Genomic DNA, 115,343 nt, shown 5'->3' on the forward strand with positions numbered 1-115,343 from the left:
AAATTAACGTCCATGCAACCTCTTGCGGGACCGACTGCTATCCCAGAAAAGTACTTGATACAACTCTCACTCTCGATGATTTAAACGAAGCTATCCTCCTGAACCCCAGGAACGCTTACCAGAATTACGCAGCTGCAACCAACAGTTCAAAGAGAATCCTGCACACTTACATGGGAGAACTCCTCCCCAAATTCGGAAACGTCACCTACTCCGGCGCAGGGGTGCTCTCCCCGCTGTCCAATGACCCTGACTACGAAACCATTGGCCTGGGCACGAGGATCTTCATGGGAGGAGCCCAGGGCTACGTCATAGGAAACGGGACCCAGAACTCCCCAACAAACGGTTTCGGGACCCTTATGCTCAAAGGAAACCTCAAAGAAATGAGTTCCGACTACGTGCGAGCAGCCTCCTTTACGGGCTATGGCTCCACACTTTACATGGGCATAGGCATCCCAATTCCAATCCTTAACGAAAAAATTGCAAAGGCAAGCGCTGTAACTGACAGGGATATCGTAACCGAGATCCTGGACTACGGGGCAGGAAGCCGGGACAAACCTGTTATCAGGGAAGTCAACTACAGTGAACTTCGCTCAGGCATGGTGGACATCAATGGAAAGGAAACCCCAACCTCCTCCATGTCAAGTTTCAAGAACGCAAGGAAGATTGCAAACGAACTGAAAGAATGGGTAAAACACGGAAAATTCTTCATCAGCACTCCCGTAGAAAGGCTCTCAAGAACCGGCGTGGTTAAGCCCATGAAGCAGACCCTGGCAATCCCCCTCGTAAAGGATGTAATGTCCGACTTTTTCGTGACTATCGAAGGAAAACATACGGTCCGGGAAGCGGCAAAGAAGATCTGGGAAAACTCCTTTAACCACCTTGCAGTTGTCTCGGACACGGGAGAACTCCAGGGAATCGTGACCGCCTGGGATATCTCAAAAGCCGTTGCGGGAAACATATTTGATTCGGTTGAGAGCATTATGACAAAGAAAGTGCTTACCTGCACTCCAAACGAGCCCGTGGACCTTGCCGCCCGGAGACTGGACACCAATAAGGTTTCGGCTATGCCCGTAATCGACTCCAATAGGCATGTCGTGGGAATCATCACGAGTGACAACATAAGCAAGCTCCTTGCAAGGAGGTACTGAAAATGAAGATAAAAATCATCATTCCGACCGAGCGGACCCAGAACCCCATCATAGCCGAATCCATGATCAGGACAGGCATCCCCCTGAATATCATGGTCGCAAACATCGACTCGACCTATGGGGAACTGATCGCCGACATGGAAGATGCCCATTTCAACAAAATTAAAGAAGCCCTCGAAGAAAGAGGGGCTTTCGTCTCCATCCTTGACCAGCCCATCCACCGGGACGAGGAAGAATGCGTGGAATGCGGGGCCTGCATCTCGGTCTGCCCCATGAAGGTCTACACCTTTGATGAGGACTGGAACCTCTGCGTGGATGAAAAAAAATGCATCCGCTGCGGGATGTGCATCAAGATGTGCCCGCACCAGGCCCTTAAACTGGGAGACTGAAGAAGTTATCCTTTGAATTTTAAATCAGGCTTGAAGTACCTACCGGCCGCACCTGCGGCCGGCCTTTTTTTAAAAAAACGTATATATCAGTGTCTATCCGTGGTTCTTTACGTTGACTTGCAGGTCAATTTCAAAAAATAGCAAAAAACAGAAAAAAAGAGCTTAAGGCCCCATTCTATCAATTAAAATAATACCAACCTAATACAAATAGACCATCAAAGTGTTTGAAAAGGTAAAAAAGTAAAAATTGAAAGCAAAAGGCCTGTTTGTCTTTTCGCCTTCAACCAATATTTCAACGATTTTAGAGTTTAACTTCCTATATAAACCTCCGATTTAAATAATCCCGGACTTAAACCGTTTTCCGCTTCACTTAATTCATTCAACTCTTTTATCCGGAGTTCAGCAACGTCCATCGCATCCTCAAAGAGCTGTTTGTCAATCCTTATCCCGAAGTACTTTTCCAGTTTGGCTTCGGGAGGCATCGTCGTACCTGCAGAAAGGTATTCAATATAGTTTTCATTGAAGACCTCAGGATCTTCCCTGTACTGCTTAAAGAGAGCAAGGGTTATTGCCTCCGAAACCGCGTAGTTAAAAGCATAGTAATTGTTGCTTAGGTAAATGTGAAGGACAGGAGTCCAGGCCGCTGAATTCTCCGGATAGTATTCAATGGAATCACTTACGTATTCTTTTGAAAGGTTGGTCCAGAGAGCATTGAGTTCTTCCCCGTTTACCTGCCCGTTTTCGGCACAGAGGATATGAGCATCCCTTTCGAATTCACTAATCAAAGGCGCGTATGAGAAATACTTCTGATAGTCCCCTACATGCTGGGTTAGTACCGCTTCTGCCGTATCCCTGTCACTGTTTGCGAGTACGTAGTCCACAAAGAGTTCCTCACTGAAGGTAGAAGCAATTTCTGCCTCGTACTCCGAGGGATTGCAGTAGAGGTAATCCACGGTATTGCCCATCAGGTAGAAATGGATCGCATGGCCCATTTCATGGGAAATGGTTTTCTGGTCGTTAAGCAGGCCCCTGTAGTTCATAAAAATCATTGAAGGGGATTGAAGAGCAACGAGGGGGAAACAGTACCCACCCGGTTGTTTTCCACTTTCAGGAGCAGGATACACGTCAATGTAATTTCCTGTCACGGTCTTTAAGAAAACTTCGTTGAACCTCGGGTCCATCTTTGAATACGACTTTTGAATTTTGAGCAGGGTATCCGTATAATTAGTCCCCTGTCCAGGGTTTTCCATTAACTGTAAACTCATATCATAGGGCTTTAAAGTCTCAAGCCCCATTTTTTGCCTCCTGAAATCGTTATAGCCTTCAAAAACACCTTTACGGGCCTTGAAGACCGAATTCATATCCTCTACCTGAGTTTCTTTGAGATAGAGCCCGAAGAGTCTGGCCTCATAATAGTCCGCATAGTTAAGTTCCCGGGCAGCCCGGTCGTCAAGTTCCGCTTTTTCAGAATAAAGGGCCGCCATTTTATCGGATTCATTGAGCAGATGGTAAAAATATTTATCATAACAGGCTTTTCGGTTCTCGCGATTCGGGTCGGTTGACATAAGGGCATAATAGGACTGGGAATTAACCGTAAATTCTTCCCCGTTTTCAAGAGTGATGTTCCCGGCAGCTGTAACGTTATTGGTGATCTCTTTCAGAGCCACTGTTTGCAGTTTCATGCGTTCATTCGAAAGCTCTGCCAGATACGCAGCCTCCTCTTCATTCCGGGAACTGTGCTCCGCAAAACGGATGTAATTTGCCTCAAGGTAAGGATGGTAGGAATCAAGCCCGGGCTCTTCCGTAAAAATTTGTTCCCATTCGGGCTCTGTAAGGGATGTCAGTTTTACCTCTACAAATGCAATACTCTTTCCATGTTCCATGGCCAGATCCTGCAAGTCCATGAGCAGGGTTTCGAAAAAAACGTCATTTACATCCAGACTGTTTTCAACATAGGCGTATATATACAGAATCTCCAGAGCTTTAGAAAATTCCTTTTCGGTTTCCAGATATTCCAGTAAAACAGTACCGTTTAAAGTCTCAAAAGCCGGACGGAATATCTTATTAACGTCCTCAGACTGTGCTTTTATTATCTCAAACTCCTCCAGCGCAGCCTCCTGGCTTTCAACCAGATGAGACGAATCCCAGGTCGTTGTCACCTCATTGGGGTCCAGTTCCGGAAAAACCTCTTCATTTGAGGTCTCCACTGCTTTGTATTCACCAGCCCCGCCAGAATCTTCACCGACACAGCCGGAAAAAGCCGTAGCCAGAAAAAGCAAGGCAAGTAAAACAGAAAAACGTTCAATAGTTTTATTTTTCATAAAAATCCCTCCTTACGGAACAAGAAATGAACTCATTGTGAAATTACAATCACCCAATTATATTTAACAGTTCAGCTTTCTACCCGATTTTCTATTTTAGCTTTCTATCTTTGTTTTCGATCTTAACTTTCTATCCTGATACTTCCTGTATTTATAGCACGGAAAACAAATTAATTGGTATAATCCGGTACCGGAAAAACTCGTTCATATCCGGAAACATCGATTTGCAAGTGTGGAATTTCAAGCTGTAATTATGTAGATCTGTAAGTGTAAAATATCAGGTTGCAAACACAGACCCGTAAGCGTAGAAATTAGCCTGTAAGCGGATTTTACCTGCAAAGACCTGTTAACGGTCCTCAAAACCGAGGTGATCAAATGCGTATTCTTGTCCTTTACTCCGGCGTTTTCGGAATAAAAGTTATCCTGAACCTTATAAACCCCGACAACTTCTGCGTCTCCTGCGGGGAACTCTGCGACCACTGCCGGCAGGCCAGGAAGTCTTATGCCGGAATGATTGTGGGAATCCACGAATTTCCCGAAGACCTACCCCCCTTCATTGAAGAGCCCGAACAGTACCTGCCCCCGAAACTTCCCGAATGTGACCTTGTGCTTGCCTTAGGGCTGCACCCCGACATCCTGGCAGCCCTTTCCACCGTGGTGGACAAAACCGGAGCAAAAGCCGTCATCGTCCCGGTTGAAGATTCAAAGGCCACGCCTGCGGGAGTGGTGGAACAGCTCAGACAGAACCTGGAAGCGAAAGGCATTGAGTTTGCCGCCCCAAAGCCTTTTTGTTCCCTTGAAAAAACAGGAAAAGGAGAACTGATTGACGCTTTCGTGGACATGGGCTTCGGAAAACCCGTGCTCAGGATCGAACTGAGCCCGAACGGAAAGTTCATTAAAGCGGTAGGGGTGCTCAGGGATGCCCCCTGCGGTTCGACCTGGTTCGTGGCAAAAAAACTCGGGTGGAAGGAGGTTTCGGACTATAAGGAATTAATCTCAGGGGCCCACCACTCCTACCCATGCACCGCCAGCATGGACCGGGACCCACAGCTCAGAGATACCATCCTGCATGAGGCCGGATACATCATAAGAGAAGCAGTGGAAGAAGGAATGGAAAAATCAAGAAAAGAAAAACAAAGACAGGAAGAAAGAAAAAAATCAGAAAATAAAGGAATCGAAAAATAAAAAAGTGAAAAAATAATTAAAATCGAAAAAGTTTAATTCAGGGCTGGGCCTGAAAATAAACTTCCTCATAGGGCTGGATTACCACAAAGCCCTTGCCCCGAAACATCATCTGAATGGACTCCCCGCTGCTTCTGCCAACAAAAGTTTTCAGGGAAACGTCCGCCCGGATCTCGGGCTCCAGATTTCCGGACCAGGCAACCGTGGCGTTCGGGTCCGTGAAAACAGGCCTGTCTTCCGTAACCTTCAGGGTCAGGGGGTCGTAATGCGTGGTGATTGCAACCATCCCGGTGCCTTCGAGTTTTACATTGAAAAGCCCACCTGAGAGCATTCCTGCGATCTTTTTCATCATCCGGATATCCCAGGAAATGCTGTTTTCAAACTTTACTTTCAAAGATGCATGTTTTTCCGTTATCAAGCGGCTTTGTTTGTGTGGGCCTAAGGAATGAATAATCCTACTGATGACGTTTTTATTGGGGTGGCAGGTAATTACCCAAGTTCAAGAAAGAAAATAATGATGCTTGCTTTGTACTCATCTCTTCCAGAATAATATTACACTTATTTGATTCTTTATCCTGGATAACTGCCAGCCTAATTTCGGACAAATTTTCAATTAGTCTTCTCATAGAAAGACCATATCTCTTTGTCTCCCAGGCTAAATATCTGTAGAAAAGTAAGCCAATTATAGACAGAAATACGTGAACTTTGATATTTTCATCTTTGTGGTGGTACACCGGTCCCACAGGGACAAGCAGGTGATCATTCAATAGCTTAAAATCATCCTCTATAGCGCCTTTATTGTTGTATGTTTGCACAATTTTTTTAGTGTGCCAACGGTGCTTATCTGTAAATAGTATATTTTTTCCTAATGAATTTTCGCGCTTATTTTTATTCTCTTCGTCAATCCAGAACTTTAACTGAGGTTTTTTCTTACCTTCAGGAGCATCAGTAATTTCATATTTCACCATACTTCTGTATTTTTTGATAATAATGTCTGCAACCTCTTTTTCTACACTGCTCCTGTTTCTTGCTTTTCCTCTGTTGCTTTCCAGTCTCCTCTGTAGGTCTTCCAGATTCTCAGTTATTTTTGACATATTTGACTCACAAGTTCTTTTTTGAAGTTTGTGAGTTCCTTCATTGAAAGTAATTACTGTTGTAAATTCTGTCCCGTAAAACTGATGCTTTGTCCGATAGCCATAAATTTTGTGGCCTTCTGAGCTTTCATATAAAAATTGATATTTAGATAATGGCACTTCAAGAAGATCATCTGCCTGATTTGCTTTTACAGCCCCTACAAAATTCATCTTTGAAGTTGCTTTTTCAATGTTGTCCTTTGAATTGTTTCCCTTATCAAAAACAAGAACAAGGTCTTCCGAACAAATATTCAATTCGGTTAGACGGTTTACTATTTTGTCAACCAGACCTGAAAATTCCTCTGAATCATGCACATTTCCTGGATATGTCTCGTGAATAAAAGGTAAGTTGTAATCATTAGCAGCCAGCGCTACAGATACCTGATTTTTGTCTTTACGATGCTTTTTGTTATACCCTTTATGAAGCAATTCACTTTTTTCATCATAATTGGTAGCATAAGTGAACCAGTTTGATTCATCCACAAACAGTACTGAAGGGGTTAGTCCTTTTTCGATGAGAACTCGGCACAAATCGTCTTCAATATTTTTCATTGTGTCGGAATCAATGTAATTCATATGATTCAAAAAATTCTGACAATTTAATTTATGAGGGAATTTCCACTTAAAAGATAAGGCCGATTTTTTGAACCATTCCCCAATACCGTTTTCACTTAAAACTCCATGAGATTTCCCCACTATATCAAGTAAAAGATACTCTCCGACACTTAAACCATCGATTGATTTTTTCATAGTGTGCTTGTTCACTATGTCAACGAATCCAAGCTCTTCATTCACATGAAGAAGTGCGGCAAGTTTGCCGTACTCAAAAGATTTCAGTTTCATGTAGGGCAATGATTCACTCTGTTTTTTCATTTCAAATATTTTTTCGGCATTGCCTAAATATATCTGAAATATAGTTGTAACTATTCAGCCTACTGATAAAAAAAGCATAGTTTCAGCTAATGTTGCAACTATCGGATAATAGCGGCGCTCCATTGAGCGCCGCTCGAATAGCATCCATGACATTCAAGCTATTCTTTCTAATAGTGGATATGTATCCCCGAATTCTGCAGAAAGCTACCGCTCCTTCGATGCTTCGGAAAGTTCCCGAAATCTTCTGTTGTAGCTTCATCATTCTGATGTCTCGCTCTGCTTGATTATTATCAAATGGAACTCTCAGGTCATTGAGGAATTTCAGAATCCTATCCTTGTATTTTATGAACCTATCAAGGAGATTCTTTGCTTTTGTTTGTGCTGGTCTTCCTCTTTTTTTAACCTGTTTTGAGAGGTCAGGAGGTGGATTTTCTTCAATTCCCTCTTTAATTATTTTATCGTATATTTCCTCGAATGCCCTGACTTTTATTGGATCTATTGGAATTTCCATTTCTCTGCATTCGTCGGTATATTTTTTTACTTCACTCAGAAGTTCATTTACTTTTTTAGCCCATTGCTGCTCAAAATTCTCTTCAACTCCAGTGAGGTCCCTCTTAAGATGAGCATTGCAGAGAGCATGTTCACATCCATATTTGTTGTATGATGCCCAACCATCATGAACTACTACCCCCTTGTATTCTGGAAGAAAACCCAAAGCATTCATTGCCTCTGATCCTCTTTTTGGATGTACAAAATAGTATGTCCACAGACTGTTTGAAACAACATGGAGCCACCATTTTGTCCCTAAAACCCTCATTCCTGTTTCATCACAATGTACAGAATAGGCTACCCGTAGATGTTCGAAAACAGCTTTTTCGAAAGGTTCCAATTTCTGGAATAATTCCTTTTCAGCTCTTTTTATGGTAGCAGGGCTGATACGTATTCCATAAAAGTCCTCTGACAAATCACAAATCCGTTTATAAGGAATCAATTGAAAGTTCCTTAAATATACAAGAGAGGATAAAAGGCGAGGTCCATATTGAATAGGGAATTTTATAGAGTCTGGAAAAGTACCTTTGTTTATTTTCCCACAGTGAGGGCATTTCTTGGACTCAGCACGATGTTCGGTAAATATGATGTTCACAGGAGGAATATCAGCTTCTTGCCTGCGTTCACAGTCCCGAACTTCAGTATCTTCAAGATCATGACCACAATTTTCACAGCAGTGAGGGGAATGAAATATTATATGGTCAGGATCCCCAACCATTTCGAAAGTACTTCCAGAATGACCTTTTTGACCACCAGGTTTTTTCCCACTTCTTGTGCGGCTACTCTTAGGTTTAGGTTTTTCATTCACAAAAACGTCAGTAGAAGGAGGTTTACTGCTGTTTTGGCTGTTTTGATTTAGACGAGCCTCTAAAACCCTTACACGTTCCTCAAGTTCAGCAATTTGAGAAGCCTGTTTCTCTATGATAGTCTCAAGTCTCTGAATTACAGCAACGACTGCTTCAGGGCCTTCTTCATAGATTTCAAGAATCTCTTCACGTGTAAGCATGATACTGAAGAGATAGAGTTATTTTATATGCAATTTTTCCTCGAAACGAGGAAAAATTGCCTTTGTTCAAAGTATGGCTGAATAGTTACATATAGTTTTCACTTTTCCATCAATTCTGCCAGTTTTAATAATATACCAGTATTTTTTACCGTTGATTATTTTCTGTTTTAAAAAAACCATGATATAAATTTAGGTTCTACGTATATAAAGATATTTCTTCAAAAAACAGATACAATAGGCTTTTTAAATGTAATTTAGAACTTAGGCCTTACAAATATTTTTTTTAACGGATCTTCCTTGCCACTGATTTTTGTGGCAAATCAAGGCAAAAATAGCTCTTCTTTGAAAGCTGAGTCAAAGGCCAGCAGATCATTTCCATTGACAAAAATAGCCTCGTTCTCAAGGTTCAGGACCGAGATTTTCTTCCCCGAGTCAGCGAGGTAGAGTTTGCCTTTTCCTTCGGCTTTTGTCAGGCTCACCCCTTCCCCTGTAAGCGATTTTTTCATAAGTTTTCCAAAGCCGTGCTCCAGCAAGCCTTCCCGGATGAACTTAATGTCCCCGGTGTATCCGACCATGGAACCCCGCTTGGTCCAGACCATGCCTTCAAGGTTTACTTCGAGCAGACGGTCGCGTTCCAGTTCAAACACTCCCTGCCCGAGGTCGTGTTCTCCTGTGCTTTCGATGAATTTGTTTAAAGAATATCGGCCTATGTTCACACTTCCCTGAAATTTTAAATATATGGAAAGAAGATGGCCCCAGATTTATATCTTTTCCCGCCCAAATCCTCCGGTATGAGGCCTGAAATTGATTCAACAAGTTTCGGATCGATCACGGTTGAGGGAAAAAAGTTCGAATACGACATCCTCATCCGCAGGGACGGAAATGTGGAGAAACGAAAGAAAAAACTTTCAAAAGAAATATACGGTACCTCGCACATCCTTTCTCTTGAAGAAGCCAGACATATCTACGAAACCGGAATGGAAAAACTGATCATAGGTACAGGCCAGACCGGTTTCGTGGAACTTTCAAACGAAGCTGAGACTTTTTTCAGAGAAAAGCAGTGTGAGGTTGAACTCCAGCCTACCCCTGAGGCAATTGAAAACTGGAACCGAGCCAAAGGTAAAGTTGCCGCGATGTTTCATATTACCTGTTGAAATCCCCCAAATCAGGTAAAAAAAGAAATATGTAAGGGAAAAAATGTCCCCTCTGGTAAGTGAGGATATGGAAACGAAAAGATGGTTTTATGCCCGGATCGTGTGTAAATCCATCTGTGGAAACGGAATATCGATTCCCTCTTTCCGATAAGTTTCAAGGATGCCTTTAGTCAGGTCGTTTTTTACGGCCCAGTAGTCTGCTGTCTTTGTCCAGGCCCGAAGCTCCAGGTTCACCGAGGAATCAGCAAGTTCCGTGGTGACCACGGCCGGGGCGGGGTCGGAAAGTACAAGGGAGTGTCCTTTCATAAGCTCGTTTGCAACCCGGATAGCTTTTTCAAGGTCTTCCGAATAACTTATGCCAACGGCCACCGGGACCCTCCGGGTGGACATGCGGGTAGCATTGATAATGGGACTGCCCCAGACAAGTTTGTTGGGAATCGTTATGAACTGGTTGTCCGGGGTCAAAAGCTCGGTTGCCATGAGCCCAACGGCCCTCACTGTGCCACTCTCACCGTTTATGCTAACGAATTCGTCTTTGTCAATCGGGCGAAGGGCCGCAATCCAGACCCCTGAAGCCAGGTTCATAAAAGTATCCTGCATCCCGAAAGCCAGGACCAGCCCTATGATTGCCGAAAGCCCGACTACAAAGCTGTCCACGTCAAAGCCGAGTGTTTTGAGAAACGCAAAGATTACTATCACGTAGAGAAGCACGCTCAAGAAACGGGCCAGAAACTCAACTACCAGTTCAGGAAGCTTTGTTTTCCGGACCCCGGTCCTGAACATCGAGACCAGGAATTTTACAACAATAAGCCCCACGATTAAGATGATAAATGCAAAAAACAGCATGGATAACGTTACATTCGTATATGGAATAGCCTGTTCCAGAATACTTGCAGCCAGATGAATCCCCCCGGATTGATAAAAACCGTTTAGAAGTATAGATACAGTTTAGAAGTATAGATACAGTTTAGAATACAAATACAGTTTAGATCATAATTTTAATAGTGGAGAAAAAGCAGGAATATTCTACTGACCCGATTTCATCCCATGCAGTAAATTATAAGACATGCTATATAAAAATTATATTATTAAAAATTGCTTCAAAGATTCAATTTTTCCGTTTACAAATATATGAATAATTTTTCATAGAAGAAACCCCAACATAGATGCCGATATAGATAGAACTCTGTTAAACAAGTATTTAAAATACTTAACCATTTTATCAAATGAGTAAGGGAGGCCTCAATTGAAGTGGATTAAAAAGTTCTTTGGAAAAAAAGAAAGTGAACCTGCAGAAACTGTTTTAAGGAAAATAAGCCCGGAAGAACTCCCTGTATGGCTGGAGACGGGTTTTCAGAAACTCTCCGGCGAAATATCTGAAAATGCCGCCCTCATATTAAAGGACCTTGAGGCTTCCCTCCCGGAAATAACGGAAAGCAAGACAAGGCTTTCGGAGGCCCTGGTTGTTGGGGATTTTGACGTCCGGGCCGTGAAACGGGCAAAGAGCAACAGGGAAAACATGGCCAGACAGATTGAAATCCTTGTGGAAAAAATCAGTATCCCGGAAAGCCAGGATGTCAAAAGTCTCGGGGAATTTCATGAAAAGACCGCCCACCAGCTAAATTCCTGTGTGGAAAATATGTCCAGAAGTTTAAGGTACGCAGGAGGCATTTTTCCGAAAGAGGCAAAAGAGGTTACGGAAAGCCTTGGAAAGTTAGGGATGATCTTAAAAGCCCTTCAGGAAAGCTTCGGGACCCACTCAAAGGAAATCGAAGCTTATGAGACCGCCTCGGAAACCCTTCAGGCCATCCGGGACCTCTCCGCTTCAAGCGAACTCGGAAAAAAGGAAATCCGGCAACAAAAAGAAAAAATAAGGAGCTTTGAGGGAGAAATCGAAGAGGCTCGCAAAGCCCACGAAAATTTTGAGCAAAGTGAGGAATGGCAGAACTACAGGAAGCTGGAAGCCGAACTTGCGGAAGCCGGGGGCCTGACCAAAAAGGCCGAATCGAACCTTTCATCCCTCGTACTTCCCCTCTCAGACAACCTCACCAGGCTCAAAAAACTGCATGAAACCGGCAGATACACCTTAAACCCTGAAATCAGGAAAGAGCTTGATGCCTGCCTGGAAGACCCGAAGACAGCCAGTCCCGCCTTTTTCCGGAAACTTCAAAAACTTTTTGAAGACCCGACTCTGGGCCTCAAAGCCCAGAAAAAAGAAAAAGCTCTGGCCCAGGCCGAAGTCGCGGTCCTGAATTTTGAAACTCGAAAAAAAGAATATTTAGAGGCTGTACAGACCCGAGAAGAAAAACGGGCCGAACTCAAAAAGCTTGGGGCTGGAGGCCTCGAGGAACTGAAACAAAAGGAGACAAAACTCCAGGGCAAGTGTAGGCTTGCAGGAGAGGAACTGCAGCTTTCCATGAAAAAACTGGAAAAACTTAACACTGACCTTGAAAAGAAAAAAGAAGAACTCAGGGAAAAGGTCGCGTTAATTGATAGCGGCGTGGAACTGGCTTTTCCGGATTAATTTTTGGACATGATTAATAATAGCTAAAAGTAAACAACCCCCAAAAAATAGAGCTTTTCGAATAAAATATTTTGAATGAGGAAAACCCATGACAGAAGTACTCTACTACCTTGACTGCTACCTGAAAGAATTCGAAGCCAACGTGGAAAAAGTAAGCGACGGCAAATACGTTGTCCTGGACCACAGTGCCTTCTACCCCGAAAGCGGAGGCCAGCCCCACGACCTCGGGAAACTTATCCGTGAAGAAGACGGGGCCGGGTTCGATGTGGTATATGTAGGGAAATTCGGAAGCGAGGTCAGCCATGAAATCACCCCTGAGAACGAAACCGTTTCCCCTCTCAAGCCCGGAGATAAAGTAAAGGGCCTTATTGACTGGGAGCGCCGCTACAGGCACATGCGCATGCACACCGCAACCCATGTCATCGCAAATGTTATCGAAAAAGAAGCCGGGGCCCAGATTACCGGAAATCAGCTGGGCCTTGACAAGAGCCGCGTGGACTTCAGCCTTGAAGCCTTTGACCGGGACAAATTCGCCGAATACGAAAAGATGGCAAACGACATAATCGCTGAAAAACACCCGATCAACCTCTATCTGATCAGCCGAGAAGAGGCCGAGAAGAAACTTACCAGACTTACAACACTTGCAAAAGGTTTTTCCGAAGACATCCGGGAAGTGCGCCTGGTGGAGATTGAAGGCATCACTATTGAAGCCTGTGGCGGGACTCACCTTAAAAACACGGAAGAGATCAAAGGGATTAAAATATCCAAATTGCAGAACAAGGGGAAGAGTAACAGGAGAATGTACTTTACACTTGTGGACTGAAAGCCAGAGGCTTTTTCCACAATTTTACTTTTTTTATATTTATTCTCCCCTTAGATCCAGACCCGCCTTTACCCCTTTAATAACCGCTTTTGTGATCATTTTTCCGAATTCCGTGCTCGAACCTGCATAGGGAATTTCCGGTATGCACTCGATTTCTGTGGTTTCCTCAGGTCCTGAATCCTTTTCATCAACCACAATTTTTGCAGCCTTTTCGTAGGCCACTATCACGGCATCCGTGTTTGTCCCCAGAAATTCATAACCTTTTTCCAGAAGGGCCAGGCCCTTGGCTTCCGTGGCCGTGATAATTGCTCCAAAAAGGGCGGTTTCGGACAGTTTTTTCTTTGAGAGGAGAATGATATTGATGGTCCCTATCTTTTTATTTTTTGCCCGGAACTCGGAGCCGTTGCTAACCCCTGCCGTTACAAAAACGGTCAGATAACCGTCTTCGATGACCTGCAGGTATTCCATCTTAACTGCGGTCAGGAGCCCGAAACAGGGCCCATCGAGTCCCAGGGCTGCTCCAGCATCTTTTAAGTACTGGCCGGGGTCCGGGGGGTTGAAGGTCCTCGGGACCTGCCTGTTAAAAAGATACTTTACACACCCACGGCCTCCGTTCAGGCCCGTACTTACGGCTTCGAAATCCCCTTCTATGATGAGAGTACTGTCTTTCATATAAATTACCGCTAAACCTAAAGATTTAATGGGCTTCTTCCAACTGATTCCCGAAGGAACCTTATGTCACAATCCATGCTAACGGGAAAAACAACGAATTTGTAGGATCCGCTTTACAGGAACGCAGCAGAAAGCTCCAGGGCTTTACATGCTGTCCGACAATTACTATCAATAATATCGAAATTCCGTATTTTTCGATTTAAAGGCTTTATATACCTTCTTTTTTACCTGTTTTTGCCTTGAAATTGAATTGTCGGACAGCTTCTTTAGTGGCGGGTCGTTGACCAGCTATCCTCTGGAATGTCCAGTGGTTTTAGTTTGGGGTAACCGCCTACTCGGAGTAATATCGCCTGAGCAGAAGGCCTGCACTTGAAGTGAGCAGCACTGCCAGGAAACCTGCAATTACCTTTCCCTGATCAGTAAAGTCCTGCCAGGAGTGCACCGAGGCCCAGAGTCCGCTTCTCGTAACGAAGGTTGAGGTTATGACGAGGATAAACGACACTATGGCGAGGAAGGGGAGGAGGAAACGGTATTCCTCCGCGCCTGGTCTGAGTTTTGCATGCAGGTAGGCTGTAGCGGTAAGCCAGGGTATCAGCGAGGAGGTTTCCACCGGGTCCCAGGTCCAGTACCAGGCCCCCCAGCCGAGCACCTCGTAAGCCCAGAAAGCTCCGAAGCCGATTCCAAGGGTCAGGTAAAGCCAGGAAGTGCGCATCCAGGAACTTGCAAGCCCGGTCCAGCGTTCGTCTCCGAGGACAAGCCCTGCAAAGGTGGCTGAAAAAGGAAGGGTAAAGGCCGCGTAGCCCAGGAAGAGGACGGGAGGATGGATCGCCATCCAGGGGTTTCGGAGAAGGGGGTTCATGCCCTGCCCGTAGGGAATGACAAAAGCTTCGACAAAGGGGTTCCAGTTTGTGGTCCCTGCAGCCCCCGAAGGGGTGAAATAATACATGGAAAAGGGGTTTTTCAGGGCCAGGAGCAGCAGGAATACGGATGCAATAGCAAGGGTGATCGCCCGTGTAAGGTTAAGCAGTTCCGTGTCCTTAAGGGCCTTTCCGCTTTTACTGTACCGCATAAAGGTTAACATAAGGAAGATAAAGAAGGTCCAGAGCAAAAACGAACCCTCCTGCCCTGCCCAGAGAGCCGAAAACCTGTAGTACCAGGCAAGATCGGTACTTGAATGCTGGAATACGTAAACGTAGGAAGTCTTTACATGGAACACGTAATAGGCAAGCAGGAAAGTTGCGACCGCAACAATACTTCCGCCTGCAAGTTCCAGTTTTTCGGAAAGGGCCGTGAATTTCCGGCTCTTATCGGAAGTTTTTCTTTCTAAATACCCGGCGAAAGAACTTACCGAGGCCAGAAGCCCCAGCAAAAAAGCCGCCCAGATTAAAACCATTCCCATATTCATACAATCACCATTTTTTCATTCCCCGATTTTTTTTATCTCCGGAACCCTGCTCTTTCGATGTCTTTCCTGAAACATAATCCGAAATTAAAATCAGCACAATCCCGATTACCATCAGGTAAAACCCGCCCCAGAGACAGGACATGAAGGGCACCCTCCGAACGTAGAGGTCAACAGTAAGGTTTTTCGTATCCACAGCTTTTGGAGCTATAAAAAGTTCGTCCAGCAGCCCCCTCCGGATGTAAGTCTCTGTGTAAGACTGTCCCCATTTGAAATCGCTTATGTACTTTACTTCCCCCTGCTCGACGAGCCAGCTTCCCCGGTAAACGTCGAACTTAATCGTGCTCACGTAAGCCGAACCAGAGTATCCTCCGTAGGGCTTGCCTTCAATCCCGGAGGAGATGTCCGTGACCATGACGTTATATCCCACGGACTCGAAACTGCCGAGTTCATTCACCTTTATTACGGCCGAATCTTCCTGGGTCATATTCGTGCTGAAGAGAATACCCACCAGCAGCAGGACCACTCCGAGGTGGATAATGTGTGAACTTGCCTTTCGAACGGTCCCTGCAAAACTCTTGCCTCCGGAAGAAAGCAGCCTGTAAACAACCGCAAAAAGGGCGGCTGCAAGGAGCGGAAAAGCGATATCGACTGCGGGGTTTGAAAAGGGGGACAGGAAGAAAGAAAGTCCTGATCCGAGGATTCCCAGGCCCAGCACCGCAAGACTTTCCTTTTTGCCCGAGATGCCGCGCATCAGGCAGAGGGCCAGGAGCCCCACAAGGGTAAGCGTGGGAAGGGCCGCACGCCTGTTAAAATAGGCCTCGTCCAGCAGGATTTTATCTCCTGTGGTGAGCCTGACAATAAAAGGAGTCAGGAGTCCCATAGTTATTAAAGCTGCAAGCAGCACCAGAACCACCACTGTGGCAAATATGGTGGTTCGGACCGTGAGCATTTCATTGAGTTTTTTCATACTTTTTTCCCACAAAGATACGATAATATTGATAAAGTTTGTTTTTAATCTATTGAAAGAGGCTTAATTGAATGATTGCTGAGGGTAAATATATAGTGAGATTAATGAGATGAGATGAAGGGTTGTAAATGACCCTCTTTAAAACCAGGATTAATCAAATTCTTCTAAAATTGAAATACACAACATAATTATTAAAGCAATTATTTAAGAATACCCAAAAAAATCAGAATGTTTTGGTTTTTTCCGGAAATATCTGACTCATTTTTTCAATCAACTCTATATTAGATTTATGATCGAATGGCATTTTTGAAACCATATGTGAAAATCTCTGCCGCTTTCAGGTCTGTTCTGAAAATGGCACCTCGTCTTTTTGTGTGGTTAAACCTCACAAAAACAGATACGCTCCTGGATTAAAATTAATCTTACCCACGAGAAATGGCGAAGAGCTCTGAAAATTATGTCCTGACGAGTCCTGTTCTGGAAAATCCTTTTCCCGGATCGAACTGCTAACATACAAAAAGCTAAAAAGGATAAACATATGGAAAGGTGTTAAAAATACTGTTAGCTTATTTTGGGATCTTTTATTTATAAAAAAATTTGGGTTGATAGCACGATCGAATTTATAATCACAGCAGTCTGGCTTATGCTCCCTGCATACCTTCCAAACCCCTTTGCAGCCGTCTTCGGTGGAGGAAAAACTATTGATGGAGGGCGTGTCCTTTCGGATGGGAGGAGAATCCTCGGAGACGGGAAGACCTGGAGGGGGCTTTTAGCAGGAATTTTTTTCGGGCTTCTTACAGGATGCGTTCAGATCTGGTTAAGCGGCCGGGGCTTTGAAGTCCTGGGCCTGGAAATGCCGGCTTTTGGCCCGGACTTCGGAAGCGCGTTTAAGGTTGTCTTAGCCCTGGCCTCAGGGGCCCTTTTCGGGGATATGTTCATGAGCTTTTTCAAGCGTCGGCTGGGCCTCAAGCGGGGATCTCCCCTACCCCTGGTTGACCAGCTCGATTTTGTCCTCGGGGCCTGGGTCTTTACCTACCTTGCGGCCTCTGTCTGGTTTACGGACAATTTTACCGCCGGGATCGTGATAACTGTGGTCGTAATGACTCCAATTCTTCATGTCATAACAAATATAATTGGGTATTTTATAGGGGTCAAAAAAGAGCCCTGGTGAATGGAAGCAAGATAGCCCCGAAAATCACGCATATCCGGGTAACATGGTCAAATCACGTATTCCCGGATAATATAAGCGATATTGTATAATAGGGCCCGATACTGGAGTCCGGAATAATATTTAAAACTGTAAAAAGACTGGTGAGAATATGGCAGTAGAAAAATCCGAAGCTGAATCATTACAGGCACAGAAAAAAGAACTTGTCGAGGCCCTCAAGGCCTGCGGGGCCGTTCGCTATGGGGACTTTACCCTGGCTTCGGGGAAGAAGAGCAAGTATTATATAGACATCAAAAAGGCGAGTATGGACCCCAAAACCCTGAAAGTCATCGCGGAGCAGGCAGCCTTCCGGATAAAAGGGATGAATGTGGGGATAGTGGCCGGCGTGGAACTCGGAGGAGTCCCGCTGGCAACCGCAGTCTCTCTGGAGACCGGCCTTCCCCTGCTCGTGGTCCGGAAAGCCGTAAAAGAGTACGGTACAAAGGGCCGTTTTGTGGGTGAACTGAAGCCTGAGCTTAATATCGTACTCCTTGAAGACGTGACCACAAGCGGCGGTTCGGTAAAAGATGCCGTTGAAGCCCTCCAGGCAGCCGACGGAAAGGTTGTGGGAGTGATTACGGTTGTGGACCGGGAAGCCGAAGCCGAAGAAAACCTGAAGGCAGTCGGGGTGGAACTTATCCCTCTGGTCCGGGCCAGCGACCTGCTCTAAAGGATTTTGCAAAGTCCAAAAATTTTTTATATTGCGGCCTTTCAGGGCGCAATTTTTCTTTATGTAGCCCTTCCTGCCTCTTCCCTTCCTGCTGCGGGCTTCCCGGTTACAGCTTTTTTTATATTATTTTCGGGGAAAAAGCACGGGAAGATATTTATTTGAAGAAAAGAGAATTAGAAAATCTCCCGCTACAAACAGGCTGGAAAATTATTAACAATTAAATCTTGACAATCAACGACTCGACAGGATGCATCAGTGCCCTGTAAACAGCCTGATCAAGCATTTTCTTGCAGGCCGAAAGCCGTGGATAGGGCTGGGCTACCGGGCTGGATTGGGTTTACAATATACCGTTCATTTCTCAGATTCATCCAAATATCCAAAGAAATTTTGATAATTCAGTAAATATTTTTTTATCTGGAGGAACATATTAATGAATGTTTTGCTTATTGGCGGAGGCGGCCGAGAACACGCCATCGCGGAAGCGATTAAAAAAAGCAAACAGGACCATGCCCTCTATGTGGTAATGGCCCGAAAAAATCCGGGAATTGCCGCTCTTTGTGAGGATTTCCTGCTGGAAAAGGAGACCGATGTAGAAAAGGTCGTTGAGTATGCCAAGACCAAAAAGATCAATATGGCTTTTGTAGGCCCGGAAGCCCCGCTTGCAGCCGGGTTATCGGATGCTCTCTGGGAGGCCGGGGTACCGGTTGTGGGCCCGAAAAAAGCCTGCGCCGTCATTGAGTTCGACAAGGCCTGGGCCCGGAATTTCATGAAGAAATACGGGATTGAAGGCTGCCCTGCATACGGGGTCTTTACGGAAGAAAGGCCAGCTCACGCTTTTATTGAAAAGCTCGGGGACGTGGCGGTAAAGCCTTCCGGTTTAACGGGTGGAAAGGGTGTCAAGGTCATGGGGGACCAGCTCCCTGATCTGGAAGCCGCAAAGGCTTACACAGATGAACTGCTCGCTAAAGACTCCGTTGTAATCGAGGAGCGTTTTGTGGGCGAGGAGTTTACGCTCCAGGCTTTCGTGGATGGAAAAACCCTTGCCTTCTTCCCGGCTGTCCAGGACCACAAACGGGCCTACGATGGCGATCTCGGACCCAATACCGGAGGTATGGGTTCATACACCGATTCCGGGGAACTCCTGCCTTTTATGCTCCCGGAAGACCTTGAAAAAGCAAAACAGATCATGAATGATACCGTAAAGGCCCTTTATGAGGAAACCGGCGCGGGATACCAGGGCGTCCTCTACGGGCAGTTCATCCTTACGGCCGAAGGCCCCAAAGTCATAGAGTTTAACGCCAGGTTCGGGGACCCCGAGGCCATGAACGTGATCCCACTGATCGAAACTGATTTCATGGAGGTCATGGAAGCGGTGACAAAGGGAACCCTTGCTGACCTGCCCGTAAACTTCAGCAAAAAAGCCACGGTATGTAAATACGCGGTCCCTGCAGGTTACCCTGATTCCCCTGAAAAGGACAGTGAGGTAATTGTGGGGGACCTTGGAGAAGCTTCTATTTATTATGCCAGTGTCTATGAAAAAGACGGGAAAGTCTACACCACAGGTTCCCGTTCCATTGCGGTCGTGGGCCGTGCGGACACGATTGAAGAGGCTGAGGCAATTGCTCAGCAGGCACTTGAAAACATCGAAGGTAAGCTGTTCTCGAGAAAGGACATCGGCACTGCCGCCATCGTCCAGAAGAGGATAGACCATATGAAGGAATTGAGGGGCTAAGTAGAGAAACTTAATAGAGAAGCTGAACAGTCCTTTAAATAAGTATTTTTAGAAAAAGCGAGTTGATTCAGGATGAAAGATTTTCTTTCAATAGCCGACCTCTCCCGTGAGGAGATTCTGGAACTCATCGAGATGGCCATAGACCTAAAGGAAAAGCGCAAAGCAGGTAAGATGAGTGAACTTTTGAAAAACAAAAGTCTTGCCATGATCTTTGAAAAATCTTCCACCCGGACAAGAGTTTCCTTTGAGGTGGGTATGACAGATTTCGGAGGACATGCCCTCTACCTTAACCCGAAGGACATTCAGATCGGAAGGGGCGAGACGGTTGAAGATACCGCCCGGACCCTTTCGCGTTACGTGAACGGGATCATCGCCCGGGTCTACAGCCATGAGACCGTGGCAAAGCTTGCGGAGTACGCGACCGTGCCCGTAATAAACGCCCTTTCGGACATTGAGCACCCCTGCCAGATTATTGCGGACTTCATGACCATCGTGGAGTATAAAGGCAAACTTGACGGCCTGAAATTCGCCTGGATCGGAGACGGTAACAACGTCTGTCAGTCCGCCATGCTGGGCTGTGCACTTGTGGGAATGGAGTTTTCCGCGGCCTGCCCCGAGGGCTACAAACCCGACGAAGCCTTCGTTGAAAAGGCCAGGGAACTTGGTGGCAAGATAACTATTACTGATAATCCCGGAAAAGCCGCAAAAGATGCCGATGTCATTTACACTGATGTCTGGGTCTCTATGGGAGACGAAACTGAAAAGGAAAAGAGGTTCAAGGCCTTTGAGGGCTACCAGGTTAACGATGAACTGCTGGCCTTGGCAAAATCCGACGTGATTGTGGAACACTGCCTTCCGGCTCACAGAGGCGAGGAAATTTCCGCAGAGGTCATGGACGGCCCGCATTCCGTGGTCTTTGACGAAGCCGAAAACCGGCTGCACGCCCACAAGGCAATCATCTTGAAATTGATGGCATGAACCTGCTATCAGTTTCTTATTATTTTTGAGGGGCTTTTTCTTCAAAGTCCATCAATTTCTTTTAGTTTTCGAGTTTCTTTTTTATTCCAGGCCCTCCTTCTTTCGACCTCAAGTTTCTTCTGTGTTTAAATAAGTATTTTCAAATAGTTAACGGGAAAGTTTAAATATTAATAATGCAACTATGGGATGCTACAAGAGTATTACATTGTGCGAGGGTTGCCCAGTGGTCAAAGGCGGTAGGTTCAGGGCCTATTCTCGTAGGAGTTCGTGAGTTCAAATCTCACCCTTCGCACTAAACTTTTTTTTTAATATTTTTATTAAATCATATATTTTTACCGTTTCCTCGGTTTTTTACTCTCAGGTGGGAAGAAAAGGCACCTTTCCTTGACTCTGAAGGAGGTCGAGAGAGGTTATTGATTATTGCGGTTTTTAAAGTATGAGCCTGATGGACTTCACATTTATTTTTGTTATACTGAGGTGACAGAGGGTTAAGAAATCTCTGGATTTAGCATGAAAGTGTAATGTGTATTTTCCTTTTTTGCATGTTATTCGCAAAATAACATATTCATTTTTTAGATATTTTTGCCCTGAAATCGAATTGTAGGATAGCTTTTTTAGTGTGAGTAGTTGATTCTAAATCTTCTCTATTCAACATATTCCCTCATAAATATATATCACACTGCATTCAATTATTTTATATATTGTACTCACAATCTTTTATATTATTTTACGTCAGTTTGTGCAATTTGGTTCGAATAATTTGTGGACCATCATCTCTTATTTAGAACAATTGATGGAAGAAGAACCATTAATGGATCTATATCTTGTGTCGGGCATTGTTTCAATAATCTTATATTGCCTTAAGAAAAGGCCGGAAAGTCTTGATTTGAGTCATTTATTTATCGCAGGATTTTTTGGGTTATTCTACCTGTTGTATCCTCAGCTTATTATTGTTGGATTATGTGCTATAATTTCGTATGTTGCAGGTATTTTTGATTCAAATAATACGGAGATACCTGGGGAAAAGCTCTAAAACATTAACTTAATTATAAATGTGTCAAGACTACAATTTTGTGTTTAGGAATGGTGAAAATATAACTTCATATTTTATTTTCGGAGTTACTTCATACTTATACATGTTGTGTTTTTGTGTGAGGAGATGTTTGGTGTGTGCATTCAAACCACGGAACACACGGAACACACGGAAAATATTTTAGTCTGCTTGAGCGAGTGAAACAAGTGAAACAGACCCGTGCTACCGAAGCGGAATTCGGGCATGGAACACACGGAAAATATTTCAGTATGCTTGAGCGAGTGAAACAAGTGAAACAGACCCGTGCTACCGAAGCGGAATTCGGGCATGGAACACACGGAAAATATTTTAGTCTGCTTGAGCGAGTGAAACGAGTGAAACAGACCCGTGCTACCGAAGCGGAATTCGGGCATGGAACACACGGAAAATATTTTAGTCTGCTTGAGCAAGTGAAACGAGTGAAACAGACCCATGCTGTTGCGATTTCATCGAAACTCCCAGGAAATCTTCGATTTCCTGTGATCCCGAAGCGGAACTCGGGCATGGAATACACGGAAAAAAAAAGGTCTTAAGACGGCAATTATGTTTTTCCGGCATTTTTTTTAGTCATTTTTAATGAATCCAGGGTCGTTTTTGAATCCCATTGCATAAAGATCCAACTTACTCACCGGCCACAGGCCGGTTTCCGTGTCTTCCGTGGTTAATAAATGGTAAACAAAAATACTTGATATTATATTTGACCTATTCCTTAGTTATCAAAACTTTAGTATTATAGTTTCTCTATTTTATAACGATTCATTTGTGCGATCACAAAAATTGAAAATTTGCGGGATTTCCAGTCAACTACCCCTTCAGATTTATCCCCCTTTTAATATATTAACCCACTTCACACCGAATTATTTAGATATGTGAACGCCAAGTTTTTTAGATGAATTTCCGAAGTGGGCGCGCATATAAGCCCTGTGCATCAATAATGTATTAAAAAAGGTTCGCAAATAAACGAAGTTTTAAATTCCTTGTTAATATATACAACTTTAAATAGTATGAGCACGTAATTATCAGCTGGAGTTGAATAACCTTCTAATTATATACGTATATAGGTTTAAGTTTTAAACCAATACGTTCAGTCCAATAATTGGAATAAAACAGGGCTGTAAATTCCGGTCGTAGAAATATAATAAAACGGTTTTAGTGGCCGGCTTTTGGACTCAAAACGGGGACAAGTCCAATAGATTGCAAAAAAAGCAGTTGAATATAAAAAAAATCGCGAGACATGAACTATCGCTTACTAAATATAATTAAGTGGTTATAATGTAGCGGTGGCGTTTAGCTTTTAAAAGGTAATTTGAATGTTGGGACTTAAGGTTCAATAATAATTACCAGGATATTTTTTAGCTAGCGCTCGTTTATTGAAAAAATACATTGAATAGGGGTTATCATGAAAGACTACGAAGTAAGGGTGCTGGACGAGAATGATCACATCTTCATTGAAACGTTAAGGAACCTCGGGATGTCAAGAAATGTTGCCACAACGATGGCATATCTTATGAATGTTGACGAAGCCTCATCCCGTGAAATTGAAATAAGTACTGGCCTGAGACAGCCGGAAGTCAGCCTTGCAATGAGGTTGATGCGCACCCAGTCCTGGGTTCATGTGCGCTCCGAAAAGAAGCCAGGTAAAGGCCGCCCAATCAAGATCTACTCTCTTGCAGCTCCGGTTGACGAGATTATAAGTTACTATGAGGACAAGATATACAAGGAGTCACAGGCCACCATTTCCGCAATCAAGAAGTTAAAGGTCATGAGCAAGAATATGCCTCTGGACTCAAAGTGAAAAACCCGGAACCTGCTTTCCGCAACGCTTCCGTAATGGCAGGTCCTTATGTACACCGGCCATTATGGCAGTAAAACTCTTTTACTCTCAGGCGGGAAGTCCCCCGTCCTCGGCAGCTGTAGGCTGGCAGGTGGGGGATGAAAACCATTCACTGAACCATCATCATTTTACATAACACCGTCTATTTTACATAACGACCGTCTATTTTACATAACGACCTCTTTTTTATATAACACCCGTCTATGTTACATAACGACTGTCTATTTTACCCACATTTCGACCCCCTGCCAATATGGGCAAATAATCCGATATTGGTCATTTAATAGATCCTTAGTTCCCAAATTTTAAGCGCATATATGCATTACATGGTCTCAATTGATGTCGATTTTTAAATCAAGTCATAAAAAACATGTGCTTATATATTAAGCGCATGATTCAATATAGGGAGGCCTTTATGCGCCAAAAAATGCGGAATGCAGGATAGATAGGATCTTAAAAATGACCTTTGTCCGTTAATTTGTACAAAAATGCCAGAAAAACAAGATCTAACTGAAACAGCAGAGGTCTCCTTCCTCGACAGTTCCGACTTTGGAGGGACTGGCAGGTGGGAGGTGAATGCGTAGGGGCTACGGGGGCCGGTTTAAATAAGTTTGAATGTTAATAAGTATTTTTATATAATATTTAGAATATATAGATGATTGCATGAAACAGGGAAATCTTTTCCGGCTATATCCAACAAAAGAACAGGAAATAGCACTTGCTCAACACTTCGGAGCTTGCCGTTTTGTGTATAATCATTTTCTCAATATTAAGACAGAGATGTATAAGAAGTTTAGGGCAAGTCCCACAAAAAAGCAACTTCAAAAATACTTGACAGTGGCCAAACATACTATTTTTGATTGGATGGGGGATATTAATTCTCAATCCCTCCAGAGTGCAAATAAGGACCTTTTCACTGCATTTGAGAATATGTTTGAGCATGGCAGAGGATATCCACAATTCAAGTCAAAAAACGACCCAGATCAATCCTTTCAGGTGCCTCAAAGTTACAAGATTAATCTGACTACATCCAAAATATATTTGCCTAAAATCGGGTGGATAAAAATCAAGTTACACCGGGATTTTTTAACGCCTGAGATAATGGAAAATTGCATTACCTACACGGACTTAAACGGGGACAGGATAATCGAAAAAGATCTGAATAAGGACTTTTTCAAAACTGCAACTGTTTCAAAAAAATCTTCGGGAAAATACCACGTAAGTATCCTAACGGAAGACGGAACAGCAGCACCGAAAAAGGTTGAATATTCAGAGGATACAACTATTGGAATTGACCTGGGACTCAAGGACTTTGCAATCCTGTCAAATGGGGAAAAGATAGAGAATCCCAAACACTTGCAAAACTCAGAAAAACGCCTAAAGGTACTTCAAAGAAGAGTAAGCAGGAAAGTTAAAGGTTCCAATAATCGAAGAAAATCAGTAAGAAAACTTGCAAGGCAACACGAAAAAATCGCAAACCAAAGAACGGATTTTCAGCAAAAACAGTCTTCAAAAATAGTCTGCGAAAGCCAAGCAGCCATAGCCGTGGAGACGCTGAACATTGAAGGGATGCGAAAGAACCACAAACTTGCAAAAGCGATAAGTAGTGTTTCATGGGGTTCTTTTGTTAGAATGTTAGAGTACAAGGCCGAGAGGGTAGGGAAAACCCTCTTAAAAATAGGAATGTTTGAGCCTTCGACAAAAACCTGTAACGTTTGCGGGTTTCGTAATCCTGATATAACATTAAGTATCCGTGAATGGGAATGTCCTGAATGCAAAACGTTCCACGATAGGGATATTAACGCTGCAATTAACATCAAAAAGTTTGCGCTTGCAAATTAATTAAAGGAACACCGCCGGAACGGCGGGAAGAGCCTGTGGACTCGTGGAGATTGCTCCGGGGTACGAAGCAGGAAGCCCCTTCCTCGATGTTTCTAATTGAAAATTAGAAACTCCTTTTAAACCTATGGTTTAACACGACAGCCGAAGGCTGACAGGTGAGGGTAGTTCACAAAAGAAAAAATGGTTGTTTGTAGAGGTTGAAATTTTAGGGTTTCATGCCCCGGCTACAACCTTTAAAATAGTCAGTTTATCGGAATTTATGATTCCATCCAGAGGGACAGAATTTCCATCCTTTAACACAAGAACAGTCTCATGGTTTATCTTCAACGAATCGAGCAGCTCTTCGTAGGTGGCGTCATCTGCGACTTCCACAGCCTGCTCCGAAATATCTCCAGCCTGGATTGTTAATTGTACCTTTTTGCTCACTTTGTTGCTTCACCGCCGCCCACCTGAATTTCATTCACAATACCCTTTATTAATTTTTGCTCCAGTTCGTACTGCTTTTTATCGCCTTTCCTCTCTGCATCTCTTTTCTGGAACTTTGCTGACATTTCAGGTATCTCCTTACGATTTTTGTTCATGCAACGTAAGCTCATGGTATAATCTCTAAAAATCTCTCCAAAAAGAGTCAATTAGAATTCAGACTTATAGGTTTGAAACTTTTCCAGACTTTTCGAGACTTATATCCATATTTATAATGATTTTTAGTTGTAATTAAGCTTTTGGTTGGAAAATAGAGGAAATAAATAAAGGGTTAACATATAGAACGCTCCGGGGTTAACAGGCCCCTTGATGCTTGTTAAAAATATGGAAGTATTAGTTTGGGAACTTCGATGCCTGTTTACAATAGCATCAAAAAGAGCCTTATCCGGGCCCCGCTAACAAAATTATATATATTTGTAAGTTTGGATTTCCTTAATGAAGCCAAAAATGTCAAGGAATTGAAAAAAAAGATACAAAATAACTTAAAAAGCCAAAAAAGAGCATATCTGCTGGAATTGAAAATTCAACAAAAAAGAAGGATTGTTTCAAGTTCAGGATGAGAAAAGAATAATATAATGGGGCCGGGACCGAGAGTTGAACCCGGATCGTAGCCTCCACAGGGCTACAGGATAACCGCTACCCTACCCCGGCCACGGAGTAAGTGCTTCAGGTTTGAGCAACCTATACAGGGATTTTTATTATATAAACTTTTTGGCAGAAAATGCGGGAGTCCACCTGTCAGAAAGGGATCAGAAGGGAGAATTCCGAAATTCCGAGCCAGTGGGGGAAAAATCCCCCATTTTAGACCTCTTCAGAGTTTCCCGAGCTTTTCAATTGCAAGTTTTGCGGCCTTTTCCCCTGAAAGGAGCATTCCCCCAAAGACGGGGCCCATCCTCGGGGCGCGAGTCGCGGCATTTGCGGCCATACCCGCAACGATCAGGCCCGGATAAATTTCTTTTGTGGCTTCCACGACCTGCCTCTCCCCCACTTCGGCCCACATGGGCTTTTCCCCGAGTTCTCCGAACTCCCCTATCTTTGCGCCGGGAATTTTTCTGAGGACGGTGTTGCAGACCACGGCATCGTGTCCGGTCCCGTCGATCACAAGTTTTGTGCGGACCATGAGAGGGTCAACGAAGAGGCGCTGGGCAGTTACAGGCCCCCAGTTAATGACAATGCCCGTAACCCGATCATTTTCCCGGATCATGACGTCTTCGAAGGAAACAAGGTTAAAAACCTCAGCCCCGGCGGAAGTGGCACCCGCAATAAGTTTTCCGACAGACTCCACAGAGTTTGCCACGTAATAGCCCTTCTCGTATTCCTTATACCTGATTCCGAAATCGTCCAGGATGCGGCAAGCCTCTTCCTGCACAACGATTCTGGGGAACATCATGCCGCCTGCCCACATGCCGCCTCCGAGAGAAAGTTTCTGCTCATAAATGGCGACCTTTACCCCGGCTTCGGCCAGGTACTTTGCAGCCACAAGGTTTGCGGGGCCTCCACCTACAAGGGCCACGTCAATATCCGTGTATTCAAGGAAGGTCTTTGTGTACTCTTCAACAATTGCTCTTGTTATTATTACTTCATCAAGTTCCATACAATAATCTCCAGAAATTGGGGCCGGGGGGTTTACCAGGCATTCAGAAATAAAATTTAGATTTTGATTCCGGGCATTGCTCTTAAGTATGTTGGAACAAATTCCACATATTTTTATACAGTTTTGGAGTATTCAAATCATTCAGATATTTTTCCCGGAAGAGGAGGAGGCCTTATTTGTTAACCTTTTTTACCATTTGACGCCTGAAAGTCCGTTAATCTCATATACGGAAAAGCCCTTTACTCCCCATATATTCCACAGGAAGTTACATTTAACAAATTTAACTTAAAGGGCCCCTTCCCAGGAGCCCGATTTTCTGAATAACGCGAACCACAGTTATATTGATACAACTTTTTTGAAGTGATAGTATGGGAAAGACAATCGCAGAAAAAATTATTGGTGAACATGCAGGTAAAGACGTATCCGCTGGCGACATCGTGGTCGCACAGGTGGACGTGGCCGCAGTCCAGGACGGGACCGGCCCTCTTGCCGTGCAGCAGCTTGAAAAGATGAACCTCGTCCAGGCTAAAAACCCGGAAAGGACAGTTCTTTTTATCGACCACGCAGCGCCCAGCCCCCACAAGGAGCTTTCAAACGCCCACAAGATCCTCAGGGATTTCGCAAAGAAGACCGGCGTGGACCTCTCCGAAGTCGGAACAGGGGTTTGCCATCAGCGCCTGGTGGAAGACTATGTTAACCCCGGCGATATCCTGATCGGGGCCGACTCTCACACCTGCACCTCCGGAGCTCTCGGAGCTTTTGCTACAGGCATGGGTTCCACGGACGTTGCAGTCGGAATTGCCCTTGGCAAGACCTGGCTCAGGGTCCCCGAGACCATCAGGATCAATGTAAACGGCGAGTTTAAAGAAGGCGTCTATGCAAAGGATCTTATCCTCTACCTGATAGGAAAAATTACCGCCGACGGGGCCACCTACAAAGCCCTGGAATTCGGCGGCGAGACCATAAGGAAAATGGCCATCTCCGACCGCTTCACCCTCTCAAACATGGCTGTTGAAGCCGGAGCAAAGACCGGTCTGATCGAAGCCGACGAGACCACGAGAAAATTCCTGGAATCCCGGGGTCGCGGAGACAAATTCAGGGCAATTTTCCCTGATGAGGACGCAGTTTACGAGAAGGTTATCGAAATCGACGCCGCGGAAATCGAGCCCATGGTTTCAGCCCCCCACACCGTGGACAACACCTTCACCGCAGCCGAACTTGCAGGCACGAAGGTTGATCAGGTCTTTATAGGGACCTGCACAAACGGCAGGCTTTCGGACCTGGCAATCGCCGCAAAGATCTTTGAAGGCAAACAGCGCCACCCGGACACCCGTCTGATAGTGGTCCCGGCCTCAAAAGACGTTTACCTCGACGCAATCGCCGCAGGCTACATTGAGACCTTCATCAGGGCCGGCGCAGCCGTAATGGCCCCCGGATGCGGCCCCTGTGTGGGCGTGCACCAGGGAATTCTGGGCGACGGGGAAGTCTGCCTCTCGACCCAGAACAGGAACTTCCAGGGCCGGATGGGCAATACCGAGGGCTTAATCTACCTCGCATCCCCCGCAACTGCAGCAGTCTCGGCAATAAAAGGCGAAATCACTGACCCAAGAGAGGTGCTCTAAATGGCAGAAGAAATGCAAAACAACCTGAAAGGTAAAGCCTGGAAATTCGGAGACGACATAAGCACGGACCACATAGCCCCCGGCCGTCTCTTCCACCTCAGGACCAACCTCCCCGAACTTGCCAAACACGTCCTCGAAGACGCCGACCCCGAATTCCCCAACAAGGTCCAAAAAGGCGACTTCGTTGTAGGCGGCAGAAACTTCGGCCTCGGTTCGAGCCGTGAACACGCCCCCACAATCATCAAGATTTCAGGCGTGGGTGCAGTCCTGGCTAAGTCCTTCGCAAGAATATTCTTCAGAAACGCAATCAACGTGGGCCTCCCCGCCCTCATCTGCGACACCGATCTGATCGACGACGAAGACGAATTGGAGATTGACCTTTCGGCCGGCGTTATTAGAGACGTTACCAAGGGAATCGAGCTCACTTTTTCGCCGCTTCCTGATGTCATGATCAAAATCCTCAGCGACGGCGGGCTTGCTGCACATATCAGCAAGTACGGCGATTTTAAGTTAGAGTGAATCGAACGGCTTTTCCGGCCGTTACTTTTTTTTAGCGGTTTTCTAAGGCCACTATCCTTTTTTCTTTTTTTGTGAATATTTGCCGGCGAGCGGAGGCTTTTGATTTATGCATTGAGGAGAGTTTGAAAGATCGGAAAAACAGATGTCAGTATTGAATGATTTGAATTTTTGGCATGGGATTTTTGATTTTTGAGCTTCCTTGGGAGCTCTCGTTTTGTAGTTCAAAAAGGAAAGATTAAATACAAAAGCGTATATGGAGAACTTAAGAAGATAATTTAAATGGAATCGATTATATCCTTAACTCGGAAGAATTAGGGTATAAGTATTGAATATGTACCTTATAATCCAAATCAAGAGATGTCTTGCAATCCTCTTCCACAAAAATGATGTGTTTCCTATTAGGGAGTGTAAAAAGTAAACAAAAGTTATCTCATTAGAGGCAATCAATTAAAAATATAAGGTATAATGATACTTATTACATAAATAGGGTAAGCTGTGTTTAAATTTGAGTTTTATTAAGAGGATTCCAATGATAGATGAAAATGAAAATGAAATCAAAGAATTAATTGAGCATTTTATACCAGTTGATATTACTAATTCTGGTGACAAATTTATAATTAAAAGTCGTACCCAAAATGGAGATAACAACACATGGGAAATAGACAAGGAAAAATTAGAGAATATCTATGTAGAATTAAATTCAAAAAATTATAAAGAAGCTACCATATATGATAAAAAATCATATGAAACTTTATTGAATCCGTTAAATTCGAGATACTTTCATCCAAGATTGATGGACAAATCCATTAGTAAAGTTGACAATGAAAATAATATAACTTATGAAATATCAGGAGCTTCGGATCATTTTGTTTTTTACATCATAAAGCAGTTAAAAGATTTGAACGACACAATGAATAATTATATGAAAATGAACTTTAATATTAGATTTCGTAGGCTCCTTGATGAAAAACAATCATTCCTTGAAATTTTTAAAAAGACAACCCAGTTCCAAACTTTAAAGATTAGTTCTAGTGAAGATAAAACGTTGAAATTATATGAAAATCTTGGAACATCCTTTTTATTTACATTGTCATATAATATAGGCACACCTATAATTGAAATGAAATCCCTAAACGAACTTTCAAGAACTCGAAAATTATATGGGACAAAAAGAAATAAGATAGAAGAAATAAATCCCCCCCATAAGATATACATTTCTGATTTAGTTTATCACTATCAAACGGCTCTATCTAGTGAAACAGCATCGTTAAAGTTCCTTTCATATTATCATATAATGGAATACTTTTTTGAAAAAGTATACAATGAAGACTTGTTAAAAATAGTAAAAGAAAAATTGATTAGTCCTGGATTTTCATACAAAAACGACAAGGAAATTAATAACTTGATAAATACAATACAGAAAAAAACAAAAATGAGATCAGATACTTCAACCTTTAATGAAAAAGAAGCATTGAAATTGGTTCTAAAAAAATACGTTTCTTTAGATCAACTGAAAGATAGTTTAAATGATTATGATTCTTCATTAATTGAATCCTACAAAACTAAAGAGGTATCTTTTTCTCATGGAGATAAAATAGATTTTAATTCTGATGAAGAAACTGTATATAAGAATATATCCAATAGAATTTACAAAACAAGGAATTCTATAGTACATCGGAAGGAAGGTGATAAACCACAATATATTCCATATAAAAATGAGAAGCAACTGTTGAATGAAATACCACTGATGAACATATTGTCGGAAGAAGTTATTATTCAATCTGCTACAATATTTGACCCTCAATTGTCATGAAGTTGTACCCTCTTCAAATATGATAGAACCTGAATCATAAAAAATGGTAACTACTCATGTTTTAGAAGCATGGCGATAGATAGTGAAAAAGTATTTATTTTTTGTAAATTGGCAACATTTGTATATTTGTTACCGATAGTTCCTTGCTGTCGATATTGCTACAATTAAGAAATGTTGTAATATGCCTTTACTTAAAGATGTAGTCAAATGATAAACTTCAAAAATCTGAGTAGTTACAAGAAATGAACTCAAATTAACAGGCCGACTTTTTTACAGCAAGCCCTCGAAAATCCAACAGTCGGAATGAAACTCATTGACGAATTTCCACTCATGCCGGCTGCCAGATTTTAATCCTTACTTTCATCACTGTTTTCTCGAAAAGGCCAACCTCCTGTTTCAGCCTTTGAGAATCCGAGCCCCTTCTTAAAAACTGTCAGACAAAAAAGGCCCGGATTTCATTGTGTCTTCAGGAGATTTCCCGGTAATTTCGGAGAAGTTCACGAAGCTGGCCCGGAACCGCAAAAAAATAAAAAAAAAGTTATGCCATATCAAGCAAAACACAAAATTATTCACATATCACCGACCCCGCTCAAAGTCTTCTGACCCTCCAATAATGTTACAGGTGTTTCACCTCATCAAGGAAAGCGGGCCGTTTTTTAAATTCGGTTTTCAGGTCGGTAAAACGGGTTATCCACGCCTCTTCGTCATTCAGGATGTCTGTATATATAGTTTTGACTCTATCCAGATAGCCGGCCACGGTACTGTAGTTTCTCCTGCCTCCCCGAGGGATCGTTTTTAGAGATTTTTGCCAGTAATATTCAATGATTTTTTCCGGAAAGTCAGAGGTCAACTGAACTGCAAACTCATCAAACCTGCGTTCTTCCGGGATGCCGTATATGTTACGCGGAGGCTCTTCATTCAGAATTATTTCAAGGATTTCCTCTTTCATGCCCTTATCAAGGCAGATCTGGAGATAATCGCAATAGTTCTTTTCCCTGGCCCGGCTGAGGATTTCGGGCTCGAGGGTTTTCCAGTCAGCGTCTTTAAGGAACTCCCTGAACCTTTTGTACTCTTTGATATATTCGTTTCTTCCGATAAATTCAAACGACCTTAAAAGGGCGCCTTTGGCCTTTTCGTAATCCCCTTCTGACTTATAATACTCAAAAAGCCTGTCCAGCATCTTTTTTTCATTACTTTTACGGGCCAAGGCCTTGTTTATGACGCTTTCCAGGTTGGCAGTATCTCTTTTTTTCACGAAATGGTCAGAGAGGTATTCAAACAGGTCGGAACAGTTGCCTTCACCCTTTAAAATGCCCTCTTCGGCGGTTTCCAAGGCTTTTTCAAAATTTCCCCGGTCCATATAAAAATTAACGAGATCCCAGTAATCCCTGCCGGAACTGAGCTTACTCATGCGCTCTTTCAGGTAGGCTTCGTCATCGTGGAGCTTGTCTTTCCGGATCTTCATTGCCCGTTCTTTATCCCATTTTGAAGGCGTTTTCTCAAGTTTTTCAAGAAGGTATTCCCATTCTTCCCTCGTCTGGCAGATTTCGAAAAAGATCTCCATCAACCTGTCTTCAAAACCGGAATTTCCTGCTTCATATTCCTCAAAGGCCTCGTCCAGAAATTCAAGCTTTGCGGAAGTGGATATTTCTTCCTCTTTGACCAGATCTGAGATACTGTCAAGATAATCGTATGCTTCATCTTCCTTATCATCAGGCCCGCCGCCAAGCCTGTTGAACTCTGTGATAATTTCCCTGGCATCTTCCCAGTATTCAAAAAGGAAACCCTCATTTCTGGAAAGCTGTTCAGATTCCATATCTTCCTGTAATGAATCCTGTATTTCATTGAACCATTCCAGAGCCACCCCGTATAATTCAGGTTTTTTCTCCAGCAGGGTGTCTATCAGATTGCATAAATAAGCGGAATTAAGATTCCGTAATTGTTTACGTAATGAAAATGTTTCAGATTGTACATCATCTTCTGTCATCATCAGATTCCTCCAGTCCTCATTAATGAGAAGTGAATCGTAATGTTTCAATTTGAATTACTTATCTATGATAACCAAGAATACTTAAATTCAGCCGAGGGTCCGAAGACTAATAACTATCAGATAAAAAAAGCCCGTCAGTCAAGCGGAAGAAACGAAACAAAAAACTGAGCCAGAAACAAAGATAGATTCAGATTATACCGAATCCCGGTTTTCCGCGAAGAGGACGGCGCCCTCCGAGAAAAAAACAGAACGGTATCCGAAAAGCGGAAGAAATGAAACAAAAAAAACAGATGCTGAAAAGCAAAAGATACGACAAACAAAAAGAAAGCCGCCTGCTATAGAAATTGTATAGAAATGAAAAAAATATGGAAAAACAAAAACAAAGCTCTTAAGAAAAAGTATCAGAGAAAAGTTTGAATGAATTAGATTAAGGTGAGTATGGCAGCGATCCAAACTTCCCGAAGGCTCGCGCACTTCAGTACAATAGAGAACGTGGGCAGGCTTATCTTCTGTGTTCGGGATGGGTACAGGAGTACCCCTGCCGCTATGGCCGCCAGACTCAACTTGTAAAATGGATTGGATTTTACGAAAGATGAATCATGTATATTGGTGCTGTATTTTGGATTTCGCCTGGACCTGGAAAAAGCAACGGAACGAATGTTTAGTAAACGCGGACTTAACACCTCGTTGCCTTGGTGCGCACATCCCGTTTCTATCAAACCGGTCTTTTACCGGGATTCTTAAAAAGGTCTCTTTTTAGGCGGGATTTCGAGCTTAGATGCATTCAGCTCTTATTCCGTGGCGCGTAGCTGCCCGGCGATGCCTTGTCAGACAACCGGTACACCAGAGGCGCCGTTGCTCTGTTCCTCTCGTACTAAAAGCAACTTACCCTCAGACCTTGAACACCTCTAGTAGATAGTAACCGACCTGTCTCACGACGGTCTAAACCCAGCTCACGATCTCCTTTAATAGGCGAACAACCTCACCCTTGGCTGCTGCTGCACAGCCAGGATGGAAAGAACCGACATCGAGGTAGCAAGCTGCCGGGTCGATATGTACTCTTGCCGGCAACGACACAATTATCCCCAGGGTAACTTTTCTGTCATTTTTGGCCCCCACCAAGGAGGCTCAAAAGTTCGCTAGAACCGACTTTCGTCTCGTCAACCACTGCTATGCTGATTAACGTCAGGCTGACTTATGCTCTTGCACTCTTCAGCGAGTTTCCGACCCGCTTGAGTCAACCATTGCGCGCCCTTGATATCTTTTCAAGGGCGTCCCGCCCCAGGCAAACTGCCCACCTATCGGGGTCCTCCTCGCGGAGTTAGGGTCGTAATTTCGGAAGGGTAGTGTCCCAATTGTGACTCCACGAATGCTGGCGCACCCGCTTCGACGTCTCCTACCTACACTGTACATCCAAAATCACAACACAACGACAGGCTGCAGTAAAGCTCCATGGGGTCTTCACTTCCCCCTAGAGGTCTCTAGACTTTGCACTAGAATGTAAGCTTCACCGGACTCCAGTTAGGGACAGTAGGGCTCTCATTGATCCATTCATGCAAGTCGCCAATTAAGCGACAAGGTACTACGCTACCTTAAGAGGGTCATAGTTACCCCCGCTGTTTACGGGCCCTTCTTCCCGTTGAACCGGGGTTTCAGGTACCCGCACTGAGCAGGATTCAGAGATTGTACTAGCCCTTACGGGTTTGCAATCTCCTATGTTGATATTAGACAGTTAGAGCCCCCTGGTCACTGCGACCTGCTGTTCTCACAGCAGGCACTCCTTCTCCCGAAGTTACGGAGCTAATTTGCCGAATTCCCTTAACTGAATTGATCCGACACGCCTTAGCCTTTTCAGCTAGGGGCACCTGTGTCAGTTCTCGGTACGGACATTTAACCGCCCTTTTCACGGGTTCCGGGGTGAAGCTGACTTTCGCCATAACACATTCGCCCGCTTCTCGCCATTACGGCTCTCCACGGGATTCGGTGCTTGGACGGCGCGACAACGCCGCTCAACCTGCCCCAAAACGTCAGGCACTTGGTGTTAAATGGTACAGGAATATTAACCTGTTTCCCTTTCGGCGTACTCGAATTACGATACGTCTTAGGACCGACTAACCCTCGGCTGACGAACATTGCCGAGGAAACCTGGCCCCTTCGGCGGTAAGGATTCTCACCTTACTTTGCTGCTACTATTACCAGGATTTTCGTTTGTGAACGGTCCACAGGACTTCACAGCCCTGCTTCTGCCCGAACACAACGCCTTCCTACGAGATTACCTTACGGTACTCCGTGGTATCGGTGGTCGACTTGAGCCCCGTCAATTTTCGGGGCCCCAAACCTCGACTGGTGAGCTGTTACGCACTCTTTAAAGGGTAGCTGCTTCTGAGCTAACCTTCCAGCTGTCTTGGGCTTGGGACGCCCTTTAGAGTTAACACTTAGTCGACACTTGGGGACCTTAACCACGGGCTGGGTTGTCTCCCTTACGGACTACAAGCTTACCCCAGCAGTCCGGACTCCGGTCTTCTTAGATGACGGTGGGTTCGGAGTTTGACAAGCGAGTGAGGGATTTCTCCCCCGGGATCGCCAATCAGTGCTCTACTCCACCGACGGTCTCCAACCAGGTCATGCTGCGACATGTTTCGGAAGGAACCAGCTGATGCCGGGCTAGATTAGCATTTCACTCCGAGACGCAGGTCACACGAATGATTTGCAGATCAATACCGCTTGCGGTCCTCCACGTAGCTTTCGCCACGCTTCAACCTGCCCACGCCTAGATCGCCCGGCTTCGGGTCGTATCCCGATGACTCCACGCACTTGTATACGCCGTGCCTCACCCCAAAGGGGTTGCGCACATGTTGCTTTCGCTTCGGCTGCCCAATTAAAAGGTTAGCCATCGCCATCAAGATACACTCCCTGGCCCGTTCTTCAAAACGTAAGATATGACATCGGCAGTGATACTCGTACTGCAGCCTCACGGCTGTTTCCTTCGTATCAAAGATCCTTGCACGCCATATCGTTCTATCACCACCAGGTTTCAGGCACTTTGCACCTCCCTTCTCGGGGTACTTTTCAGCTTTCGGTCACCCTACTATTTCGCTATCGGTCTCAAGGAGTATTTAGTTTTGGAGGTTGGTGACCCCCAAATTCCCGCGCGATATCCAACGCACGGTACTCAGGGACTTGCTCCCATCCGTTAACATACATCTACGTGACTATCACACTCTACGGTCTGCCGTTTCAGGCAAGTTTGATTTCGTTGAAGGATTTTTGAGCAGCCCTATAACACCACATGTCCCCGAAGGGATTCGGTTTGAACTGTGCCGCTTTCACTCGCCGTTACTTACGGCATCTCAATTGATTTCTCTTCCTGCCCCTACTGAGATGTTTCAATTCGGGGCGTTCCCGATCATTACTGATCACTAGGAGAGGTCTCATTCGGAAATCTCGGGTTCAAAGGTTCCTTGCACCTAGCCCGAGCTTATCGCAGCTTGGCACGTCCTTCATCAGCTCTTGAGCCGAGCCATCCACCTGGAGGCATAATACCGGATACTTTAACCAGATCCAGTAAGCGTCCAAAATACAGCACCTATACATGATTTCACACACCCCCGATAGTGGGAACTTCAGGGAGAATCCATCCTTCCCCGACAAATTGCTTTGTCGGGTGCATTTTTGAGAAATGTAATGGGATATTGGATCTGTTGGTTTTACGGCTTCTGATCGGTGGCTTCTTTTGCTTAGGAGGTGATCCAGCCGCAGATTCCCCTACGGCTACCTTGTTACGACTTAACCCCCCTTGCGAAATTCAGGTTCGAACACGACACGATGTTCGTGCCCTCACCCATACCTCACTCGGGTGGTTTGACGGGCGGTGTGTGCAAGGAGCAGGGACGTATTCACCGCGCTATGTTGAAACGCGATTACTACGGATTCCAGCTTCATGAGGGCGAGTTACAGCCCTCAATCCGAACTAGGGACAGGTTTGTGAGATTGCCAACCCCTTTCGGGGAAGGGACCCATTGTCCTGACCATTGTAGCCCGCGTGTAGCCCGGGAGATTCGGGGCATACTGACCTACCGTAGCCCGCGCCTTCCTCTGATTTAACATCAGCGGTCCCCACAGGGTACCCATCATTCCGGAGAATATGCTGGTAACAGTGGGCACGGGTCTCGCTCGTTGCCTGACTTAACAGGATGCTTCACAGTACGAACTGGCGACGGCCATGCACCTCCTCTCAGCGATTCAGGTAAAGTCTTTAGCTTGACCTACATATTGCTGTCGCCCCCGGTGAGTTTTCCGGCGTTGAGTCCAATTAAACCGCAGGCTCCACCCGTTGTTGTGCTCCCCCGCCAATTCCTTTAAGTTTCAGCCTTGCGGCCGTACTTCCCAGGTGGCTCGCTTCACGGCTTCCCTGCGGCACCAAACACGGTCGCACCGTGCCTGACACCTAGCGAGCATCGTTTACGGCTGGGACTACCCGGGTATCTAATCCGGTTCGTGCCCCCAGCTTTCGTCCCTCACCGTCGAACCCGTTCTGGTAAGACGCCTTCGCCACAGGTGGTCTCACAGGGATTACAAGATTTCACTCCTACCCCTGTAGTACCTCTTACCTCTCCCGGTTCCAAGTCTAGCAGTATCCCCCGATAGCCTACCAGTTAAGCTGGCAGATTTCCCGGAGGACTGACTAAACCGGCTACGGACCCTTTAGACCCAATAATAACGATCACCACTCGGGCCGCCGGTGTTACCGCGGCGGCTGGCACCGGTCTTGCCCGGCCCTTGCTAACACGTGCAATTTAAGCACATGGACAGCCAACAATTGTTGCTGGCACTCGGTGTCCCCTTATCACGGTTGCCCGCATTGTAAAGTTTTCGCGCCTGCTGCGCCCCGTAGGGCCTGGATTCATGTCTCAGAATCCATCTCCGGGCTCTTGCTCTCACAACCCGTACCCGTCGTAGGCTAGCAGGTACATTACACCCGCTACTACCTGATAGGCCGCAGACCCATCCTTGGGCGGACGAATCCATTTCAACCATAAAGCATTCCAGCATATACGGTTTATCCGGAATTATCCCCAGTTTCCCGGGGTTATGCCGGTCCCAAGGGCAGGTTATCCACGTGTTACTGAGCAGTACGCCATGTTCACGAAGAACATATGACTCGCATGGCTTAGGCGAACACCGATAGCAGTGACCTCTGGCAGGATCAACCAGAATTTTGTATTGCACACTTAAAGGAAAATTGTTGATGCGGAAAAACAGTGTTTTATTCGAAAAACACTTTCTTGCACTAAGATGGCCTGATTCGACCAATCCAAATTGATAGATAGAATACCTACCGATCAGAATTAACCGAACCAACAGATCCAATGTCGGACAGAAAAAGCTCCTGTCCCCATCACATGATAAAATTGATGAGTAAATATTAGATCACACTTGATGTGTGAGGAATTCTATACATATCATTTCTGATATATAAAGGTTTTCATTGAACAATTTTTCACATCATGAATCCGAGCAAAAGTTATTTTGCTGGCACACATGAGTCATTTGCCCACCCGATCACTTCGGATCAGGGAACCAATACATATTAGTATTGGTATATATAGGTTTTCATTGGACAATTTTTCACATCATGAATCCGAGCAAAAGTTATTTTGCTGGCACACATGAGTCATTTGCCCACCCGATCACTTCGGATCAGGAAATTGTAAGATGCAGTACCAATATAAAAAGGTATCTGTTTAAGACACTACATGGTATAAATAAATGAAGAGTTGGGGGGAGACTTCAGAAATTCCCGCAAGTCCTGCAACCTATAGCCTTACAGGCCTGAGAAATACCCAAGAAATGCCCGACAAATTCAGCGAAAAAACTTGCCAGAGATGGTTATGGGATCTGAATAACAACCCCTCATCAATACCACCCCAAACCAAATAAGGAAAAAAATCCAGTAAGTATGTGGCTCCGGAAGGTATGGAAAAACCTGAACCATGAGCAGACTTGCAAAGCTTCCCTAATCAAAGAACTAATCAAAGAACTAATCAAAGAACTAATCAAAGAACTAATCAAAGAACTAATCAAAGAACTAATCAAAGAACTAATCAAAGAAAAAGGAAGGGAAAACATTCCCGGAGAGCCCGGTTAAAAAACAACCCCATAATTACTATTTCAAGGACTCAACAAAGAGTCGGACACGTTTTATTGAAACAGTAACACCCGACAAATCGCGGAATAATCCCCGAATATCCATAAAATCAAAAGCATACGAAGGCCTATAACACCCAAAAACATAAAATAAAAAACAATTTTACTTAAATTGTATAGGCCAAAAATCAGAATTACAACTTAAAAAAATAAAGAAACGTAATAATTCGTGTTAATTTTTAGTATGTTTAAGCGAGTGATATATATATTGAAATCCCTGATAAGACATGGGGAAAATGGCCTCAGGGAACGAAGGGGAGTTCCGTCAACTACCTCTGAGCTAAAGACTCAGGGGTTTTCTGCTGCCTTCTTATAAATCTTCCTTTTCGACAAATCAAAAATCTGCACCTGGGGGCTTTGACCCTTGATTTGAAAATGGAGGTTAGACATTTTGATAGAGATAGACCCAAATGCTATCCTGACGAGATACAACGTAAAAATGGAAAAAGAAATGACGCCCGAAGATGCGGCAGAAGAGCTTTATCCAAAAGATAAACTCATCAACCCGATCGCTAAATCCATCTTCGAAGGGGAAGAAGATGACGTGGTTGAGGGGCTTAAAAAGGCAATTGCCGCGGGAAAGGATCCGATTGCCCTTATCAATGACGCCCTGATGGTCGGCATGGGTGTTGTCTCCCAGCTCTACGACGACGGAGTCATTTTCCTCCCGAACGTTATGATGTCCGCAGACGCGATGCTGGAAGGCATAGAGTTCTGTAAAGAGAAAGCAGGTAAATCCCCTGTAGTCAAGGGAAAAATTATCTGCCATGTCGCAGAAGGAGACGTCCATGACATAGGTAAAAACATCGTTGTCGCATTCTTAAGAGCAAACGGATACGATGTGGTGGACCTTGGAAGAGATGTTCCGATCGATGAAGTCATAGAGTTCGTGGAAAAGGAAAAACCCATGATGCTTACCGGAACGGCTCTCATGACCACGACCATGTACGCCTTCAAAGAAATCAACGACAAGCTGCTTGAGAAAGGTATCAAGCTCCCGTTCGCCTGTGGAGGCGGGGCCGTGAACCAGGACTTTGTTTCCCAGTACGAACTCGGGGTTTACGGAGAAGAGGCCGCTGACGCTCCGAAGATTGCGGGCTACATTCTGGAAAGTGGAGCCGACATAACAAAGCTGAGGGAGAAATTCCACAAACACTGAGGAGGTGAGGCAGATGGCAGTAAACAGATACACTAAAATGGCATACGCAAGCGCAGACGACATGGTCTTCGGAAAATGCACAAAGCCCGTAAAAGCGGGACTGGGACTGGAAATCGGTGCCGGATACACAACCCCCGAAGTGAACTACGCCCCAAGACCGGAAGCAGGTGCATCCAAGGAAAAGCTCATAAAAGAATACGAGAAGATCACCACCGACACCATGCAACGCATGGTAGAGATCGGGGCCCAATCCGTCGTCCTTGAAACCGAGCACGTCCAGCAGATGACCAACAACCCTAAATGGGGTGGTGAAGTCGCCCATGCCCAAAAAACCATCATGGAAGACTACCACGACGAGTACGGAATCAAATGTGCACTGAGACACACCCCGGGAGACGTTCGTGAAGAGCGTGACTTCCTGAAACTCAGAGATAAGTACCCAATCCTTATGGAATCCTTCGAGGAGTGTGCCGAGAACGGGGCTGACCTGCTTTCCGTTGAAAGTATGGGTGGGAAGGAAGTTTTCGACTACGCCATCCTGAGAAATGACATGGCTGGTATCCTCTACGGTATTGGCTGCCTGGGCTCCCTGGACATGGAATACATCTGGCAGGGTGTCGCGGACATCGCCAAGAAAAAAGGTGTTATCGCAGCAGGAGACACTGACTGTGCCCAGGCAAACACCGCAATGTTCATTGCAGGCGGACTTCTGGACAAAAACCTCGCCCACACCCTGGCAACCATTGCGAGGGCAATTTCCGCCCCAAGGTCCCTTGTGGCTTATGAGGCCGGAGCAACAGGCCCGGGTAAGGACTGCGGTTATGAGAATACCATCGTCAAGGCCATCTCTGGAGTATCGATCGCTCAGGAAGGAAAAACCTCAACCTGTGCCCACTCCGACGTCATGGGAAACCTGGTCATGCAGTGCTGTGACCTCTGGTCCAACGAATCCGTAGAGTACCACGGGGAATTCGGCGGAACCACCGTCCAGTGCTGGGGAGAGTCCCTTGCCTACGACTGTTCCCTTATGAACGTCGCCCTTCAGTCAGGCAACGAAAAGATTCTCCGGGACATGTTTATGGCTTCGGACAGATACCGGGACCCACAGGGCTATGTCCTGGCCTATGACAACGCCTACAGGATCGGAGAGGCAATCACAAAGGACGGAAAAGACCTCTACCTGAGAGCAAAGAACGCGGCAATCGAGTGTTGTAACATTGTTGAGGAAGGAGCAAAAGGCAAACTTCAACTCTCAAGGTTTGAGGCAAATGCCCTCGCAAAAGCAAAGGAGGCCCTTGAAGCCCTTACCGACGACAGTGACCAGTTCATGAGTGACTGCCTGACCAAATACAAGAAAGAAGTGAAGGTATTCCTACCGGAGAACTACGGCCTCTGAGCGGCAAATTTTCCTTCTACATCTCTTTTTTTCTATTTTTTCTTTTTTTTTATTTCAGCCCTGACCCGGCAGCAGATGACGTATTTTTTTGAAATTTTCAAAAAAACAGCAAAAAAACGGAGCATTTTCAAAAGAGGCAGGGCCAAAAACATAGAAAAAATTAAAAAGAGAGAAGGGATGAAAAAATACTTTCAAATTTCAGGAATGGTTTTAGGAGTAGTACTCGTTCCTCGCCTCAACCATGGCCTTGATATTGACAAGCGGAGTCATTGGAGCAATCCCGCAGCCAGGAGCAAGCACATCAACCCCATCTTCGAGGGCCTGTCTGGACTCGGCCTTGATCTTGTCAACAGGCCCTGGAAGCAGAGTGAAGGGGCTTGAGATATTCCCGACAAGTCTCGCCCTGTCCCCGAGAATTTCCTTTGCCTTTTTTACACTGCCGATCTTTTCTTCCACGCTCAGCCCCTCAAAACCGCAGTCGGCCATATAGTCCAGGATCGCGTTGACGTTCCCGCAGATGTGGAGCACAGTCACGGAGTTTACATTTCCGGAAAACTGCTGCAGCCTAGGCTGAAGGTACTGTTTGAAAGAGTCGGGACTCATGAGGTCCGGAGATGCCACCGGGTCGGCAACGGAAATGATGTCCGCCCCCGCCTCGACCATGGCGTTTGCATACGTGACAGCAGCTTCGGTTGCAAAGTCCAGGATCTGTTCGAACATGTCGGGTTTCTTGAGAGACCATTTCATAAAGGATTTCACACTTGAAAGATCGGAGGAAAGAGTTATAGGCCCCTCCATACCCCCGATAATCGGGACGTCAGGCCCCAGCTTTTCCCGGATAATTTTGATTGCTTCGAGCACAACCGGAATCCTCCCCACCCCGGCAAGATTGTCGGGCATCGCCAGGTCCTCCAGACTCTTCGGGTAGGGGTGGTCCGTAACCGAAGGCTGCCTGTTCTTTGTCCCCATATTGACCTCACAGCCCATGGCTTCGGCAAGTACGGTGAGACAATAAGGAACCCTCACAGCTTCGAGCCCGCTTAACTCGTAGTTCGCAATGGCAAGTTTTGCCATCAGTTCAGCATTGGAATGGCCCTCCGGCCAGGGAGCATCGACCTCATCCATAAGTTCGACTATGCCCGTCTGGGTAAGCGAAGCTACCGGGACTTTGTCCACGGCCTTTCCCTGTAATGTGTTAATCAACCTTTCCTTGAGTGTTAAATCTCCCATTGTTGATCCTCCCCATATGACTGATTTCCTGATCGCCAGAAGCCGGAATATTTCCAGTGGCATATTTATCAGGTAGTTATCTTCCAGCCTCTACCAGAAGCCACTTCCAAGAAATAGCTTTCAGGAAGTTACTCTCAGCAATCTATTCCCATTATTTGACCCCGCCCTAAAAAAGGCCCCTCTACCCTTACCGTATTTCGGAGATCAGAATAATACCTGCAGCAAGGAAATCCTCAAATTATGAAAAACTTGAATATTATAATCTCGGTTTTATAGTATATCATTTTATGGGACTAACTCCCTCACCAGAGATGGAAGAAACCGGATACAGTAGAAACCGAAAACAGTAGAAACCGAAAACAGTAGAAACCGAATCCTGTAAAATCTGGACAGAGGAAATACGGGAAACGGACCGAAGACAGAAAAAAAAGAAACGAGAGAGGTGAGTAACCCTCTCTACCTCACAGAAAAGTCAGAAAAAACGGTTCCGTTTTCCGAAGGCCACGAAAAACAGCAGTCCTGACACAGTCCCGATCAAACCAAATTCGGGAAGCCTGTTTTCATCCGAAGCGTTTTCGGATTCGACCCCTTCCGATTTACTAACATCATTATTAAGAGCCTTTTGATCGGAATCACCCTCAAGTTGCCCCAGACCGATTTTTGATGTGACCGGCCCCCCGGTAATTGCAAAGGAGGAAAAATCCGAGGTCCCGGACTCAAAGAAAAACGAACTGGAGTCTTCACCGACCTTCCCGGTATCAAGCTGCTTCCATTCACTATCTTCGTACTTCCAGAGGATTATTGATGCCACATCAACCCCGGCTTCTTCCATCCAGGCCTTTTCAACCCTGAAACCGACAAGCGAATTATTGATATTTTCAGGAGTTGCAAAGCCAGAATTTCCAACCCAGATATTCACGTTTTTGTAAACCTTTGCAGGAGGAAGTTCCGGGACAAGTTTTGACGGGCCCTTCAGCATCTCAACAACGGTGGTAAGCTTTCCGGCCGTCCTCAAGGAGTCAAACTTCACATAATTGACACAGGTGGCATTCCTTATGAAATTAAAGCTAACAGGCTTTCCATTCGTAACAAAAGACTGCGCAAGTTCCTTGATTTCAACATTACTGGCAGGTTCCGGAGATCCCCCACCGCCGCCTCCGCCACCGGAGCCTCCACTACTTTTTCTGGAGGAGGAATCTGGAACGTGAAGGACATTCCAGAGCCAGGTCCATTGATCGCTTTCATTGTCCCCGCTTGCAAAAACAGTGACATTATACACCCCGACAGGAGCGGTTTTATTTTTATATTCAGCATATGTCGTGTTGCTGTCCTCCTGCGCCAGACTGCCGTTAATATACCAGCTCAGGTTACATGTCCTGCTGGCCTCGACCCCAAATATCTGTTCTTTGTCTTTTATGGATTCCAGGTAGATCGTGTCCCCCGGTTCAGGGCTTACGGCCTTTATTAACGGGCTTGCGATAGCAAAGGAGGAAAAGCCCGGAGTTATGGCTTCAAAGTAATAGAAATTCGGGTCAGGCCCATCCACTATTTTCGTCGGCAGCCTCTCCCACACCCCGGAATTGAACCTGCACAGCCTGATTGTGGAAGCGTTTACACCTGTCTCATTGAACCAGGCTTTTTCGATCCTGAACAGTACAGTTGCCTCCCCTATACCGAATTTCCCGAAGTCGTAGCTTCCGACCCTTATGTTCAGGTGCCTGTAAACTTTGCCCGGGGGAAGTACCGGAACGTTTGCGGAAGATTTGTTAAGGAACTCGACCGTAGCTGTGACATTCCCGAGACTCCCGGAGGCCTCAAAACTGAGATTAAGAATACTGAAATTGTTTTCAGGCTTGAAACCGTAAAAAACAGGCCCTTCGCCCGTGATATTTACCTCAAAGGAATTACGGTTCCGGACATTTTCCGGCGACTCTGACGGGATAACAACCCATTCCCAGACATGCCTGCACGTCCCGTTTTCATTTTCCGCAAGAACTGCAAGCTCATGTACCATGTGGGAGGGAATCTCTCCGGCTTCAACCGAAGCAAGAAGTGTACAGGAAGATACCTGAACGGACAGGTTGCTGTAAAGGGCTTCTCCATCAAAATACCAGGTCAAATTTGAGATCTGGTCCAGGGCCACCTCAAATTCTCTTGTGTCTCCCTCATAGTCCTTGATCTGCGCGGATTCAGGGGCAAAAGACGTGATCTTCGGCGGGGCCGTGACGGTAATTAAACCTTCAATTTCCTTATGACCCTCTCCCAGGGTATTTCCCGTGGTCAGAGAAACTGTGTAGATCCCGGGGGTTTCATAGACATAAACGGGGTTCTTTTCCGTGGAATCTACATGCCCGTCACCGTTAAAGTCCCATATCCAGTACGTGGACCTGCCGGAAAGAGATTCAAAACGGACGGCAAGAGGTGCGGGGCCCAAGGTAACATTTACTGAAAAATCAGAAGTAAAGAAAGTTTCTCCTTCGACCACATAGTTTGAGGCAGGCATCATAAGTGGGTACATATCGGATTCATTTACTACTTCTTCATAATCAAGAACTATGTTAACCAAGCAGGGAGAATCCCCTATACCGTCCCCCTCGGAATCAGAATCCTCATAATAGTTCCAGTAGTTGCCAAGATAGCCGGTGAATTCATTTCCCTGATAGCTATAGTTAAGAGTTTTCGAAGAGTTCAAGAGGCCTGTATTTATGCCACCTCCGCCGGAACCTCCTCCACCTGAGCTGGTCGATGCGCTGACTGTTAATCTAATCTCATCGGCTTCTTTATACTCCTCAAAAAACTTATCAGGCCTTTCTCTTTCAAAATTCCGGAATACACTTTCGGTTTTCAGAGAGGGAATCGAAGAATCTACCGGGGCGGATGCACCTACTGTTCCCAAGCTATCATCCACCAGCCTGAAATCATTGAGATAAAAAGTATTATTATCCACATATTCATCTATAGAAATCAGTATTTCATGCGCCGTAATTCGGTTACGCACAAAAAGATTCCCATGTGAATTCGTAAGGTCAACTCCATAGAGCCCTCCCTCGCCCATATTCAAAATGTTGCCAGCTAAAAAATTGTTATCTGATACAATAAGATCGATTGCTTCCAAGCCATGTTCAATATTAATTATATTTCCAATTATATTATTTTCAGAACAACCGTAAAGGTCAATCCCATTTACACATTCATCAATCTCACAGTTTTCAATAATACAATTGTCTGTGTGCTCCAGAGAAATACCACTGTGACTATTTTTAAGGCTGAGATCTTTTATGGTAATGTTGCTACAATCTCTGCAGTAAACAACTCCCGCATTTGAGGAAGCATCAATTACAGTACCTGATTCATTGAAGAGATAATAAATAAATTTTCCATCTACAGTGTTACTGAAATCCAGGTCATTATTTTCACTACCTGTGACGAAAAAATTCACCCAATTAGAATTCATCCGATTATTTCTAAATATATTATCGTTAGAATCTTCAAGTGATAATCCACAATCAGAAGAAGTGAACTGATTACCCGATATAGTATTCCCATTAGACATGAGGACTCTAAGTCCGCGATCGCATGAAATAATGGAATTGTCCTGAACTGTAGAATTGGAGGTGTTACAGAGAAGAATTCCTTCTCCACTGTTTTTAATATTGAGACCCTTTATGACAATATTATTACAGTCAATACAAAAAACAGCCCCGACATTTAAAGAAGAGTCAATTACACGATCTGACTCTCCAACCAGATAATAAAGGCTTTTCCCATCAACGAGGTTGCTTATATCTACATCATTATAATATGGATACCATTCAAACAATATGAAATTGTAATCATTTCCCATCATATTGTTGTCTCTTAAAATATTACCCTCCGAACCAGAAAAAGAAATCCCGTAATAGTTATCAAATAAGTCATTACCCTCAAGGTAATTATTGCTTGAGACATGTCCCTGAGAAGCCTCATAGATTTCCCCGACCCAGATCCCTGAGAAGCTGTTTCTTACTTTGTTGTTTACAATATTATTTCCAGCTGAATATACATCGATCCCCCAATCACACCTTATTATTTCAAACCCGTCCAGAGTGATTTCATCGGCAAAAAGTGAAAAACCATTTTTATGACGGTCTGACCCATCAACTACAGGAATCCCATTTCCCGTATCCACTCCTTTCAAAACCAGTTTCTTATTTACAGAGATATCCCCTGCATACGTCCCGCTGTAGACTAAAATAGTGTCACTTTCATTTGCAGAATCCACAGCTTCCTGAATTGACGTGTAATCCGCACCGCCACTATCGTCAACCGTAAGTGTGGTGGCCGAAGCCGGAACAGCGATCATCATAATAAGAAAAAACAGTAGAATCGGACCGATTATCTCTCTTTTCTTCATATTTTCACCCACAATGGATTCCGGACGGAGCCCCCATATGATGTTGAATTGCATAAAATTAAGAAACCTGAAGGCCATCCGGAATGTAAGAATTCTCAAACTCTTTAACACTCCAACATCGTCAAATAAATAGAACTTGGACATAATAAATATTTTGATGATTATTTTTAAAATATTAATAAAGTTGCACACATTAACAAATAAAAGATAAAGTAAAAGACCGAGGAAAAAAAAATGAAGCCCGTTTCCGAAAGAATTGAAGTTCTCAAAGCCGACATCACGGAACTGGAAGTTGACGCCATTGTAAACGCCGCAAACCGAACCCTGCTCGGAGGCGGGGGTGTGGATGGAGCAATTCACAAGAATGCGGGGCCGGAACTTCTGGAGGAATGCAAAACTCTCGGAGGCTGCCCCACAGGTGAGGCAAAAATCACAAAAGGGTATCTGCTTCCTGCAAAATGGGTCATCCACACCGTGGGCCCGGTCTGGAGAGGAGGAAAAAACGAAGAAGATGAAATGCTGACTTCCTGCTACTGGAAAAGCCTTAACCTTGCAAAAGAGCATTCGATAAAAACCATTGCCTTCCCGGCAATAAGCACGGGAGTTTATGATTTTCCCCTCGAAAGGGCCGCAAAACTGGCCGTAGCCGGAGTGAGGCGTTTTCTTGAGACAAACGAACTGCCGGAAAAGGTCATTCTCGTCTGTTTTAACGAAGAAGCCTGCAGAGAACTCAGAGCTGCGCTTGCCGGAAAACTCTGAAGGTCAGGCAGTTCAGAAAGGAAGCTCAGAAAGGAAGCTCAGAAAGGAAGCTCAGAAAGGAAGCTCAGAAAGGAAACCGAAAAAAAGTGAAATAAAAAATGAAGTCAGAGGCCCTTCAGGGCTTCTGCGAGAAGGGGTGCGACACTCACCTGGCTCTCGGACTTTTCAAGCGTATCGGTTGCTATGATGTCTTTAACCCCTGCATTGAAGAGCCTGACCACGGCATTTCTCGTAAGCACGGGGTGCACGCAGGAAAGGTAAACGTCTGCGGCTCCCTGGCCCCTGAGCATACGGATGGACTCGGCCATTGTCCCACCGGTCGCGATCATGTCATCGACAAGGACAAGGTGTCGGCCTTCCACGTCAACGTTTTTGGTCTTGATCTCAACGGTATCCCCGCTGAGTCTGGTCTTCTGGAGGTAATCGCAGGCAAAGCCCAGGTCTCCGGAAACGTTGCTGGCAAGGGCCTGGGCCCCGGCATCGGGAGCAACCACAATCGGGTCTTTCAGGCCCAGCTCACCGATGTGTTTACCAAGCAACTTTGCGGCATCCAGGTCTTCGGCGGGGCAGGGGAAATAGTCAAGCACGCTTTCCTCATGGATATTGACGGTAAAGACCCGGTCAGCGTTGATACAGCGGGCTATTGCGCGGGCGCTGATTGGTTCCCCGGATTTGAACTTCTTGTCCTGGCGGGCATAGCCCATGTAGGGAATTACCACGTTTACACTTGCTGCCCCTTCACAGGCGTCTATTAGCTGGAGGAGTGCTACCAGGTCCGAATCCGTGGGGGTGCTCTGGATGAGGGTTACGGCCTCGTTTTCGATTTCTTCGGCGATTCTTACGTAAATCTCCCCGTCAGGGAAGCTGCTGTATTCGCAGAGCACGGGTTCCGCGCCGAGAGCCCGGGCTGTGCGGCTGGCGAGTAACTGTGATGCTGGTCCACCTATGATCTTCAAACTGCATACCTCAACTGCTCGGCTGGATATATCTTATAATATAATATACATTGTCTTTTCTGGCTCCCTTAAGGTTCAAACTTTATTTATGCCTTTCCTCCAGCCCCTTTGGAAAAGAGCCTGTTTCCACAAAAATTCAGGTAGAACCATTCGGGCAGGACTGTTCAGGAAAGACCCCTCGGCCCCCTGTCAGTACCCCTTAACCTTTTCAAGCACCCTTATGTCCCGGATAGCTGTGTGAGGATAATTCCCGGTCCCGTCCTTTTCCGCAGACTTAACCATGTCCCAGACCGTGAGCAGGGCTGCCGAGACTCCCGAAAGGGCCTCCATTTCAACCCCGGTCTTTCCGACAGAGCGGACCTCCACAAAGGCCGAAATCGTGTCTTTGCCAATCTCAAAGTCCACGTCTATCCCGGTAATGGGAATTTGGTGGCAGAGGGGGATAGTATCAGGAGTCCTTTTAACAGCCATCACGGCCGCCACGCGGGCTGTCGCAAGCACGTTCCCCTTTTCCATGGCCCCTCCCCGGATCTTTTCAAGCGTAGGCCGGGAAAGCAGGATATCTCCAGCTGCCCGGGCGCGTCTTGTAACGTCCGGTTTTTCACTTATGTCAACCATCCGGGCCTTCCCGGCTTCAATATGAGTAAATTGTACATTATCCAAAAAATCACCATGTTTTTCAAAAAATTAAAAAATCAATTCGCAATCGATCAGTCAATCCTGACATTTTTACGTCTGGAATAGTCCCCGAGGGCTTTTCCCAGTTTTTCAGCCAGATCTTCGGCTTCCCCGAGGTTCAGTTTAATAATTTCTTCGTCTTCTCCATGAAAAATCTGTATCCTTACCCTGTTTCGCTCGATATCAACGTCGATTTTCCTGTCAGCTTCCTGAACCAGCTTCTTACCTCCCCGATTCCTTTATAAAAATTAAAAAATCCACTGTTTTGAGCAGCTTCTTATTTTATTCCTTTTATGGTATGCTTCTATTTTATAACTCGTTTGCCGCCTTAAAAATTGCGGGGATTTTTTCAAGCACGTCCGTTGCAAGCAGGCCGTATCCGAACTTTTTAAAAGCCAGGTTCCCGGCCTCCCCGTTGATGAAGGCCGCACAGGAAGCCGCAAGAAAAGCGGGGTTTCGGGCAAAGAGAGCTCCCGTAAGCCCCGCAAGGACGTCTCCTGTCCCCCCGACCGTCATCCCGGCGTTCCCAGTCCTGTTCAGAAGTGTCCGTTCCCCATCCGAGATTATGTCGTTCTTTCCTTTAAGAAGGGTTACGACCCCGTTCTTTTCCGAAAATTCCCGGACAGCTTTTATACGCAGACCCTCTTCCGCAGGACCGGGGAAGACCTCATCCCCGAGCAACCTTTCGAACTCCCCGGCGTGCGGGGTCAGGACCAGTTCACAGTTGCCCGCAAGCTTTTGCAGGAAATCGGGAGAAAGAGCTGAGAGGGCCTCGGCGTCCAGGACGGCTTTTCTTGCGAAAGGCAGGAGTTTTCTTACAGTCTCAAGGCTCTTCTGGGCTTTCCCGAGCCCCATCCCGAGCACGAGCACGTCATGGTTTCCGAGCAGTTCTTTCAGGAGAGGCAGGTCATCGGGGCAGAGGGTTTCGGAGGAAAGTTTCCGGACTATCAGGTTGGGAGAAAAGGATGCCACGGTATCGGAAACAGATTTCGGCACAGCTGCGGTCACAAGATCTGCCCCGGACCGGAAAGCCGCAAGGGCCGCAAGGGCCGGAGCTCCCGAATAGGGCCCGCCTCCCAAAACAAGGACCTTGCCGGCAGTCCCTTTATGGCTGTCCGCCCTCCGCCTATAAAGGGCCTGCAGGTCCCCGGGGCCAACAAAGGTTTCGGCGGCCGCACATACCCCGATGTCGGCCACCTGCACGGCCCCTGTAAACTCTTTTGCCTTTGTCCCCGTAAGTCCTGTTTTCAGGCAGTGGAAAGTAAGCGTAAGGGTGGCACGGACAGCTTTATCGAAATCACCCCCGTCAGGGTCAAGCCCTGAAGGGATGTCCACGGAAAGCACGGGTTTTTCCGCATTTTCATCCTCGTTTATCAGGTCGATTACCGCAGACTCGGGTTCCCGAACTTTTCCTTTCACCCCGGTCCCAAAAATCGCATCTACCAGAAAATCCGCCTCTGAAAACCAGTCGCAGCCCAAAAGTTCGGCAGAGTCCCTGATCTCAAGAGTCCGAACCCCGGAAAACTCCAGCAACCTGAAGTTGTGCCTGGCTTCTTCGGTCCTGATTTCCGACGCTTTTCCCAGCAAAAGGACCCTCACGTCATACGCCGGAAAGCCGGCCAGATGCCGGGCCGCAACAAATGCGTCCCCTCCGTTATTTCCCCGGCCGGCGACAAAAAGCACCTGTCCTCCCTCAAGTCGCTCCCTGACAGAGCGCGCGACCGCAGCCCCTGCGTTTTCCATAAGCTGCAAGGGGAGTAGGCCGATATGCGCACAGTTTCTATCGACAGCCCTCATTCTTAAAGAACTTATATATCTCATTAAATCACACCCGTTTCGTATCAGTCAATATTTTCAGGTCAATAACCCCTCCCTGCCTCCTCACGGAGTCATGTTAAACCGTAGGTTTAACAGGAGTTTCTAATCTTCGATTAGAAACATCGAGGAAGGGGCTTGCTTGTAAAAGCAAGTCCCGATTGACCAGATCACTGAATAGGAGTTTAATATAGTCAGTAGCCGATAGGAAAGAATATTATAGTTACCCTGGAATGCCGTCTCAGTTCCAGGCTCTAAGAGCGTGTCTTAAAATTCAATTTGATTATACAATTGGGATAGTACTCACGTATTTGGACCAAAAAACGGTAACATTAAACCGTCAAATGTCTAAAGTCTAAGAGGCTGTCTAAATATTCACATTTCAGTTTTCTAAATGTTCTATCTTAGCCAGTCGTTTGCTCATTACACGGATCATAGCAGCATAGATGAAGGCTTGACTGGACTCTGTCAATCCTTCATAATCTTTGCTCAAACGCCGATATCGACCCAGCCATCCAAATGTACGTTCTACTACCCATCTGCGAGGAAGTACTTGAAAACCTTTGACATCATCCTTACGCCTTATGATTTCCAAAACCCAACTGCACGTAATATTGACCCAATCAATCAGTTTACCAGCATAAGCAGCATCAGCCCAAATAAGCTGCAATCGAGAGAATGTCCCATTAACTCGTTCCAGAACAAGTTTAGCTCCATCTCGATCCTGAATATTCGCTGCATGAACTACAACCGTCAATAGTAACCCTGTTGTATCCACCAGAATGTGGCATTTTCGCCCTTTGACTTTCTTGCCAGCATCATAGCCGCGCACTCCAGGTGTTTCTGTGGTTTTGACTGATTGACTATCTATAATCGCTGCACTTGGTTCTGGTTCTCTGCCATTTGCAACTCTCAGTTTAGTTCTCAGCGCAGCATTTATGCGCTCCCAAATTCCTTTGATCCTCCAAAGACGGAAATAGTGGTAAACAGTTTTCCACGGTGGAAACTCGTGTGGTAACATTCTCCATGCACAACCAGAACGTAGCAAATAGAATATGGCATTCAATATTTTCCGATAAGAATGAACACGCTTTCGACCTCGATTATTTCTGGAATTTGGGATATGCGGCTTAAGTAGTTCCCATTCTTCATCAGATAAATCACTCGGGTAAGGCAGTCTTTCATTTTGTTCTGGCATCAACAAATGATTTGGGTGCAAGTATTATTTAATTATATTACACCCACTCAATTTTAATTATGATGTCCAATGAATTTGATTTTAAACATCGAGTAGATAAGTATGACTAAATTAATTTGCTGTGTTAGCTGAAGATCAACAATGCCTATTACCCAAATGTAGAAATGGTTTGAATATTCAGACAGCCTCTAAGGATGTAAGTTAAACAGTTCTGAGAGGTAGGAACAGTGCTTACATCATACAAAACCTTTCCATATCAGATCGAGAGGAAGACGAATTCCGAACTTGACTCCACAAGTTCAGATACGCATAACCCTATTTAATTGGGAGTAATTACAAATGTTTGTATATGTACTGAACAAAAACGGAAAGCCGCTTATGCCAACAAGTCCCGCGAAAGCCAGGATTTTGTTAAAAACTGATCGGGCAAAAGTGATGAAAACCACTCCGTTCACAATCAAATTGCTTTACGACAGTAAAGAATATACTCAACCGATTATTGCAGGAATGGATACGGGATCAAAACATATTGGTTGTGCTGCAGTTTCCAATAATCAGGTAGTGTACCAGTCTGAAATTGAGATCAGAGATGACATCTCTAAAAAGATGAAAACTCGGTCCAGTTATAGACGCACACGAAGATGCAGAAAAACCAGGTATCGACCAGCAAGATTCAACAACCGTCATAACTCCAAGAAATCTGGTAGAATAGCTCCGTCAATTCGCAGCAAGGTCGAATCTCATCGAAGAGAGAAAAATTTTGTTGAGTCCATCCTACCGATAACAAAATGGATAGTCGAGCTTGCGTCATTTGATATTCACAAAATAACAAATCCTAATGTATCGGGAACTGGATATCAAAACGGTCCAATAAAAAACCTGTATAACGCAAAAGCATACGTTTTGAGTCGAGACGGATATACATGTCAGCATTGTAAAGGCAAATCAAAAGACCGTAAACTGGATTGTCACCATATTATATTCAAATCAAATCATGGTACAGATACTCCTGATAATCTGATCGTATTGTGTCGTACCTGTCATGACGAATTACATGCAGGCAAATTTGAAATTACAGGATCTCCCTCCAAAACAAAACATGCAACTGAAATTGGGATTATTAAATCTCAACTTAAAAAATCACCATGGGAATTCGACGAAACGTTTGGTTATGAGTCTAAATTCAAACGAGAACAAATACTAAAACTACCGAAAACTCACTATAACGATGCAATTGCGATATGCTGCACTGACAATCAACATGTTCAACTGGATGATACGGTATATTTCAAAAGACATGTTAGTGCGGGAGATTACCAACAAACCAAAGGCAAGCGATCCGAAAAATCAATACCAACTGGTAAAATATTCGGAATTAGAAAATTCGACAAGATAAGAACTAAAAAAGGAGAAGGGGTCGTAAGGGGTCGAATGTCTAAAGGATACGGAGTATTGTGTGACATCAACTGGAACACGACAATTACAAGTGTCACCATCAAAAAGAACTGTATCCGACTAACTGCAAGATCGACAACACTTATTCAAATAATTAAAATTTAAACCAATTTGTCGCATTCATCTCCCACCTGCCCGCCTACGGCGGTCGTGTTAAACCGCAGGTTTAACAGGAGTTTCTAATCTTTGATTAGAAACATCGAGGAAGGAGTCTTCTGCGACACGGGATAAATTAATATCCCATACGTCCCATTTTTTTAAAGACTCAAATTTAGTAAGAAATCCGGAAAAATTCCTTAAATTAAGGCCTGCTTATGTGCAGAAATTTATTTCTTTATATTAAATACATAAGCATAAACTATATACGTAACTCCAAATATCTGACATGCAAAGATAGAAGCAGTCAACTACCCCACCTAAAGCAGTGGAGCTTCCTGCCTATCGCATGTTAAAGAGTGCGGACATAGACAAAGGAAACGTTTAAAGTAATCAGCGTTTGGACAACGAGAAGTTATGTTTGCACAACAAAAAGTTGTTTGCACAATCAAAATAATCAGCAGCAAAATTCTAAACTGCTAAAAAAGATGAAAATCCGGAGAAATCTGGAAAAAATTTATTCTTCTTTGAAAGTGTCCAGATGTACATGAGACAGGGAGGCACTAAATTTGCCTGCTTTTTTAAAAGATGCCGATAACAATCTCAAAAATATTGTAAAACCCAGATATTTAATTCTTGGTAGTGGAAGCTTAGGTTTCGCCCTTGCAAAAGAGCTTCGGGAAATCAACAAATCCGTAATTATGGTCGATATTGATGAAGAAAAAGTGGAAACCCTCCGTGAAGAAGGCTACGAAGCAATGGTGGGGAATATCCGCGATCCCGAACTCATAAACCAGATTGAACTTAAAAATGTCATAGCCATACTCTTCCTTACCCCGGACAACGAGGCTAACAAAAAAGGAATAGAGAACTTCAAAAAAATCGTAAGCCCGGAGGCCCATCTCTTTGCGAGAGCCTCGGACATTATAAACAAGGAGGAAATGGAAAAACTCGGAGCAGACTTTGTCTTTATACCTTCAAGGCTTGTCGCGATTTCCCTTTCCCGTTCTCTGGAAAGGGCCGAGTCCGCCCACAGGGGAAGCAAGCTTGCTCAGTGGATGGAAGGTATGGGGGACAAAAAACTCGCCATCGTAATCCACGACAACCCGGACCCGGACGCCATATCAAGTGCCCTGGCCTTAAAGGAGATTGCAGGCAGTTTCGGAGTGGAGGCAAATATCCTCTACCACGGGAAAATCGGGCATCAGGAAAACAAGGCCTTTGTCAACCTGCTGGGAATCGACCTGAGAAAAATGGAGGAACACAACCCTGCGGACTTTGACGAAATTGCCCTGATCGACTGTTCGATTCCCGGAGTCAACAACATGCTCCCCTCGAACTCCTATATAGGAATCGTAATCGACCACCATTCCATAGGAGATGCCGAACTCAACGCCGATTACATAGACATCCGCCCGAACTTCGGGGCAACGGCTACCATTATGACCAAGTACCTCCAGCAGCTCAACGTCCCGATTTCAAAGACACTTGCAACCGCCCTGCTTTACGGGATCAGGACCGATACCCAGGACTTCAAGCGCAATACCGACCCCGCGGACCTTTCGGCGGCGTCATACCTCTACCCCCTCTCGGACCACGACATTCTGGACCAGCTCGAGCGCCCTTCCATGGCCATCGAGACCCTGGAAGTCCTTGGAGAAGCTATCCGGAACCGGCAGGTTATCGGGAGTTACCTCCTCTCAAATGTAGGAAACATCCGGGACAGAGACACCCTCCCGCAGGCTGCGGACTATCTCCTGAGTCTTGAGGGAATCACAACAACCGTGGTCTTTGGGGTCACGGAAGACAGGATCTATATATCAGGCCGCAGCAACGACATCAGGATCAACCTGGGAGAGATCATGCGCCAGGCTTTCGGAGAAGATGCCGGAGGACATGCCACGTCTGCCGGAGCCCAGATCCCCCTGGGGGTATTTACTGTGACAAAGGACAGACAGACCCTCCTCAAGCTTGTCAATGAGGCCGTGGTCAAGAAGTTCCTGAACGCCGTAGGGGTGGAAGAAGCAGGCGAATAAACCCCGCAGACTTCCGGAGTTTGTTCTGGACATTCCAGTATAAACTTTAAAAGGTTTAACAAACAGGCAGGAAGAAGGAGACAGGAAGGGATAGTGCGCACAGTTTTATATCACATCCTTACAAATTCTCTTTACCATGTCTTCCCGAGATTTTGTCTTCGAATGCCTGAGAAAAAGTGTGCACCTGGTTTCAGTCCTGATCGTCCTTATCTACGAGTTTTTCGGGAAGGAAACCGTACTCTGGGTGCTCATGGTTTTTCTGGTTACGGTCCTTTTCCTCGACTACCTGAGGCTTGAACAGGGCCTGAAAATCCCCCTCTTTCATATCATGTACCGGGAAAAAGAAGCAGGCCGTATGGGGGGACATATCTACTTTTCCCTGGGCGCTATTGCCGCAATTTCCCTTTTCAGCAGAGAGATCGCCTACGCTGCGGTCCTTATGGCCACCTTCGGAGACCTGAGCGCGGCCCTTGTGGGGAAATCTTACGGGAAACATAAAGTTTTTAGAAAAGCCTTTAAAAACGATAAGACACTTGAAGGCTCAACTGCGGAACTTTTTGTAAATATTCTCATAGGGTTTTACTTTCTGGGAAACCCCACCATTGCCTTTCTAATGGCCTTTTTTGCAACCCTTACGGAAACCGCGGTCAACAAAATCGATGATAACCTAGCGGTCCCTGTCATTTCCGGCTTTTTCGGGCAACTGGCCTTTTTCCTGCTGGAGTATCTCTGACCCAACAACGGAAAAACAGAAAAGAAAAAACAGGAAAGATGGTCGCTAGAAGGGTAGATTAAGGAAAATACCGGGAGAAAAACCGGGAAAACCGGGAAAACCGGGAGAATACCCGGAAAATTATTCCCCGGCTTCCACAGCTTCTTTAATTGCTTCCTGAACCGCATGTGTTTTTTTAAGCTTTTTAATTTCCCTGATACGCCTTACCATGACTTCTCCCAGGAAGAGCAACAGGGCCGCAAGGATGAAGTAGGGCTTCAGGCTCTGGGGCTCCTCGACTTCCCGCTCGGCGTTCTGCCTGGCATCCTTCAAAAGGAGGGCCCTGGCTTCTTTTTCGGTATAAGTCTTTCCGCCCGTGGCCAGTATAAGGGAAGCCAGGTCTTCGTTTACCCCAACATCTCTGAACTCCAGGGGGTAGTTAACGGCAAGCGGATAGCCTGAGATGTCATGTAGCCCTATGGAGTCAGGACTTGCGCTGGCTTCATAGACGTTTCTGCCAGTCAGGGAAAGGTCAAGGGCCTCCCCGTCCAGGTTCAGCTTCGGCGTCCCTTCATCATACATGGTAAGGGTCAGATCCGTTGGAGTCCCGAGCCAGGTGTCCGGCCCGTCGAGCACGGCCCCTTCTTCAGCCTGGGGGTTTCCTATGGCCCAGTTGGCCATGCTTGAGACGAGGTTTGCGTTTTCTTCCTTATAGAGCACGGAACTCCAGCGAGACCCGGCTCCTTCTCCGTTGTCCGTGGAAAAAGCCGCGACCCGGCCCAGGCCGTAGCGCCAGGTCGTAAGCACCGGTTTTCCGGTAACTGTTATCAGGAGGCGCTCGGCCCCGGCCTTGGGGGTTACGTCATTATAGCCCGTGATGTTCCCCGTAATATTGATGTTACGGGTAATGAAGTGGTCCGGGGAATATTCAAGCAGGGGATAGGCGTCAAGTTCGATTGGTTCTTCCTCGTCATCCTCGGAAGGCATTTCGATCCTGTCGAACTCTATGTTTGCGCGTTCTCCCTCTTCTATGTGGAAGTAATTGCTTCCCAGGTCCAGTGACTCCATAAAAGTCTCTGCATACAAAGATCTTGTTAGCTCATCAACCTGTGAAGGCGCAGAGGACCGGATGTGTATGAAGAATATTTTAGCTCCGATTTCCTGAAGTTCTTTCGCAACTGGAATGCTCGCTTCATAAGAGTCCTTGATCCCGCCGTCCGAGATGATTATGACATCCAGTTCCCCTTCTTCATCCTTCAGCATTTCCTTTGCGGTCTCCAGGCCCAGGTCCAGAGAAGTCTTGCTCCTATCGTCAGGAGTTAATTGTCTGATTTTCTCCTCAAGGACTTTTATGTTATACGGAAGGCCGAGGTACACAAACCCCCCGGATATATCCACTCCCGTACTCCCAAACCCGATAACCCCCACATTAGCGTCTCTGAGATTTTCGTTCCGGAGGAGATAAATTGCGTTTCCGAGGACATCCCCGAGCGTCCCGTGAAGCTCCGTACTCGGGGAAATGTCCAGAAGCAAGATCATGTTTCGTCCGCCCTTAAAATCGGAAGGTTTCGAGACCACGGGCAGGAGAGTCTCAAAAGAGGAATTCAGGTAGTCCCCGAGGTCATATGACTTTTCTCCTCCCACAACTATGAGACCGTTCCCGTCACTGACGTATTTCTTGATGCCTTTCACCTGAGTCTCGGAAAGGGAATTTATGAATATGTTGTCAAGCACAAGCGTCTTGCTGTCCTCAAGCTTTCCAATAGCCGGGAAGGCATTCTCTGTAGTGACATCGTAGAGTTCGGAGAGGACCAGGGCCAGGGGGGAATCCGGCTCGTCCGTAATAAGTGTAAGTTTTGGTTTCGGAACAACGTAGAGAGCCTTGTAAAACTCGTTGTTTATAGCATTCCAGTCCTCTCCCGAAGGGGTGATTATTACCCGGATGTTGTGGGCTCCCAGGGTGGAAAAGGGGTCAGGCCTGAAGATAATGGACGTTTCCCGTTCTCCTTCGGCAAGACTGTAGGACCTTCTCAGGTCCAGTACCTCGTCCAGGTAGACCTCGAGGTTGAAGCCGGCACTATCTTCCCCGGCCTGAGAAACAATGATCTCAAAATTGTTTTCATTGTCCACGACAAGGGTCTTGTCTCCTTTGACCTCAACTGCAAGGTCGTTTTTCTCCCGGGTCGGGTGCACGGCATAGACCGTTGTGCCGGTTTCCCTCGCAAATTCCAGGGTGTCTACCAGGCTTTTGCCATAGTTATTGTTCCCGTCGGACACGAGCACGACCTGCTGGCCGCTTCCCGCGTACTGGAGCACGGAGTCTCCGAGGCTGGTTTTATCCCCCGTCAGCCGAATAAAGGTCGTCGGGGTGTTGTCTACCAGGCCCTCGTAAATGTTTTGCCCTGCTCCTTCCTCGAATATGTCCATACTGCCGGTCTCGTCCGAGACCACGACAAGGCTCGGGTTTTCGTCACTAACTGTTTTTGTAATGACCGTGAAGGGGGACGCAAGGGCGATTATTAGCAGGAGAGCGACAAGCATCCTCCATTCCACAAGCTTTGTCCGGGTATTTCTCAGGAGGTAGAGCCCTCCGAGGATAAGCGGGATTATAAGGAGAAGCATCTCCGGGTGTTCGAGAGAGGGTATCACAGTTCCCCCCTCCCGCGCACTATAAGCAGTTCAAGCAGCATTAACAGGAACACGACTCCGATAAGGTAATTGCTTATGTCTTTTTTGGCGGTATAGGTATCGGCCCGGACCAGCCTGGGTCCGTCCTGTATGATCGCTTCCTCAATGAGGGCCGTGGCGTCCACGGTGGTGTCCGATTCCCGGTCGTCGTAGAGGTTGACCGCAATCTTCTTGTCCTCGATTTCATAGGTCCCGACCTCGTCATAGAGCATACGGTCCGTGGTTACGACCTTTGAGGGCGTCCGGATTTCCTCAGTTTTCGAAAGGGAAGTGAAAGTCCCGGTCTCAATGTTATAGTCCGAGATGTCCCCGACTCCCCCGATCCACTCGATCAACCTGATCCAGAAGACCGGGTACTCAGGCAGGTTGTGGAAGTTGTTCCAGGGAACGTCTCCGAGTTCGTCGTTCAGGCCCAGGTATAGAATCGTGCCCTCACCCAGCTGCCAGTAGCTCAGAACAGGAACGCCGTTTTCCAGGGCCGCAAGGGTCGTGGCTCCGGTCCTTTCCGTGGCGTTGAGGTACTTTCTGACCGAAATTTCTTCAGGGTTCACGTCCTGGGTGATCCGGCTGGCCTGGACTTCCTCGACTTCAAGCCCGTCCTCGTCCTCAGCGAGCCCGATAGGTTTTACAGGCAGGAGTTTTACAAGTTCCACATCGGTATTTTCCGGGAGTAGAGCCTCACTTCCTATAAAGACCACGGCCCCTCCGGTCTGCACAAAAGCTTCAAGCCTCGGCACAGACCCACTTTCAAGCGGAGTTTCCTTCTGGGCCAGCACGATAAGACTGTAGTTGGCCAGGCTTGCGGGAAGAGCCTTCCAGACTTTGACCTCGCTGTTGGGGAGGAGGGAAAGCGCGATTTTTGAGGGAAGTTTTCCGTCATCGGTAATAAAGAGGATCTCCTGTTCGGCAGTATCGGGAATCGAGATATAGGCTGTGTTGTCCAGAGAAAGGCTGTCTTCCTCAACAAGCCTTATTTCCGTCACTCCCGGATTCAGGGGAGCAAGCGTGAACTGGTTCGTTTCACCCGCTGGCACGTCCAGGGTAAAGGACTTTGAAACACTTCCTCCCCGTACGGTCTCAATTTCCACATTTTCGTTCTGGTCCCTGTAGTTTTTGATCACGCAGGTATAGCTGTAGGCCCCGTCCGAGGCCTCAATCCAGCCGTTGATTATCCCCACGTTGTCTGCGGGTTTTCCCACTTTCACGAAATTGACATCGATCCCGTAGGACTCAGCCAGGTTTTTGGAGGCTATGGGTTCTTCCCCTTCCCAGTTAGTGAAGTCCGAGATAACAATTATCCGGCCCCCTTCCTGAGAGAGGAGGCGCATCCCGCTTGAGATTGCGGAAGAGAGGTCAGCTACCCCGGCTCCGGCATTCAGGTCCCGAAGCACCTCTTTTGCGGCCGAAGAGCCATCCGCTTCAAGGGCCAGGAGAGGCACGTTTGAGGCCAGGATGATGCTGTTTTTTTTACTCACATAGCCTTCGGCCATCCCCAGGGCGGTTCCGAAACGGTTCTCGACCTGCATACTGGCCGAGCTGTCCAGGATAAGCACGGTATGCTCTCCGCTAAGGGACTCTTCCGTGGTGTAAAAATAGCCTGCGGCGGCAAGGGAGAGCAGGATAAGAACCAGGAGCTGGACGAGGAACAGGGGGTCTTTGACGAGTTTAGTCAGGGCCGTGAAGATCTTTTTCCGTTCCTGGTCGAGCTTTAACACGAACATCAGGGAAGGAATGGACAGCACCACAGGCTTTGGCTTGAGCAGGTAGAGGAGAATGAGCGGGATTACACTCAGGAGGGCCAGGAGGGCGAGAGGGCTTGCAAAAGGCATGGCTCAGCGCCTCCTTCTCCTGATCGTATGGTAGAACGCATCAAAAATGGGGGTGTCGCTGGTAAAACCGTAAAACTCAGCTCCCACCTTCATGCAGACTTTTCTGATCCGGGCCGTGTGCTCATCAAGCTTTTCCTCGTAGCGTTCTTTGAACTTATTGCTGACATAGGTCCGGATTTCCCCCCCGTTTTCGAGGTCGATTAACTTGCTGTGCCCATCGAGGGGAAGCACTTTTTCGGCCGGGTCCAGGACCTGAATCAGAATCAGGTCGTGGTCGGCGAGCCTGTACACGGCAGACTCGATGGCTTTGGGGTCTTCCAGAAAGTCCGAGATAAGAATCACAAGGGAGCGGGACCTGATTTCCCGGCTATACTTTGAGACGCATTCGTCAATTGCGGTTTTTCCTTCAAGTTCGGTCTCACTCAGCCAGTCGATTGTCCGGAGCAGGTTCTGTTTGCCCCTTTTCGGCCTGTGGACCTCCACGTCCACGCCGAATGTAGAGATTGCGAACCTATCGTTGTATTTGGTGACCATGTAGGCAAAACCCGCCGCAAGCATGGCCGCGTATTCGAACTTCGAGGTCCCGGTCTCGGGGTAAGCCATGCTTTTGCTGGAATCGAGGAGGATGTGCGTGGTCAGGGTCTTTTCTTCCTCGAACTGCCGCACGTAGAGTTTCTCGCTTCTGGCGTAGGCCTTCCAGTCGATGTCTTTTATCTCATCGCTCTGGTTGTACTCTCGAAAACCTATGGTATCAATCCCATGCCCGGCCCGGGTGGACGGGCGGTTTCCGGCATAGACCGTTGATACCCGTTTCCGGACTGAAAAGGTGAAGCGATCAAGCTGCCTGAAAAAATCCGTCTCGATTCGTTGTTTTGTGCGGGTCATCTGCTGGTCCTTCATTAAAACCCGGGTTTCTGCGCTTAAAAACCCGGAAATATGAACTTCTTTTTCACAGGTCCTTCCTGCTTATTTTCCAAATCCCAGAAATTTATGCTTTTTTTCCACAGGTTCTGCCTGCTTTTCCGGAGATTTTTCTTTCTTGCTTTCTTTCCGCCCCACTTTGTTGAGCAGTTGCGTGATGGCCTCGTCAGGGGAAAGCCCGCTTCTTTCGGCTTCAAAGGTCAGTATAATCCTGTGCCTGAGGACGGGGTAGGCCATGGTGTCGATGTCTTCCTGGCTCACGAAGTTCCTGCCCTCGATCAGGGCCCTGGCTTTTGCGGCGAGGATAAGTCCGATTGAAGCTCTTGGGGATGCCCCGTACTCTATATTCTCTTTGTCCTTCCGGGTTAGATAAACGATGTTGAGGACTCTTTCTTTCAGCTCTTCCGAGATCGGGACCTGTCGGGTCAGGGCCTGCAGTTCGAGCAGGGTGGGTTTATCAATTCCTTTTGTAATTTGCGGAGACTCGGCTTTAGTGTAGCGGTTTACGATTTCCTTTTCTTCCTCGAAACTGGGGTAGTCAAGAAGAATTTTCAGGAGAAAACGGTCGAGCTGGGCTTCGGGAAGAGGATAGGTCCCTTCCATTTCAATAGGGTTCTGGGTAGCAAGAATGAAGAAGGGTTTGTCCAGGAAGTAGGTTTCGTTTCCTACGGTCACCTGCTTTTCCTGCATGGCCTCAAGGAGAGCGGACTGGGTTTTGGGAGAAGCTCTGTTGATTTCGTCCGCAAGCACGATATTTGAAAAAACAGGCCCGGCCTCAAAACGGAATTCTTTTTTCCCATTTTCCCTTTCCTCGATAATGGTGGTCCCTGTGATGTCCGCGGGCATCAGGTCAGGGGTACACTGGATCCTGCTGAACTTCAGGTTCAGGCCCTTTGAGATAGTGGAGATCATGAGGGTTTTTCCCAGGCCCGGGTTACTCTCCACAAGGACGTGGCTCCCGCAGAGGATGGAAATTACGATATTTTCCACGGCTTTTTTCTGTCCGACGACGACGCGCCCGATTTCTTCAAAAAAAGTTTCAAAAATCCTGCCGGCATTCTCGTAGGTTATGGAGATGTGCCCGGCTTCAGAATCATTTTCATACATAAGTGCTTCTCCCTTTATTTTTTTGTTTTTCCTGTTCCGTCCGGTTTCTTATTTAACAGAGAGGCAGGGGGGTTTTCATTCCTCTGCCAGGTCCTCAAAATAACTCTGAATAATGTTCCGATATCCCTCGGGGAGGTTTTCATAATAGGCCTGGGAAGCTATGGCCTCGGGGTCGTAGGCTGCAGACTGACTAAATGCGTTTTCCCGCTCTTCCCCTTCCTCTTTTATGGTAAAACCCTGTCCGGCTCCGGGTGGAATTTTCAGGTCAACTTCCGTACCTTCCACAACGATTACGGCAGGTTCCCCGAAAAGGTCTTCCGAAGCTTCCCCATCCCCCTTTTCTTCGGATTCACTTTCTTCCAGGGTAAGCAGGCCGCTGTCCTTATTCGAGATAAAGGGGATGTTTTCCATTGCCTCTGGCAAATTTTTAGGGGTTATGTCTGTATGATAGTCCGTAACTGCGATATAGGTGGAGCCAGAAGCCGTGAGGAAGAGGGCTCCGATCCCAATTATAAGCAATCTCCTGTTCAGTAAGGCTGAAGAGTTTACCGGCTTTATATCAAGCGTAACTTTGCCCAGAAGGTCCTTAACAATTATGTTATTCACATCTCTATTGTCATAAGCGGTCCGGAGCCTTTCCTTAAGGCCCGGGAATTTCTCTTCAATTATTTTAATAGCATCTTTTTTTTCCTTGCGAATATACCTGAAAGCTGTAATTGCTAAAGCAAGGACAAATTCCACCAGTATTATGCCCAGGGTTTCAAATACAAGTTCGGTCCCTAAAAAACTATATTTTGCACCGGTGTATGGTTCAAAAAAGCTTATAATTGAGAAAATATCCTGCATGTTAAACAATGCGAAAAGTATGTACAACGTCAAAAAGGTTGTAGCGAAATCCAGAAATTTATAGATAGATCTGTAAATTTTAAGTGCGGATTCGTATTTATTTACTGCGGTATCGAGCTCCAAACCATCACATCGTATAATTGTTTAGTATAATATAACGCTTTTGAACCTTTAATTTCAGGGCCTGATTAACTCATTTTAAAAGCGAGATACGAGCCAAGCACTTTCAGCATATCAGCATTAGCCTTTATATCTTTTAGGGCATCTTTTATAAGTTCATCGCCAATATGCCCTTCAAAATCAATGTAGAAATAGTAGTCTCCAAGTTCCCGCTTGGAAGGCCTTGACTCGATTTTTGTAAGGTTGATCCCCCGTTTTGCAAAAGCTCCCAGCAGTTCGTAAAGGGAGCCAGGCCTGTCTTTTGCGAGGTATGCGATAAGGGAAGTTTTAAAACCTGAAGTTTCTTCGGAGACCGGGCATGTTTTTTCCTGTGGGCCTTTTTCCGGGAACCGGGAGTTTCCGGCCCTGACGACAAGGAAACGCGTGTGGTTTTCCTTCCGGTCCTGGATATTCGAGAGCAGTATCCGGAGCCCGTACCTTTCCGCAGCCTCAGGGGAAGCAATTGCCGCCATCTCCTCGATTTCTCCCGCAAGCCGGGCCGCATGAGAGGTGCTCCCCGTACTCCTTATTTCCGCGCTCGGAAAGTTTTCTTTGAGAAAATGCCTGCACTGGGCCAGGGCCTGCGGGTGGGAGAGAATTACCTTTATGTTTTCCCGGCTGCCTTTCGCAAGCAGGCAGTGCTCGATTCTGACCACAACCTCCCCGCAGACCACTGTATTCAGCCTCAGCAGGAGGTCAAGGGATACCCCTACCGATCCCTCAATCGAGTTTTCAACCGGCACGACTGAAAAATCAGTTTTTCCTTCGGCTGCGGCCGTAAAAGCGTCTTCGATATCCTCAAAATACCGCAGGCTGGAAGCCTCAAGACCTGCTTCTAAACATTTTTCCTGAATCCAGAGCTTTGCAGCTTTTTCCGAATAAGAGCCTTCGGGGCCCAGCACGCCTATTATCATCTGAGGGCTTAATTGGGGAAATGCTGGTATATAGTTTTTGACTCAGCTTTCAAAGAAGAGCTATTTTTGCCTTGATTTGCCACAAAAATCAGTGGCAAGGAAGATCCGTTAAAAAAAATATTTGTAAGGCCTAAGTTCTAAATTACATTTAAAAAGCCTATTGTATCTGTTTTTTGAAGAAATATCTTTATATACGTAGAACCTAAATTTATATCATGGTTTTTTTAAAACAGAAAATAATCAACGGTAAAAAATACTGGTATATTATTAAAACTGGCAGAATTGATGGAAAAGTGAAAACTATATTTCAGATATATTTAGGCAATGCCGAAAAAATATTTGAAATGAAAAAACAGAGTGAATCATTGCCCTACATGAAACTGAAATCTTTTGAGTACGGCAAACTTGCCGCACTTCTTCATGTGAATGAAGAGCTTGGATTCGTTGACATAGTGAACAAGCACACTATGAAAAAATCAATCGATGGTTTAAGTGTCGGAGAGTATCTTTTACTTGATATAGTGGGGAAATCTCATGGAGTTTTAAGTGAAAACGGTATTGGGGAATGGTTCAAAAAATCGGCCTTATCTTTTAAGTGGAAATTCCCTCATAAATTAAATTGTCAGAATTTTTTGAATCATATGAATTACATTGATTCCGACACAATGAAAAATATTGAAGACGATTTGTGCCGAGTTCTCATCGAAAAAGGACTAACCCCTTCAGTACTGTTTGTGGATGAATCAAACTGGTTCACTTATGCTACCAATTATGATGAAAAAAGTGAATTGCTTCATAAAGGGTATAACAAAAAGCATCGTAAAGACAAAAATCAGGTATCTGTAGCGCTGGCTGCTAATGATTACAACTTACCTTTTATTCACGAGACATATCCAGGAAATGTGCATGATTCAGAGGAATTTTCAGGTCTGGTTGACAAAATAGTAAACCGTCTAACCGAATTGAATATTTGTTCGGAAGACCTTGTTCTTGTTTTTGATAAGGGAAACAATTCAAAGGACAACATTGAAAAAGCAACTTCAAAGATGAATTTTGTAGGGGCTGTAAAAGCAAATCAGGCAGATGATCTTCTTGAAGTGCCATTATCTAAATATCAATTTTTATATGAAAGCTCAGAAGGCCACAAAATTTATGGCTATCGGACAAAGCATCAGTTTTACGGGACAGAATTTACAACAGTAATTACTTTCAATGAAGGAACTCACAAACTTCAAAAAAGAACTTGTGAGTCAAATATGTCAAAAATAACTGAGAATCTGGAAGACCTACAGAGGAGACTGGAAAGCAACAGAGGAAAAGCAAGAAACAGGAGCAGTGTAGAAAAAGAGGTTGCAGACATTATTATCAAAAAATACAGAAGTATGGTGAAATATGAAATTACTGATGCTCCTGAAGGTAAGAAAAAACGTATCTATTCAGCTACCTCTGTTTCTAACTTATATTTCGTATAAACTCAACAATTACTTTTTTCATATAGATTAATATAAAAATCATCGGATTTTGGAATGAGGTTTATGAAATGTGAAGAGATTCTTACTCAATGCCGTTCAGACCCTGAATCCATTGTTTCATATATTGAGGATCTTGAGTCTCGGTATGAAGATCTTGGATCTCGGTATGAAGATCTTGGATCTCGACACGAAGAGCTTGAATCTCGGTATGAAGATCTTGGATCTCGACACGAAGAGCTTGAATCTCGATATGAAAATCTTGAATCCGAAAACACCGAACTTCGAGAAAGACTTAATGAGTTAGAATCTCGCCTAAAAAAGAATAACCAAAACCAAAAAAGAAATCGACTTCCCTCTACTAACAATTCTACTGATAAAATACCTCAATCAAAAGGTTCACAAAAAGGAAGTTTTAGACGTCCTGGCGGCCAAAAAGGGCATCCTGGTTCTACATTAAGGATGATTAAAAATCCTGATAAAACAATCATTTATAAGCTACATAAATGTGAACATTGTGGTTGTAACATTGAGAAGATTGAAGTTATAAATTACGAGAAGAGACAAGAATTTGAAATAATTGTAAGGCGTAAAGTGACCGAACATCGTGCTGAGATCAAAAAATGTCCTTATTGTAACCGCAAAAACAAAGCTGCTTTTCCGAAATCAATTACAAAACCTGTCCAATATGGCAATATGGTTTTAACAATTGCAATTTACCTCCGAAACTACCAATTGATTCCCTATGACCGAATCAAGAAATTATTTAAAGATGCCTTTGGATTTGATATAAGCGTTGGTACAATAATTAGGGCAGAAAATAAGTTATTTCACAAGTTGAAAGGTGCTACAAACCACATCAAGAAGCAACTGATAAAAGAAAATGTCATCCATGGTGATGAAACTGGAATCGACGTTGGTGGTCAAGGGGAATACTGCCATTTAATCTCTACAAAAAAATATACATACTATTTCCATAATAGGAGTCGAGGATCAAAAGCAATGAATAAAATGGGAGTGTTGCCTAAATATAGAGGAATTATAGTCCACGATTTCTGGAAACCCTATTTTAAATACAAATGTGAACATGCGGCATGTAATGTCCACATTCAAAGAGAACTTAAAGACATTTATAACATATTCAAGCAAGTGTGGGCTGAGGAGATGTCTGATCTCCTATATGAAATTAAAAAATGCGCAGACTTTGCCAGAAAACAGGGCATACAAATAGATGAAGATACGCTCAAGACCTTTAAAGAAAAGTATCAGTCAATACTAATGAAAGGATTTGAGGACAATCCTCCACCTGAAATCTCGAAAGACAATGGGGTTAAAAGAGGAAGAAAAGCGCAGAGCGATGCAAAAAATCTCCTTGATAGACTTTCAAAGTATGAAAAAGAAATCTTGAGGTTTGCTACGGATCTAAGAGTTCCTTTCAGTAACAACCAAGCAGAAAGAGATCTCAGAATGATAACAGTTCAGCAAAAAATATCGGGAGATTTTAGGAAACCCCATGGAGCAGATGTTTTCTTTAGAATTAGGGGATACATATCTACACTAATAAAGAATAATATACCTACTATAAGTTCACTTCATGCGGCGATTGAAAATGTGCCACCCTTACCCTGAATAGATACGAAAAAACCTCAGTTAAAGTTCTGGATTGACGAAGAGAATAAAAATAAGCGCGAAAATTCATTAGGAAAAAATATACTATTTACAGATAAGCACCGTTGGCACACTAAAAAAATTGTGCAAACATACAACAATAAAGGCGCTATAGAGGATGATTTTAAGCTATTGAATGATCACCTGCTTGTCCCTGTGGGACCGGTGTACCACCACAAAGATGAAAATATCAAAGTTCACGTATTTCTGTCTATAATTGGCTTACTTTTCTACAGATATTTAGCCTGGGAGACAAAGAGATATGGTCTTTCTATGAGAAGACTAATTGAAAATTTGTCCGAAATTAGGCTGGCAGTTATCCAGGATAAAGAATCAAATAAGTGTAATATTATTCTGGAAGAGATGAGTACAAAGCAAGCATCATTATTTTCTTTCTTGAACTTGGGTAATTACCTGCCACCCCAATAAAAACGTCATCAGTAGGATTATTCATTCCTTAGGCCCACACAAACAAAGCCGCTTGATAACGGAAAAACATGCATCTTTGAAAGTAAAGTTTGATGCTAAACCCGAGTTGCACTTCCCGAGTTGCGCTTCCCGAGTTGCGCTTCGGGATCACAGGAAATCGAAGATTTCCTGGGAGTTGCGATGTAATCGCAACAGCACGCGGTCCGTTTCGCTCGCTTCGCGAGCTCAAGCGGACTTTTTCCCGGCGTCTGTTTCTTTTCCTCATGCGGATTTTTGAAAGGGGACCATTTAGTTTTCTGGTGTTTTGTCTATGAAACAGTTTGGCCTTATTCCTTCGGATTCATCCACCAAAATCCCGTCTTTCAGTCTTATCACTCTATCGACATAGTCCACATGCCAGTCCTCATGGGTGACCATTACGATTGTCTGGCCGTCTTCCTGGTTGAACTTCCTGAACAGGTCAAGTATCTGTTTTGAAGCTACACTGTCCAGGTTTGCGCAGGGTTCGTCCGCAAAGAGGACTCTCGGTTTATGGGCAAGTGCTCTTGAGATTGAGACCCGCTGTTGCTGGCCCCCACTCATTTTTGAGGGGAGCTGTTTCAACCGGTCTCCGAGTCCGACGGCAGTAAGCATTTCGGAAGCGGCTTTTTCGTATTCTTCTTTGCTTTTTCCCTGCATCATGAGGGAAAGGTAGACGTTTTCAATTGCGGAAAGTTCAGGAAGTAAAGCGTAGTCCTGGAAAACGTAGCCGAGGTTTTTGAGGCGGAATTCTCCTTTTTCTTTGTCGGACATTTGAGAAATGTCAACAGAATCTATTATGACAGTCCCGGAGCTGGGGGTGTCAAGGAGGCCCAGCTGGTTTAAGAGGGTTGATTTGCCACTGCCACTGGAACCCATTATGGCCACGAATTCCCCGCGTTTGATTTCAAGGCTCACGCCCCGAAGGGCACGGACTTCCACTTCTCCCATCCAGAAGGCCCTTGTGACGTTTTCTGCTTTGATAATCACGTCATTTTCCATATTGTCCACCTTATTTTCCGTATTGTCCACCTTTTCCGTGTTATTTTCCATTTTATCACCATCCTGGATTTTCATTTGCCCCAGATCAGTTCAAGGAGGTCTTTTTTGGCAAGGTTGTGGGCAGGAATGACAGAGCCAATTACTGCGGCCAGGAAGAGAAGGGCTGCTCGACTGAAGGCTTCGGAATTTTCCAGTATCAGGCTGATGGGGCCTACGGCGATTTCGAGGGGGTGAGTAAGCGTATAGGGACTTATTATGTAATGCATGATGAGGTAGCCCAGCGTGATTCCAGTGAAGGCGTAGAGCATGGCCTGGATTACAAAAGAGGCGACGATTACTTTTTGGTCAATTCCGATGGCTTTCTGGACTCCGATCTGGCGTTTTTTGTTTACAATGTTTACGTAGATCACAACAAAGATGATCACGAAAGCAATCATGAGGCCAATTGCACTGAAAGCGTTTCGGAGCAGGGTAAGGGTTTTTTCGATCGTCTTCAACATGCCTGCAAACTCATGCCAGGTCCGGACCTCTTCTTTGACCCCCAGGGAGAGCAGATTCATCCGGGCATCTTCTTCACTTATGTCGGAGGTGGTTTTTATGGCGATTTCATGAGCCTGGTTTTCCACGCCCAGGATTTCTTCCATATCCGTTTTGCTGATATAAGCCGACGAATCGGTTGCGGAATAGAGGGTGCTATAAATACCTTTTACCCGAAACTCTTGTTTTACACCGTCGATTTTGACATCCACGGTATCCCCTACATCCACCCCTCCTAGGGACCTTGACTCCATAAGGGCCCCATACCCGCCTGAAACTTCCCGGCCGAGGATGATCTCTCCCCGATCGAGGCGGCTGATGAACTCTCCGCTGAGCATGGCTGACTCCAGGTCCGTAACCTGGGACTCATCCACGGCGTCTATCCCGTAAATCACGGCCCCCACATCATTTTCTTCATAGCTTATAACCCCTGAATATCTCAGGCGGGCTGAAGACCCTATGATTTCGGGAAGGCCTTCTATTTTTTTCTGAAGGGCTGTGACATCTTTTATATATTTTTCTTCATTTGCAGGCTCGATGACCAGGTTTCCGGTCTGGTAATCCACCATAAGTTTATTGAACTGAACCGTAACCCCGCCGAGCATACTTGAAAAGAGCACGATCTGCAAAAAAATCAGGGTCATGACCAGGACCGTAAAGGCCGTGATCCCTTTGTTGCCTCTCATTATGGAGCGGCCGGCAAGAAAACCGGCGACTCTGGCTTTTTTAAGCATGATCAGGCATCTCTTTCTATTTTATCACTGAGTTCTTTTTCATTCGAATTTTCTTTTATGTTTTCTCTCTGGTTTCCCTTCGGATTTTCATTCGAATTTCCCGTCAAATTTTCTTTCTGGTTTCCCTTATTCTTTCCAATAAACCTGGAAAGCGAACCGAGGCGTCCCCAGGGGCAGATCTTCCCGTAAGAACAGCTCTTTCCGCTGGGACAGGCTTTTCCTTTTCTTATCATGAACGTTATTACAACAAGCATGAAAAGCGGGATAACAAAGATAAAAGAAGGGATCTTCGAGTTTTTCCCGGCCACACTGAAGGAAAGGTTTTCGATAAGCTGGTGCTCTCCGAAATCGTCTTCATACTCGACTTTGAGAACGGGGTTCTGCTCTCCGGCTTTTTCAGGAATAATAGTAAAAACAGCAGGGGCATCGTCTTCTTTTTCCAGACGTCCGAGGAAGGCGTTTGTGCTACCGCTGCCCTCAAGCCCTTCAAGCCTGGCTTTTACGAAACGTGCTTCTCCGTCTCCAACATTTTCAAGCCTCAGGATAATGGATACTTTCTGCCCGACCACGGGCATTTCCGGATCGAATTTGAGACTTGCAATATTTACTTTGGCTTTATGAATTACGTTAACCCCGATTTCCTGGGCTTTGTCGATCCGGAAGGTTTCGGCTTCGTTTGAGGCGGTGATCCGGAGAGGGATCCTGTAGGGTTGAACTTCGGCGTTGCTGCCCAGAAGGAGTTTGAAGGACAGATTTTCGGAACTTCCGGTTTCCAGAGCTTCGAGGAAACGGACGTTGTCTTCCAGGGGGACTATGGGAGAAGACCCGTTCAGGTCCAGCATCACCCTCACGTTTTTGGCGTCTCCGTTTCCGGCGTTTTTAACTGTTGTCCTGAGGATAAATTCCTGCCCCGGAACCAGGACGTCAGAAGAGGTATTTTCTTCGTTTATCGGAAATATTTCCGTTCCCGTGAGCACAAGGTCCGGGTTTCCCTCGACAAGAATGGGAATTTGTCTTGAAAAGCTCACATCGGTTCCGTCTTCGATTGTAAACTCAAGCTGGTGAACTCCCGAGGAAGCTCCCGAATCCACTCTGAAGTGGAAGTCCAGCTCGACCTTTGAGCGCTGCTTGATCTGTTCAATCCTGAAAAATTTTTCCGTGTTTGTCCCGGAACCGTAGACCTGTGAAGTACTGTATTTAAATGTGAATGGGGCCAGTTCTTCGATCCCTATTTTCACGTTTTCGGCTACTTCGTCGCCGGCATTTTCAATATTAACTTTTATAAGCAGGTCTTCTCCCGGTCGGGCCGGGTTAGGGGAAATTTCCGAGACTTCAATATTCAGGTTTGTGTCTCCGGAGATCACAGTCGCCGAGCTTGCGGCCGTGGCTGTGGCTGCCAGAAGAGCGCTTATTATCAATACGGCAGCTACAAAACGGAAGACAACTGCGGAGGCTGTATTTTTCTTAAAACCACATAGCTTTTTTTCTTGATTGGCCGACTTCATAGTTAATACCAATCAATGGATCTAGCTTATAGGCGTTATACTCAGTTTACAACCCGCAAAGAGTTGTATTTGGATCGCTTGCCTGCCTCAGGTTATCTGCTTCAGGTTACCTACCTCATGTTTATTTCCCGGAACCTTCTGATTAAAGGAATGAGTCAAATATAATATCAAGTATTTTTGTTTACCATTCCTTAACCACGGAAAAGCACGGAAAGACACGGAGTGCGACAAGAAGTTATATCTTAAATTGCAGAAACGCTATCCCCTCCATTCGGGGTAACCCTACCAGGATGTGCGTCGCTAGTAATGGCGGGGTGCAAAGCTCTTGGGACAATGTGAAGACCTCTGAAAGTCCAATTTGGAATATTTGCTAGGGTAAGGATTCTATGGAGAATGTAATGTGAATCATTGTAAGAGTCGTGATTTCCGACAAGCGAAAATGGACTGCGCTTGAACCAAAAGGTACGGAATCAGACTGTGGTGGCTTCCGTGACGCTACAGGGAATGGACAAACGGTTCTCGGCTTATAGATGGCTCCTAAGGAATCCATAATTATTTAGGATATAGAACTTGGTAAGCCCTATATGTTCCCTTAATGGGTAGGAAATCCGTAAGGATGTACGATGACATAGAGGGTAAAGGAATCAGTATAAAGCGAATGTCAATCTGTAATGGATTGAATAGAGGTTCAAACTTTGCCTTTATCCGAAAGGATGCAAACTTACTGAAGGTGTTTTCTTGTGAAAACGGAAACAAACTCACTAATGTAAGATACTCAAAGACACCAACCGGTGAGAGGCTTACAGACAGCAATGTTAAGGGGCTGTTATCCGAAATCACAAAATCAGTTATGGATAAATAACTGATGCCCGATACAGAAAGGGTTTGAAAACGCTTGAGCCGTATGAAGGGAGACTTTCACGTACGGTTCTTAGGGGAGAAAGGAGGAGCAATCCTCCCAACTTACCTGACAACCGGCCTGATGGCCGGTGATTAAGTTGGATCTTTATGTAATAGGATTCAAAAAATGCCCTGGATTTTTTGGTGGTCCATTTGTATTCGGTTGATATTATATGTAGGAACAAGTCAAATATATTCACCCAGCTTTAAAATTTGGAATTTTGAAGATATCTATTCAGAATCACTATCAAGCGGACTTTTAACCACGGAACACACGGAAATACACAGAAAATTTTCCAAAATAAGATTTATAATCCGCTTGAGGTCGTGCAGCGAGCGAAACGGATCCCGTGCTGTTGCACTTGCAGTGCAACTCCCAGGAAATCTTCGATTTTCTGTGATCCCGAAGCGGAACTCGGGCGACGGAAGGACACGGAAACCGGCCTGATGGCCGGTGAGTAAATTGGATATTTATATAATAGGATTCAAAAAATGCCCTGGATTCTTTAAAAAGGACGAAAAAATGCTGGAAAAACCTTCAATGGCGTCTTCCTGCATTTTTTTTCCATGTATTCCGTGTGTTCCGTGGTTTGAATGCACACACACCAAACACCCCCTCACACAAAAACACAACATGTATGAGTATGAAGCAACTCCCAAAATAATACCTGAAGTTATATTTTCACCATTCCTAAGTTAATTCTCGGAATCTGAAGCCAGTGTATCAATTTCAATCCTTTTTCCCGCATTCCACATTAGCTCAAACTCTTTTTGGAGGTTTTTTGCAAGCTCGGGGTCCCAGATTTTCACAACCGAAATGAGCCGGGATTTATCCAGAGGATGAGGGTGTAGCAGTATCACCAGCTTATCGTCAATGACTCCAAAATGCGAATTGACATCCCTGCTGACCCTGAATTCCAGGTTTTTTTTCAAAATCGTCAGGGTTTTTTCATCTTTTCTGGAAAGAAATGAAACAAAATTAATAAACTGTGAGGAAACCAGCATCCTGACTTTAACGCCTCTTTCAAGAGCGTTTACAAATTCCGAAAAGACAAGGGTAAGTACCGGCATTCCAATGGAATGAGGGATCACACATACCGATTCTTTAGCTTCGCTGTAGAGAGAAATTACAAACTTTTTAATTTCAGTTTCGGTAACTGCGGTAGTCCAGAAGATGTCATCTTTTGATTTATGAGCCGTGACGGGCCTGAGCGCCTGCTTCGCCTCTTCAAGCGCAGTCTGCAAAAGATCCAGTTCTTTTTCAACTTCGGCTTTTCGTTTTTTAAAAAGCGAATCCAGAGCAGCGTCCGGCTCGACAGGCCTGTATTTTTTGGGCCTTGAGGTTTGAATTTCGAGAAAGCCCTTCTCTGCAAGAGACTCAAGAACCGTATAGATCTTGCCATAAGGCACCTCAGCATCCTTATGGATTGGTCTGGCTTCGGAAACACCAAATTTAAGAAGAGATAGGTAGGCAGCCGCTTCATAGGCAGTTAAGCCGCTTTCTTGCAGGAGCTTTTTCTTTTGCACGGTCACAGTTATAACTTCCTGATAGTTGAGCACCCCAATAGTTAGCTTCCCGAGTTGCACTTCGGGAGCATGCGGTCCGTTTCGCTCGCTTCGCTCACTCAAGCGGACTTTTTCCAAGTGTCGGTTTTTTCACTCAAGCGGACTTTTTCCAGGTGTCGTTTTTTTTCACTCAAGTGACCTTTTTTCCGGCAGCTTCAAGCATATTAAAAAAATAATAACTGAAATTTTTACCCGTGAATCAGGGTCGGAATGCAGCGTGTACAGACCCAGAGGCTTTCTGTTTTATGTCGCATTGGTATAAGGTAGTGTGTGTCTTCTCCGGCCCCACATTTGAAGCAGTGGATGGAAAGGTCAGTTTTTCTGGGCTGGGCTTCTGCTTTTTCTTTATTGAAGGCCACTGTGTAGCGTTCTTCGATTGAGATTGCGCCTTCGGGGCAGATTCCTATACAGTAACCCATTCCGTCACAGAGTTCTTCGGATACGACTTTTGCTTTGCCGTTTATGATCTTAATTGCGCCTTCGGCACAGGGGGATACACATTTCCCGCAACCGGTGCATTTTTCTTCGTCGATTTTTACAATCAATCGTTTTTCCATGGTAATTACCTTTTTTGCCTCTCTTTTCCCGGATCTCTGTGGTCTGTTCAAGATGTGAGGTCCGGGAAAGAGGGGTTGATGGTGTGTTGGGATTATATGTTTATCGAAATGAAATTCTGAAATTTTATCAGTGATGGGTGCCTTCAACTACTTTGATTCCTGCATCCTGAATTGTTTTTCTGATGGTGTCCAGGTTCGGGCATTTCGGGTAACTGCCTTCCATCAACATGCAGGAACTGAGGTGGACGACGCCAGGACTGTGTTTTTTCAGGGCTTTGATCAGGCGGTAGACCCTTCTGCCCGAGCAGCCTCCGCAGGTGAAAAAGGCAATCATTTCCGTGTTTTCGTCGTAGTCTGCGAAATGTACTTTCCTTTCGTTGAAAGCCTTGAAACAGCCCACACCGGGGCAGGCTTCCGAGACGATCTCGCAGCGTATGACCGCAATTTTTGTGGGTTTTACGGGTTTTGCAGTCTCTGGGACCTCATTCATATTTTCCATCTTTTCAGCCTCAATAACAGGTTTTTCTTTGACCATTTATACCAGTTTTCCTTTTTCCTGTTTTAGGGAAGTTTACGGATCAGAGGGCCTTTGTTTACAGCAGGCGAGTCTGTTCTGTGGGCCTGGGGGTTTTTACCACGAGTACTCTGAAAGTCCCCTCTCCGGGGTTCAGGAGGCGGTGCGGAATTTTTGCGGGGCTTTCGATTAACATGTCCTGACTGACTTTTTCCTGTTCGTCCCCTATCTCAACTACGCCCTCTCCTTCAAGTATGTAGAAAAATACGTCCACAGGAGTAATGTGTTTTTTCAGGGCTTCCCCGGGCTTGAGTTCAATGTGCATTACCTGGGCATTTTCCGTGTCATAGAGTTTGCGGACACTTACTTTATGAGGATTGGGGTTTTCGGGCACTGTTTTTACATAGAGAGTTTTCATAGGATGACGCCTTCCGTTTTTGAGGAATTTGGATATTTCAGTAAGTTCAGGTATTTGAGGAAATTCGGTCAGTTCTGAAAGCCTGCGGGTGAAAATGAGGATGAATGGGGATGAATGGGGATGAATGGGGATGAATGAAAACCGTAATGAAGGAAGGGCTTAAAGCCCCACCTGTTTTTTAAACTCCTCAAGGCCAATTTCATCAATGAATTTGCCGAGTCTCTTTTTTGTGCCGGCTTCTTTGTAGTATGTAAGGACTCTGGCCACAGCGTCCAGAACTTCTGCTTCAGAAAGGCCTTTTGCGACGACGTCGGCAAGTCTGGGCTTTGCGGCCGCGTTTCCGCCAAGCATGAGAGTGTAGCCTACTGCGGTGCCCATGATCCCTATGTCTTTGATCGCGGGCTCGGAGCAGGAATTCGGACAGCCGGAGACTCCCATTTTTAACTTGGAAGGCATGGCCATTCCGTGGTAGAGCTCATCCAGTTTCAGGCCGAGACCCACAGCATCCTGTTTGCCCTGCTTGCAGAAGGTCGTGCCGGGGCAGACCTTGACGCTTCTTACACAAAGTCCGAAGGCCGCTCCGGGAGCAATCCCCAGATCTTTCCAGGCCGAATCAAGGTCTTTTTCCTGTAAGCCCACAATTGCGATCCGCTGGGCCGAAGTCACCTTAAGGGCAGCAGCCCCGTATTTTTCCGCAACCTCTGCGATTTTCTTTAGAGTTGCCGGATTTGTGATCCCTCCGGGAATGTGGGGAGCTATTGCGTAGGTTTCTCCGTCTCTCTGAACAATTGCAGCTTTTTCCGGTAAGTTATTTTTCAAGTTTTTATCCTCCTTTATATCCTGCTTTTTTTTACACCCTGCTTTCTTATGCCCATATCAGGAATCTGGCTCTTCTGGTAGCTGGCATTTCTCATTTTTCCATTTTTAGGGGGTGTATCAATTACTCTTAAACAGGATTCCTTTTCAACACTGGTATTATAAATATACTACTTTATATAGAAGATGGTTTCTATAGACATACTATGAAAGACTGCACTGTGTATAAGACAATGAATATTATAGGAAAAAGGTGGACCATCCACATCATCCTGGAATTGTACAAAGGAGAAAAGAAAGAAAAGCGTTTTAACGAATTGAAAAGAAAGCTCGGGACCATAACTTCAAAAGTTCTTTCGGAAAGACTGGACGAACTCGTAAGTGAAGGATTAATTGAAAAGAGAGTGGAAAGTTCTACCCTGCCCCTGAAGTCTGAGTATTTCCTGACGGAAAGCGGAAGGGATTTCGTAAAAATCATTCAGGCAATAAAAAAATGGGGGTTGAAGTGGAAGTTCCAGAACAAAGAATGTGAAAAAGCTCTGTGCATGTACTGTGACATCTGAAGTCCGGATGTACATCAACTATCCCTCCTTAAAATTTTAGCCTCCGAGTTCAGGTTTTTGAGGAGGGTTTTTCCTTTCCTCCGTGATTTCGAAAAGAGACAGAAAAGAGCACAGAAAGGAAAATAGAAAGGCCTGATAGAAAGGGAGATTTGGGCTCAACCGAGCCTCTGAAAGATGTTGAAATTCATAAGTTAATGATTAACTGGTTTTCCTCACAGTACTTAAGGAAAAGCTCTGCTATGTCTTTGGAATGGATAAACCCGATTCCGGGAATGAGTTCATCCTCTTTCAAACCCATCATATCCGATGCTAGCTGGCAGCATTTAAACTCCACCCCCAGATCAATGCATTCCTGCATCATGGCATCATATTTTGGTGAACCTCTGCATTTGTCCTTCTTTGCCAGTAACACTCCCATGGGCCCCCAGAGGATGACAAGTACGTCCAGCTCCTTACTCCGGTAATACTTTGCAAATTTAAGAGTCTCCTGCGGACTGGTGCTTTCATACACCATGTTTTTGAGCAGCAGTAATACTTTTTCGACTTTTGTCATAAAAACCCCATAGTGAAATAGTACTTTTCTGAAACAGATTACTTTGATGTATATAAATGTTCACATTCCGAAACAGTTTTACTTTTTAAAAAGAGATTGTTCCAAAAATCACATTCGGAAGGAGTTGTTTAAAACCGGGAGTGTTTTAAAGTAAAAAATATGTGTTAATGTATAAAAATATCCCACGAATCTTTTAAAAATATATTGGCCTTTTTGGAATCATAACTAATTTAAGGAAGTGAGGCCGGAAGCCCGGACAGGGTTCAACTTTTCCCCAGAGTTGATTCATCCCGCTTTTTGCTTCCGACCTCTCATTTTTCCCGGCCCGCCTTTTTAAACTGGTAGTCTTTTTAATCGGGCCGTTTACCTGACGATCACAACGACTGCGCCGCTGATATCCAGCACATCGACTTCCCGTCCACCGGATATGACTTCTTTCTTTATCTCAACGGCCTCGGCTTCGAGTTCGACGGTTTCTCCGGAAACGTTTATTGAAATCTTTCCGGAGATCGCCTGGGCCTCGATTGCTGCAGGGGCTTCTGCCTTGAGGGCATTTACAACAGCTCCGGCTTCTTTTCTGAACCTGGGGCCCAGAATGCCCATATTGGGTTTGACCTCAACAGGCACATATTCGAAGGTTGGAACCCCTTCCATGAGTTCGACATTGGCATTTGTGGCTCCCGCAATGTCCCCTATATCGATATCCACGTTGTAGACCTCTATTTTTTTCAGGGGGGCATTGAGGGCCAGGCCATGGTCGGCCTTGTAGCGGCGGATGTTACCTGTTATGTCCTTGATAAGTTCTCCCGCGGCCTCGGCTTCCTTACTGATAAGGCTTTCCTCAACCTCGGGCCAGGCCTGGGTGTGCACGCTTCCACTTCCGTTTCCGCTTCGGGAGTACATTTCTTCGGAGAAGAAGGGCAGGAAGGGGGCAAGCAGACGGGTGAGGGTATCAACCGTCCTGAAGAGCACATAACGAGCGGCCTGCTTTCCTTCAGGCTCGTCTCCATAAAGCCTGTTTTTCACAAGTTCCAGATAGTTGTCCGCAAGAACCTCCCAGGCAAACCCGCGAATGGCCTTGAAGGTGGAATCGAACTGGCAGTTGTCCATGTCCTCGGTTGTGGCCCGAACTAGCCTGTTCAGTTTGCTCAGGAGCCACCTGTCAATAGGCAACAGGGAATCTGTGGAGAAGTTCCCGGCATCTTCCGGCCCGAAGTCTTTCAGGTGGGACATGGAAAAGCGGTAAATGCTCCACATCTTCTGGAGGAACCTGGAAGCTGCGACAACTTCCTTCCATCTGAACATAATGTCCGAGCCCGTGGATCCGCCAACGGCCCCCCACTGCCTGAAAGCATCAGCACTGTAATCGACTGTCACTTCCTCGGGGGAAATAACGTTTCCGAGGGACTTGCTCATCTTATGCCCATCGGGCCCGAGCACCATCCCGTTGATCATGATGGAGTCCCAGGGTCTTTTTCCTTCGAGGATGTGGGTCCTGAGAATCGTGTAGAAAGCCCAGGTCCTGATGATGTCGTGTCCCTGAGGGCGGAGCTGGGCAGGCAGGCGGAGCTCGTGTTCGCTCTCCCAGCCTGTGACGTGCAGGGCTGTAAGGGAGGAGTCCATCCAGGTATCAAGCACGTCGGTTTCAGGCTCAAACTCGGTGGAACCGCACGTGCAGGCCTTCTTCGGACCCTCCTCGTTCGGGTCTATGGGAAGCCAGGCTTCCTCTGCGATCATTATTTCCCCGCAGTGCTTGCAGTACCAGATGGGAATCGGGGTTGCAAAGATCCGCTGCCTGGAAATGCACCAGTCCCATTCCATGGTCCCGGTCCAGTTCTCGAGCCTGACCTTCATGTATTCCGGAAGCCATTTGATCTCGTTGGCCTTTTCCAGAATGCCTTCGGGGTCGATCTTGACGAACCACTGGGGCTCAGAAAGGATTTCGATCGGAGTGGAACAGCGCCAGCAGAGCCCGACGTTCTGGTCGAGGGGTTTCTGGTCGTAGAGGAAACTTCCGGCCTCAAGGTCGGATATGACGGCTTCCCTGCACTCTTTGAGGCTCATGCCCTCATATTTGCCAGCCGCGTTTGTCATTTTTCCTTCCCTGTCAATGGCCTTTATGAGGGGCAGTCCATACTTGACCCACCAGCGCACGTCCTGCTTGTCCCCGAAGGTACAGATCATAACGGCCCCGGTCCCGAATTCGATTTCCACGTCTTCGTCCGCGATTAAGGGGACTTCCTGCCCGAAAAGGGGAACTTTGATGGTCTGTCCGACGTATTCCTTATAGCGCACGTCTTCCGGGTTTACGGCCACGGCCACGCAGGCTGCCATGAGTTCGGGCCTGGTGGTTGCGATGTCTACCTTATCAAAGTGGACGAAGTTCAGTTTTGTCTGCCGAGCCTCGTACTCGACTTCCGCAAAGGCGATTGCGGTTTCACAGCGGGGGCACCAGTTTACCGGGTGTTCTTCGTGATAGACCCGGTCTTTCTGGTACATTTTTACGAAAGATTTCTGGGTTTTTACGAAGTACTCGGGCTCCATAGTCACGAATTCGTTGCTCCAGTCCACGGAAAAGCCAAGGTGCAGCATGGTCTGGCGCATCTTATCAATGTTACCCAGGGTCATCTCCCTGCACATCTTCCGAAACTCGGCCCGTGGGACCTGGTTTTTCGTAATTCCGTGAGTCTCTTCCACCTTGACTTCCGTAGGTAACCCGTGGCAGTCCCAACCCTGGGGAAACATCACATTATAGCCACGCATCCTCTTGTAGCGAGCCATGAAGTCAATGTAGCACCAATTAAGGGCATTTCCGATGTGGAAGTTCCCTGTGGGGTATGGTGGAGGGGTATCTATTATATACTGGGGACGGGGGTCTTCTCCCCAGTTGAAGTGGTACATGGAGAGGTCCCAGGAGGACATCCATTTTTCCTCAACTTCAGTTGCGTTATATTCTTTTGGAATTTCCATTTCGGTCATAAAAAAGCACTCCGATGATAAGGAAATAGTATAAGAATTTCGTGGGGTTTTAGAATGCTTGCGATTATTTAAATATATCTGGTTTGGGGCCGAAAATGAATTTAGTTCCCATGAGTAAAAACAAGCAGAACGGAACCGAAAGGAAAAAGGAAAAAAAGGAAAAAAGGAAAAAGGAAAAAAGGAAAAAAGAAAAAAATGAATGAACTAATTGATCATCTCAACCCAAATATGTCCCAGGCCTCCTCGATATTCATGGTGCACATCCCCAGTTTTTTGGCGGGTTTGATCTCATTTTCATAGGAATCCCCGATAGACAGGACGGACTTTGGCTCGTATTCCAGGCCCAGTTTTTCAAGAGCGGTCATAAAAAGCCGGAGATCCGGTTTCTTGTACCCTACGTCCGAGGAAAAGATTACAAAATCGAAATAGTCATAAAACCCAAGGAAGCGTAGTTCAAGCTCGGAAAAGACCCGCTGCCCGTTTGAGATTATGCACTTCGGGATGTTGATGCAACGTTCAATTAATTTTATACTCTGCGGGAAGGGCCTGAGTTTGCGGATGGAAGCTGCCCGAAAGACCCTGGCCGTCTCGACCCCGAGCCTTTTTTCATTTACTCTCCAGATCGCATTTTCCCTGCAGATCTCGGCAAAGATTTCTTCAACCCTCACCTCCGGGTATATTTCCAAGGATTCGTCCATCTTTTCCCTGATTTTGAGCATATAGGAATCCCGCAGTTTTTCCGGTTTTATTATTACCCCCTGATAAGACAGCCAGTGGCTTATCATCTCATAGGTCTCATGGCTGTGTTCATCGGTATTAATATCTATAAGGGTCATATAACAGTCAAAAATAATCCCCTTTATCTGGCAGGTCTCAAAAGTAAGCTCTTCCTCACTTCCCGTTTCCAGAGGGAAGGGAATAAGCTTCCCTACGCCTCTTTCTGCCCCTTCCATCGGATCGTCTGTGCCTATAAATTATTCCCCCTGTATCTGAATACATTACTTTCTCAAATTACTCATCGGACTGCTTTTAAACACGCTATTGCTTCATTGATAAGATAATCCCAGTGTTTGCTTCTGTGCAGCCTGGCAATACGGAGTAAACCCACACTCATGTAGAAGGGCAGGACCTCTGTAATCTGCCGAAATTCCGTCTCATTTTTACAGTATTCCCAGAGAAAATGTCCTATATAGGGTTCAGCCCCCCGGTCTCCCCCTTTATGCAATTCAAAATAATTCTTAAGTTCCGCAGAAAGAATCCCCAGGTCCCGGACCGGGTTTCCCTGGTGCCAGGAACTCTCAAAGTCAAGAGCGTAAGGTTTGCCTTTACAGAATATGTAGTTGGCAGGATGTACATCTCTATGAACCATACAGCCGCAGTCCCGGTCAATGAGGGAACTGTTCCACCATTTCCCAAGCAGGTGGTTGAAGGTTTCCCGGGTTTCAGACTCAAGCCGGAGATGGTCCAGAGCTTTATGATAATTTGAAAACTCCTTTGTTTTGTCATAAGAAGAAGGAGTGTGAGTATGCAGTCTGCGGAGCAGCCCGGCAACGGCCCCCAATTTATCATAAAGCTGGTCTTCGTGCTTGAAATACCAGGAAAGAGATTTTCCGGGAATGTATTCCGTTACCAGGGCGCAGTGGAAATGCCTGTTTACAGCGAGGGGCCTTGCGACATCGATCACTGAAGCCGCTTTTTTCAGGTTTCCGTATTCGTTCATCATGGCTTTATACGGGTTATATTCCCTCAACTGGCCTGTTGGTTCAGCAAAAAATTTCGCGATTACACTGAACTGCTCTCCTTTAAAGGAATACCTGCAAACGGTATGGGAAGCCGAACTATATTTGAAGACAAGCACTTCACAGTGTTTATTGTGAATCCTCTTCCCGAGTGTCTCTACAAGCCAGTCCCTGAAAGGGTCCCCCGGTCCCAGGGTATTCACATGATATTGCGCCAGATGTATTTCCCCCCACACTATCGGACCCGGGAATATTCCCCCTGCAAATGAGGGGCTTTCCCGACCCTCCGCACTCCCGTCATCCTTAAATATATTTTCTTGAGGTACATATTGGACTGATTCTTATTTAACTTTACAGGCATTACTGCCAGATACGAAGTTGTTGTTTTATAGGGAGAGTATCCAGTTCTTACCCCCTGCTTTCAAAAGCCGGCCCTCCCACATTGGCCCTGTTATTATAACCTCTTTCTTCCCAGTACCCCCTGTAAGGGGAATCAGTCAATTCGATTCCGGTAATCCATTTTGCCCACTTGTAACCGTATTTCCCCTCGGCCACGAGCTGTAGAGGAAAGCCCCGGTCTGGGGGCAGGGTAACGTCGTTGAGTTCGTAGGCAAGGATTATGTCATTTTCAAGCAGGTAGTCAAGTTCAAGGGCTGTAGAATAGCCATCCGCACTGTAAAATATGACCGTGGTCACATTTTCCCGGCCCTCATCTCCCACTCCCACCCCCTCAAAAAGGTCCGCAAGCCTGATCCCGGTCCATTTTGCTGTAAAACCCCAGCCCTCCACACAGTCCAGGTCCACAAAAATTCAGGCAGGGAGCCCGGTTGCTTTAGCGCCGGGAGGAATGCCGCACTTCTCTGTCGAATATTCATAACCATCTGTCCTCTGTAATACTTTGAAGTATTTTTTATTAATAGAGATCCTTTTCCCCTCTTTGTTTTTGATGTCGAAACTACCCGATTTTCTACAAGCAACGGAACCAAACCATGTCCCTTTGTACTTGCCTTTGGGTACAACCGCCTTGACTGTATCGCCAGTTTGAAAACCAAAAAAGGTTTTTTGCCTGGTCAGTAGTGTGTAACTCACTACATTAATTCTTTTCATGAGTTAAAAGATTACGTATAGCAGTACAAAAAAGAATTATACCCGCAAATAAAGCTATTCCACCACAGACTTGAAACAAAATCATAGTTAGATTACTGATTTTCATTGTTTTAATAGTTATGCGCTTGGTGATCTCCGGCAGGTCTGGAGCTTCAAGCCTGGAAAGATCACAGGAAAGAGAAAAAATAAGAGGAAAACGATAGCGTGCTAATTTTTTCCCCACGTTTCCCCATGTTTCCCCGTGTTTTCTCCACTAAAAAAAAATGGTCGTGTCCGTGAGTTACTGACAACCATAAGCATAAGAATCTCTATGCATTTTTCCTAAACACGGGGAATGTGCTTGTTTTATTAGATTTAATCTACGACTCAAGGACACGACCCTTTATTGTATATATAAAAAATAACAAAGGAATTTACAGTTTTCAGTCAATTTGAATGAAAAAACCGACCCCGAAAAAAATCCGCTTGAGCTCGCGCAGCGAGCGAAACGGACCCCGTGCTCCCGAAGCGGAACTCGGGTAGTGGAACTCGGGAAGCGGAACTCGGGAAGAAGAGCAGGAAGCCCCCGGTTTTAACTTGAGTTGCTGACCGTCAAGTATTATTTATAGACTGCACATCTATGTATTAGTATGTCACTCCCTGATGTTTGTCCCCTTGATGATAAGCCATGCAAAGGAAGAGAATGTCACCTCTATTGCGTTGAATGGCGAACACAGGAACCTCTGTGCCTGGTGGGCTACCGGTCAACAGGTAAGATCGGGGCCGGTAAAGCTTATTTTGAGGATAATTACGCCGAAGAAACTTTCAAGAAGCTTCGGAAACAGCCGGACCCTGGAAAACAAACAGTTCCTGTGAAAGATGAAAAGGGTGAAAACCCTGCGGAAAAGAAGAGACGAAAGTTCAAACCCTGGCCGGAATTCCCTGTAAGTAAACATACAGGTGAGGCCTCCGAAGAATCCCATAATGGAAAATTAAGGGCCTGGGAAACTGTAAGACCTGATGAAGGATTAAAGCCTGAAGAATCAGGAAGAATCGGAGAAGCAATAAGATATAATGAAGCTGAAAAGACTCCTTTAAGGTCTAAGGCACGTTTAAAAGGAGCACCTGCTGATAAAAAGGAGTTACCGGTAAAAAAGCCTCCGCAATTTAAGGAAAGGGTTGTCAGCAAGGATATACATACCACAATTATCAGTTCTGTCACAGAGCCTGATAAAGAGCAGGAAAAGCGCAGGAAAATCAATAAAATTATGGAACTTGACCTGCCTGATGCATCTGAAGAAGAGTTCTGGAGTTGAAGAATTCTGGAGTTGAAGAATTCTTCATATTTCACCAGAAAAATCATGTAGCCGAATAATTCCGGATTTAATTTCGGATTCCTTTGATGATTGACAATGGACAGATCAACATACAATAAAATATACAAATCACTGCAGAGTTTCGAGGATGTCTTCCGGCTTTTGAAGGAATATTCCGAGCCTCCGGGCGTGGTGGCCACGCTGCTTAACCAGAAGGTCGTAAAACTTGCGAGAAACAGCCATAGAAGCATCCACGGAAGAGACGAAGAGCTGTTTTTCCGCTGGAAAACGGGCATGTCCATCCTCGAACTTGCCCGCAGGTCCCATTTCCCCCCCACCCTTATGGCCTCGCTGATCATGAAAAAATACGGGTTTTCCAAAAAGATCACTAACCTGCTCTTCCGAAACCCGGAACAGATCCAGAGTGAACGCCTGAGGCGAGAGGTAAAAAAAGCTTTGAATGCTGATTATTTCTTTTCCCCACGGGCCCACGCCATGCAGGTCCTGAAAGGGGACATGGGGGAAGAAATTATAGGGAAATGGCTGGATAAGCATGAAATTGCCTATTTAACCGAAGCCGAACTCCGGGAAAACGGAGAAGGAAAGACTCCGGACTTTGTTTTGAAAGAGCCCCTTTCTATTGAGGGGTTAGAGGTCAAGTGGATTGAGAGCAAGGCTCTTTTCGGAGACGAAAGCGAGCACAGACACTACATGAATAAGCAGTTTAACGAATATTCCAAACTTTTCGGGGAAGGGATGGTAGTGTACTGGTACGGCTTTCTGGAAGGCCTAGCCTCGGAGACCTACCTTATAAAGGACCACAGCTTTTTTGCAGAATGCCAGGAAGAGGTCGATGAGCTCCTGAATTACCTGGTTTACTGGTGAGAAATTAAAACAAATTCATTGAGTGGGAGCTGAGAGGGCCCTTTCCCTCCCCCACCCCTTCTTCCACAAATTCTCGATTTATTCCGGGCCCTCACCCCGGTCCCCTTTCTCTTTAAGCCTGCCGTGCCCGTCAATTTTCCCTTCTGCGATTCTGGTGGAAGAAATTGGGATTCCGTCCTCGGCCATTACGTATTCAACCCTTGCGATTTTCAAAGGAGTAAGGCCTTTTTCTTCCCGCAAGCGGTTGATTTTCAGGGCCACGGGATAGGTCTCAGGAGAGACCACGATATAGTCGAAATCTCCATCGAGGGTGGGGCCGTAAGGGTCGTTCAGTTTTGAGATAATATAATTTTTATCAGGGATATCCAAATTTTCGAGGAATTCAATAAGTTTGGTTTTTCGGCATTCATAAGCATGGGCTTTATGATTTTTGTTAATCATCTCGTCCGATGTGAGTCCTATATAGACCTTCTCACCTTTTGCTATCTCGAATGCTTTTATTACAAGTACCTCATGTCCATCATGCAGATACTGAAACGTTCCGCCTACGGCAACCTTTGGCATGATGGGAAATAGGCATCCACTAAAAAGAAGTTTTTGGTTTTTTCCTAAACTTTAGGAAGATACCTGCCTTTTTTGCAGTTTCACATAATACAAAAAATTCAACGTGACAGTAATCAAAAAATTCACAGGAACATAAACCAGAAAATTCACGGAACATTAACCAGAAAAATCTTCGGAAACTTCATTCGAACATATTCTCTAATATGAAACAGAAAGCTCGAAATACATCCAGATATATTTTACAATTCTCCCCTTGAATACTTTCACCACGCTTACTTTAGCTATATATACGTTCAGGTCAATAGGCCAACAACGTATATGCACCTTTGATAAACATGTGCATTGTAATGGAGTTGCCTATTGATGACTGAAATATTACTTGAAGATTTGCCCGGAGTTGGCCCTGCAACTGCAGAAAAACTCAAAGAAGCCGGATTTAACACCATTGAGGCCGTTGCTGTCGCCTCCCCTTCCGAACTTGCAAACACGGCGGAAATTGGGGAAGCAACAGCCGCAAAGATTATCAATGCGGCACGCCAGGCCGCAGACATAGGGGGCTTCGAGACCGGAGACACCGTGCTTGAACGGAGGAAGCTTGTGGGAAAACTCTCCACCGGCTGTGTGGAATTCAACGAAATGATGGGAGGGGGCTTCGAGACCCAGTCCATTACCGAACTTTACGGGGAGTTTGGTTCCGGAAAGACCCAGGTAGCCCACCAGGTAGCCGTAAACGTCCAGATGCCAAGGGAACAGGGCGGATTAAATGGCTCGGTAATAATTATCGATACCGAGAATACCTTCAGGCCTGAAAGGATTAGCCAGATGGTCGAAGGCCTTTCTGAAAAGTACGGGCTTGAACTGGACGTCGAGGAGTTTTTGCAAAACATCCACGTTGCCAGGGCTTACAATTCCAATCACCAGATGCTACTTGTGGACTCCGCAATGGACCTTGCAAACGAACTTAAGGACTCTGAAAAACCGGTCCGTTTGCTGATCGTGGACTCTCTGATGGCCCACTTCAGGGCCGAGTACGTGGGCCGGGGAACCCTTGCCGACCGCCAGCAAAAACTCAACAAACACCTGCACGCACTGCTCCGTTTCGGGGATCTCTTTAATTCCTGCGTGGTCGTTACGAACCAGGTCATGTCAAAACCCGACGCCTTCTTCGGAGACCCCACAAGACCCATAGGCGGGCACATCCTGGGACACACCGCGACTTTCAGACTCTACCTCAGGAAGTCCAAAGGAGACAAGCGGATCATCCGGCTTGTGGACTCTCCCAACCTGCCGGAAGGAGAAGCCGTGGTGGCTGTTACGACCGCCGGTATCATTGACCCGTGAGCCAGGCGAGTCTCAAAAAATTAAAACAGGGAACCCTTTTATAGGGAGCCCCCTCTCCCCTCTCAATGAAGTTCAAAGCTGTTGTCATGGACATTGATGGGACGATTACCTGTAAAAAACGGGAACTTCACCTCAAAGCCGTGGAGAAGATAAGGAGCCTGAAGATCCCCGTGGTCCTTGCGACCGGAAATATCATCTGTTATGCAAGGGCCGCCTCAAAACTGATCGGCCTCAACGGGACCGTAATCGCTGAAAACGGAGGCGCTGTCACGGTCCAGTACGACGCCACAGTCTCTTTTGCAGAAAGTCTTGAGGAGTGCGAAAAGGCATTTACTTTTCTTTCAGAACACTTTGAACTTACGAAACTTGATCCTTTTTACCGGAAAACCGAGATTGCTCTCCGCAGAAACTTCGATATAGAAAAAGCGAAAGAACTGCTTGAGCCCCTGTCTTTTGATGTCGAAATCATTGATACGAAATACGCAATCCACATCAAAAGCAGAAAAATCAACAAGGGGACCGGCCTGGTAAAATTGGCGGCCATGATAGGGCTCGATCCCAAAGACTTTGTAGCAATCGGGGATTCCATGAACGACGTGGAGATGCTCGAAGCCGCAGGTTTCGGGATTGCCGTTGCAAACGGGGATGAACAAATAATAAAAGCCGCCGACCATGTGACCACAGCAACTTTCGGGGACGGGGCGGTCGAAGCCCTTGAGTTTCTGGAAGCAAAGGGCTGGATCTGACCACATTTTTTTAGGAAAAAAACAGAGTTAATCCCCATCATTTCAATGATGAGATACTACCCCCACCTGTCAGCCTTCGACTGTCGTGTTAAACCATAGGTTCAACAGGAGTTTCTAATTTTCAATTAGAAACATCGAGGACGGGACCCCCCTGCTTCGTTCTCCAGAGTAACCTCCATCAATCCACAGGCTTATCCCACCGTTCCGGCGGTGTATCTGCACCAATGGGATTAAGTAATACTTTTTACAGAATTTTCATTTTATCAATGATGATGTAGTCCTTGATCGCGCTTACTGAAGCAAAGGGGAGCAGGATGTACTCATCTTCTTTTTTGTACCTGGAGGTATCCAGATTTTCATTCGGAGTAACAATAAGGTCTATCAGGTTTCCACCCTTGATTTCCATTATAATGTTACTTAACGTTCCTATCTCTGTGCCATCGGTAGCCATTACCTGTTTGTTGGCGAGGAGTTCTCTTGCAAATTTCTTTGACACTTGTATCGCGCCTCCGTCGAATATAATGAAGGAAAAGGAATTCCCCTATAAAAATTATCAGGCGGGAAAATGGGGAAGGGGGATGAAAGTCATTTTATTTTTACCGCCTTCTATGTTTAACGAATTGTATATTGATAGCCTGAGATATATCCTATTTCATCGAATTCCTGACCTGTATTACAGGTAAAAAAATCAATAAGAATTGATGAAAGTTATATTATTTGTTATTGTGAAAACACAAGAATTCTATAACAAAATGCCCTGAGGACAGGCTATCGGTACTTTGCGGGTAATCTTCGACAAACAGGCTTGATGAAGGAGGTATTGAGTTTTTAGGCCAATGCCTGCATGATTCAAGTACTCGAAGGAAGCCACTTCCTCGATGTTTCTAATTGAAAATTAGAAACTCCTGTTAAATCTATGATTTAACACGACTCCGAAGGAAAGCAGGAAAGGGCAGTTAACGGCCCCTTCCCCCAAACTTCTCGATTGCCTTTCCCGGCAGAGCCGTTTTCGGGAACTACTTTGTTAATTTTTTACCGGTATCCTATATAAGCACTTGTATCAGCGGGCCTCTGGCCTCCCTTGAACTGCTCTTCTATCTTTTCGTAGAACTGAGCAATCTGTTCGTTTATCGTGGGTTTGACCTTCTTGAGGGCCTTCCTGAAGTACTGCATATCTATTTTCTCTATATTGAAGTCTTCCCGAAGGGCAATCATTACAGCTTCCCTGCACACGGCCTCTATATCGGCTCCCACATACCCTTCGGTATCATCCGCGAGCCTTTCGAGGTCCACGTCCTCCGCAAGCGGGATACCCTTCGAGTGGATTTTGAAGATGCTAATCCTTCCCTTACGGTTCGGGGCCCCCACATAGACCAGCCTGTCAAAACGCCCAGGCCTGACGATTGCCGGGTCCAGGATGTTTGGCCGGTTCGTTGCGGCGATTACGACCACGTCCTTGAGGCTTTCAAGTCCGTCCATCTCGGAAAGGACCTGGTTCAGGACCCTTTCGGAAGTCCTACTGTCGGAATCCCCGCTCTGCATGGCCGCAATGGAATCAATCTCATCAAAGAAGATCACACAGGGAGAAACCTGTCTCGCTTTCTTAAAAGTCTCCCTGATGGCCTTTTCCGATTCCCCGAGCCATTTTGAAAATATCTCCGGGCCCTTGATACTTATGAAATTTGCATTGCTTTCCCTGGCCACAGCCTGGGCAATCAGGGTTTTTCCCGTCCCCGGAGGGCCAAAGAGCAGGATTCCCTTGGGGGCCTTGATCCCCATTTCAATAAACTTCTGCGGGTTTTTGATTGGCCATTCCACGGACTCGATAATCGCCTCTTTCGCTTCGCCCAGGCCTCCCACGTCATCCCAATGGACAGTTGGCATCTCAACAAAGATTTCCCTGAGGGCCGAAGGCTCTATTTCCATGAGGGCATCTTCAAAATTCTTTTTGCTGACAATGATTTTTTCCAGCCTTTCATGAGGGATTACCTCCTCCAGATTCAGGTCAGGCATGTTTTCCCGCAGACAGAGCATGGCAGCTTCCTGGACAAGAGCCAGGAGGTCCGCACCCACAAAGCCCTGGGTCCGCTCTGAAAGGTCCATCAGGAACCTGTCAACTTTAAGCTTTTGTCCCTCCTTCATTTCAGCTTCCGCAGGTTCGGAAACTATGGCCTCTTCTTCATCTTCTCCTTCTTCCTTTTCAATAGGCATACCCCGGGTATGGATCTGCATGATCTCGTACCTGTCCTTCGTATCCGGGACTCCTATATTGATTTCCCTATCAAAACGCCCCGGTCTCCGGAGAGCGGGGTCGATTGCATCCAGGCGGTTCGTGGCCGCTATAACCACTACCTGTCCCCGCTCTTCCATCCCGTCCATAAGGGTCAGGAGCTGGGCGACCACCCTTCTTTCCACTTCCCCTGTAACGTTTTCACGTTTCGGGGCAATGGAGTCTATCTCGTCTATGAAGATGACCGACGGGGCATCCTGGGTTGCCTCCTCAAAGATCTTTCGGAGCCTTTCCTCACTCTCCCCATAGAACTTTCCCACAATCTCAGGGCCTGCTATGTAATGGAAACTGGCCCCGGACTCGCTTGCAACCGCCTTTGCGATAAGGGTCTTTCCCGTACCCGGGGGGCCGTAGAGGATAACCCCTTTCGGGGGCTCGATGTTCAGGTGCAGGAAGAGTTCGGGGTGCTTCATGGGAAGCTCGATCATTTCCCTGACCCGAACAATTTCATCCCCCAGGCCTCCTATGTCCTCATAGGTGACTCCCCTGGCCACGGTTTCGTACCCCTGTACTGGTTTTTTCCGGAGTTCGACCTGGGTCGCATCGGTTATAAGGACGATGACGTTTACAGGCACGGTTTCCACGGCAATCAGCGGGATTACCTGCCCTGTGGTCATGGATTCCTTCATGGGCTGGGACATTGTGTTGATTATTGGGATAACGTCCCCCCTGTACACGGGCCTTTTAAGAATGTGACGCTTTATGATTTCATTTGCGTGTTCTCCGAAATGCAGTTCCAGGCACCCTCCCTCGATTATGCCCTCGGGCAGAGCAAGGATAATTTTCTCCGCTTCCGGGACCTCGATCTTTTTAATGGCAATCCTTTCCCCTATAGAGACGCCCGCGTTCTTCCGGATAAAATTATCGATCCTCACAATGCCCTGTTCCCAGTCCTGGCGATCAGCCCTCCAGACCTTCGCAGTAGTCTTTTTCTTGCCTGTAATCTCCACGATATCTCCTGGAGAAAGCTGGAGCTTCAAAAGCGTGGCCGGATCAAGCCTTATAATCCCTCTCCCCAGATCTATCGGATATGCCTTTTCAACCTTAAGCTGTATTTCTTTCATGGGTCATCCCAAAAACGGTTATCTTTTTGATTGTAATTTTTGATAATTTTTGAATTACTGCAAATTACTTTATGATTTTTTAGGGCCTATGAAGCCCCGAATTAACTTCCCTTTATGTTAAATGCCTATTATCATTAAAATAATAATTGTATGCGGGGTAATACATCAGTGAAACCTTATATATCCCTTTCACAACCCCTCTTCCCCCAGAGACCATTGGGGGTTCAGGGACCTTGAACTCCGGCCCTGACAGTATTCTCTTTATGCTAAAGAGAGTTATGCCAAAGAAAATCAATTTTTCTCGGAAATAAGAATTTGTACTATTAAATACAAGCAGGTAGCATCCCTGCACCACTTCATCTGGATTTTGATACCATGGATCTTGAAAAGGCAAAACAAACAATTATAAAATTTATTCGCCAGAAAGCAAAAGAAGCCGGAGTTTCCGGAGCAGTCGTGGGAATCAGCGGGGGCATAGACTCCGCTCTTATCGCGACCCTCGCCGTTCAGGCCCTGGGTCCTGAAAACGTTCTGGGAATCCACCTCCCTGAAGCCGGGATGACCCCAGAGGCCGACAGCGAGGACTCAAAAGCCCTTGCGGAATGGCTCGGGATTGAGTATCAGACAATTGACATCTCCAAAATTCTCGAAGCCTTTCTGGCCGCCTTCCCGGAAAGCGAAGCCGCGGACAGGCTTGCGAAGGGGAACCTGAAGGCCAGAGTCAGGATGTCAGCCCTTTATTTCCACGCAAACCACCTGAACAGGCTGGTACTGGGCACGGGAAACAAAACCGAGATTTTGATCGGTTACTATACAAAGTACGGAGACGGGGGCGTTGACCTTGAACCCATTGGGGAGCTTTACAAGACCGAGGTCTGGGAACTTGCCCGCAAACTGGGGGTCCCCAAATCAATCATAAACAAAAAACCCTCGGCCGGGCTCTGGAGCGGGCAGACCGATGAGGCTGACCTCGGGATGCCCTATGAAACGCTGGACAAAGTGCTCAGGCTGCTCGAAGAAGAGCAGAGCCCTGAAGATATTGCAAAAAAAATAGGAATTTCGAAAGAGCAAATCCACTCAATCCAGCAGCGTATCCAAAAGAATATGCATAAAAGGGAGGGGCCTCCCACGGCTCACCTAAATTAAACAATTATATCCTTGTCAGCTGCCCCTATCTGTTATTCCCGGTAAATACGGAAAATGCTGAGGAAGGGGGAATCCTGCTGAGACATATTGAAAAATCTTCCCTATTTTTTATATATACTTTTTTTATATTTTTTAGGCACACGTTTATATTATATCTCTAATGTTTTATTGTTATATTCTTTTTTATGCTCAGGACGAGGGATAAACAATTATATATTTATTAAACATTAAAAAAAGATATATATATAGATTACATATAACATTTATATTAAAAAAAGATGTATTACCTTTATTTGCTTGCGATGGACCCTTATATAATGTTTATTTGATCTTTACAATATGAATCTTTGAAATATACACATATTAAATAACATAATTAATGATTTAAGTATCAATGCAACATATACAATAAATGCATTTAGTATATAGCTTAACAAAACCATTATTTTCAGTTTCATGAGAACAGATTCAATGTTTTTGATCTGATGTGCACATAGGAAATTAAATAGGAAATATAACTGATGTTTTAACATAAACAAAGTTTTCACAAATAGAAGAACAGAAAATGGTGTGTGGTGGCATTATGAGTAAAAAAAATAAACTTTTAAATATAATGATTCTGCTTGTTGTCTTTTTCTTTATACTCTCCCTGAGCACAGGACTGAGTTCTGCAGCCGTGCTAAATGTTACGGGTTCTGATGAATGCGGAAATTTTAGCACAATTAAGGATGCTATAAACAATTTATCAAATGAGAGCACAATCCTTGTGTACGGGGGCACATATACCGAAAACATTCGGATTCCCATTTCAGGCCTTACCCTTAAGACGGCTGAGGGTTCAAATGTTGTTCTTAAACCCCTGGACCCAACATCTCCTGATATTACCATTCTCGCTGATAATGTCACAATATGCGGATTTAACATAAGCGGGCCCGATTTCGGAACCGGCATTCAGAGCCAGGGAAAAAACGGGCTTATTCTCAAAGACAACACCATAAATACCTCTTTTATCGGAATTACCCTTGAAGCAGGAAGTAACTGCACACTGGAAAATAACACTATTTATGGCGCGGATTTTGGAGTTTCTCTGAAAAATTCCTGTAACAATAATTCCCTGGAGCAAAACACTATCAAAGGTTGCGAGGAAGGTTTGCTTCTCAGGGACTCCTGCAATAATAACAACCTGAGTGAAAACAACTTTTCTGATAATTTCAGGGCCCTTTGGCTTGAAAATTCATGTAGCAACAATACCCTCGTGTCCAATTCATTTGTAAATAATTCAATTAGTGTAAGGCTCGAAGAAGAATGCAGTGGGAACGTTCTTGAAAACAACACCGTAAGGAAGGCCCAGTATGGGTTTTATCTCAGCCATTCCTGCAACAATAACACCCTCATTAAAAACAACGCATCTGACAGCCACTACGCATACTACCTGAAGTCCTCATGTGAAAACAATTCCTTGAAAAACAACACAGCTCTTGGAAATCTATACGGATTTTATCTCAGCCGTTCTTCTTACAACACCCTCTATGGCAACGGACTATCAAACAACAGCAGAGGGATTTACGTGGAAGCCTGCGATAATACTACCCTGCTTTCGAACATGGCTTCCTGGAACATAATGGAGGGGGTCTTCCTGGATGCCAGCTCCGACAACTTACTTGAGGGGAACAACGTATCCGACAACTCGGAAGGCATCAAACTCGATGGTGCATGTAGCAGGAATACCCTGAAAGGAAACCAGGCCTTTGGGAATTCAAAAGGGCTGTTGTTCCGGTTTACAACATCCAGTCTCTTTAGGGCCAATAATATATCCTTTAATGAACACGGGATTATTTTCTCCTCATCCAGCAATAATACCCTCAATGATAGTTTTGTAATGTTTAACTCCGAATGCGGGCTTTCCCTTGAAAATTCCAGGAATAACCTGATTTACAATAACATATTCAACAACACGAAAAATGCGGAAGACGACAACCAGGATAACAACAGCAAGAATACCTGGAACATTTCCATAATTAAAATCAAAGGCAAGAAGAACATCTACGATGGTCCTTCTTTTGGAGGAAATTACTGGTCAGATTACACGGGCAACGATTCGGATGGAGACGGATTCGGAGACAGCTGGTATGAATCAGGTAATATCACAGATAAACTACCCCTTTTCGATGACGTTGTTCCTCCGGTAATCACCGTGAGGACCCCCAGAGAAATTACCTATTCCATAATTTCGATCCCGATTTATGCTTATGCAAACGAGGAGCTTAAGGAGTGGAAATATACAATCGACAACAAGGAAGGTTCTTTTACCAGAAATTCACCTCTTACGGCAGAAAGCCTTCTCAACCTGTCAAATGGACCTCACACCTTAATAGTATCCGGAACTGACCTTTCCGACAACTCGAACTCGACAGAAGTGATATTCACTGTCGATAAAGAGGCTGATGCAGACAAATCCGCACCCCTAATAAGCATAATGACCCCCGAAGAAAACAGGACTTACACCACAGGCAATCTTTCCCTTTATGCTTCGGCAAACGAAAGCATTCAGGATTGGTGGTACGAACTTGACAACCTGGAGCTTTGTGAATTTAAAGTAACCAGGAACTTTACCGCCCAAGCTTCTCTTAAACTTGCCAACGGCTCACATACCATAAGGGTGTACGGGGTTGACCTTGCCGGGAATATAAATTCAAAACCTGTGAATTTCACCATCGTGATAAAAAAGCCTGAAGATACGGTTCCCCCGACTATCAATATCCTCTCCCCCCTGAACGAAAGTTATTCGATACGGTCGATTCATGTATATACCTCATCAACTGAAAATATCTCCAGATGGTGGTACACCCTTGATGATTCCGAAGCTTTTGAATTTAACCTGAGTACTATGCATACGGCAAACGATTCCATCGACCTTGGAAACGGGACCTACACTCTGGAAGGATACGGGGTTGATTTTGCCGGAAACCTGAACTCAACAGCCGTGTGTTTCGAGGTTGAACTCAAAAAACCTGAGGACTGTCCCCCCATTATCACCATAAGCTCTCCGGTAAACATAACATACAATAAATCCAGCATACACCTAGAAGCCTCGGCAAACGAAAGTATTCGAGACTGGTGGTACGTCCTTGACAATTCCAGCAACCTGAGTTTCAATAATAACAGGGACTTTAACGCTTCTACCTTTATGTCGGCTTCTGATGGAGGGCACTTAGTCAGTGTTTGGGGACGCGACCTTGCCGGGAACCTGAATTCAAGCTCCGTGAATTTCAAAGTAGATACCCTGCCTCCCGTACTTGAGGTCATTTCTCCGGAAGAGGGATGGAGTTATTCCTCTGATACTCTCATGATCTTTGTTCACTCAAATGAGAAAGTCAAAAGCTGGGAATATAAGCTTGATAAAGAAGGTTTCAAGAATTTCTCAGAATTTGCCCCTTGTTGGGCCGACGCCCTTCTTACGAACCTTTCGAACGAAGATCACACTATTGAAATCCAGGCCGAAGACCTTGCAGGAAACAACAATTCGACCATTGTGAACTTCAGCGTGAACACTACATCCGGAGACGGGACACTCCCGCTAGTTACAATAATATCCCCTGAAGAGAAGGCATATCCAAACTCATCCATCCCTCTCAATGCTTCAGCAAACAAAAATATTTCGGAATGGTGGTACGTCCTGGACAGTTCCGGAAAGTTAACTTTCAATATAAGTAATAATCTCTCGGCCCTATCTACCCTCGATACCCTAGACGGGAAACACAGGCTTAAGGTGTACGGAAAAGACTTTAACAAAAACCTGAATGCGAGCGCCTGTAATTTCACCACAGATACGAAAGACCCCCTAATTACCATAATCTCCCCCGTAAATGGGAGTGAGTTCGAAATCGAAGATGGAAAATCAAACTATACTGTTTACCTGAATGTGTCGCTCAGTGAGTCCTGCAATTTCAGTTATAATATCATCAACCAGACCGGTTTGAATAGCGAGTCTGGTTTTAATAACTCCAATGGAGGAATATTTAATAAAACCTTAAATTTGGAAGAAGGGTTTTACAATATCACCCTCCTTGCAGAAGATGCTGCAGGCAACCGGGGCTGGAACTATACTACTATCGAGGTCTTGAAAAATAGTCCAAAAGGTGATACAGGTTCAAAAGACGATGGGCCCACGAACTATTACAGAGTATTGGCAGCTCTGAGGGCGCGCATGAGTGGGGCAGAGGATCAGAGTAATGAAGTAAGCGATGGTGGGTCACTGGAGCTTACCCCAATGCTCAAAAACGAGGAATTTTCCCCTGCCTCCAGCAATGAAGTCAAGGAAAAGAACTCCATTTTCTCCGCTACCAACGCAGGAATCCTTTTGCTAATAGCGGCATTGTTGATATTATTTATAAAATACATGATGTACTTCAGAAGAGAAAAGTGAAATCCGGACAATAAAGGGGAAAAGGCCTGAAGCACAAACAGAGAGAAACAAAGAGAAACGGAGAGAAACAAAGAGAAACGGAGAGAAATAGAGGGAAGGGGGCCCTTACTTCCACTCCTTTCTCTCTTGACCCCGAACACTCAACGGCTCGGGAAAATCCCACATCCGGAACCTTTCAGAAAAGCAATTTCCCTTACAAGCGGTTTTGCGAGGTGCCTTCTGGCACAGGGAGGAACTTCATATATTCCGGGCAAAATACCCCTTTCTCGCTCAAAGCGGACCTTTGAACTGGCAGAAGTCCCGCAGTTCCTGCACCTGAAGCCCTGTCCCCTGCCCGCAGATTTCATGTGTTTTCCGCAGCCCGGGCATTTCGGGTTTTCTTCCTCATAAAAAGGGGCCAGTTCCCTGATTTCGAGTTTTTCAATATTGAGGGTCCGGGTTTTTACGCTTCCGGATAGCAGGACCCGGTCTCCGGGGATAAGTTTCCTGACAAGGCCCCTGAAATTTTTGGTAGGCTCAAAAGCGGCGCAATCAAGTTCGTCCCCTTTTTCGTCCCGGACGGAAAAGATTACGTGCCCCCCTTCGATTGTTTTTGGAATCCCTGAGACTGTACCTTCCAGTTTGTACGAGCGCATATCCTTGATCTCCTCTATACTTTCTGCGGCCAGCAGGTGCATGTCCGTACCCTGGTTTGTCCTGTACACACAGAAACGTTCCGCAGGTTCCGCCCTGACCCTTGCCACGGCCTGGTTGACAGCTTCGACACTTTCTCCCCGGATCCCAAAGAGCACGGGGTCAAAGGAATGGGGGACGCAGACCGGCATCCCGTTTGCGTAATCCACGGTGTCCCAGGTGCGGGGGTAGGTGGCCCTGTCGGCTTCATAGAGGCATTCCTTCTCGACCTTCCGGGGAGAGAAAGGACTCAATCGACTCTTTTCCCTGTAGGTCAGGTATTCAAAGGTATGGTCCCACTTTTCAAGGTTCAGCATGGCCCCGCAGGCAGCAAGGGCTCCGATAAGGCCCCGACCGTTCTTGTAACCTTTAAAGGGGATTTTAAAGTCAGAAATCAGGGTCTTTGCCTCTTCTATACTTAAGACATCCCTTATTGCCCGGCCCAAAAAGGCCCAGAGAGGCTCCACCAGGTGCTCAAAGTCCTTTTCAGGCACGAAAACCACTCCTGGATTTGTTTTTTCACATTCGAAATGTGCAAAAGTCTCCACCCTCTCAAGGACGTGTTCCATGACTTTGTCGGGGCATTCGGTCTCCACCCTGAGTGCAATAGCTGCGTTTCCCCTGGTCTTGTAGGGGATTGTGGGGTTCAGACGGACCAGAACAGGTTCTTCTGCAACAGTCCCGTATGCCCGCAGCTCATCTAAGAGGAGTGCTCCGAGATAGGTGGTACACATCCCTTCGTTTGAGTCCGTATCATCGATTCCGATAATCATTTTTTTTTGGCCTTCCGGTTTTTCCTTCGTTTTACTTTCCGGGTTTTCCTTCGTTCTTTCTTTCGGTTTTTCTTCCCGGTTTTTCCTTAATTTTTTCGTTCATGTCCCATCTAACCATTTTTATCTATTCAAATATGTACAGGGTATTATTTTGCCCTTCCCGCTATTTATTTCACCTGTAAATAATAAAAACAATTGAGTAATATATATATAGATGATCAAACAGAGTGTACTATTGCAATGACAAAAGAGATTCTCATACATCAAATTATTGATGTATTGTCACATGCGGGTTTTGTTGTATCCGAGCGCTGCAATATCCGGCCGCGGAGTTTTGACATTGCTGCAAGAAAGGGGGAAGACCTCCTACTTTGTAAGGTCCTGTTTAATATTGACGGCCTTAACGAAGGCACCGCGAGGGAAATGAAGTACCTCGCCGAGTTTTTGGGAGGTTCGGCTATTGTGATTGGAGCCAAAACAAGGAACCAGATGCTCGAAGATAGCGTGGTGTATATGCGCTACGATATCCTTGCCCTTAGTGTACAGACTCTCTATGACTATTTTGTTGAAGACGTCCCTCCTCTTGTGGGGGCGGCCCCCGGAGGGCTTTATGTCTCGATGGAAGGAGACACCCTCAAAGAAGCCAGGACAAAGGAGGCCATGTCTCTCGGAACCCTTGCTTCAATGGTTGGAGTTTCCCGAAGGACCATCAGCAAGTATGAGGAAGAAGGGATGGACGCATCCATTGACGTGGTGATCCAGCTTGAAGAAATCTTTGGGATCGAGCTTGCCAGGCCCATCGACATCCTGAACCCTCCGGTAAACAGGAAGTCCAGAAAAGAGCCAGGCGGCAGAAAGGAAGCTCCCGAACAGCCCAGGCCTTCCCTTCCCGAGGATTCGGTGCTTAACCTGATTTCCATACTTGGCTACGATGTTCTCCCCACGTTACAGGCCCCCTTCAAGGCAATTTCAAAAGACAAATCTTCCGTAATCCTTACGGGAGTCAGCGAATTTAACACAACAGTGGTCAAACGGGCCCACCTTATGAGCAGCATCTCCGAGGTTACGGAGAGTCAGTCGGTTTTCATTATCACCGGCCACTGCAAGCTCAAATCCGTGGAAAGTACGGTCCTGATCGAGAAAAATGACCTGCGGAAAATGAGCGACCCGGATGACCTGCGTACCTTCATCAAGGAACGAAAAATGGGAGAGTGAACTGTCCTCCCCTCCTTTTGCATTCAGGCCTGTTTTTTAGGGCTTCCCTTCATCCGCCGGAGCAAGCGCCCCGGGTCCACATTCCCTTCTCCAATGATGTATATTTCGGAAACGAATTTCCAAAAGTATAATATATAACTGTCTCGTTAGGGGCAGCGATGACAGTGAACATTGCGGTATTGGTCTCCGGGCGGGGCTCGAACCTTCAGGCTATTATCGATAATGTTGAAAATGGCCACATTAAGGATGCTAAGATCAATGTGGTCATCTCCAGCAAAGCCGAGGCCTATGCCCTGGAACGTGCCAGAAAACACGGGATTAATGCTGTATTTCTCGACCCGAAAAGTTACGGCAAGCCCGAATATGACAGGGAAGTCATAAAGTTGCTTGATAGCCACAATACGGACCTCGTCCTGCTTGCGGGCTATTTCCGGATCCTCGGAAGCGAGATCATCGAGACATACAGGAACAGAATTTTAAATATCCACCCATCCCTGCTCCCGGCATTCAAAGGCCTGCATGCCCAGAGACAGGTCCTCGAGTACGGGGCAAAGGTCGCAGGCTGTACAATGCATTTTGTGGACGAAGGTCTCGATTCCGGGCCGATTATCCTCCAGAAATGCGTAGCTGTGCTCCAGGACGACACGGAAGAAACCCTTTCGGCCCGCATTCTTGAACAGGAACATATCATTTATCCGGAAGCTGTCAGACTCTTCGTGGAGGGTAAACTTAAAATCCAGGACAGGGAAGTAATAGTCCAGGACTAAAAAGAAAGGGGTTTCAATACCCTGAGAAAACATTAAGACACCTTTTTCAGAATAACTATTCCAGACTTCCGGTTACTTCCAGAAATTATTGATAATTAGCGATCCAGATTATCCTAAAAATTCAGATTATCTTTAAAATTCAAATTATCCTTAAAATTCAGATTATCCCTTAAAATTCAGATTATCCCTTAAAATTCAGATTATCTTTAAAATTCAGATAATTCCTTAAAAAACCCATTAATAAACCCCGTAAAAAACTCATTATTTTGAATAACATTAAATGAAATTGATTATTCAGGTGAAATTCATGTCTTATATATCAGAGATCGATCCGGAACTGGCCGAAGCAATCAAGAACGAAGCCGAGCGCCAAGAGTACAAGCTGAACCTTATTGCTTCTGAGAACTATGCGAGCAGGGCCGTTATGGAAGCCCAGGGCTCGGTCATGACAAACAAGTACGCCGAAGGTTACTCGGGCAAGCGCTATTACGGCGGCTGCGATTTTGTTGATGTCGCGGAAGACCTCGCTATTTCCAGGGCAAAGGAAATTTTCGGGGCAAAGTTCGTAAACGTCCAGCCCCACTCCGGTTCAGGCTCCAACATGGCGGTTTACTTCTCGGTGCTCAAGCCCGGGAACACTATCATGTCCATGGACCTCACCCACGGCGGGCACCTTTCCCACGGTAGCCATGTGAGTTTCTCCGGCCAGCTTTACAATATCGTGCCTTATGGGGTCAACAAGGAAACCGAGATGCTTGATTATTCCGAACTCCTGCAGATCGCAAAGGAAAACAAGCCGCAAATGATCGTTTGTGGGGCTTCCGCATACCCGAGAGAGCTTGATTTCAAGCAGTTCAGGGAAATCGCTGATGAAGTTGGAGCCTACCTTCTCGCGGACATTGCCCATATCGCAGGGCTTGTGGTTGGAGGAGTGCACCAGAGTCCTGTCCCTTACGCGGACTTTGTGACCACCACCACCCACAAGACTCTCCGTGGCCCGAGAGGCGGAATGATCCTTACGAACGATGAGGTACTTGCCACCAAAGTGAACAAGGCAGTCTTCCCCGGACTTCAGGGCGGGCCTCTGATGCACATTATTGCCGCCAAGGCCGTTGCATTCAAGGAAGCCATGAGCGAGAAGTTCAAGCAGGACCAGGTCCAGACCGTGAAGAACGCAAGTGCACTTGCTGGCTGCCTGATGGAAAAAGGTTTTTCCCTTGTTTCCGGCGGAACCGATAATCACCTGATGCTTGTAAACCTGAACAATCTGGACATCACCGGCAAGGATGCCGAAGCCGCTTTAAGCAAAGCAGGCGTCATTGCCAACAAAAATACCATACCCTTCGAGACCAGGAGCCCCTTCGTGACAAGCGGAGTCAGGCTCGGGACGCCTTCCTGCACCACCAGAGGCATGAAGGAAAAGGAAATGGAAATTATAGCTGATTATATCGAAACCGCAATTAAGAATGCAGGCGACGAGAGCGCCCTTGCAAAAATCAGCGGCAGGGTAAAGGAATTCTGCGCCCAGTTCCCGGTTTACAGCTAATTGCAATGGGTGTTATGTGCTACGGCAGGCCCTGTAAGCAAGCGAAAACCCAAAAATCATAAAATTTAGAAAGCATTAGAATTTAGAAGGCATTAGAATCCAGAGGTCGAACCTAATTCATGTCAGTTGAAGGCAACGAATCCAGGATAATAGATGGTAAAGCTCTTGCACAAAAAGTGGAAGCCGAAGTGAAAGCGGGAGTAGAAGCCCTGCAAAATGAGCACGGGATTACTCCCAGCCTTTCCACCATCCTTGTCGGAGATGATCCGGCTTCCAAAATGTACGTCCGTCTAAAACACAGGGCCTGTGACAGAGTGGGTATTAAAGCGGAAGACCACCTGCTGCCTGCGGACGCAAGCCAGGAAGAACTGCTCGGCCTGATCGACAGCCTGAACAAAAACGAGGCCGTGCACGGGATTTTACTTCAGCTTCCCCTGCCGGGACAGCTTTCCCCGGAGAGCGCCATGGAGGCTATTGACCCTACTAAGGATGCGGACGGGTTTCACCCATACAACATGGGCCAGCACCTTATAGGAAACGAGGGACCCGTACCCTGCACCCCCCATGGGGTTATCCGGGCTCTCGAAGAGTATGAGGTCTCCATTCAGGGCAAAAACGTGGTTATTGTCGGGCACAGCAACGTCGTGGGCAAGCCCATGGCCGCCATGCTCCTGAACAGGAACGCGACTGTTTCGGTCTGTCACGTCTACACCGATGACCTGAAGAAGTACACCCTCGGGGCTGACATTCTGGTCGTGGCGGTAGGGGTCAAGCACCTGATAAAGGCCAACATGGTAAAGGAAGGGGCCGTGATCTTCGATGTAGGTATTACCGCGGAAGAAGGCGGGGTTTACGGAGACGTGGACTTTGAAAATGTCATCCTGAAAGCCTCTCTCCTAACTCCGGTCCCCGGAGGGGTCGGGCCTATGACCATAGCCATGCTCATGCAGCACGTCCTGGAATGTGCAAAGAAGACACTTTGATTCAGGAGATTGATTTTTTTAAGGGAAAAAGAGAGGAATAATTTAAGAAAAATTCCTCTTTTTGGCCCCAAACCCTCTTTTCGTTCATTTTTCTTTCCTTTTTGTGATAGTCAATTACATATATCAATATTTTTACTCAGCTTTCAAAGAAGAGCTATTTTTGCCTTGATTTGCCACAAAAATCAGTGGCAAGGAAGATCCGTTAAAAAAAATATTTGTAAGGCCTAAGTTCTAAATTACATTTAAAAAGCCTATTGTATCTGTTTTTTGAAGAAATATCTTTATATACGTAGAACCTAAATTTATATCATGGTTTTTTTAAAACAGAAAATAATCAACGGTAAAAAATACTGGTATATTATTAAAACTGGCAGAATTGATGGAAAAGTGAAAACTATATTTCAGATATATTTAGGCAATGCCGAAAAAATATTTGAAATGAAAAAACAGAGTGAATCATTGCCCTACATGAAACTGAAATCTTTTGAGTACGGCAAACTTGCCGCACTTCTTCATGTGAATGAAGAGCTTGGATTCGTTGACATAGTGAACAAGCACACTATGAAAAAATCAATCGATGGTTTAAGTGTCGGAGAGTATCTTTTACTTGATATAGTGGGGAAATCTCATGGAGTTTTAAGTGAAAACGGTATTGGGGAATGGTTCAAAAAATCGGCCTTATCTTTTAAGTGGAAATTCCCTCATAAATTAAATTGTCAGAATTTTTTGAATCATATGAATTACATTGATTCCGACACAATGAAAAATATTGAAGACGATTTGTGCCGAGTTCTCATCGAAAAAGGACTAACCCCTTCAGTACTGTTTGTGGATGAATCAAACTGGTTCACTTATGCTACCAATTATGATGAAAAAAGTGAATTGCTTCATAAAGGGTATAACAAAAAGCATCGTAAAGACAAAAATCAGGTATCTGTAGCGCTGGCTGCTAATGATTACAACTTACCTTTTATTCACGAGACATATCCAGGAAATGTGCATGATTCAGAGGAATTTTCAGGTCTGGTTGACAAAATAGTAAACCGTCTAACCGAATTGAATATTTGTTCGGAAGACCTTGTTCTTGTTTTTGATAAGGGAAACAATTCAAAGGACAACATTGAAAAAGCAACTTCAAAGATGAATTTTGTAGGGGCTGTAAAAGCAAATCAGGCAGATGATCTTCTTGAAGTGCCATTATCTAAATATCAATTTTTATATGAAAGCTCAGAAGGCCACAAAATTTATGGCTATCGGACAAAGCATCAGTTTTACGGGACAGAATTTACAACAGTAATTACTTTCAATGAAGGAACTCACAAACTTCAAAAAAGAACTTGTGAGTCAAATATGTCAAAAATAACTGAGAATCTGGAAGACCTACAGAGGAGACTGGAAAGCAACAGAGGAAAAGCAAGAAACAGGAGCAGTGTAGAAAAAGAGGTTGCAGACATTATTATCAAAAAATACAGAAGTATGGTGAAATATGAAATTACTGATGCTCCTGAAGGTAAGAAAAAACCTCAGTTAAAGTTCTGGATTGACGAAGAGAATAAAAATAAGCGCGAAAATTCATTAGGAAAAAATATACTATTTACAGATAAGCACCGTTGGCACACTAAAAAAATTGTGCAAACATACAACAATAAAGGCGCTATAGAGGATGATTTTAAGCTATTGAATGATCACCTGCTTGTCCCTGTGGGACCGGTGTACCACCACAAAGATGAAAATATCAAAGTTCACGTATTTCTGTCTATAATTGGCTTACTTTTCTACAGATATTTAGCCTGGGAGACAAAGAGATATGGTCTTTCTATGAGAAGACTAATTGAAAATTTGTCCGAAATTAGGCTGGCAGTTATCCAGGATAAAGAATCAAATAAGTGTAATATTATTCTGGAAGAGATGAGTACAAAGCAAGCATCATTATTTTCTTTCTTGAACTTGGGTAATTACCTGCCACCCCAATAAAAACGTCATCAGTAGGATTATTCATTCCTTAGGCCCACACAAACAAAGCCGCTTGATAACGGAAAAACATGCATCTTTGAAAGTAAAGTTTTATGTATTATTGACGCCTATTTAATATGATCCGGTTAGCCAATGAGAGCTGACGGCTTTATTGGCCTGCATTATACCGATCTTGATTATTTCCATAACGGCCTTTATTCAATTGTTAATATGGCAATTGTTAATATAGCAATTGTCAACATTCCTGGCTTTTTATAATTATTGAGTTGTTGTAGAATTATTGTCTGCGCTTAAATGCCTTATAGTCAACTATCCGGGATTATACAGAGTAAAAATAGGTTAAATCTGGTTGTCAAAAATGGTTGTTGATACTACAATTTGCGGTTTGAAAATCGGAGACAGGTACCCTGCTCATGTAATGGGCGTCCTTAACCTGAGCCCCGAGTCTTTTTACAAAGATTCTGTTGTTACCCCTGACAGGGTGCTTGAGGCCGCCTTGCAGATGGTGGAGGACGGAGCCAGTTTTCTTGATGTGGGGGGCAGGTCCACCTGGAGATTTTCGGCCCCAATCACGGAAGAGGAGGAAACAAAAAGGCTCCTGCCGGTCCTTGAAGCCCTTGTGGGGAATGTGGATGCGGTAATTTCCGTGGACACGATGTTTTCGGGGGTTGCGGAAAAGGCCCTCAAAAAGGGAGCAGACATTATTAATGACGTCTCCGGCTTTACCACGGACCCCCGGCTCGTCAGTGTGGTTGCCGATTACGGCTGCCCTGCCATAATCATGGCTTCGGAAAAGCTTCCCGGAGACCCGGTCGGCCTAGACGCTGTAATGGACTCTCTGGAAAAGATAATCTTGCAGGCCGAAAAGGCCGGAGTGGATCCTGAAAAGCTTATCCTTGACCCGGCTTTTGGCAGGTGGACTGACGAAAAGCTTCCCATTTACGATTTTGAAATTCTTGACGGCCTGGAGCGCCTGCAGGTCTTTGATAAACCCATTCTGGCAGCCCTTTCAAGAAAGTCCTTTATAGGGGACGTGCTGGAAAAGCCAGCTTCTGAAAGGCTTTACGGGAGCATTGCGGCTGCAGCCATTGCGGTTTACAGGGGGGCCCACATCATCCGCACCCACGACGTTCCCGAAACCGCTGACGCCGTAAAGGTTGCGGGGGCTCTCCGGAGCCTTCCGGCGGTGGTAAAGGCCGAAAGCTACGAGGTCTCCGTACTTGAAATTAAAGACCCGAAAGACGCTTACCGGGAAATGCGAAAACTCGGGGCAACGGAAACCGGTTCAAGGGTAATGCAGAACAAAAGTGTCCAGCTGGTCCTGAAAATCAAGAACCTGACTACGACCGAAGCCCTGATCGTAAAGCAGGAGATGCTTGCAAGAGGGGGAGACGCTGCCCTTGAAAGAGATGCGGTTTCGCATGAGACGGAAAGAACCGACATCCTTGTGCTGGGGACCCTGCTCCAGTTTGAGCGCCTCTGCAATAAACTGGAAGGGCAGGCCCGCAAACTTCCCTTAATTTCCAGCATGGTCCGGGAATGTATCGCAAAGCGGAAGGATCCTGAATATCGTTATTCGAGGTAAATATGATAATAACTTCATCGAAACCCTTTGAAGAGGTCCTGGCCATGTTGAAGGACGAGGATGATATCTTCATTATTGGCTGTAATGTATGCGCTGCAAAATTAAAGACCGGAGGTGAACCCGAAGTCCTTGACATGGAAAAGCGCCTGAAAGCGGCCGGAAAGCATGTTGTGGGCTGGGCCCTTCCCACGGCGGCCTGCAGTATCCGGTCTTATGAGTCAATTGTGGAGAAAAACCCTGCTATAAAAGATGCACACTGCGTCCTTGTCATGGGCTGCGGAAGTGGAATCTCGACCGTGGCAAAAGTAGTGGACCTGGCCGTATACGGTTCGAATAACACCGATTCCCTCGGAGGTTCAAACGAGGACAAACTCCTTTCCGATCTCTGTGTGATGTGCGGGGACTGCAATATCGGCGAGTTCGGAGGGTTCTGTCCGAAGGCCCTCTGCCCCAAAGGGCTCCTTAACGGCCCCTGTGGAGGAGCCATGGATGGAAAATGCGAGGTAGACAGGGAAAAAGACTGTGTCTGGGCCCTTATCTATGAACGTCTGAAGAAAATTGGAAGGCTTGACCTTTTGTACGAAGTGCATGCCCCCAGAGAATATGGTTTTAAGTAATTTTGTTTCTTATATAGATATTCTCCAAATGTGCCTTCGAAAAAATGCTATATTTTTAATGCTTGAGTGATAATGCAAGACCGAAAATGTCAAATGCCCCCCTTAAACTCCCACCTGATGACCCGGGTTTTTAAGAAAGGGCCCTCCTGCAGGGTGAGTAAATGAACTTAGATTTTAGAAAAAAACTGAATTCCAAAAACTTCCTTGTTACGGCCGAGATCTCCCCTCCCAAAGGCTCCGATGTTTCCTCTGCCCTTGCAGATGTCGAGGGGCTCAAAGGCTATGTGGACGCACTGAATGTCACGGACAACCAGTGCTCCATCATGCACATGAGTTCTCTGGCTTTCAGCAAATTTCTGCTTGACAGGGGGCACGAACCAATCATGCAACTCACCTGCAGGGACAGAAACCGCATAGGACTCCAGGCCGATCTGCTGGGAGCTTATGCTCTTGGGATCAAAAACATCTGTGTGATGAGTGGCGACCACCCCTCCTGCGGCGATCATCCCGGCTCAAAAGCTGTGTATGACCTGGACTCCGTACAGCTTCTGGATATTGTTTCAAGGCTTAACTCAGGCTTTGATTTTGCAGGGAACGAACTTGAGGGCAAAACCGGGTTTTGTGTGGGAGCAGTCTCCAACATTAACCCGAAAGATTTTCTCCAGCTCCTGAAGCTTGAAAAGAAGGTCAGGTGCGGGGCCGATTTCATCCAGACCCAGGCGGTTTACGACGTGGGGATGTTTGAGGAGTTTATGGAGAACATAAGCCACCTGGATGTGCCCGTGCTTGCAGGGCTTATTCCCCTGAAGTCCCCAAAGATGGCAAAGTACATGAACGAGAATATTTCGGGAATCCACGTCCCGGATGAACTGGTCTCCCGCCTCAAAAAGGCCCCGGACCCCCTGGAAGAAGGGTTTTTGGTCGCAGCAGAAACCGTAAAGGAACTGAAAACACTCTGTAGGGGAGTGCATATTATGCCCATCGGGTCCCATTCCAGAACCCTGGGACTGCTCAAACAGGCAGGAATCTCCCGCAGGTAACCCCCGGGAGATAAAATTTTCAGAAAACCTGCGGCCCACTTTTTTAAAATGAGAACCTGTATTTTTTTACGGTGTTAACTTAGTACATTTTTAGGAGGGTCTCCTTTTATGTTGATCTCCTGGGGGGCTTCCGTTTAGATATGTTTTCAGAATTTTTATTTTTTACCCGAGTGTTTTCAAAAGTTCATCAGTTTTTTTAGTCCTACCCTCTCTGAAATGTGGGAATTTTTCGGATTTTTTGGATACCTTTATCAATATCATTCTTTATTTTTAAGGTCGGATTCCCGGTCAATTGATTTACCGGATCAGGAAAAAGGAAAGAATAGCTATCAAAGGCAGTATTATGATATCAAAAATCACTTCAATCCAGATGTTTGGGATTAAAACCCCTATAATCAAAGCCGGGGATGAATTTGTACCGATCCTGGAAGCTGCATTTCGGGATGCGGGCCTGGAACCCGAAGACGGGGACGTGCTGGTCCTTGCTGAGTCAGCGGTTGCCACCTCGGAAAACAGGGTGGTTAATCTGACAAGCATCAACCCCGGGAAAAAGGCGCTTGAACTGGGAGAGCGCTATGGGATTGACCCGAGGGAAATGGAACTTGTACTGCGGGAATGTGAAGAGCTTTTCGGGGGAGTGCCGGGAGCCGCGCTTACCATCACAAAGGGTATCCTGGCCCCAAATGCCGGGATTGACGCTTCCAACGCCCCGGAAGGCTGTGTGGTACTGCTACCTGAAGACCCGCGCAAAAGTGCAGAAGGTATCCGGAAAAGGCTTGAAGAGCGCTATTCCTGCCGGATCGGGGTCATTGTAGGAGACAGCAGGACCCAGCCCCTGCGGCTTGGCTGTACGGGCCTGGCCCTCGGGGTTTCCGGCTTGGAGCCCGTGGAAGACGACAGGGGACTTTCTGACATCTACGGAAAAATCCTCACCCTCACGCACAGGGCGGTTGCGGACAACCTGGTTTCAGCTGCGGAACTCCTGATGGGTGAAGCAGGGGAACAGGTGCCGGCCGTGCTCATTCGGGGGGCTCCCGTAAAACTTATAGACAGTTCTCCCGAGGTCCCCACGATCTCAATGGACGGCTGTATGTATTTCGGAAATATCAGAAAGGCACATGCCGAAGAAACAGGGTCGGAAGAGCAAGAAAAAGATTAAGGAATGGGTCAAATATAATATCAAGTATTTTTGTTTACCATTTATTAACCACGGAAGACGCGGAAACCGGCCTGCGGCCGGTGAGTAAGTTGGATATTTATGCAATCGGATTCAAAAACTACCCTGGATTCCCCGAGTTCCGCTACCCGAGTTTCGCTTCGGGATCACAGGAAATCGAAGATTTACTGGGAGTTGCACTGCAAGTGCAACAGCACGGGTCTGTTTCACTCGTTTCACTCGCTCAAGCAGACTAAAATTTTTTCCGTGTATTCCGTGTATTCCGTGGTTTGAATGCACACACCAAACACCCCCTCACAAAAAAACACAACATGTCTGAGTATGAAGCAGTTCCCGAAATAAAACCTGAAGTTATATTTTCACTATTCCTAAAAAAAGATAAAACGGCTTTGAGAGAAGACATATGGAAAAAAAGTTATTGAAAGCTGAAAACGGACTGAAAAGTAATAAAAGTTAGAAGGTTCTGGAGATAAGCATTATATATACTCGAAGATAATATATACTATGAATATTGACTCTGTATCTGATTATTTCGTTACAGGGGTCGTATAATTGCGATTTCGGATTTGATCTCGGGACAGCTTCAGCTAAGAGGCCGTATGCTTACGATCTGATCGTATGTTTGCGATTTTTATAATTGGGCTGTCCGACAGCACTACAAACCAAAAAAATTTAATAATATTTCAGAGTATTGCCAGGTGATTTTATGAAACCAGTGTTAATGGACTTTTCCGCAACGTGGTGTGGACCTTGCAGGATGCAAAAACCAATTCTTGAAGAACTGGAGAAGGATTATGCCGACAGGGTGGAGTTCAAGATAATTGACGTGGATGAAAATCAGGAACTCGCTTCCAAATACGGCATACATGCTGTCCCGACCCTTATTATTGAGAAAGACGGTACAGAAATAAAACGCTACATGGGAGTTACCCAGAAGAGCGTGCTTGTTACTGAACTTGATAATCTATTGTAATCAATCTCAAACTAACTTTCCTATTTATTTTTTCATTGTTTACGATTTTTCTACTCCAAACAGGGTTTTTTTGCGGATGTATCCCTTTTTTTGAGAGCCAGCGTTTTTCGCCCCTTCCGGCAAGAAGTAGTAAATACCTTGAAGAGAATCTTCTCCGGGATTGTCTTGATTTCAAAAAAATTAATAGATCTTGGGGTGCTGGCCCTTCGGCAGAAGAATTCCAGAGGAAGTTTCAAACCCCACCTGTCCTTACGTTTCAGGAGCCGGGCAGGAGAACTCCGTATGTTTTCCGTTGACACTACCCGTTCTCCCAAAAAATGCATCCAGCCCGATGCCTACCTGATAACACATGCTCATTCCGATCATCACGGCAAGTCCGCCATGCTCTCCGAAAAAGCGATATGTTCCGAAAAGACGGCTCTCGCCCTGGAGCTCAGGCACGACAGGGAATATATAGGGAGGACGTTTCGATCGGGAGATAGCATTGATGTGGGAGGAGTCGAGGTCAGGGCTTACCCCACGGGGCATACGGTAGGAGCCGTTGCTTTTTACTGGGAAAACGATGTCGGCACGAAAATCCTGGTTACGGGAGACGTCAAGGACGCAGGTGCCCTTCCGTCCTGTGATGTCCTGATTACTGAAGCCAATTACGGGGATCCTTCGGACCCTTCCTGCCATTTTGAAGACGACCCGGAAAGCCTGAAAAGGGCTCTTTTCGAAAACGGTTTCGAAAAGAATATCGAGAACGGAGGAGTTGCTTTCGGGGCCTATGATTTCGGAAAAGCCCAGAGGACCGTGGAACTTCTACGGGGTTTCGGCTACGAGGGAACAATCCGGATGGCTTCAAAAGGCAGGACCCTGACAGACCGGATGCTGGAAAGTGCCGGAAACCTTGCAGGGCTTGAGGGAGAAGATGGGGATTCCGGGATTTTTGTCGTGCCTCCGTGGGACCTTGGAAAGCTCCCCCAGAACATTAAAAAGTATGTGCTGACATGCAGGACCGATTATTCCTACCCGAACATCAGGATCAGCGACCATCTGGACGCAGGGGGGCTTGAAGCCATGGTCAGAAAGCTCAATCCCGAAGTTGCGGTCATCTACCACCCCGGAGGGCCGAGGCCGGGGAGGTTCTCGGAACACCTTAATTCCCTCGGAATCGATTCGATTTCCCTTGATCGGATCGGTAATGTTTTAAGCAATGAATTTATTTAAAAAAAGAACAATCAATATGGCTAACAAAAGCTTGAGTATATTTAAACCATCTTACATTAAATTACATTCCATTACTCACCTGCACGTTTAAGAGTCAATTATAGCATCAGGGTGCATTACGCCCTTTCAGGCAGGTATTCTAATAATCAAGATTTTTCCCCCTTTCATCAGAAGCTGACATTCAGGAGATAAGGCACGGTGAGCAAACAAACCCCCAGGTCTAAAAGTTTGAAGTCCAGAATGGCAGAAGCCTTGGAAAAAACAGAACAGGCAAAACAAGCAAAAATGGAAAAGGTAGCAAAGCAGGCCCCGAAAGGCCCCGAAAGCGAGGATGCGGCTCCGGAGAAAAAGAGTATTATCAAGGAAAGGACCCCGGAAGAAAAAGAAAAGGCCCACAAAGAGGGTATTATAAAGACCCTTGTAGCGGCCGTTCTTGGAATTCTTGCCGGGTTCGTATCTTTCAGCCAGTATGGAGCAGGGGAGGACAGGATCTGGTATGCCCTGCTTATGATAATCATTGCCCTCACCTACTATGCCCAGAAGCTGATCTATCCGGCCCTCAAGATCAGCACTAAAGAGTTCAAGTTCAAGGACTGGTTCTTTGTGGAGTTCATTGTCCTGGACTTCTTTCTTGTGACCTGGACTCTCCTTTTGAACTGAGCTTTTGCTCGGAAACAGGCTTTCCTCAGGAAGGCCTTTTACCATTTATTTACAGGGCCTTTTTCAAATAATTAATTTTTAAATATTAAATAATTAATTTTTAAATTTCACGTAATTAATTTTCAAATTAAAAACGTTTTTTAAGGGATGATCATGCGAATAGCGATACTTAATAAAGACAGGTGTCAGCCCCGCCGGTGCAGCCATGAGTGTGAAAAGTACTGCCCAAGGGTCAGGACCGGGGACGAGACGATTGTGTTCGGGGAAGACGGGAAACCCTTCATTTCCGAGGAACTCTGTGTGGGTTGCGGGATCTGCGTAAACAAGTGCCCCTTTGATGCCATCATGATCATAGGGCTGCCGGAAGCCTTGCAGGTGCCGACCCACAGGTACGGGCCAAACGGTTTTGCCCTTTTCGGGCTGCCTGTGCCGCAGGTAGGAAAGGTTACAGGAATTCTCGGGCCGAACGGGATAGGGAAGAGTACCTGCGTCCAGATCCTTTCAGGAGCTCTTGTCCCAAATTTCGGGGAAGGGGAAGGGAGCTGGGACAGGGTGCTCGAAAACTATGCGGGAACAGCCCTTCATGACTACTTTCGGGCCGTGGTCGGCGGGAAGGTAAAGGTATCTCAGAAGCCGCAGTACGTGGACTTGATTCCCAAAGCTTTCAAGGGCAAGACCTCCGCACTGCTGGAAAAGACCGACGAGAGAGGAGCCCTTGAAGGGCTTATTGACTATCTGGATCTTAGAGGCGTCCTCGACCGAAACGTCTCGGAACTCAGTGGAGGGGAACTTCAGAGGATGGCCATTGCGGCCTGTGCGGCAAGGGATGCCCAGTTTTATTTCTTTGACGAAATCAGCCCTTACCTGGATATCCACCAGCGGATCAGGGTGGCCCGTCTGATTCAGGAACTTTCCAAAGAAAAAGCCGTTCTTGTGGTCGAACACGACCTGGCCATCCTGGACATGCTGGCTGATGTGATCCATGTGGCATACGGTGAACCCGGTGGGTTTGGTGTGATTACCCAGCCGAAGAGTGTCAGGATCGGGATCAATCAGTACCTTAAAGGCTTCCTCCCCGAAGAAAATATCCGCGTCCGCCCCGAAGCTATCAAGTTCGAGGTCCACCCCCCAAAAAACGAGAGTAAAATTGAGGCCGCTGTTACTTTTGGGGCTTTCTCTAAAAAGTACGGGGAAGGCTTTTCCCTTAAGGCCACGGGTGGAGATATCAGGAGAGGCGAGGTGCTCGGAATCGTCGGGCAGAA

The 115,343-nt window shown here is 45.7% G+C and carries 87 protein-coding genes, 2 tRNA genes, 3 rRNA genes and 3 pseudogenes (2 of these 95 running past the window's edge); 48 read left to right on the top strand and 47 right to left on the bottom strand.

The features are described 5' to 3' along the window. Nucleotides 1–1,148, top strand: the 3' portion of a protein-coding gene (locus ACZ5QV_RS02325; RefSeq protein ID WP_464601051.1) for an L-aspartate semialdehyde sulfurtransferase. It extends 355 nt beyond the left edge of the window; 1,148 of the gene's 1,503 nt are visible here — the last part of the coding sequence; the start codon falls outside the window, past its left edge; it ends in the stop codon at nt 1,146–1,148. A gap of 2 nt (nt 1,149–1,150) precedes the next feature. Then, nucleotides 1,151–1,537, top strand: a complete 387-nt coding sequence (locus tag ACZ5QV_RS02330; RefSeq protein WP_464601052.1) for a 4Fe-4S binding protein — start codon at nt 1,151–1,153, stop codon at nt 1,535–1,537. Nucleotides 1,538–1,845: 308 nt separating this feature from the next. Here ACZ5QV_RS02330 and ACZ5QV_RS02335 read toward each other — a convergent pair whose 3' ends face one another. After that, the gene (locus ACZ5QV_RS02335) at nt 1,846–3,858 is read right to left on the bottom strand and encodes a M3 family oligoendopeptidase (protein ID WP_464601053.1); all 2,013 of its coding nucleotides are present in this window, start codon (nt 3,856–3,858) and stop codon (nt 1,846–1,848) included. Nucleotides 3,859–4,233: 375 nt separating this feature from the next. On the opposite strand from ACZ5QV_RS02335, the gene ACZ5QV_RS02340 reads away from it, so the two are divergent. Then, nucleotides 4,234–5,043: a DUF166 domain-containing protein gene (locus ACZ5QV_RS02340; RefSeq protein WP_464601054.1), complete on the top strand. Its 810-nt coding sequence runs from the start codon at nt 4,234–4,236 to the stop codon at nt 5,041–5,043. A 37-nt stretch (nt 5,044–5,080) separates the two neighbouring features. Here the strand turns inward: ACZ5QV_RS02340 and ACZ5QV_RS02345 are convergent, their stop codons facing one another. The 4 genes and pseudogenes from ACZ5QV_RS02345 to ACZ5QV_RS02360 all read right to left on the bottom strand — a co-directional run bounded on the left by ACZ5QV_RS02345 (nt 5,081) and on the right by ACZ5QV_RS02360 (nt 9,317). Further along, nucleotides 5,081–5,458 carry an AIM24 family protein gene (locus ACZ5QV_RS02345; RefSeq protein ID WP_464601055.1) on the bottom strand — a complete coding sequence of 126 codons (378 nt, stop codon included), beginning with the start codon at nt 5,456–5,458 and terminating at the stop codon, nt 5,081–5,083. Nucleotides 5,459–5,510: 52 nt separating this feature from the next. Further along, nucleotides 5,511–7,097: pseudogene (locus tag ACZ5QV_RS02350) on the bottom strand (IS1634 family transposase); the annotation flags it as partial. Nucleotides 7,098–7,128: 31 nt separating this feature from the next. Beyond that, nucleotides 7,129–8,601 (bottom strand): IS66 family transposase, encoded by a 1,473-nt coding sequence (gene tnpC / locus ACZ5QV_RS02355; protein ID WP_464599339.1) that lies wholly within the window; start codon nt 8,599–8,601, stop codon nt 7,129–7,131. 320 nt (nt 8,602–8,921) lie between these two features. After that, nucleotides 8,922–9,317 (bottom strand): AIM24 family protein, encoded by a 396-nt coding sequence (locus ACZ5QV_RS02360; RefSeq protein ID WP_464601056.1) that lies wholly within the window; start codon nt 9,315–9,317, stop codon nt 8,922–8,924. A gap of 75 nt (nt 9,318–9,392) precedes the next feature. Here ACZ5QV_RS02360 and ACZ5QV_RS02365 point away from each other — a divergent pair, with 75 nt between their 5' ends. After that, nucleotides 9,393–9,755: an Mth938-like domain-containing protein gene (locus ACZ5QV_RS02365; protein ID WP_464602007.1), complete on the top strand. Its 363-nt coding sequence runs from the start codon at nt 9,393–9,395 to the stop codon at nt 9,753–9,755. 87 nt (nt 9,756–9,842) lie between these two features. On the opposite strand, the gene ACZ5QV_RS02370 is transcribed toward ACZ5QV_RS02365, so the two are convergent. Further along, the gene (locus tag ACZ5QV_RS02370; protein WP_464601057.1) at nt 9,843–10,601 is read right to left on the bottom strand and encodes a mechanosensitive ion channel family protein; all 759 of its coding nucleotides are present in this window, start codon (nt 10,599–10,601) and stop codon (nt 9,843–9,845) included. A gap of 400 nt (nt 10,602–11,001) precedes the next feature. Between ACZ5QV_RS02370 and ACZ5QV_RS02375 the strand changes: the two genes are divergently transcribed. Together ACZ5QV_RS02375 and alaXM are read left to right on the top strand one after the other, a co-directional pair. Continuing rightward, nucleotides 11,002–12,279, top strand: coding sequence for a cell surface protein (locus ACZ5QV_RS02375; RefSeq protein ID WP_464601058.1), 1,278 nt, complete (start codon nt 11,002–11,004; stop codon nt 12,277–12,279). 88 nt (nt 12,280–12,367) lie between these two features. Further along, nucleotides 12,368–13,102, top strand: coding sequence for an alanyl-tRNA editing protein AlaXM (gene alaXM, locus ACZ5QV_RS02380; protein WP_464601059.1), 735 nt, complete (start codon nt 12,368–12,370; stop codon nt 13,100–13,102). 39 nt (nt 13,103–13,141) lie between these two features. On the opposite strand, the gene ACZ5QV_RS02385 is transcribed toward alaXM, so the two are convergent. The 3 genes from ACZ5QV_RS02385 to ACZ5QV_RS02395 all read right to left on the bottom strand — a co-directional run bounded on the left by ACZ5QV_RS02385 (nt 13,142) and on the right by ACZ5QV_RS02395 (nt 16,146). After that, entirely contained in the window at nt 13,142–13,774 is a 633-nt protein-coding gene (locus tag ACZ5QV_RS02385; protein WP_464601060.1) for an adenosylcobinamide amidohydrolase, read from the bottom strand. A gap of 331 nt (nt 13,775–14,105) precedes the next feature. After that, nucleotides 14,106–15,167: a cytochrome c biogenesis protein CcsA gene (gene ccsA, locus ACZ5QV_RS02390; RefSeq protein WP_464601061.1), complete on the bottom strand. Its 1,062-nt coding sequence runs from the start codon at nt 15,165–15,167 to the stop codon at nt 14,106–14,108. Between the two features lie 16 nt (nt 15,168–15,183). Beyond that, complete coding sequence (locus ACZ5QV_RS02395; protein WP_464601062.1) at nt 15,184–16,146, bottom strand: cytochrome c-type biogenesis CcmF C-terminal domain-containing protein; 963 nt, start codon at nt 16,144–16,146, stop codon at nt 15,184–15,186. Between the two features lie 643 nt (nt 16,147–16,789). On the opposite strand from ACZ5QV_RS02395, the gene ACZ5QV_RS02400 reads away from it, so the two are divergent. The 9 genes from ACZ5QV_RS02400 to ACZ5QV_RS02440 all read left to right on the top strand — a co-directional run bounded on the left by ACZ5QV_RS02400 (nt 16,790) and on the right by ACZ5QV_RS02440 (nt 25,481). Continuing rightward, on the top strand, nt 16,790–17,317 hold the full coding sequence (locus ACZ5QV_RS02400) for a CDP-2,3-bis-(O-geranylgeranyl)-sn-glycerol synthase (protein WP_464601063.1): 528 nt from the start codon (nt 16,790–16,792) through the stop codon (nt 17,315–17,317). Between the two features lie 148 nt (nt 17,318–17,465). After that, nucleotides 17,466–18,023, top strand: a complete 558-nt coding sequence (gene pyrE, locus ACZ5QV_RS02405; RefSeq protein ID WP_464601064.1) for an orotate phosphoribosyltransferase — start codon at nt 17,466–17,468, stop codon at nt 18,021–18,023. Nucleotides 18,024–18,453: 430 nt separating this feature from the next. Then, nucleotides 18,454–19,755: a phosphoribosylamine--glycine ligase gene (gene purD / locus ACZ5QV_RS02410; protein WP_464601065.1), complete on the top strand. Its 1,302-nt coding sequence runs from the start codon at nt 18,454–18,456 to the stop codon at nt 19,753–19,755. A 72-nt stretch (nt 19,756–19,827) separates the two neighbouring features. Continuing rightward, nucleotides 19,828–20,733 carry an ornithine carbamoyltransferase gene (gene argF / locus ACZ5QV_RS02415; RefSeq protein ID WP_464601066.1) on the top strand — a complete coding sequence of 302 codons (906 nt, stop codon included), beginning with the start codon at nt 19,828–19,830 and terminating at the stop codon, nt 20,731–20,733. Nucleotides 20,734–20,942: 209 nt separating this feature from the next. Further along, nucleotides 20,943–21,025, top strand: a tRNA-Leu gene (locus tag ACZ5QV_RS02420). Nucleotides 21,026–21,526: 501 nt separating this feature from the next. Further along, nucleotides 21,527–21,766, top strand: coding sequence for a hypothetical protein (locus ACZ5QV_RS02425; protein WP_464601067.1), 240 nt, complete (start codon nt 21,527–21,529; stop codon nt 21,764–21,766). A gap of 206 nt (nt 21,767–21,972) precedes the next feature. Then, a complete protein-coding gene (locus tag ACZ5QV_RS02430) occupies nt 21,973–22,338 on the top strand; it encodes a hypothetical protein (protein WP_464601068.1) in 366 nt (121 codons plus the stop codon). An 866-nt stretch (nt 22,339–23,204) separates the two neighbouring features. Beyond that, nucleotides 23,205–23,600: a transcriptional regulator protein gene (locus tag ACZ5QV_RS02435; RefSeq protein WP_464601069.1), complete on the top strand. Its 396-nt coding sequence runs from the start codon at nt 23,205–23,207 to the stop codon at nt 23,598–23,600. Nucleotides 23,601–24,302: 702 nt separating this feature from the next. Next, entirely contained in the window at nt 24,303–25,481 is a 1,179-nt protein-coding gene (locus ACZ5QV_RS02440; RefSeq protein ID WP_464601070.1) for an RNA-guided endonuclease TnpB family protein, read from the top strand. A 213-nt stretch (nt 25,482–25,694) separates the two neighbouring features. On the opposite strand, the gene ACZ5QV_RS02445 is transcribed toward ACZ5QV_RS02440, so the two are convergent. The 4 genes from ACZ5QV_RS02445 to ACZ5QV_RS02460 all read right to left on the bottom strand — a co-directional run bounded on the left by ACZ5QV_RS02445 (nt 25,695) and on the right by ACZ5QV_RS02460 (nt 27,558). Continuing rightward, on the bottom strand, nt 25,695–25,907 hold the full coding sequence (locus tag ACZ5QV_RS02445) for a MoaD/ThiS family protein (protein ID WP_464601071.1): 213 nt from the start codon (nt 25,905–25,907) through the stop codon (nt 25,695–25,697). Next, nucleotides 25,904–26,062, bottom strand: a complete 159-nt coding sequence (locus tag ACZ5QV_RS02450; RefSeq protein WP_464601072.1) for a hypothetical protein — start codon at nt 26,060–26,062, stop codon at nt 25,904–25,906. Before ACZ5QV_RS02450 ends, ACZ5QV_RS02445 begins: the two co-directional genes overlap by 4 nt. Nucleotides 26,063–26,540: 478 nt before the next feature. Next, nucleotides 26,541–26,615 (bottom strand) — tRNA-His (locus ACZ5QV_RS02455). 160 nt (nt 26,616–26,775) lie between these two features. Further along, the gene (locus ACZ5QV_RS02460; RefSeq protein WP_464601073.1) at nt 26,776–27,558 is read right to left on the bottom strand and encodes a sulfide-dependent adenosine diphosphate thiazole synthase; all 783 of its coding nucleotides are present in this window, start codon (nt 27,556–27,558) and stop codon (nt 26,776–26,778) included. 368 nt (nt 27,559–27,926) lie between these two features. On the opposite strand from ACZ5QV_RS02460, the gene ACZ5QV_RS02465 reads away from it, so the two are divergent. The 3 genes from ACZ5QV_RS02465 (at nt 27,927) to ACZ5QV_RS02475 (ending at nt 31,512) form a co-directional block, all read left to right on the top strand. Next, the gene (locus tag ACZ5QV_RS02465; RefSeq protein WP_464601074.1) at nt 27,927–29,180 is read left to right on the top strand and encodes a 3-isopropylmalate dehydratase large subunit; all 1,254 of its coding nucleotides are present in this window, start codon (nt 27,927–27,929) and stop codon (nt 29,178–29,180) included. A gap of 24 nt (nt 29,181–29,204) precedes the next feature. Next, a complete protein-coding gene (locus ACZ5QV_RS02470; RefSeq protein WP_464602008.1) occupies nt 29,205–29,699 on the top strand; it encodes a 3-isopropylmalate dehydratase small subunit in 495 nt (164 codons plus the stop codon). A gap of 529 nt (nt 29,700–30,228) precedes the next feature. Beyond that, nucleotides 30,229–31,512, top strand: coding sequence for a hypothetical protein (locus tag ACZ5QV_RS02475; protein WP_464601075.1), 1,284 nt, complete (start codon nt 30,229–30,231; stop codon nt 31,510–31,512). A 616-nt stretch (nt 31,513–32,128) separates the two neighbouring features. On the opposite strand, the gene ACZ5QV_RS02480 is transcribed toward ACZ5QV_RS02475, so the two are convergent. From ACZ5QV_RS02480 to ACZ5QV_RS02495, 4 genes are all read right to left on the bottom strand, one after another. Further along, on the bottom strand, nt 32,129–33,502 hold the full coding sequence (locus tag ACZ5QV_RS02480) for a tetratricopeptide repeat protein (protein ID WP_464601076.1): 1,374 nt from the start codon (nt 33,500–33,502) through the stop codon (nt 32,129–32,131). Between the two features lie 436 nt (nt 33,503–33,938). Next, a 5S ribosomal RNA gene (gene rrf / locus ACZ5QV_RS02485) occupies nt 33,939–34,060 on the bottom strand. 83 nt (nt 34,061–34,143) lie between these two features. Continuing rightward, a 23S ribosomal RNA gene (locus ACZ5QV_RS02490) occupies nt 34,144–37,056 on the bottom strand. A gap of 185 nt (nt 37,057–37,241) precedes the next feature. Then, nucleotides 37,242–38,719: ribosomal RNA gene (locus ACZ5QV_RS02495) — 16S ribosomal RNA — on the bottom strand. The 16S, 23S and 5S rRNA genes sit together here, the layout of an rRNA operon. A 1,381-nt stretch (nt 38,720–40,100) precedes the next feature. Between ACZ5QV_RS02495 and mtaC the strand changes: the two genes are divergently transcribed. Next, a complete protein-coding gene (gene mtaC, locus ACZ5QV_RS02500; RefSeq protein ID WP_464601077.1) occupies nt 40,101–40,868 on the top strand; it encodes a methanol--corrinoid protein MtaC in 768 nt (255 codons plus the stop codon). A 13-nt stretch (nt 40,869–40,881) separates the two neighbouring features. Continuing rightward, a complete protein-coding gene (gene mtaB / locus ACZ5QV_RS02505; protein WP_464601078.1) occupies nt 40,882–42,264 on the top strand; it encodes a methanol--corrinoid protein co-methyltransferase MtaB in 1,383 nt (460 codons plus the stop codon). Between the two features lie 210 nt (nt 42,265–42,474). On the opposite strand, the gene mtaA is transcribed toward mtaB, so the two are convergent. Further along, nucleotides 42,475–43,494 carry a methylcobamide:CoM methyltransferase MtaA gene (gene mtaA, locus ACZ5QV_RS02510; protein ID WP_464601079.1) on the bottom strand — a complete coding sequence of 340 codons (1,020 nt, stop codon included), beginning with the start codon at nt 43,492–43,494 and terminating at the stop codon, nt 42,475–42,477. 472 nt (nt 43,495–43,966) lie between these two features. After that, on the bottom strand, nt 43,967–47,887 hold the full coding sequence (locus ACZ5QV_RS02515) for a PGF-pre-PGF domain-containing protein (RefSeq protein ID WP_464601080.1): 3,921 nt from the start codon (nt 47,885–47,887) through the stop codon (nt 43,967–43,969). Nucleotides 47,888–48,121: 234 nt separating this feature from the next. Here ACZ5QV_RS02515 and ACZ5QV_RS02520 point away from each other — a divergent pair, with 234 nt between their 5' ends. Beyond that, nucleotides 48,122–48,646, top strand: coding sequence for an O-acetyl-ADP-ribose deacetylase (locus tag ACZ5QV_RS02520; RefSeq protein ID WP_464601081.1), 525 nt, complete (start codon nt 48,122–48,124; stop codon nt 48,644–48,646). 104 nt (nt 48,647–48,750) lie between these two features. Here the strand turns inward: ACZ5QV_RS02520 and ACZ5QV_RS02525 are convergent, their stop codons facing one another. From ACZ5QV_RS02525 to ACZ5QV_RS02540, 4 genes are all read right to left on the bottom strand, one after another. Further along, nucleotides 48,751–49,602 carry a ribose-phosphate diphosphokinase gene (locus ACZ5QV_RS02525; protein ID WP_464601082.1) on the bottom strand — a complete coding sequence of 284 codons (852 nt, stop codon included), beginning with the start codon at nt 49,600–49,602 and terminating at the stop codon, nt 48,751–48,753. A 189-nt stretch (nt 49,603–49,791) separates the two neighbouring features. Next, nucleotides 49,792–50,265 carry a cyclic pyranopterin monophosphate synthase MoaC gene (moaC, locus tag ACZ5QV_RS02530; RefSeq protein WP_464601083.1) on the bottom strand — a complete coding sequence of 158 codons (474 nt, stop codon included), beginning with the start codon at nt 50,263–50,265 and terminating at the stop codon, nt 49,792–49,794. 324 nt (nt 50,266–50,589) lie between these two features. Further along, nucleotides 50,590–52,101, bottom strand: a complete 1,512-nt coding sequence (locus ACZ5QV_RS02535) for an NAD(P)H-hydrate dehydratase (RefSeq protein WP_464601084.1) — start codon at nt 52,099–52,101, stop codon at nt 50,590–50,592. 376 nt (nt 52,102–52,477) lie between these two features. Then, entirely contained in the window at nt 52,478–53,293 is an 816-nt protein-coding gene (locus tag ACZ5QV_RS02540) for an IS5 family transposase (RefSeq protein WP_464601085.1), read from the bottom strand. A 339-nt stretch (nt 53,294–53,632) separates the two neighbouring features. Between ACZ5QV_RS02540 and iscB the strand changes: the two genes are divergently transcribed. The 3 genes from iscB to ACZ5QV_RS02555 all read left to right on the top strand — a co-directional run bounded on the left by iscB (nt 53,633) and on the right by ACZ5QV_RS02555 (nt 57,613). Further along, nucleotides 53,633–54,853 carry an RNA-guided endonuclease IscB gene (gene iscB, locus ACZ5QV_RS02545; RefSeq protein WP_464601086.1) on the top strand — a complete coding sequence of 407 codons (1,221 nt, stop codon included), beginning with the start codon at nt 53,633–53,635 and terminating at the stop codon, nt 54,851–54,853. A gap of 560 nt (nt 54,854–55,413) precedes the next feature. Continuing rightward, nucleotides 55,414–56,880, top strand: coding sequence for a DHH family phosphoesterase (locus ACZ5QV_RS02550; protein WP_464601087.1), 1,467 nt, complete (start codon nt 55,414–55,416; stop codon nt 56,878–56,880). A gap of 178 nt (nt 56,881–57,058) precedes the next feature. Beyond that, nucleotides 57,059–57,613 carry a diacylglycerol/polyprenol kinase family protein gene (locus ACZ5QV_RS02555; RefSeq protein ID WP_464601088.1) on the top strand — a complete coding sequence of 185 codons (555 nt, stop codon included), beginning with the start codon at nt 57,059–57,061 and terminating at the stop codon, nt 57,611–57,613. 120 nt (nt 57,614–57,733) lie between these two features. Here ACZ5QV_RS02555 and ACZ5QV_RS02560 read toward each other — a convergent pair whose 3' ends face one another. The 6 genes from ACZ5QV_RS02560 to pheA form a co-directional block, all read right to left on the bottom strand. Beyond that, a complete protein-coding gene (locus tag ACZ5QV_RS02560; protein ID WP_464601089.1) occupies nt 57,734–60,241 on the bottom strand; it encodes a vWA domain-containing protein in 2,508 nt (835 codons plus the stop codon). Continuing rightward, nucleotides 60,238–62,109, bottom strand: a complete 1,872-nt coding sequence (locus ACZ5QV_RS02565; protein ID WP_464601090.1) for a DUF7408 domain-containing protein — start codon at nt 62,107–62,109, stop codon at nt 60,238–60,240. Before ACZ5QV_RS02565 ends, ACZ5QV_RS02560 begins: the two co-directional genes overlap by 4 nt. 3 nt (nt 62,110–62,112) lie before the next feature. Beyond that, entirely contained in the window at nt 62,113–62,994 is an 882-nt protein-coding gene (locus ACZ5QV_RS02570; protein WP_464601091.1) for a DUF58 domain-containing protein, read from the bottom strand. An 81-nt stretch (nt 62,995–63,075) separates the two neighbouring features. Next, on the bottom strand, nt 63,076–64,137 hold the full coding sequence (locus ACZ5QV_RS02575) for an AAA family ATPase (RefSeq protein ID WP_464601092.1): 1,062 nt from the start codon (nt 64,135–64,137) through the stop codon (nt 63,076–63,078). A 75-nt stretch (nt 64,138–64,212) separates the two neighbouring features. Then, nucleotides 64,213–65,106: a DUF7502 family protein gene (locus ACZ5QV_RS02580; RefSeq protein WP_464601093.1), complete on the bottom strand. Its 894-nt coding sequence runs from the start codon at nt 65,104–65,106 to the stop codon at nt 64,213–64,215. Between the two features lie 65 nt (nt 65,107–65,171). Next, nucleotides 65,172–66,056, bottom strand: a complete 885-nt coding sequence (pheA, locus tag ACZ5QV_RS02585; RefSeq protein WP_464601094.1) for a prephenate dehydratase — start codon at nt 66,054–66,056, stop codon at nt 65,172–65,174. Between the two features lie 215 nt (nt 66,057–66,271). On the opposite strand from pheA, the pseudogene ACZ5QV_RS02590 reads away from it, so the two are divergent. The 3 genes and pseudogenes from ACZ5QV_RS02590 to ACZ5QV_RS02600 form a co-directional block, all read left to right on the top strand. Further along, nucleotides 66,272–67,483 (top strand): annotated as a pseudogene (locus tag ACZ5QV_RS02590) (IS1634 family transposase); the annotation flags it as partial. Nucleotides 67,484–67,591: 108 nt separating this feature from the next. Beyond that, a complete protein-coding gene (gene tnpC, locus ACZ5QV_RS02595) occupies nt 67,592–69,154 on the top strand; it encodes an IS66 family transposase (protein ID WP_464599444.1) in 1,563 nt (520 codons plus the stop codon). A gap of 9 nt (nt 69,155–69,163) precedes the next feature. Then, nucleotides 69,164–69,622, top strand: a pseudogene (locus ACZ5QV_RS02600) (IS1634 family transposase); the annotation flags it as partial. A gap of 288 nt (nt 69,623–69,910) precedes the next feature. Here ACZ5QV_RS02600 and ACZ5QV_RS02605 read toward each other — a convergent pair. The 3 genes from ACZ5QV_RS02605 to ACZ5QV_RS02615 form a co-directional block, all read right to left on the bottom strand. Next, nucleotides 69,911–70,642 (bottom strand): ABC transporter ATP-binding protein, encoded by a 732-nt coding sequence (locus tag ACZ5QV_RS02605; RefSeq protein WP_464602009.1) that lies wholly within the window; start codon nt 70,640–70,642, stop codon nt 69,911–69,913. Between the two features lie 71 nt (nt 70,643–70,713). Continuing rightward, complete coding sequence (locus ACZ5QV_RS02610) at nt 70,714–71,913, bottom strand: ABC transporter permease (RefSeq protein WP_464601095.1); 1,200 nt, start codon at nt 71,911–71,913, stop codon at nt 70,714–70,716. Nucleotides 71,914–71,915: 2 nt separating this feature from the next. After that, nucleotides 71,916–73,418: a COG1361 S-layer family protein gene (locus tag ACZ5QV_RS02615; RefSeq protein ID WP_464601096.1), complete on the bottom strand. Its 1,503-nt coding sequence runs from the start codon at nt 73,416–73,418 to the stop codon at nt 71,916–71,918. Between the two features lie 616 nt (nt 73,419–74,034). On the opposite strand from ACZ5QV_RS02615, the gene ACZ5QV_RS02620 reads away from it, so the two are divergent. Continuing rightward, a complete protein-coding gene (locus tag ACZ5QV_RS02620) occupies nt 74,035–74,280 on the top strand; it encodes a hypothetical protein (RefSeq protein ID WP_464600228.1) in 246 nt (81 codons plus the stop codon). A 734-nt stretch (nt 74,281–75,014) separates the two neighbouring features. Here the strand turns inward: ACZ5QV_RS02620 and ACZ5QV_RS02625 are convergent. The 5 genes from ACZ5QV_RS02625 to ACZ5QV_RS02645 all read right to left on the bottom strand — a co-directional run bounded on the left by ACZ5QV_RS02625 (nt 75,015) and on the right by ACZ5QV_RS02645 (nt 78,192). After that, on the bottom strand, nt 75,015–75,947 hold the full coding sequence (locus ACZ5QV_RS02625; RefSeq protein WP_464601097.1) for a TrmB family transcriptional regulator: 933 nt from the start codon (nt 75,945–75,947) through the stop codon (nt 75,015–75,017). Between the two features lie 125 nt (nt 75,948–76,072). Then, nucleotides 76,073–76,441, bottom strand: coding sequence for an ATP-binding protein (locus ACZ5QV_RS02630; RefSeq protein ID WP_464601098.1), 369 nt, complete (start codon nt 76,439–76,441; stop codon nt 76,073–76,075). Nucleotides 76,442–76,568: 127 nt separating this feature from the next. Next, nucleotides 76,569–76,931, bottom strand: coding sequence for a CGGC domain-containing protein (locus ACZ5QV_RS02635; protein ID WP_464602010.1), 363 nt, complete (start codon nt 76,929–76,931; stop codon nt 76,569–76,571). A gap of 103 nt (nt 76,932–77,034) precedes the next feature. After that, entirely contained in the window at nt 77,035–77,373 is a 339-nt protein-coding gene (locus ACZ5QV_RS02640; RefSeq protein WP_464601099.1) for a cupin domain-containing protein, read from the bottom strand. Nucleotides 77,374–77,532: 159 nt separating this feature from the next. Further along, the gene (locus tag ACZ5QV_RS02645) at nt 77,533–78,192 is read right to left on the bottom strand and encodes an NAD(P)/FAD-dependent oxidoreductase (RefSeq protein ID WP_464601100.1); all 660 of its coding nucleotides are present in this window, start codon (nt 78,190–78,192) and stop codon (nt 77,533–77,535) included. A 203-nt stretch (nt 78,193–78,395) separates the two neighbouring features. Between ACZ5QV_RS02645 and ACZ5QV_RS02650 the strand changes: the two genes are divergently transcribed. Then, a complete protein-coding gene (locus ACZ5QV_RS02650) occupies nt 78,396–78,752 on the top strand; it encodes a winged helix-turn-helix transcriptional regulator (RefSeq protein ID WP_464601101.1) in 357 nt (118 codons plus the stop codon). 184 nt (nt 78,753–78,936) lie between these two features. Here ACZ5QV_RS02650 and ACZ5QV_RS02655 read toward each other — a convergent pair whose 3' ends face one another. The 6 genes from ACZ5QV_RS02655 to ACZ5QV_RS02680 form a co-directional block, all read right to left on the bottom strand. Next, nucleotides 78,937–79,305 carry a DsrE family protein gene (locus tag ACZ5QV_RS02655; protein WP_464601102.1) on the bottom strand — a complete coding sequence of 123 codons (369 nt, stop codon included), beginning with the start codon at nt 79,303–79,305 and terminating at the stop codon, nt 78,937–78,939. A 363-nt stretch (nt 79,306–79,668) separates the two neighbouring features. Then, nucleotides 79,669–82,284 (bottom strand): valine--tRNA ligase, encoded by a 2,616-nt coding sequence (locus tag ACZ5QV_RS02660; protein WP_464601103.1) that lies wholly within the window; start codon nt 82,282–82,284, stop codon nt 79,669–79,671. A gap of 212 nt (nt 82,285–82,496) precedes the next feature. After that, on the bottom strand, nt 82,497–83,237 hold the full coding sequence (locus tag ACZ5QV_RS02665) for an HAD family hydrolase (RefSeq protein WP_464601104.1): 741 nt from the start codon (nt 83,235–83,237) through the stop codon (nt 82,497–82,499). Nucleotides 83,238–83,299: 62 nt separating this feature from the next. Then, nucleotides 83,300–84,241, bottom strand: a complete 942-nt coding sequence (locus ACZ5QV_RS02670) for a phosphotransferase (protein WP_464602011.1) — start codon at nt 84,239–84,241, stop codon at nt 83,300–83,302. A 190-nt stretch (nt 84,242–84,431) separates the two neighbouring features. After that, nucleotides 84,432–84,827 carry a molybdopterin-dependent oxidoreductase gene (locus ACZ5QV_RS02675; protein WP_464601105.1) on the bottom strand — a complete coding sequence of 132 codons (396 nt, stop codon included), beginning with the start codon at nt 84,825–84,827 and terminating at the stop codon, nt 84,432–84,434. Between the two features lie 6 nt (nt 84,828–84,833). Next, entirely contained in the window at nt 84,834–85,112 is a 279-nt protein-coding gene (locus tag ACZ5QV_RS02680) for a hypothetical protein (RefSeq protein ID WP_464601106.1), read from the bottom strand. A 647-nt stretch (nt 85,113–85,759) separates the two neighbouring features. Between ACZ5QV_RS02680 and ACZ5QV_RS02685 the strand changes: the two genes are divergently transcribed. Both ACZ5QV_RS02685 and ACZ5QV_RS02690 read left to right on the top strand, forming a co-directional pair. Next, the gene (locus ACZ5QV_RS02685; RefSeq protein ID WP_464601107.1) at nt 85,760–86,425 is read left to right on the top strand and encodes a hypothetical protein; all 666 of its coding nucleotides are present in this window, start codon (nt 85,760–85,762) and stop codon (nt 86,423–86,425) included. A gap of 96 nt (nt 86,426–86,521) precedes the next feature. Continuing rightward, nucleotides 86,522–87,310: a C15orf41 family protein gene (locus ACZ5QV_RS02690; RefSeq protein WP_464601108.1), complete on the top strand. Its 789-nt coding sequence runs from the start codon at nt 86,522–86,524 to the stop codon at nt 87,308–87,310. Nucleotides 87,311–87,388: 78 nt separating this feature from the next. On the opposite strand, the gene ACZ5QV_RS02695 is transcribed toward ACZ5QV_RS02690, so the two are convergent. Further along, the gene (locus tag ACZ5QV_RS02695; protein ID WP_464601109.1) at nt 87,389–87,874 is read right to left on the bottom strand and encodes a phosphopantetheine adenylyltransferase; all 486 of its coding nucleotides are present in this window, start codon (nt 87,872–87,874) and stop codon (nt 87,389–87,391) included. 363 nt (nt 87,875–88,237) lie between these two features. Between ACZ5QV_RS02695 and radA the strand changes: the two genes are divergently transcribed. Together radA and ACZ5QV_RS02705 are read left to right on the top strand one after the other, a co-directional pair. Next, nucleotides 88,238–89,215 (top strand): DNA repair and recombination protein RadA, encoded by a 978-nt coding sequence (gene radA / locus ACZ5QV_RS02700; protein WP_464601110.1) that lies wholly within the window; start codon nt 88,238–88,240, stop codon nt 89,213–89,215. 65 nt (nt 89,216–89,280) lie between these two features. Beyond that, complete coding sequence (locus tag ACZ5QV_RS02705) at nt 89,281–89,961, top strand: phosphoglycolate phosphatase (RefSeq protein WP_464601111.1); 681 nt, start codon at nt 89,281–89,283, stop codon at nt 89,959–89,961. A 244-nt stretch (nt 89,962–90,205) separates the two neighbouring features. Here ACZ5QV_RS02705 and ACZ5QV_RS02710 read toward each other — a convergent pair whose 3' ends face one another. Then, a complete protein-coding gene (locus ACZ5QV_RS02710) occupies nt 90,206–90,457 on the bottom strand; it encodes a PRC-barrel domain-containing protein (RefSeq protein ID WP_464601112.1) in 252 nt (83 codons plus the stop codon). Nucleotides 90,458–90,993: 536 nt separating this feature from the next. Beyond that, entirely contained in the window at nt 90,994–93,315 is a 2,322-nt protein-coding gene (locus tag ACZ5QV_RS02715; protein WP_464601113.1) for a CDC48 family AAA ATPase, read from the bottom strand. Between the two features lie 360 nt (nt 93,316–93,675). On the opposite strand from ACZ5QV_RS02715, the gene ACZ5QV_RS02720 reads away from it, so the two are divergent. Beyond that, nucleotides 93,676–94,461 (top strand): NAD+ synthase, encoded by a 786-nt coding sequence (locus tag ACZ5QV_RS02720; RefSeq protein ID WP_464602012.1) that lies wholly within the window; start codon nt 93,676–93,678, stop codon nt 94,459–94,461. Between the two features lie 583 nt (nt 94,462–95,044). Further along, on the top strand, nt 95,045–98,887 hold the full coding sequence (locus tag ACZ5QV_RS02725; RefSeq protein WP_464601114.1) for a right-handed parallel beta-helix repeat-containing protein: 3,843 nt from the start codon (nt 95,045–95,047) through the stop codon (nt 98,885–98,887). A 140-nt stretch (nt 98,888–99,027) separates the two neighbouring features. Here ACZ5QV_RS02725 and ACZ5QV_RS02730 read toward each other — a convergent pair whose 3' ends face one another. Then, entirely contained in the window at nt 99,028–100,332 is a 1,305-nt protein-coding gene (locus ACZ5QV_RS02730) for a TiaS agmantine-binding domain-containing protein (protein WP_464601115.1), read from the bottom strand. A gap of 240 nt (nt 100,333–100,572) precedes the next feature. On the opposite strand from ACZ5QV_RS02730, the gene ACZ5QV_RS02735 reads away from it, so the two are divergent. From ACZ5QV_RS02735 to ACZ5QV_RS02795, 13 genes are all read left to right on the top strand, one after another. Beyond that, complete coding sequence (locus ACZ5QV_RS02735; RefSeq protein ID WP_464601116.1) at nt 100,573–101,547, top strand: transcriptional regulator; 975 nt, start codon at nt 100,573–100,575, stop codon at nt 101,545–101,547. Nucleotides 101,548–101,705: 158 nt separating this feature from the next. Next, on the top strand, nt 101,706–102,314 hold the full coding sequence (gene purN, locus ACZ5QV_RS02740) for a phosphoribosylglycinamide formyltransferase (RefSeq protein ID WP_464601117.1): 609 nt from the start codon (nt 101,706–101,708) through the stop codon (nt 102,312–102,314). Nucleotides 102,315–102,621: 307 nt separating this feature from the next. After that, entirely contained in the window at nt 102,622–103,860 is a 1,239-nt protein-coding gene (glyA, locus tag ACZ5QV_RS02745) for a bifunctional serine hydroxymethyltransferase/L-allo-threonine aldolase (protein WP_464601118.1), read from the top strand. Nucleotides 103,861–103,979: 119 nt separating this feature from the next. Beyond that, nucleotides 103,980–104,843 carry a tetrahydrofolate dehydrogenase/cyclohydrolase catalytic domain-containing protein gene (locus ACZ5QV_RS02750; RefSeq protein ID WP_464601119.1) on the top strand — a complete coding sequence of 288 codons (864 nt, stop codon included), beginning with the start codon at nt 103,980–103,982 and terminating at the stop codon, nt 104,841–104,843. A 309-nt stretch (nt 104,844–105,152) separates the two neighbouring features. After that, a complete protein-coding gene (locus ACZ5QV_RS02755; protein ID WP_464599431.1) occupies nt 105,153–106,817 on the top strand; it encodes an IS1634 family transposase in 1,665 nt (554 codons plus the stop codon). A 358-nt stretch (nt 106,818–107,175) separates the two neighbouring features. Next, complete coding sequence (folP, locus tag ACZ5QV_RS02760) at nt 107,176–108,402, top strand: dihydropteroate synthase (protein WP_464601120.1); 1,227 nt, start codon at nt 107,176–107,178, stop codon at nt 108,400–108,402. Nucleotides 108,403–108,404: 2 nt separating this feature from the next. Next, nucleotides 108,405–109,019 carry a methylenetetrahydrofolate reductase C-terminal domain-containing protein gene (locus ACZ5QV_RS02765; RefSeq protein ID WP_464601121.1) on the top strand — a complete coding sequence of 205 codons (615 nt, stop codon included), beginning with the start codon at nt 108,405–108,407 and terminating at the stop codon, nt 109,017–109,019. A gap of 161 nt (nt 109,020–109,180) precedes the next feature. After that, nucleotides 109,181–110,059, top strand: coding sequence for a methylenetetrahydrofolate reductase (locus ACZ5QV_RS02770; protein ID WP_464601122.1), 879 nt, complete (start codon nt 109,181–109,183; stop codon nt 110,057–110,059). Between the two features lie 343 nt (nt 110,060–110,402). Next, nucleotides 110,403–111,218, top strand: coding sequence for a coenzyme F420-0:L-glutamate ligase (gene cofE / locus ACZ5QV_RS02775; protein WP_464601123.1), 816 nt, complete (start codon nt 110,403–110,405; stop codon nt 111,216–111,218). 724 nt (nt 111,219–111,942) lie between these two features. Further along, on the top strand, nt 111,943–112,209 hold the full coding sequence (trxA, locus tag ACZ5QV_RS02780) for a thioredoxin (protein WP_464601124.1): 267 nt from the start codon (nt 111,943–111,945) through the stop codon (nt 112,207–112,209). 165 nt (nt 112,210–112,374) lie between these two features. Next, on the top strand, nt 112,375–113,421 hold the full coding sequence (locus tag ACZ5QV_RS02785) for an MBL fold metallo-hydrolase (protein ID WP_464602013.1): 1,047 nt from the start codon (nt 112,375–112,377) through the stop codon (nt 113,419–113,421). A 285-nt stretch (nt 113,422–113,706) separates the two neighbouring features. Continuing rightward, on the top strand, nt 113,707–114,081 hold the full coding sequence (locus ACZ5QV_RS02790) for an EMC6-like membrane protein (protein WP_464602014.1): 375 nt from the start codon (nt 113,707–113,709) through the stop codon (nt 114,079–114,081). Nucleotides 114,082–114,234: 153 nt separating this feature from the next. Then, a protein-coding gene (locus ACZ5QV_RS02795) for a ribosome biogenesis/translation initiation ATPase RLI (protein WP_464601125.1) crosses the window boundary here: on the top strand, nt 114,235–115,343 show its 5' portion. It continues 658 nt past the right edge of the window; 1,109 of the gene's 1,767 nt are visible here — the first part of the coding sequence; it begins with the start codon at nt 114,235–114,237; its stop codon lies off the right edge, out of view.

The organism is Methanosarcina baltica (genome assembly GCF_055394095.1).

Coding starts and splice junctions, on each gene's coding strand:
- iscB (WP_464601086.1), top strand. CDS start 53,633: ATGTTTGTATATGTACTGAACAAAAACGGAAAGCCGCTTATGCCAACA.
- ACZ5QV_RS02635 (WP_464602010.1), bottom strand. CDS start 76,931: ATGAATGAGGTCCCAGAGACTGCAAAACCCGTAAAACCCACAAAAATT.
- ACZ5QV_RS02475 (WP_464601075.1), top strand. CDS start 30,229: ATGATAGATGAAAATGAAAATGAAATCAAAGAATTAATTGAGCATTTT.
- ACZ5QV_RS02650 (WP_464601101.1), top strand. CDS start 78,396: ATGAAAGACTGCACTGTGTATAAGACAATGAATATTATAGGAAAAAGG.
- ACZ5QV_RS02565 (WP_464601090.1), bottom strand. CDS start 62,109: ATGCCTTTTGCAAGCCCTCTCGCCCTCCTGGCCCTCCTGAGTGTAATC.
- ACZ5QV_RS02460 (WP_464601073.1), bottom strand. CDS start 27,558: ATGGAACTTGATGAAGTAATAATAACAAGAGCAATTGTTGAAGAGTAC.
- ACZ5QV_RS02395 (WP_464601062.1), bottom strand. CDS start 16,146: ATGAAAAAACTCAATGAAATGCTCACGGTCCGAACCACCATATTTGCC.
- ACZ5QV_RS02330 (WP_464601052.1), top strand. CDS start 1,151: ATGAAGATAAAAATCATCATTCCGACCGAGCGGACCCAGAACCCCATC.
- ACZ5QV_RS02385 (WP_464601060.1), bottom strand. CDS start 13,774: ATGAAAGACAGTACTCTCATCATAGAAGGGGATTTCGAAGCCGTAAGT.
- ACZ5QV_RS02450 (WP_464601072.1), bottom strand. CDS start 26,062: ATGAACAAAAATCGTAAGGAGATACCTGAAATGTCAGCAAAGTTCCAG.
- ACZ5QV_RS02715 (WP_464601113.1), bottom strand. CDS start 93,315: ATGAAAGAAATACAGCTTAAGGTTGAAAAGGCATATCCGATAGATCTG.
- ACZ5QV_RS02725 (WP_464601114.1), top strand. CDS start 95,045: ATGAGTAAAAAAAATAAACTTTTAAATATAATGATTCTGCTTGTTGTC.
- trxA (WP_464601124.1), top strand. CDS start 111,943: ATGAAACCAGTGTTAATGGACTTTTCCGCAACGTGGTGTGGACCTTGC.
- purD (WP_464601065.1), top strand. CDS start 18,454: ATGAATGTTTTGCTTATTGGCGGAGGCGGCCGAGAACACGCCATCGCG.
- ACZ5QV_RS02735 (WP_464601116.1), top strand. CDS start 100,573: ATGACAAAAGAGATTCTCATACATCAAATTATTGATGTATTGTCACAT.
- mtaB (WP_464601078.1), top strand. CDS start 40,882: ATGGCAGTAAACAGATACACTAAAATGGCATACGCAAGCGCAGACGAC.
- ACZ5QV_RS02655 (WP_464601102.1), bottom strand. CDS start 79,305: ATGACAAAAGTCGAAAAAGTATTACTGCTGCTCAAAAACATGGTGTAT.
- glyA (WP_464601118.1), top strand. CDS start 102,622: ATGTCTTATATATCAGAGATCGATCCGGAACTGGCCGAAGCAATCAAG.
- ACZ5QV_RS02370 (WP_464601057.1), bottom strand. CDS start 10,601: ATGCTGTTTTTTGCATTTATCATCTTAATCGTGGGGCTTATTGTTGTA.
- radA (WP_464601110.1), top strand. CDS start 88,238: ATGACTGAAATATTACTTGAAGATTTGCCCGGAGTTGGCCCTGCAACT.
- ACZ5QV_RS02660 (WP_464601103.1), bottom strand. CDS start 82,284: ATGACCGAAATGGAAATTCCAAAAGAATATAACGCAACTGAAGTTGAG.
- ACZ5QV_RS02615 (WP_464601096.1), bottom strand. CDS start 73,418: ATGAAGTCGGCCAATCAAGAAAAAAAGCTATGTGGTTTTAAGAAAAAT.
- argF (WP_464601066.1), top strand. CDS start 19,828: ATGAAAGATTTTCTTTCAATAGCCGACCTCTCCCGTGAGGAGATTCTG.
- ACZ5QV_RS02540 (WP_464601085.1), bottom strand. CDS start 53,293: ATGCCAGAACAAAATGAAAGACTGCCTTACCCGAGTGATTTATCTGAT.
- ACZ5QV_RS02465 (WP_464601074.1), top strand. CDS start 27,927: ATGGGAAAGACAATCGCAGAAAAAATTATTGGTGAACATGCAGGTAAA.
- ACZ5QV_RS02690 (WP_464601108.1), top strand. CDS start 86,522: ATGGACAGATCAACATACAATAAAATATACAAATCACTGCAGAGTTTC.
- ccsA (WP_464601061.1), bottom strand. CDS start 15,167: ATGGTTTTAATCTGGGCGGCTTTTTTGCTGGGGCTTCTGGCCTCGGTA.
- pyrE (WP_464601064.1), top strand. CDS start 17,466: ATGGCAGTAGAAAAATCCGAAGCTGAATCATTACAGGCACAGAAAAAA.
- ACZ5QV_RS02515 (WP_464601080.1), bottom strand. CDS start 47,887: ATGAAGAAAAGAGAGATAATCGGTCCGATTCTACTGTTTTTTCTTATT.
- tnpC (WP_464599444.1), top strand. CDS start 67,592: ATGAAATGTGAAGAGATTCTTACTCAATGCCGTTCAGACCCTGAATCC.
- pheA (WP_464601094.1), bottom strand. CDS start 66,056: ATGATAATAGGCGTGCTGGGCCCCGAAGGCTCTTATTCGGAAAAAGCT.
- ACZ5QV_RS02425 (WP_464601067.1), top strand. CDS start 21,527: ATGGAAGAAGAACCATTAATGGATCTATATCTTGTGTCGGGCATTGTT.
- ACZ5QV_RS02630 (WP_464601098.1), bottom strand. CDS start 76,441: ATGGAAAAACGATTGATTGTAAAAATCGACGAAGAAAAATGCACCGGT.
- ACZ5QV_RS02520 (WP_464601081.1), top strand. CDS start 48,122: ATGAAGCCCGTTTCCGAAAGAATTGAAGTTCTCAAAGCCGACATCACG.
- ACZ5QV_RS02535 (WP_464601084.1), bottom strand. CDS start 52,101: ATGAGATATATAAGTTCTTTAAGAATGAGGGCTGTCGATAGAAACTGT.
- ACZ5QV_RS02755 (WP_464599431.1), top strand. CDS start 105,153: ATGGTTTTTTTAAAACAGAAAATAATCAACGGTAAAAAATACTGGTAT.
- ACZ5QV_RS02765 (WP_464601121.1), top strand. CDS start 108,405: ATGATAATAACTTCATCGAAACCCTTTGAAGAGGTCCTGGCCATGTTG.
- cofE (WP_464601123.1), top strand. CDS start 110,403: ATGATATCAAAAATCACTTCAATCCAGATGTTTGGGATTAAAACCCCT.
- ACZ5QV_RS02790 (WP_464602014.1), top strand. CDS start 113,707: ATGGAAAAGGTAGCAAAGCAGGCCCCGAAAGGCCCCGAAAGCGAGGAT.
- ACZ5QV_RS02695 (WP_464601109.1), bottom strand. CDS start 87,874: ATGCCAAAGGTTGCCGTAGGCGGAACGTTTCAGTATCTGCATGATGGA.
- ACZ5QV_RS02575 (WP_464601092.1), bottom strand. CDS start 64,137: ATGTATGAAAATGATTCTGAAGCCGGGCACATCTCCATAACCTACGAG.
- ACZ5QV_RS02605 (WP_464602009.1), bottom strand. CDS start 70,642: ATGGAAAATGACGTGATTATCAAAGCAGAAAACGTCACAAGGGCCTTC.
- ACZ5QV_RS02365 (WP_464602007.1), top strand. CDS start 9,393: ATGAGGCCTGAAATTGATTCAACAAGTTTCGGATCGATCACGGTTGAG.
- ACZ5QV_RS02705 (WP_464601111.1), top strand. CDS start 89,281: ATGAAGTTCAAAGCTGTTGTCATGGACATTGATGGGACGATTACCTGT.
- alaXM (WP_464601059.1), top strand. CDS start 12,368: ATGACAGAAGTACTCTACTACCTTGACTGCTACCTGAAAGAATTCGAA.
- tnpC (WP_464599339.1), bottom strand. CDS start 8,601: ATGCTTACACGTGAAGAGATTCTTGAAATCTATGAAGAAGGCCCTGAA.
- ACZ5QV_RS02570 (WP_464601091.1), bottom strand. CDS start 62,994: ATGACCCGCACAAAACAACGAATCGAGACGGATTTTTTCAGGCAGCTT.
- ACZ5QV_RS02335 (WP_464601053.1), bottom strand. CDS start 3,858: ATGAAAAATAAAACTATTGAACGTTTTTCTGTTTTACTTGCCTTGCTT.
- ACZ5QV_RS02610 (WP_464601095.1), bottom strand. CDS start 71,913: ATGCTTAAAAAAGCCAGAGTCGCCGGTTTTCTTGCCGGCCGCTCCATA.
- ACZ5QV_RS02750 (WP_464601119.1), top strand. CDS start 103,980: ATGTCAGTTGAAGGCAACGAATCCAGGATAATAGATGGTAAAGCTCTT.
- ACZ5QV_RS02435 (WP_464601069.1), top strand. CDS start 23,205: ATGAAAGACTACGAAGTAAGGGTGCTGGACGAGAATGATCACATCTTC.
- ACZ5QV_RS02340 (WP_464601054.1), top strand. CDS start 4,234: ATGCGTATTCTTGTCCTTTACTCCGGCGTTTTCGGAATAAAAGTTATC.
- ACZ5QV_RS02665 (WP_464601104.1), bottom strand. CDS start 83,237: ATGGAAGGGGCAGAAAGAGGCGTAGGGAAGCTTATTCCCTTCCCTCTG.
- ACZ5QV_RS02640 (WP_464601099.1), bottom strand. CDS start 77,373: ATGAAAACTCTCTATGTAAAAACAGTGCCCGAAAACCCCAATCCTCAT.
- ACZ5QV_RS02770 (WP_464601122.1), top strand. CDS start 109,181: ATGAACTTAGATTTTAGAAAAAAACTGAATTCCAAAAACTTCCTTGTT.
- ACZ5QV_RS02440 (WP_464601070.1), top strand. CDS start 24,303: ATGAAACAGGGAAATCTTTTCCGGCTATATCCAACAAAAGAACAGGAA.
- ACZ5QV_RS02730 (WP_464601115.1), bottom strand. CDS start 100,332: ATGATTATCGGAATCGATGATACGGACTCAAACGAAGGGATGTGTACC.
- ACZ5QV_RS02620 (WP_464600228.1), top strand. CDS start 74,035: ATGTACGATGACATAGAGGGTAAAGGAATCAGTATAAAGCGAATGTCA.
- ACZ5QV_RS02480 (WP_464601076.1), bottom strand. CDS start 33,502: ATGATGACAGAAGATGATGTACAATCTGAAACATTTTCATTACGTAAA.
- mtaA (WP_464601079.1), bottom strand. CDS start 43,494: ATGGGAGATTTAACACTCAAGGAAAGGTTGATTAACACATTACAGGGA.
- purN (WP_464601117.1), top strand. CDS start 101,706: ATGACAGTGAACATTGCGGTATTGGTCTCCGGGCGGGGCTCGAACCTT.
- ACZ5QV_RS02400 (WP_464601063.1), top strand. CDS start 16,790: ATGCTCCCTGCATACCTTCCAAACCCCTTTGCAGCCGTCTTCGGTGGA.
- folP (WP_464601120.1), top strand. CDS start 107,176: ATGGTTGTTGATACTACAATTTGCGGTTTGAAAATCGGAGACAGGTAC.
- ACZ5QV_RS02685 (WP_464601107.1), top strand. CDS start 85,760: ATGTCACTCCCTGATGTTTGTCCCCTTGATGATAAGCCATGCAAAGGA.